91 protein-coding genes (2 of these 91 cut by a window edge) are annotated in these 115,343 nt (G+C 62.7%); 47 read left to right on the plus strand and 44 right to left on the minus strand.

The window, feature by feature from the left end:
- The 4 genes from BV071_RS05820 to BV071_RS05835 form a co-directional block, all read left to right on the plus strand.
- On the plus strand, positions 1-852 hold the 3' portion of the coding sequence (locus tag BV071_RS05820; RefSeq protein ID WP_052572947.1) for an ATPase, T2SS/T4P/T4SS family. The gene continues 210 nt to the left of window position 1, outside the view; 852 of the gene's 1,062 nt are visible here — the last part of the coding sequence; the start codon falls outside the window, past its left edge; its stop codon occupies positions 850-852.
- Between the two features lie 17 nt (positions 853-869).
- Positions 870-1,973, plus strand: coding sequence for a PilT/PilU family type 4a pilus ATPase (locus BV071_RS05825; RefSeq protein WP_081885816.1), 1,104 nt, complete (start codon positions 870-872; stop codon positions 1,971-1,973).
- Entirely contained in the window at positions 1,973-2,773 is an 801-nt protein-coding gene (locus BV071_RS05830) for a hypothetical protein (RefSeq protein WP_265594112.1), read from the plus strand. Before BV071_RS05825 ends, BV071_RS05830 begins: the two co-directional genes overlap by 1 nt.
- Positions 2,774-2,923: 150 nt before the next feature.
- Positions 2,924-3,805, plus strand: coding sequence for a hypothetical protein (locus tag BV071_RS05835; protein WP_035603349.1), 882 nt, complete (start codon positions 2,924-2,926; stop codon positions 3,803-3,805).
- 126 nt (positions 3,806-3,931) lie between these two features.
- Here the strand turns inward: BV071_RS05835 and BV071_RS05840 are convergent, their stop codons facing one another.
- From BV071_RS05840 to BV071_RS05850, 3 genes are all read right to left on the minus strand, one after another.
- Entirely contained in the window at positions 3,932-4,441 is a 510-nt protein-coding gene (locus tag BV071_RS05840) for a hypothetical protein (RefSeq protein ID WP_265594113.1), read from the minus strand.
- A gap of 183 nt (positions 4,442-4,624) precedes the next feature.
- Positions 4,625-5,098, minus strand: coding sequence for a hypothetical protein (locus tag BV071_RS05845; protein WP_035603351.1), 474 nt, complete (start codon positions 5,096-5,098; stop codon positions 4,625-4,627).
- 556 nt (positions 5,099-5,654) lie between these two features.
- Positions 5,655-6,575 carry a Gfo/Idh/MocA family oxidoreductase gene (locus BV071_RS05850; RefSeq protein ID WP_035603353.1) on the minus strand — a complete coding sequence of 307 codons (921 nt, stop codon included), beginning with the start codon at positions 6,573-6,575 and terminating at the stop codon, positions 5,655-5,657.
- A gap of 360 nt (positions 6,576-6,935) precedes the next feature.
- Here BV071_RS05850 and BV071_RS05855 point away from each other — a divergent pair, with 360 nt between their 5' ends.
- The 4 genes from BV071_RS05855 (at position 6,936) to BV071_RS05870 (ending at position 12,503) form a co-directional block, all read left to right on the plus strand.
- Positions 6,936-7,511 (plus strand): terminase small subunit, encoded by a 576-nt coding sequence (locus BV071_RS05855; RefSeq protein ID WP_265594114.1) that lies wholly within the window; start codon positions 6,936-6,938, stop codon positions 7,509-7,511.
- A gap of 306 nt (positions 7,512-7,817) precedes the next feature.
- Positions 7,818-8,510 carry a prolyl oligopeptidase family serine peptidase gene (locus tag BV071_RS05860; RefSeq protein ID WP_265594115.1) on the plus strand — a complete coding sequence of 231 codons (693 nt, stop codon included), beginning with the start codon at positions 7,818-7,820 and terminating at the stop codon, positions 8,508-8,510.
- Between the two features lie 133 nt (positions 8,511-8,643).
- On the plus strand, positions 8,644-10,872 hold the full coding sequence (locus BV071_RS05865) for a hypothetical protein (RefSeq protein ID WP_265594116.1): 2,229 nt from the start codon (positions 8,644-8,646) through the stop codon (positions 10,870-10,872).
- A 179-nt stretch (positions 10,873-11,051) separates the two neighbouring features.
- Positions 11,052-12,503 carry a glycoside hydrolase gene (locus BV071_RS05870; RefSeq protein WP_035603359.1) on the plus strand — a complete coding sequence of 484 codons (1,452 nt, stop codon included), beginning with the start codon at positions 11,052-11,054 and terminating at the stop codon, positions 12,501-12,503.
- Between the two features lie 43 nt (positions 12,504-12,546).
- On the opposite strand, the gene BV071_RS05875 is transcribed toward BV071_RS05870, so the two are convergent.
- The 8 genes from BV071_RS05875 to BV071_RS05910 form a co-directional block, all read right to left on the minus strand.
- Positions 12,547-16,095: a hypothetical protein gene (locus BV071_RS05875; protein ID WP_265594117.1), complete on the minus strand. Its 3,549-nt coding sequence runs from the start codon at positions 16,093-16,095 to the stop codon at positions 12,547-12,549.
- A gap of 555 nt (positions 16,096-16,650) precedes the next feature.
- Positions 16,651-17,328, minus strand: coding sequence for a response regulator transcription factor (locus BV071_RS05880; RefSeq protein WP_035603363.1), 678 nt, complete (start codon positions 17,326-17,328; stop codon positions 16,651-16,653).
- A complete protein-coding gene (locus BV071_RS05885) occupies positions 17,325-18,899 on the minus strand; it encodes a HAMP domain-containing sensor histidine kinase (protein ID WP_035603365.1) in 1,575 nt (524 codons plus the stop codon). Before BV071_RS05885 ends, BV071_RS05880 begins: the two co-directional genes overlap by 4 nt.
- Complete coding sequence (locus BV071_RS35190; RefSeq protein ID WP_035603367.1) at positions 18,899-19,798, minus strand: hypothetical protein; 900 nt, start codon at positions 19,796-19,798, stop codon at positions 18,899-18,901. Before BV071_RS35190 ends, BV071_RS05885 begins: the two co-directional genes overlap by 1 nt.
- A gap of 235 nt (positions 19,799-20,033) precedes the next feature.
- Complete coding sequence (locus tag BV071_RS05895) at positions 20,034-20,726, minus strand: HAD family hydrolase (RefSeq protein ID WP_035603370.1); 693 nt, start codon at positions 20,724-20,726, stop codon at positions 20,034-20,036.
- Between the two features lie 6 nt (positions 20,727-20,732).
- On the minus strand, positions 20,733-21,413 hold the full coding sequence (gene infC, locus BV071_RS05900) for a translation initiation factor IF-3 (RefSeq protein ID WP_075090846.1): 681 nt from the start codon (positions 21,411-21,413) through the stop codon (positions 20,733-20,735).
- Positions 21,414-22,040: 627 nt separating this feature from the next.
- Positions 22,041-23,915 (minus strand): threonine--tRNA ligase, encoded by a 1,875-nt coding sequence (gene thrS, locus BV071_RS05905; protein ID WP_075090847.1) that lies wholly within the window; start codon positions 23,913-23,915, stop codon positions 22,041-22,043.
- A 141-nt stretch (positions 23,916-24,056) separates the two neighbouring features.
- The gene (locus BV071_RS05910) at positions 24,057-25,469 is read right to left on the minus strand and encodes a sulfatase-like hydrolase/transferase (protein ID WP_035603852.1); all 1,413 of its coding nucleotides are present in this window, start codon (positions 25,467-25,469) and stop codon (positions 24,057-24,059) included.
- A gap of 161 nt (positions 25,470-25,630) precedes the next feature.
- On the opposite strand from BV071_RS05910, the gene BV071_RS05915 reads away from it, so the two are divergent.
- The 4 genes from BV071_RS05915 (at position 25,631) to BV071_RS05930 (ending at position 31,037) form a co-directional block, all read left to right on the plus strand.
- On the plus strand, positions 25,631-26,797 hold the full coding sequence (locus tag BV071_RS05915) for a serine hydrolase domain-containing protein (protein WP_052572951.1): 1,167 nt from the start codon (positions 25,631-25,633) through the stop codon (positions 26,795-26,797).
- Positions 26,798-26,877: 80 nt separating this feature from the next.
- Positions 26,878-27,657, plus strand: a complete 780-nt coding sequence (locus BV071_RS05920; protein ID WP_035603373.1) for a sulfite exporter TauE/SafE family protein — start codon at positions 26,878-26,880, stop codon at positions 27,655-27,657.
- A 90-nt stretch (positions 27,658-27,747) separates the two neighbouring features.
- On the plus strand, positions 27,748-29,055 hold the full coding sequence (locus tag BV071_RS05925) for a UDP-glucose/GDP-mannose dehydrogenase family protein (protein ID WP_035603376.1): 1,308 nt from the start codon (positions 27,748-27,750) through the stop codon (positions 29,053-29,055).
- A 254-nt stretch (positions 29,056-29,309) separates the two neighbouring features.
- Positions 29,310-31,037, plus strand: coding sequence for a hypothetical protein (locus tag BV071_RS05930; RefSeq protein WP_035603379.1), 1,728 nt, complete (start codon positions 29,310-29,312; stop codon positions 31,035-31,037).
- Between the two features lie 25 nt (positions 31,038-31,062).
- Here BV071_RS05930 and BV071_RS05935 read toward each other — a convergent pair whose 3' ends face one another.
- Positions 31,063-31,419, minus strand: a complete 357-nt coding sequence (locus BV071_RS05935; protein WP_052572952.1) for a DUF6370 family protein — start codon at positions 31,417-31,419, stop codon at positions 31,063-31,065.
- A gap of 241 nt (positions 31,420-31,660) precedes the next feature.
- On the opposite strand from BV071_RS05935, the gene BV071_RS05940 reads away from it, so the two are divergent.
- On the plus strand, positions 31,661-32,491 hold the full coding sequence (locus BV071_RS05940) for a hypothetical protein (protein WP_035603383.1): 831 nt from the start codon (positions 31,661-31,663) through the stop codon (positions 32,489-32,491).
- A gap of 221 nt (positions 32,492-32,712) precedes the next feature.
- On the opposite strand, the gene BV071_RS34705 is transcribed toward BV071_RS05940, so the two are convergent.
- Positions 32,713-33,507 (minus strand): hypothetical protein, encoded by a 795-nt coding sequence (locus BV071_RS34705; protein WP_052572953.1) that lies wholly within the window; start codon positions 33,505-33,507, stop codon positions 32,713-32,715.
- A 136-nt stretch (positions 33,508-33,643) separates the two neighbouring features.
- Between BV071_RS34705 and BV071_RS05950 the strand changes: the two genes are divergently transcribed.
- The 3 genes from BV071_RS05950 to BV071_RS35195 all read left to right on the plus strand — a co-directional run bounded on the left by BV071_RS05950 (position 33,644) and on the right by BV071_RS35195 (position 36,741).
- Positions 33,644-34,837: a DUF2971 domain-containing protein gene (locus tag BV071_RS05950; protein WP_035603386.1), complete on the plus strand. Its 1,194-nt coding sequence runs from the start codon at positions 33,644-33,646 to the stop codon at positions 34,835-34,837.
- A 91-nt stretch (positions 34,838-34,928) separates the two neighbouring features.
- Positions 34,929-36,224 carry a transcription antitermination factor NusB gene (locus tag BV071_RS05955; protein ID WP_035603389.1) on the plus strand — a complete coding sequence of 432 codons (1,296 nt, stop codon included), beginning with the start codon at positions 34,929-34,931 and terminating at the stop codon, positions 36,222-36,224.
- A gap of 388 nt (positions 36,225-36,612) precedes the next feature.
- A complete protein-coding gene (locus BV071_RS35195) occupies positions 36,613-36,741 on the plus strand; it encodes a hypothetical protein (protein ID WP_265594118.1) in 129 nt (42 codons plus the stop codon).
- A 282-nt stretch (positions 36,742-37,023) separates the two neighbouring features.
- Here BV071_RS35195 and BV071_RS32555 read toward each other — a convergent pair whose 3' ends face one another.
- The 4 genes from BV071_RS32555 to rpsO all read right to left on the minus strand — a co-directional run bounded on the left by BV071_RS32555 (position 37,024) and on the right by rpsO (position 41,065).
- A complete protein-coding gene (locus BV071_RS32555; RefSeq protein WP_265594119.1) occupies positions 37,024-37,788 on the minus strand; it encodes a helix-turn-helix transcriptional regulator in 765 nt (254 codons plus the stop codon).
- Positions 37,789-38,063: 275 nt separating this feature from the next.
- Positions 38,064-38,231, minus strand: a complete 168-nt coding sequence (locus BV071_RS35200) for a hypothetical protein (protein WP_265594120.1) — start codon at positions 38,229-38,231, stop codon at positions 38,064-38,066.
- Between the two features lie 237 nt (positions 38,232-38,468).
- Complete coding sequence (locus tag BV071_RS05965; protein ID WP_035603392.1) at positions 38,469-40,616, minus strand: polyribonucleotide nucleotidyltransferase; 2,148 nt, start codon at positions 40,614-40,616, stop codon at positions 38,469-38,471.
- Between the two features lie 191 nt (positions 40,617-40,807).
- Positions 40,808-41,065 (minus strand): 30S ribosomal protein S15, encoded by a 258-nt coding sequence (rpsO, locus tag BV071_RS05970; RefSeq protein WP_035603395.1) that lies wholly within the window; start codon positions 41,063-41,065, stop codon positions 40,808-40,810.
- Positions 41,066-41,250: 185 nt separating this feature from the next.
- Between rpsO and BV071_RS05975 the strand changes: the two genes are divergently transcribed.
- The 3 genes from BV071_RS05975 to BV071_RS05985 are packed head-to-tail and all read left to right on the plus strand — an operon-like array spanning position 41,251 to position 42,256.
- Positions 41,251-41,490: a type II toxin-antitoxin system ParD family antitoxin gene (locus BV071_RS05975; protein ID WP_035603399.1), complete on the plus strand. Its 240-nt coding sequence runs from the start codon at positions 41,251-41,253 to the stop codon at positions 41,488-41,490.
- On the plus strand, positions 41,487-41,783 hold the full coding sequence (locus BV071_RS05980; protein WP_035603404.1) for a type II toxin-antitoxin system RelE/ParE family toxin: 297 nt from the start codon (positions 41,487-41,489) through the stop codon (positions 41,781-41,783). Before BV071_RS05975 ends, BV071_RS05980 begins: the two co-directional genes overlap by 4 nt.
- A complete protein-coding gene (locus tag BV071_RS05985) occupies positions 41,780-42,256 on the plus strand; it encodes a hypothetical protein (protein ID WP_265594121.1) in 477 nt (158 codons plus the stop codon). Before BV071_RS05980 ends, BV071_RS05985 begins: the two co-directional genes overlap by 4 nt.
- 12 nt (positions 42,257-42,268) lie before the next feature.
- Here BV071_RS05985 and BV071_RS05990 read toward each other — a convergent pair whose 3' ends face one another.
- From BV071_RS05990 to BV071_RS06010, 5 genes are all read right to left on the minus strand, one after another.
- The gene (locus BV071_RS05990) at positions 42,269-42,979 is read right to left on the minus strand and encodes a hypothetical protein (protein ID WP_035603409.1); all 711 of its coding nucleotides are present in this window, start codon (positions 42,977-42,979) and stop codon (positions 42,269-42,271) included.
- Between the two features lie 26 nt (positions 42,980-43,005).
- Positions 43,006-44,214, minus strand: a complete 1,209-nt coding sequence (locus BV071_RS05995) for a 1-acyl-sn-glycerol-3-phosphate acyltransferase (protein ID WP_035603411.1) — start codon at positions 44,212-44,214, stop codon at positions 43,006-43,008.
- A 138-nt stretch (positions 44,215-44,352) separates the two neighbouring features.
- Positions 44,353-44,811 (minus strand): SsrA-binding protein SmpB, encoded by a 459-nt coding sequence (gene smpB / locus BV071_RS06000; RefSeq protein ID WP_035603412.1) that lies wholly within the window; start codon positions 44,809-44,811, stop codon positions 44,353-44,355.
- 69 nt (positions 44,812-44,880) lie between these two features.
- Complete coding sequence (locus BV071_RS06005; protein ID WP_035603415.1) at positions 44,881-45,090, minus strand: DNA-directed RNA polymerase subunit omega; 210 nt, start codon at positions 45,088-45,090, stop codon at positions 44,881-44,883.
- 163 nt (positions 45,091-45,253) lie between these two features.
- The gene (locus tag BV071_RS06010; protein WP_052572955.1) at positions 45,254-45,646 is read right to left on the minus strand and encodes a DUF3147 family protein; all 393 of its coding nucleotides are present in this window, start codon (positions 45,644-45,646) and stop codon (positions 45,254-45,256) included.
- 342 nt (positions 45,647-45,988) lie between these two features.
- Between BV071_RS06010 and BV071_RS06015 the strand changes: the two genes are divergently transcribed.
- The 9 genes from BV071_RS06015 (at position 45,989) to ndk (ending at position 59,671) form a co-directional block, all read left to right on the plus strand.
- Complete coding sequence (locus BV071_RS06015; RefSeq protein ID WP_052572956.1) at positions 45,989-47,383, plus strand: alkaline phosphatase; 1,395 nt, start codon at positions 45,989-45,991, stop codon at positions 47,381-47,383.
- A 243-nt stretch (positions 47,384-47,626) separates the two neighbouring features.
- The gene (locus BV071_RS06020) at positions 47,627-48,445 is read left to right on the plus strand and encodes a hypothetical protein (protein WP_265594122.1); all 819 of its coding nucleotides are present in this window, start codon (positions 47,627-47,629) and stop codon (positions 48,443-48,445) included.
- 8 nt (positions 48,446-48,453) lie between these two features.
- Complete coding sequence (locus BV071_RS06025) at positions 48,454-49,125, plus strand: paraquat-inducible protein A (protein ID WP_035603421.1); 672 nt, start codon at positions 48,454-48,456, stop codon at positions 49,123-49,125.
- Positions 49,125-49,763, plus strand: coding sequence for a paraquat-inducible protein A (locus BV071_RS06030; RefSeq protein WP_035603424.1), 639 nt, complete (start codon positions 49,125-49,127; stop codon positions 49,761-49,763). The genes BV071_RS06025 and BV071_RS06030 overlap by 1 nt, the downstream gene beginning before the upstream one ends.
- Before the next feature lies 1 nt (position 49,764).
- Positions 49,765-51,438 (plus strand): intermembrane transport protein PqiB, encoded by a 1,674-nt coding sequence (gene pqiB, locus BV071_RS06035; RefSeq protein ID WP_035603428.1) that lies wholly within the window; start codon positions 49,765-49,767, stop codon positions 51,436-51,438.
- Between the two features lie 53 nt (positions 51,439-51,491).
- Positions 51,492-52,043 (plus strand): PqiC family protein, encoded by a 552-nt coding sequence (locus BV071_RS06040; RefSeq protein WP_035603430.1) that lies wholly within the window; start codon positions 51,492-51,494, stop codon positions 52,041-52,043.
- A 269-nt stretch (positions 52,044-52,312) separates the two neighbouring features.
- Complete coding sequence (locus BV071_RS06045) at positions 52,313-58,414, plus strand: DUF6531 domain-containing protein (protein WP_081885821.1); 6,102 nt, start codon at positions 52,313-52,315, stop codon at positions 58,412-58,414.
- A gap of 257 nt (positions 58,415-58,671) precedes the next feature.
- On the plus strand, positions 58,672-59,067 hold the full coding sequence (locus BV071_RS06050) for a type II secretion system protein (RefSeq protein WP_035603436.1): 396 nt from the start codon (positions 58,672-58,674) through the stop codon (positions 59,065-59,067).
- Positions 59,068-59,239: 172 nt separating this feature from the next.
- Positions 59,240-59,671 (plus strand): nucleoside-diphosphate kinase, encoded by a 432-nt coding sequence (gene ndk, locus BV071_RS06055; RefSeq protein ID WP_035603439.1) that lies wholly within the window; start codon positions 59,240-59,242, stop codon positions 59,669-59,671.
- 63 nt (positions 59,672-59,734) lie between these two features.
- Here the strand turns inward: ndk and BV071_RS06060 are convergent, their stop codons facing one another.
- Both BV071_RS06060 and BV071_RS06065 read right to left on the minus strand, forming a co-directional pair.
- On the minus strand, positions 59,735-60,304 hold the full coding sequence (locus tag BV071_RS06060) for a class I SAM-dependent methyltransferase (protein ID WP_035603441.1): 570 nt from the start codon (positions 60,302-60,304) through the stop codon (positions 59,735-59,737).
- A gap of 38 nt (positions 60,305-60,342) precedes the next feature.
- Complete coding sequence (locus BV071_RS06065) at positions 60,343-61,476, minus strand: GntR family transcriptional regulator (RefSeq protein WP_035603873.1); 1,134 nt, start codon at positions 61,474-61,476, stop codon at positions 60,343-60,345.
- Positions 61,477-61,587: 111 nt separating this feature from the next.
- On the opposite strand from BV071_RS06065, the gene BV071_RS06070 reads away from it, so the two are divergent.
- Genes BV071_RS06070 through BV071_RS32560 form a run of 4 tightly spaced genes read left to right on the plus strand, consistent with a single transcriptional unit; the run spans position 61,588 to position 66,342 of the window.
- Positions 61,588-62,976, plus strand: a complete 1,389-nt coding sequence (locus BV071_RS06070) for a sugar porter family MFS transporter (protein ID WP_265594123.1) — start codon at positions 61,588-61,590, stop codon at positions 62,974-62,976.
- Positions 62,977-62,984: 8 nt separating this feature from the next.
- Positions 62,985-63,482: a hypothetical protein gene (locus BV071_RS06075; RefSeq protein ID WP_052572958.1), complete on the plus strand. Its 498-nt coding sequence runs from the start codon at positions 62,985-62,987 to the stop codon at positions 63,480-63,482.
- Positions 63,469-64,482: a glycoside hydrolase family 172 protein gene (locus tag BV071_RS06080; RefSeq protein WP_265594124.1), complete on the plus strand. Its 1,014-nt coding sequence runs from the start codon at positions 63,469-63,471 to the stop codon at positions 64,480-64,482. The genes BV071_RS06075 and BV071_RS06080 overlap by 14 nt, the downstream gene beginning before the upstream one ends.
- 12 nt (positions 64,483-64,494) lie before the next feature.
- Positions 64,495-66,342: a glycoside hydrolase family 32 protein gene (locus BV071_RS32560; protein ID WP_052572959.1), complete on the plus strand. Its 1,848-nt coding sequence runs from the start codon at positions 64,495-64,497 to the stop codon at positions 66,340-66,342.
- A gap of 308 nt (positions 66,343-66,650) precedes the next feature.
- Here the strand turns inward: BV071_RS32560 and BV071_RS06090 are convergent, their stop codons facing one another.
- Genes BV071_RS06090 through BV071_RS06100 form a run of 3 tightly spaced genes read right to left on the minus strand, consistent with a single transcriptional unit; the run spans position 66,651 to position 70,166 of the window.
- Positions 66,651-68,228 (minus strand): aldehyde dehydrogenase (NADP(+)), encoded by a 1,578-nt coding sequence (locus BV071_RS06090; protein WP_035603447.1) that lies wholly within the window; start codon positions 68,226-68,228, stop codon positions 66,651-66,653.
- 45 nt (positions 68,229-68,273) lie between these two features.
- Positions 68,274-69,179, minus strand: a complete 906-nt coding sequence (locus tag BV071_RS06095) for a dihydrodipicolinate synthase family protein (protein ID WP_035603450.1) — start codon at positions 69,177-69,179, stop codon at positions 68,274-68,276.
- Positions 69,180-69,209: 30 nt separating this feature from the next.
- The gene (locus BV071_RS06100; RefSeq protein ID WP_035603453.1) at positions 69,210-70,166 is read right to left on the minus strand and encodes a proline racemase family protein; all 957 of its coding nucleotides are present in this window, start codon (positions 70,164-70,166) and stop codon (positions 69,210-69,212) included.
- A 100-nt stretch (positions 70,167-70,266) separates the two neighbouring features.
- Between BV071_RS06100 and BV071_RS06105 the strand changes: the two genes are divergently transcribed.
- Positions 70,267-71,016: an AraC family transcriptional regulator gene (locus BV071_RS06105; RefSeq protein ID WP_052572960.1), complete on the plus strand. Its 750-nt coding sequence runs from the start codon at positions 70,267-70,269 to the stop codon at positions 71,014-71,016.
- 196 nt (positions 71,017-71,212) lie between these two features.
- On the opposite strand, the gene BV071_RS06110 is transcribed toward BV071_RS06105, so the two are convergent.
- On the minus strand, positions 71,213-72,469 hold the full coding sequence (locus tag BV071_RS06110; protein ID WP_265594125.1) for an FAD-dependent oxidoreductase: 1,257 nt from the start codon (positions 72,467-72,469) through the stop codon (positions 71,213-71,215).
- A 177-nt stretch (positions 72,470-72,646) separates the two neighbouring features.
- On the opposite strand from BV071_RS06110, the gene BV071_RS06115 reads away from it, so the two are divergent.
- From BV071_RS06115 to BV071_RS06125, 3 genes are all read left to right on the plus strand, one after another.
- Positions 72,647-73,279, plus strand: coding sequence for an OmpH family outer membrane protein (locus BV071_RS06115; RefSeq protein WP_035603455.1), 633 nt, complete (start codon positions 72,647-72,649; stop codon positions 73,277-73,279).
- Between the two features lie 15 nt (positions 73,280-73,294).
- Positions 73,295-73,804, plus strand: coding sequence for a hypothetical protein (locus BV071_RS06120; RefSeq protein WP_035603458.1), 510 nt, complete (start codon positions 73,295-73,297; stop codon positions 73,802-73,804).
- Between the two features lie 230 nt (positions 73,805-74,034).
- The gene (locus BV071_RS06125) at positions 74,035-75,204 is read left to right on the plus strand and encodes a helix-turn-helix transcriptional regulator (RefSeq protein WP_035603461.1); all 1,170 of its coding nucleotides are present in this window, start codon (positions 74,035-74,037) and stop codon (positions 75,202-75,204) included.
- Positions 75,205-75,321: 117 nt separating this feature from the next.
- On the opposite strand, the gene BV071_RS06130 is transcribed toward BV071_RS06125, so the two are convergent.
- From BV071_RS06130 to BV071_RS06150, 4 genes are all read right to left on the minus strand, one after another.
- Complete coding sequence (locus BV071_RS06130) at positions 75,322-77,907, minus strand: LamG-like jellyroll fold domain-containing protein (protein WP_035603463.1); 2,586 nt, start codon at positions 77,905-77,907, stop codon at positions 75,322-75,324.
- Between the two features lie 5 nt (positions 77,908-77,912).
- Positions 77,913-80,762, minus strand: a complete 2,850-nt coding sequence (locus BV071_RS06135) for an RICIN domain-containing protein (RefSeq protein ID WP_081885824.1) — start codon at positions 80,760-80,762, stop codon at positions 77,913-77,915.
- A gap of 612 nt (positions 80,763-81,374) precedes the next feature.
- Positions 81,375-82,676, minus strand: a complete 1,302-nt coding sequence (locus tag BV071_RS06145; RefSeq protein WP_035603473.1) for a DUF1501 domain-containing protein — start codon at positions 82,674-82,676, stop codon at positions 81,375-81,377.
- 23 nt (positions 82,677-82,699) lie between these two features.
- Positions 82,700-84,619: a DUF1549 domain-containing protein gene (locus tag BV071_RS06150; RefSeq protein ID WP_052572961.1), complete on the minus strand. Its 1,920-nt coding sequence runs from the start codon at positions 84,617-84,619 to the stop codon at positions 82,700-82,702.
- 499 nt (positions 84,620-85,118) lie between these two features.
- Here BV071_RS06150 and BV071_RS06155 point away from each other — a divergent pair, with 499 nt between their 5' ends.
- The 5 genes from BV071_RS06155 (at position 85,119) to BV071_RS06175 (ending at position 95,414) form a co-directional block, all read left to right on the plus strand.
- Positions 85,119-85,961 (plus strand): LPXTG cell wall anchor domain-containing protein, encoded by an 843-nt coding sequence (locus BV071_RS06155; protein ID WP_035603476.1) that lies wholly within the window; start codon positions 85,119-85,121, stop codon positions 85,959-85,961.
- 114 nt (positions 85,962-86,075) lie between these two features.
- Positions 86,076-86,831 carry a hypothetical protein gene (locus BV071_RS06160; protein ID WP_035603479.1) on the plus strand — a complete coding sequence of 252 codons (756 nt, stop codon included), beginning with the start codon at positions 86,076-86,078 and terminating at the stop codon, positions 86,829-86,831.
- Positions 86,832-87,236: 405 nt separating this feature from the next.
- Complete coding sequence (locus tag BV071_RS06165) at positions 87,237-88,001, plus strand: hypothetical protein (RefSeq protein ID WP_035603482.1); 765 nt, start codon at positions 87,237-87,239, stop codon at positions 87,999-88,001.
- A gap of 132 nt (positions 88,002-88,133) precedes the next feature.
- Positions 88,134-89,024: a hypothetical protein gene (locus BV071_RS06170; protein ID WP_265594126.1), complete on the plus strand. Its 891-nt coding sequence runs from the start codon at positions 88,134-88,136 to the stop codon at positions 89,022-89,024.
- Positions 89,025-89,561: 537 nt separating this feature from the next.
- Positions 89,562-95,414, plus strand: coding sequence for a non-ribosomal peptide synthetase (locus BV071_RS06175; RefSeq protein ID WP_035603489.1), 5,853 nt, complete (start codon positions 89,562-89,564; stop codon positions 95,412-95,414).
- A 7-nt stretch (positions 95,415-95,421) separates the two neighbouring features.
- Here BV071_RS06175 and BV071_RS06180 read toward each other — a convergent pair whose 3' ends face one another.
- The 4 genes from BV071_RS06180 to BV071_RS06195 form a co-directional block, all read right to left on the minus strand.
- Entirely contained in the window at positions 95,422-96,537 is a 1,116-nt protein-coding gene (locus BV071_RS06180) for a hypothetical protein (RefSeq protein ID WP_265594127.1), read from the minus strand.
- A gap of 42 nt (positions 96,538-96,579) precedes the next feature.
- Positions 96,580-97,722: a hypothetical protein gene (locus tag BV071_RS06185; RefSeq protein WP_035603494.1), complete on the minus strand. Its 1,143-nt coding sequence runs from the start codon at positions 97,720-97,722 to the stop codon at positions 96,580-96,582.
- Positions 97,723-97,820: 98 nt separating this feature from the next.
- On the minus strand, positions 97,821-98,738 hold the full coding sequence (locus tag BV071_RS06190) for a hypothetical protein (protein WP_265594128.1): 918 nt from the start codon (positions 98,736-98,738) through the stop codon (positions 97,821-97,823).
- Between the two features lie 10 nt (positions 98,739-98,748).
- Positions 98,749-100,005: a hypothetical protein gene (locus BV071_RS06195; protein ID WP_035603501.1), complete on the minus strand. Its 1,257-nt coding sequence runs from the start codon at positions 100,003-100,005 to the stop codon at positions 98,749-98,751.
- 416 nt (positions 100,006-100,421) lie between these two features.
- On the opposite strand from BV071_RS06195, the gene BV071_RS06200 reads away from it, so the two are divergent.
- Positions 100,422-100,964, plus strand: coding sequence for a transposase (locus BV071_RS06200; RefSeq protein WP_035603505.1), 543 nt, complete (start codon positions 100,422-100,424; stop codon positions 100,962-100,964).
- A gap of 333 nt (positions 100,965-101,297) precedes the next feature.
- Here BV071_RS06200 and gcvH read toward each other — a convergent pair whose 3' ends face one another.
- The 5 genes from gcvH to BV071_RS06225 all read right to left on the minus strand — a co-directional run bounded on the left by gcvH (position 101,298) and on the right by BV071_RS06225 (position 105,511).
- Positions 101,298-101,675 carry a glycine cleavage system protein GcvH gene (gene gcvH / locus BV071_RS06205; RefSeq protein WP_035603508.1) on the minus strand — a complete coding sequence of 126 codons (378 nt, stop codon included), beginning with the start codon at positions 101,673-101,675 and terminating at the stop codon, positions 101,298-101,300.
- 27 nt (positions 101,676-101,702) lie between these two features.
- Complete coding sequence (gcvT, locus tag BV071_RS06210) at positions 101,703-102,809, minus strand: glycine cleavage system aminomethyltransferase GcvT (RefSeq protein ID WP_052572962.1); 1,107 nt, start codon at positions 102,807-102,809, stop codon at positions 101,703-101,705.
- Positions 102,810-102,881: 72 nt separating this feature from the next.
- Complete coding sequence (locus BV071_RS06215) at positions 102,882-104,420, minus strand: hypothetical protein (protein ID WP_035603512.1); 1,539 nt, start codon at positions 104,418-104,420, stop codon at positions 102,882-102,884.
- Positions 104,421-104,431: 11 nt separating this feature from the next.
- Positions 104,432-105,160, minus strand: a complete 729-nt coding sequence (locus BV071_RS06220; RefSeq protein WP_035603514.1) for a hypothetical protein — start codon at positions 105,158-105,160, stop codon at positions 104,432-104,434.
- Positions 105,161-105,205: 45 nt separating this feature from the next.
- On the minus strand, positions 105,206-105,511 hold the full coding sequence (locus BV071_RS06225) for an FmdB family zinc ribbon protein (protein ID WP_035603517.1): 306 nt from the start codon (positions 105,509-105,511) through the stop codon (positions 105,206-105,208).
- Between the two features lie 155 nt (positions 105,512-105,666).
- Between BV071_RS06225 and BV071_RS06230 the strand changes: the two genes are divergently transcribed.
- From BV071_RS06230 to dtd, 3 genes are read left to right on the plus strand one after another with little or no spacing between them, the layout of a single operon-like run.
- A complete protein-coding gene (locus BV071_RS06230) occupies positions 105,667-106,284 on the plus strand; it encodes a L,D-transpeptidase family protein (protein WP_035603520.1) in 618 nt (205 codons plus the stop codon).
- The gene (locus BV071_RS06235; protein ID WP_052572963.1) at positions 106,281-106,622 is read left to right on the plus strand and encodes a rhodanese-like domain-containing protein; all 342 of its coding nucleotides are present in this window, start codon (positions 106,281-106,283) and stop codon (positions 106,620-106,622) included. Before BV071_RS06230 ends, BV071_RS06235 begins: the two co-directional genes overlap by 4 nt.
- Before the next feature lie 4 nt (positions 106,623-106,626).
- Entirely contained in the window at positions 106,627-107,079 is a 453-nt protein-coding gene (dtd, locus tag BV071_RS06240) for a D-aminoacyl-tRNA deacylase (protein WP_035603521.1), read from the plus strand.
- Positions 107,080-107,204: 125 nt separating this feature from the next.
- Here dtd and BV071_RS06245 read toward each other — a convergent pair whose 3' ends face one another.
- Genes BV071_RS06245 through BV071_RS06255 form a run of 3 tightly spaced genes read right to left on the minus strand, consistent with a single transcriptional unit; the run spans position 107,205 to position 111,652 of the window.
- The gene (locus tag BV071_RS06245; protein WP_035603525.1) at positions 107,205-107,684 is read right to left on the minus strand and encodes a hypothetical protein; all 480 of its coding nucleotides are present in this window, start codon (positions 107,682-107,684) and stop codon (positions 107,205-107,207) included.
- A 9-nt stretch (positions 107,685-107,693) separates the two neighbouring features.
- Entirely contained in the window at positions 107,694-108,893 is a 1,200-nt protein-coding gene (locus tag BV071_RS06250; RefSeq protein WP_035603528.1) for a DUF4332 domain-containing protein, read from the minus strand.
- A 50-nt stretch (positions 108,894-108,943) separates the two neighbouring features.
- Positions 108,944-111,652 (minus strand): valine--tRNA ligase, encoded by a 2,709-nt coding sequence (locus BV071_RS06255; RefSeq protein ID WP_035603531.1) that lies wholly within the window; start codon positions 111,650-111,652, stop codon positions 108,944-108,946.
- Positions 111,653-112,509: 857 nt separating this feature from the next.
- Here BV071_RS06255 and BV071_RS32565 point away from each other — a divergent pair.
- Together BV071_RS32565 and BV071_RS06265 are read left to right on the plus strand one after the other, a co-directional pair.
- Positions 112,510-113,997: an SUMF1/EgtB/PvdO family nonheme iron enzyme gene (locus BV071_RS32565; protein ID WP_052572964.1), complete on the plus strand. Its 1,488-nt coding sequence runs from the start codon at positions 112,510-112,512 to the stop codon at positions 113,995-113,997.
- A 55-nt stretch (positions 113,998-114,052) separates the two neighbouring features.
- Positions 114,053-115,343, plus strand: partial view of a glycosyltransferase family 4 protein gene (locus BV071_RS06265; protein ID WP_052572965.1) — the 5' portion only. The gene runs 1,316 nt beyond the window's last position; 1,291 of the gene's 2,607 nt are visible here — the first part of the coding sequence; it begins with the start codon at positions 114,053-114,055; the stop codon falls past the right edge of the window.

The raw sequence follows: 115,343 nt of genomic DNA on the forward strand, positions 1-115,343 counted from the left end.
GCCGTCGAGGGTGCCGGCCGCCTGCGGGCGAACGTGTATCGCTCGCTCGGCCGCTTGGGCGTGGTCCTGCGGCCGATCAAGAAAGAGATCCCGGGCTTCGACGAACTCGGCGTCCCCGGCGAGCTGCTGGCCTCGTGGATGCAGCGCCGCTCGGGGCTGGTGATTGTCTGCGGCCCCACCGGCTCGGGCAAATCCACCACGATCGCGGCCTGCCTGCAGTGGATCAACCAGAACCAGATGCGGCATATCGTCACGATCGAGGACCCGATCGAGTATCTCTTCGAAAACGAGCACTCCTGGTTTTCCCAGCGCGAGGTCCGGCGGGACACGGAGAACTTCAACGTCGCCCTGCGCGCCGCCCTGCGGCAGAACCCGGACGTCATCCTCTTCGGCGAAATCCGTGATGCGGAATCCGCCTTCACCGCCCTGCGCGCGGCGGAGACCGGTCATTTGGTGATCTCCACCCTCCACGGCTCCGGCGTGGCGGGGGTGGCGACCGCGCTGGATCGCCTGAACCGGATCCTGAGCGATTCCGGCAGCGCCGGTGCCGCCAGCCTGCTGTCCCACCAACTGATCGGGGTGATCGCCCAGCAACTGCTACCGCGGATCAACGGCGGGGTGGTGGCGGTCCTGGAATATTTCGAGAACAGCGGCGCGGCGCGCAAATGGATCGAGGAGGGACGGTACGACGACATAAAAGACTTCCTGAACAAGTCGGACGAGGCGACCGCCTGCTCTTTCCTGCGTTATTTGATCGCGGCGACGCAGCAAGGAATCATCGATCCGGCGGTGGCGAGGACAGCAACTGACCGGCCGCAGGATTTTGATCGCGCCATGCGCGGCATTTCGTAGTTTCACCTTCAATCATCGTGAGCCAAGTACGCGAAATCACCGACTATCTCCGCCAGACCGTCGAGCTGGGCGGATCGGACCTGCACCTTTCGGCTTGGGCGCCGCCGGCGGCCCGGGTTGGGGGGAACCTCAATCCGCTGGAGGACTTCCTGCTCGATCCAGATACGGTCAGGCGTCTTATCCTGGATACCTTGTCCGAGGCCCAGCGTGCGGCGCTGGAGCAGAACTGGGAGCTGGATTATGCCCTGCAGTTGGAGGGTGTCGGGCGCTTCCGCGGCAATGTTCACATCGCCCGTGGCTGTCATGAGGCGGCTTTCCGCCACATCCCGCAGCACATCCCGGATCTGGGCGAGCTAGGGCATCACGCGGTGGTCCACGATCTTTGCCAGCTTCGTCGGGGTCTGGTGCTGGTCACCGGCATCACCGGCTCCGGCAAGTCCACGACCTTGGCGTCGATGGTGAAGCGGATCTCGGAAAACCGCTCGGGCGTCATCGTGACGATTGAGGACCCGATCGAGTTTACTTTCACCCACGCCAGTTGCCTGATCAAACAGCGCGAGGTCGGATCGGATACCAAGGGCTTCGCGATCGCGCTGCGCCAGGCCCTGCGCCAGGACCCGGATGTTGTGGTTGTCTCGGAATTGCGCGACTTGGAGACGATCCGGATCGCTCTGACTGCCGCGGAAACCGGCCACTTGGTGCTGGCCACCCTGCACACGGTGGATGCGCCGCAATCGATCGACCGCCTGGTGGACGTCTTCCCGCCCGATCAGCAGCCGCAGATCGTGACCCAACTTTCCGGCGTTCTGGAGGCGATCGTCTCGCAGCGCCTGATCCAGCGCGCGGACGGCCGCGGCCGGGTCCTCGCCTCGGAGGTGCTGCGCGCCAACCACGGCATCCGCGCCTGCATCCGCGAGCGCAAGCTGGAGCAAATCGTCGGCCTGATGGAAATCGGCTTCAAGGACGGCTCGCGCACGATCGACCAGACCATTCAAATGTTGCTGGATAGTGGCTTCATCACCCGCGAGGAAGCACTCTTCAACTGCCGCGAGAAACGCAACTTCATGGAGCAGCCGCAGCAGCAAGCTGAAGCAAAGAAACCGAAATCGATTTGGACCTGATGGACCCGCGTGTTGCAACGATTCTTAAAATGGCGGCCTTCGGGCTGGTGGCCTTGGTGCTTGGTAGCTTCGCAATGAAGCACTTCAAGCGGGAGAAGAAGACCGAGCGGCTGGCGAGCGAGATGCGCACGCTGGCGTCGGACACCGGCTTCTACAGCGCCCCGACGGTCGAAGCGGCTCACGCCACGCTCTTCAAAGGTATCGCCCTGATTCAGGACGCGAAGGCGCTGGAGCTTGATCCCTCCGCCTACTTCGACGTGGTCTACCGCCACGACAAGAAGGACAAGAGCAGTCTGGATGAGGAAATCGAGCAACCGGCGCGGGAGAAGCTGGTGCGCGATACCTACCTGCGCGCCTACCAGCAGGCCGAGGCGCTCGGCTTCCTAGATTCCCCTGAGCATATCGACGAACTCAGGAAGGGCGAGATGCCCGATGTGAGGCCCAAGCCGGTTATCGCCACGATCATTGATCCGGCGCTGTCCCCCGGGATGGAGAAGATCGTTCCGAACCTAGTGTTCCGGGCCGCGGCGAAGACCGGCGGCACGCCGACCGACCTGGAAGTGGCGGCAGCCAAGAACCTGTCCGCCGATCTCTATGCCGCGCGGGTGATCGACAACGATGCCGACAACCGCATCGGCAAACATTACTCGAAGCGCGCGGAGATTCCGGCAGCCCCAACGCCGCCGCCGGTGGCTCCGGCACCGAAGCCTGCGACTGAGGCTGCTCCCGAGCCGGCACCGGCACCGGCACCGGCACCGGCAGAGCCGGAGCCTGCGGCCCCCGCCAAGACTGAGCCCTGAGGGGCCAGAGCACTGCCAAGTGCAGGATTATTCAGAAACACGTCAGACGTGCCCCCGCGCGCGTCTGGCGTGATTTGTTTGCTGGAACTAAGATATTGACCGGCAAGGAATATCGACCACCTTGGAATTGCGTTTAAAACCATAACTCCCATGACCAAGACATCACTCCTCAGGAAACTGATTCCGGGCAGTTTTGCTGCCGCCGTAATCGCCATCATCGCCGCGGCCCCCGCCCAGGCCGCCGGAGGCCCCAAGGCCCTGAAGCTGACGACCTCAGGTGCCAACACCAGCGGCAGCATCTTCACTCTCGACCACCCGGCACTCAACGGGAAGTCGAAGCTCAACCTAATCGCGATCCACAACTTCCAAGGGAACTACAACAATCACGCGTTCGGGTTTCAGTACAATTCCACTTTGGGACGTTGGCAGATCCAGAACGAGGACAACGCCAGCATCGCCCTCAACGAGACCTTCAACATTCTGCTGGCTCCGGGAGCCAAGCGCATGCCGGTCAACCCCCTTACGGTCGGAGAAGGCAACATCGCCTATTTCCCGACCATCGCCAAAAACAAGCCCCACAACCTGCTACTGGCCAACCATCTGATCAGTATCGGAAACGGCTTTGAAGGTGTCCGGCTGACGGACCCTTTCAGCACCTTCTACTGGGCTGGCAACGGCAACTGGTCCATCTACACGGACAACAACGCAGACATGAAGGCGGTGGCCTTCAACATCGCCGATGTCACCACTCTGAAGGTCGCTGGAACGCCGGTATCCTTCCTGGTCACGAGCAACGCCGGTAATGTCGCTAGCAATCAGGTGGCCATCAACAATCCCCTCACCACCGGGAAGCCGAATGCCGTGGTCTTCGCCCGGCACCTGTATAGCAATGAAGCCAGCCCGACCTACATGACCAAGGAAGTCGGCGTCTGGTACAACGGTGTCACTTGGAAGATCTACACCGAGGACCAGAGCGCCATGCCGATCAATGAGGCATTTGTCGTCACGGTGATCCCGACCGCAGCTCCCTGAGACTGTCGTGGTTTTGTTTGATGCGAGCCGTGGGGAGATCGCTCCCCGCGGCTTTTTGTTGGGTCTGAGTGAGGAGGCAGATTCTCCACAAGGCGATTGGCGCAGGTAGATTTTCGGCCGCGGCTGTTAGGGTGGGTTTGCAGGACTGTCCAAGCGGGGCGGAGCCGCCGCGCTGCCGGGAAGAAGGGGCTGCGTTGCCGTGGCGAGCTGCGCGAGAAAGGCGGCGAATGTCGGAGCCACCTCGCGCCAAAGGCAGCAGCCGCCGTCAGTGTCGACCCATTCGGACGCGATCACGCGAGGATCCTCTACCGATGAGCGGTAATCGAGAGCGATCGCAAGGTCGTCGCCGGGGATTCTGTTGATCGCGATCAGGAGGCTTTGCTCGACGTCGAGCCAAGGTAGGTCCCGGGGGCCGACCTGTGAGCCACGGTATTCGTGGAAGGTTGCGTTCTCCGCTTCGTCAGGGCCCATGAGACAATCCTGAGGGGTGGTGATTTGCTCGACCGAGCTGCGGAACTGGAGTGGTTCGCGGATGAAGGGGATCAACCGTGAGATCACTTCGTCACCGGGGTGCTTCCATGATCCATCGGCGAGCATTTCCCCGAGGAGGGCGGGCAGTTGAAGATGTCGCTTCACGAAGGGTGCCAGGATTCTCCTGAAGATCATGATGGCAGGGATAAGTGCCGGGGCTTAGGACTTCGATGGAGGGGGCAAGCCTAGGATCGCTTGAGGTAAGCGATCCCCATCGTCATACAAATCCGGACGGATCGCCGTTTGTCCTCCGTCGTCTGTTTTTATGCGGCAGTTGTCCCCGGTTCTTCAATCATCGAATGGGCAAGGTTCCTTGCGGACGTTCTCGAACTGATGAGGCCGGCAGAAGGCACTGAATGCAACGGTCCCACGCTGGCAGCCTTCACGAAGGCACTGCCTAGCGGCATCCTCCGGCCCAAGCGAGTCGTAGAACTTGCGATGTATTTCGCGAAGGATCCGATCCGATTCCTCCTTGAGTCGCTGCAACTCCTCATCGGAGATTGGAGGTCCGTATCCATCCTTCCACGGCTCCTGTTCGATCTCGGCGTAATTCCCGGCCACCAGAAGCTGCCACAAGCGCAGAGAAGCCTCCCGGCTCAGCCCTTCTTGATAGCGAGGTTCGCCGCCTTCCTCATTCTCCCCATTCTCCCATACCACGAGGCCGCTCTCGTAGATCGAGAGGGTCCACTCGGCATCATCGGAGAGCCAGGTACTGGGGTGCTCTTGGTCCGGGGTATCAAGCTCCGCCAAGATTGCGCGCATCCGCGCTTCGGATGGATTTTCTTCGGAATCGCCCCAGCGGGTACACACGTAGCAGCTCACGAATTTGATTCTGAGAGGAGAATTGAGGGAGATTCAATGCCTGTGTGGCTGTGCGCTGGAAAGCGATGATGGCGTGGCGGGTGCGCGAGGATTGGTGAGGCGGGCTGTTAGAGTGGGTCGCACGACTGTCCAAGCGAGGCGGAGCTCATGGGCCGCTTCATTTTGATAGAGCAGGCGCGCCGCGAGATGCACTCGAAAGCTGGGAATAATCCCAGCAGTCCGAGGGCCTGCGGCTTTCATCGGGGGACACGCGTGGATGGAAGCAAGCCTGTCCTTGATGGCATTGGCTTGGAGGCGGGCTGTTAGAGTGGGTCGCACGACCGTCCAAGCGAGGCGGAGCCACGCGACCCCAAGAAGAGTTGTTCGCAAGCCTTTGCGGTTATTCGCAGGCCACAGGTCGACTTTGTTGCAAACCTGAGGAGAAGCGCGGCCTGACACCTCGCTCGCGGCAACAGGGTTGCGCGCACTCCAGGGCGGCTGCGCCGCGGAATGGGAGCTAGCGCTGGGCGTGGATGATGCGGGTGATCTCGAGAGCGAGTTCGAGGGCGGCGGCGCCTTGCTGGCCGGTGACGGCGGGGTCGTGGCCGTGGGCGACGCTGGCGATGAAGGCGGCGAGTTCGAGCTTGAGGGGTTCGTCCTTCTCGACTTCGACTTCGGCGCGCTGGATGGACATGCCTTCCTTCCAATGGATCTGTCCGGCTTGTTCCTGGTAGTCGAGGGAGAGGTAGCAGTCGGATTGGAAGACGCGGATCTTGCGCATCTTCTCCGGGCTGATGCGGCTGGCGGTGACGTTGGCGACGCAGCCATTGGCAAAGCGGATGCGGGCATTCGCGATGTCCTCGGAAGGCATGAGCACGGGCACGCCGACGGCGTCGATGCTTTCGATGGGTGAGCGGACGAGGTGGAGGATGATCTCGAGGTCGTGGATCATCAGGTCGAGCACGACGCCGATGTCGATGCTGCGGTTCGGGAAGGGCGAGAGGCGATGGGCCTCGATGAAGGTGGGATGGGTGAGGCGTTGCTCGAGCTGGCGGAGGACGGGATTGAAGCGCTCGATGTGGCCGACTTGCAGGATCTTGGCCTGCTTCTTGGCGGTATCGACCAGAGCCCGGGCGTCTTCCACCGATGGCGCGATCGGCTTCTCCATGAGGATGTGGCTGCCGAGTTCCATGAGGCGGCAGCCGACGTCGCGGTGGGCGATGGTGGGAACGGCGACGCTGACGGCCTCGGCGAGCTGGGCGAGTTCTTCGAGGGAGGCGACGGGGACGGTGCCGAATTCCTCGGCGACGGCCTGGGCGCGGGCGAAGTCGGCATCGTAGACGCCGCAGAGTTTGGCGCCCGGGATGAGGCTGTAGACGCGGGCGTGGTTGCGCCCCATTGAACCTGCCCCTGCGACTCCTGCTCGGATTGTCTCCATGCGGGATAGGTAGGGATTGAGCGGATGGCGGGCAAGCGCGGGGAGTGGCAGGGGTGTTGAGAGCTCGGGCCGCCAGAAACATGAGGCGTCCCTACAGGACACGGTGATCCCTCCCCTGCTTTTCCCGGCACTTCGTTCCTCGTGCCGGGCTTTTATAAGCCGTCCCCTTGGGACGAAGAAGATCGGTTCGAGGGAGCGGCGGGCTGCCGGTGGTGAATCGGAGATCGTTTGGGTGCTTCACGGCAACAGGGTTGCCTGCCTGAAAGCGGAAGCAGGCTGCACGCGGTCCAAGGGCTACGCCGCTGGAGGGGAAGATGCGCCCGTGTCGGGATGGCGGGAGGATCGGGTAGGGTCGCGAGCATGAACGATATGGAAAAGACAAGAAGGCCGCTGAACCGGAAGCAGGAGAAGTTCGCGCAGATGGTGGCGCAGGGGATTACGGCGACGCGGGCCCATGTGGAGGCCGGATACATCGACCGGGGACGGAACTCGAAGACGAATTCGAGCACGGTGCTGAAGCATCCGCTGGTGCAGGCGCGGATCGCGGAGATCCGGAAGATGGCGGACGAGCTGGGGGTGACGCTGATGACGATCGTGGAGAAGCGGAGCTTCCTGGCCGAGGTGGTGCGGACGCCAGCGGGGAGTGTGGGGCTGGAGTCGAGGCTGTGCCAAGGGTTCTATGAGAAGACGAAGGTGCGGGGGAAGCGAGAGGGAGATGGGACGACGCCGGAGGAGACGGCGGTGATATGGAGGCGGGTGGTGATGGCGGACAAGCTGCGGGCGATCGAGCTGGACTCGAAGCTGGCGGGGCATTTCCCGAAGACCGGGGCTGGGGTGGAGGACGAGGAGGGAGAGAAGGGCTTGGATCTGGAGGCGATCCGGGAGATTGCGGAGAGGATCAAGATCGTGTCTCCGCTCCTGCGGGAACGGGTGTAAGCTTCAGCTGCGGTGGCGAGTGCCGGGTGGCTTGGGATGAATGATCGGAGGCCAGGGGAAAGGCCGATTTGAGATTTGAGATTTGAGATTTCAGAGCGAGAAGAGCGGGCTTGGCCTTCGAACGAGAGGGGGTGATTCGCTACGGGCTGCCGGTGGCGAATCCGGGCGCGGTTTGGTGCTTCACGGCAGCAGGCTGCGCGCAGTCCAAGGCGGCGGAGGAGCAGACTACCTTGACCCGCTTCCCGCTTGGCTTTTTGGGAATCTGGCGTGGAGTAGGCGGATATGCGCCGCATCCTTGCTCTGCTCATGATGATTCCCCTCACCGCATTTGCCACCCCGACCGAGTCCAGCGAATCCCTGGAGTGGAAACCTGGGGAAAAGATCAACTATCTCCAATTCCTGCCGGAGGGCTACGACAAGGACTCCGCGGAGGCGTATCCGCTGGTGATCTTCCTGCATGGCTCCGGGGAGCGCGGCGACAATCTGGACCTGATCCGCAAGCACGGGCCGCCGATGATGGCGACGACGGCGATGAAGAACCAGGGCCACGGGCTGCCATTCATCCTGGCGGCGCCGCAGTGCCCGATGGGCCGCTGGTGGAATACGGACGAGGTGATCGCGCTGACCAAGCATCTGGCGAAGTCGCTGCATGTGGATGAGAAGCGGATCCACCTGACGGGCATCAGCATGGGCGGCTTTGGCACCTGGGCCTGCCTGACGCAGGAGCCGGATCTGTATGCGAGCGGGGTGCCAATCTGTGGTGGCGGCGAGCCGGCCCAAGCGGAGAAGATCAAGGACATCCCGATCTGGACCTTCCACGGTCTGAAAGACGATGCGGTACCGGTGGCCAAGACCCAGGAAATGGAGAAGGCGATCCACGACGCGGGTGGCAAGAAGCTACTGGTCACCTACTACCCGGAGGAGCACCACGAGTCATGGATTCCCGCCTATGCGGACCCCTCCCTGCTGGCGTGGATGATGTTGCAGCATAAGAAATGATTCATATGAGGCTTTGAGTGGGGCGGAGTGAAGATTTTCCACTCCGGGAGAAACGATTTGCTGTCCGGTGTGTTATGACACAGGATTTCCACGTTTTCCGGACGTTTGATTCTCCTCCGAATTCCTCCGCACCATGAAGCCTAAGAAACCTGTCCCCCGCCCTCAGGCCCCGATTGTTCGCCCGGCCGTTGGGTCCGGGCGCCGTATCGTGCAGCAAGCGCAGGCGCATGCTACCGGCACCGTCGCGGCACTGCTTTTCACCGCCTTCGTGGTTGGCGGTGTGTGGTACAAGCTGGAGAGCATGAAGACCCGGGTGGTCGTCATCAAGAATGCCGAGACCACGGAAGCCTCCGGCGGAGCCAGCACCGCGCCGCTGCCGGAAGCGGCGCCGACGAAGATTTTCGATTTCGACAAGGCCAAGGAAGAGCAGGCCAAGACTGAAAGCGCCGCCAACGGTGCGGTCGCCAGTGCGAAGCCAATGCCCGGAATCACCGTGCCGCAGAAAGAAGCGGTGCCGGAAGATCCTGGTATCGCCGTGCTGAAGAACGCGGAGCCGCTGCTTCTCACCGGCATCGATGCCGGTCGCGATGCCGCCTTGCAGCGAGACGCGGCGATGCTGAAGACCGCGATGGATTCGAAGGGCTGGAACGCCTATCGCAATCTGCTGGAGCGCTCCCTGGCAGCAGCGGTGCCCAATGTGGCAGGCAAGGAAGGACGCAACCGCTTCGACCCGGTGTGGGCGGAAGCGCCGCTCTACAAGGCCTTCCTGCGCTGGGAATTCCTGGACCGCTTTTCCCAATCCGACATCGCCGAGATCTCCCACGACAGCTACGCGCTGGAGATGCTGACCTGGCTGCTGAACAAGCCGGAAGCGATGGAGGAACTGCTCCTGACGATGAAGGATGCGGATGACTCCGCGAAGGTGCTGGTCTTCCTGAAGGACGCGTGGAGTGCGCGCTCGGAGAAGTTTGAGAAGTTCTTCAGCCTCGCGGTCGCTTGCTCGGTGGTCTTCGACCATGACATGACGATCGGTGAGCCGCTCGGAGGAGAGTCCACGGTGAATCCCCTCGCCCGCTATCTCTGGTATGTAGAGAAGGACGAGAAGGGCAAGCTGGCGGTGCCGGTCCATCGCCAGAACGCCCGCGACCTAGTGTGGGTGGTCTGCGCGCCGGTGGCGACCAAGGAGCTGGACTGGGCGATCGACAAGATGCACGAGAGCCGGAAGAACTGGGGAAGCACCTATGAGATGGTGGAGTACCTGATGGAGCGTGCGGTGAAGGGCATCAATCCTTACAAGGAATACAGCTTCGCGGAGATCCTGAAGGAAGGTGGCATCTGCGGTGACCGCTCCTACTTCAGCGTGAACACCGCCCGGGCGCAGGGCATCCCGGCGCTGATCCTGGCCGGTGAGACGGATCTGGGCGGCCACGCATGGGCCGCGATCAAGACCGATACGCGCGAGTGGGACACCAACATCGGCCGTATCGGTGGGGTCTCGAAGGGTGAAGGTGGCAATCCGCAGCTCAACAATTCGCTCAGCGAGCAGGAGATCTGGCTGTGGAATGATCGCGCGCACCAGAGCGACATCACGACGATGTCGGTTTACCGCCACTTGTGGCTGTCCGATCTCTTCGCCGCGATGGGACGCTTGGGTGAGACCATGAAGACCGCGCAGCTGGCCAACGAGCTCGGCAAGTCCTTCCCCGAAACCTGGTCGCGCCTCTACGACGTGATCGAGGAGCAGCAGCAATTCTTCGCTGACGAAACCCAGCCGTCCGACCCGAAGGTAGTCTCGGTGTGGCGTGAGTTCTCCGCCGATATGCGCCGCGAGTTCCGCGACAATCCGCGGATGGCCGCGCTGGCCGCCCGTGCGGAGGATGAGCACGTGTATCCCTACGCGACTGAGACCGAGGTGGAGCGTGCAATGAAGCGCGAGCGCCGCCGGGTGGAGCGCGAATCGAGCGAGCAGAAGGATCTGATTGCGACCACGCTCAAGCGTGAAGGTGACCTGATCATGAAGCGTGGTGGTCCGGACGCGGCCAAGAACGTGGGCAATCTCTACGACACGGCGCTGCGCGAATACGGTGGCAGCATCACAGGCTTCAAGATGATGGCGGAGGACTACTACAACTTCGCCAAGTCCGACAGCACGGTGGCCCGCAAGGCGGTGCGCGATATCGAGCTGGCCTTCAAGCGGGTGGTAGAAACCGGCAGCAAGGATTGGTTCCGCGCGAATACCGAGTCCGGTATCTACAAGATGATCGTGGGCTACTACCGCGAGGTGGGTGATGAAGGCCGCGCGACGCTGCTGGAAAAGCGGTATGAGCGTTTGCTCCGGATCGCCGAGCGCGGGGCGCTGTAAGGGTGCTTCGCTGCGAATTTCAAAAGGCAAAGAGGCAGGAGGCTAGAAGCTCCTGCCTCTTTTTCTTTTGCCGGGGTGCCGGGATTTTTTCCTCGGTTGGTGGTTCCATAGGCAGCTTTCGCTGATGCTGTCGCAATGCTCCTAGCCGCTTCTCCCCCACCCTTTCAGATTCTCCCGCCATGAAGCGGCGAAGCGCACTCCTCTATCTCTTCGGCCTGCCCTTTGCCGGTCGCGTTTCCGCTGCGGGGCCGGAGGTCAACAAGGTGACGCTGGATCCTGCGGCGAAGCAGGGCACTTGGGATGGCTGGGGTGTGTCGCTGTGCTGGTGGGCAGGTGTGTTTGGCGAGCGCGCAGATCTGGCCGATGCGCTCTTCACGACGAAGGCGGTGCGGGTTGGGAACGAGCTGCTGCCTGGGCTGGGGCTGAGCATCGTGCGCTACAATGCCGGTGCCTGCGCATCGAGGAAGATCGGTGAGCGGGCGATGAAGGTTTCGAAGATCATCCAGCGCTACCGGCAGATGGAAGGCTTCTGGCTGGATGATCGCAGCAGTGATCCTGCATCGGACAGTTGGGATTGGTCGGTGGATGCCAAGCAGCGCAACATGCTGAAGCTGGCAAAGGAGCGCGGGGTCACGCACTTCGAGCTCTTCGCGAACTCGCCGATGTGGTGGATGACGCGCAACGACAATCCATCCGGTGGGCCGAAGTTCAGCGACGACAACCTGGCGCCAGCGCAGGAGCAGAACTTCGCGATCTACCTGGCGAGTATCGCGCGGCGTGCGGCGGATGATTGGGGGATTCCCTTCACCAGTGTCTCGCCTTTCAATGAGCCGGTATCGGATTGGTGGTTCGCCGATTGCAAGCAGGAGGGCTGCCACATGTCCCCTGCCGCGCAGGCTCGGGTGCTACCGCTGCTGCGCGAGGAGCTGGACAAGCGCGGTCTAAGCAAGCTGCCGATCTCGGCTTCGGAGGAGACTTACTATGATCACGCGGTCCGGACTTGGGAGAGTTTTGATGCAAAGACGCGCGCATTGATCGGCCAAGTGAATGTCCACGGCTATCAGGAGGCGAAGGGTGACCGCGCGAAGCTGCAGCGGCTGGTGCATGTGGAAGGCGGCAAGCGCTTATGGAATTCCGAATACGGCGATGGTGATCCGAGCGGGCTGAACATGGCGCGCAATCTTCATCGCGACTTGGCAGCGCTGAAGCCGACCTCGTGGTCTTACTGGCAAGCAGTCGATGGCGGCGGCTGGGGGCTAATTCCCGGCGAGATGCGGCGTGGCAATTTGCGGCCCGCGAATGCGAAGTGGCATGTGCTTGGCCACTACACGCGCAATATCGCGCCGGGGGCGACGATGCTGACGACGGGTGATGAAGCGCTGATCGCTGCGCATGATGAGAAGCAGCGGCGGCTGTCGCTGGTCTTCCTCAATGATGGCGGCGAGGAGCGCGAGTGGCGGATCGATTTATCGCGCTTCGAAGGCAAGGGTGTGAAGGCGAACGGCTGGATCACAGAGCCGATGGGGAAAAGCCGCTACCAGGCGGCGGATGCGATCACCTGGCAAGGCAAGGTGATGGTGTTGCGGCAGCCGAAGCAATCGGTGCAGACGGTGCTGGTGAACGGGGTCTAACAAGCAGGGCGGGATTGGCAGCCCACCCTACCTGTTGAGCTATTCAGTTCGGAAGCGGGGGCAGCTTGGGGGCTTCGATGAACTGTTGGATCGTGATGGCGACGGGCGGCACGCCTTGCTTGGGAGTTCCGCAGGCGGCGCGCCAAGCGGCGGCGATGGTCTTGGCGGCAGTGCCGCTCTTGAAGAGCACCGCGAACTCGGTGCGGGTGATCATGCCGTTGTCATCGCTGTCCAAATCATCGGCAGCCTGGGTGCGTTGGGCGCGGGTTGTTTTGGCGACTTGGTAGGTGGAGAAATTCGGGAGGACCTTGGCTTGAACCCAGGCTTTGAGACCGAGTCCGGCGCCGCCTTGGGCACGCGACCAGAAGGCATCGATGGGTTTGGTCGATCCGCCGGGCGGCCACATCAGGGCGACTTCCGTGCGGGTCACCACCCCATCGTGGTCGGCATCGAGCTCCAGGAAGATGGTGGCGCGCGAGGTCCAAGCAGTGGTCGTGCGTGCGGTAGCCTTGTTCGAGCTGGCGGCGATGAACTCGGCGAGCGTGACTTCGCCGGACTGGTCGCTATCGACCAGAGGGAAGAGCTTTTCCTTCTTGGGCGGCACGGGGTGGAGAGCGAGCCACTCGCTCAGGGAAAGCGCGCCATTGCCATCCGCATCGAAGGCGGCAAGGAGCATGGACTCCGGACCTGAGAGCAGGAAGCCGCTCAAGCGGTAAGTCCGAACTGCCCCGATATCCGCGGTGAGCAGGCTATTGAAGGGATTCACCGAGTCTTCCTTGGCGGAGGCGACCACCGCCGTGTCACCGCTGAGCGCCAGCGAGGAGGCGGAGGCCGCCTGCGGCACCCCGGCGATCAGGCCCTGACGCGACCAGACGACTCCTTCGCGCGCGTAGACATAAGTCGCACCATCGGAATCCGGGCCGTCGGTGTAGCGTTCCTCCGCACCCACCAGGGCGATGCTGCCATCCATGGCCACGGACTTGCCGAAGCGGTGGACGGCGGCGGCATTCTCCGGGGTGAAACGGTTTACGCGGCTCCAAGTATTGCCGCTGCGGGCGAAGAGATGGGCCGCGCCGGTGCCATCCGCCGGGAGTGGATCCGGCAGGGTTTCACTGCCGGGTGCGCCGACCAAGGCGAGGTTCCCGCTCAGCGCGACGGAGGTGCCGAAGCGGAGATCGCCGGTGCCATCATCTTCGAGTGTAGCTTGGCGGCTCCAGACAGTATCGCTGCGGGTGAAGACATGAGCGATGCCGGGATGCAGGGCGGCCTGCGGAGCGCCGACGAGGATGGTGTCATCTTGGATTGCCACCGAGCTGCCGAAATAGGCATTGGCCCGCGGCTGCACTTCTTCCAGCGTGGCCTGCTGGTCCCACAGGCCCTCGCTGCGGGCGAAGACGTGGGCCTTGCCGCTGCTGCCGCCGAAGCTGGGAGAGCCCAGAACCACTGTATTCCCATCCAGCGCGATGCTGGATGGCGACATGCCCTCCGTGCTGGCGGCGTAGAGTTTTTCCTGCAGGCTCCAGATGCCGTTTTGCCGCACATAGGCATAGCCCAGCCCCACGGCACCGAGAACCACGGTGTCGCCATCCAGCGCCGCCGCTTTTCCGAAGTTCAAGTTGGTGCGGCCGTCGGGAGGTATGAGCCTGGCCTGCTGCGTCCAGTCCGTACCGCTGCGAGTGAAGATATAGGCAGTGCCAGTTCCCGGACCCGTAAGGGTGGTATCTGTGGCGGCCCCGATCGCCACCGTGTCTCCGGAGACGGCAACGGAGTAGCCGAACTGCTGGTTCGCGGATTCCTCGCCCGCCGTCAGCCGGCCCTGAAGCGCCAGTGACCCGGCCGTCAGGCGATAGGCATCCACCACGCCGGCATTGGAACCTGCCGCGGTGCTTATGTAGGGCAGGCCGAACAGGACTTCACCGCCGGACATCGCAACAATCGAACCGAAGGACTGGCTCGAGGAGGGGCTCTGGGAAGTGGTCTTCGAGGCGAAATTCCACAGCGTGCCGGTGCGCTGATAGACGAAGGCCGCCCCGGCATCGAAGGAGACGATATCGGCGCCCGTCTCTCCGATCAAAGCGCTGTCTCCGTCCAATACCACGTTGTCCCCGAAGCGGTCACCATTCAGGCCGCCGGGAGGAAAGATCTCCGCCTGCCGGGTCCACACCGATCCGCTCCGCGTGTAAACATAAGCAGCACCCGGTCTCAGGGCGCTGACGACCTTGGAAGGCGCGCCGATCAGCAAGGTGTTTCCCTGCAGCGCCACGCTGGTGCCGAATCCCGAGTCGTCTCCCGTTACCAGATTGATCGCGACTCCTTCACTCCAGACTCCTCCGGAGTTCCGGTTGTAGATCTTCACATTCGGGGTCGTTTCGAACTGCCCGACCACGGTTACTCCGGCGGCAATCGTGCCGCCACTTATGGCGACTGAATAACCCAAGCCAAGGACGGCGCTACTGCCCAGGAAGCTCTGCTGCAGAGTCCAGACATCGCCGTTCCGGACATAGATATTGAAGCCGCCCGTGGAGTTCCCGGAATTCTTGCGGCCGACGACCAGAGTGTCACCGTCCAGCGCCACATTGTTCCCGAAGTTCTCCTGGTTGATGGATGCGGCATAGGTGAGCTTGGCCTGCTTGGTCCAAGTGGCCCCGCTCCGGGCGAAGACATAGACACTGCCGGTATTCGTCTTGCCAGGCGCGTCATCGCCGGGGGCTCCGACCGCGACGGTATTTCCGGTGATGGCCAGCCCGGAGCCGAAGAGGCTGTTGGCGCTCCCCGCATCCGGTGCCAGGATGGCTTTCTGGAGCCATGCTCCGTTCACTTTCTCCATCACGTAGACACTGCCGCTGGTGGCGCCTCCGGTGGTGGTATCCCGCGCGGCCCCGATCAGGGCGGTGCTACCCTCCATGGCCAGCGCGATGCCGTAGTTGTCGTTAGCCGAGCCGGTGCCGCTGATCGCGGGCCGCAGGGTTTGCTCGAAGGAGGTGATCAGCGGATCGATGGTGACCGGGTAGCGCGCGCTGCGATCATCGACTTGGATCGCAATGCCCCGGTCGGAAGCTGCCATGCTTGCGGCGAGGGCCGAGCCATCGGCATCCCAGACCTTCAGGCCGGAGTAGCCGAGCTTGGCGGCACCGTCGTTTGCCACCAGTTCCAGCGTGCCGGTCTGCTCGCCCGGCTCGGCCCTCAGGCCGGCAAGTTCGATTTCGATGCGGAGCGGCTCGCTGGCAGCAGCGGGAGGGTGAGCCACGATGAAGCCGTGCTCGATGCCCTCGCTGCGGTTCTCGAACCACTCGGTGACGCCGTCGCCATGATCGGCCTGCGCGCGGGTACCGGAAGTTTCCCAGACCGCGGGGGCGAGGGAGCCGGTGTACTGGAAGTTGGCCTGCCAAGTGCCGCTGCGCCCGCTGATGTGGACACCATCCCGGGCATAGCGGGCGGCGAGGTCTTGGGCGGGATGGTAGGAGAATGCCGTTACGCCCAGGTTGTCGGGGAGGGCGGCTTCGTCGGCTGTCAGGGGCTGGATCGCGCGGCGCGCGGTATCGAAGGCCTGCCAGAGGCCTTCCTCTCCGGGAGCGGCCGGGACTTGCGGCAAGCGGGAACTGGCAGCCTCAGGGGGGAGGCTCGAGGGAGGCGCTGCCGCGGGGATCTTTTCCGAGGAGCCCTCGCCCGGATGGTCCCGGAGTGCAAGATAGACGGGCGAAACCAAGCCGAGAAGGCATAGCGCGGTTAGGGCGCGGGCTCTGGCACGAGGCGGAGATGATCGGGGGGAGTACATAACCGGAAAGGAAGGAGAAACGCCTTTGATGAGGAGACAATGAAGTATCTATCAAAATCTCCCTTCGCAAGGTCACAGTTGCGTGACAGGGCTTCAAAAAAGCGGTCCACCCGTATTCTCTGCGGCGAAGAAGCGATCGTGGTCACTTGGGTGACGCCTCCCTCGGACGGGGCTTCGCCGGAAGGCGGTTGTACTGGGGCTGGGCGGACCACGTTCTGGGCTAGGGGGAAGACCACCGCCTGAACTACTTCCGTGCTGTCACCAGCACGGCTACCTGGTGGTGCGGGGATTTGCCCGGGGGCTTGGGGTGAGGTCAGACTTTAGAACTGCTTCGTCCGCTCAGGGGACTGAGCGGACTACCTTCGGACTGCTTCACCCGCCGTAGCGATAGCCGGTGCCGCGGACGGTGGCGATGATCTCGGGATTAGCCGGGTCGGCCTCGATCTTCTTGCGCAACATCAGCACGTGCTGGTCGAGGGTGCGGGAGTCGGGGAAGTAATCCATGCCCCAGCACTCGTCGAGGAAGGCGTCACGGCTGACGGGCAGGCCGACGTTGCGATGGAGCAATTCGAGCATGGAGACCTCGCGACGAGTGAGCTCAATCTCGCGGCCACCGCGCTCGGCAGTAAGGGCATCGGGATAGACTGTTAGATCGAGCATACGCAGGCTGCGGCCCTTGTCATTCACGGGATGGACGCGGCGAAGGGCGGCGCGGATGCGGGCCATGACCTCGGCGCGGGTGAAGGGCTTGCGGATGAAGTCATCCGCCCCCAGCCCGAGGCCAACTACTACGTCGAGTTCCTCGTTCTTTGCGGAGAGAAAGAGGATGGGCACCGCGGGATCCGCGGCGCGGACGCGGCGGCAGACTTCGAAGCCATCGATCTCTGGCATCATGATGTCCAGGCAGAGCAATTGCGGCCGGTGCTCCGACCACAATTCAAGGGCTGCTTTGCCATCCGCGGCGGTCAGCGTGTGGAAGCCCTCGTCGCGCATGCAGGCGTCGAGCGCTTCGAGGGTCAGGGGATCGTCTTCGGCCAGGAGGATAGTCATGCGGATTCCTTGGGTTGATCCAAGACCACCAATCGGGGTGGCAAAGGCAGGTCTAGTTCGAAGCAGGCACCGCTGCCGCCATGCACCAGCAGCAACTCGCCCTGCATGCGGCGGGCGAGGTCGCGCGCGATGGCCAGGCCCAGGCCGGTGCCGCTGGAGCCTTCATTAACGCCACGGTGGACGCGCTCGAAGGCTTCGAAGATTTTCTCGCGCTGCTGCGATGGAATACCCGGACCACGATCGTTGACGCGGAGGCGCAGGCGATCGGCGGTCATGCTGGTCTCGATGCCCAGCCAAGCGCCGGTGCTGGCATACTTCTCCACGTTTGAAATCAAATTGCCGGTGATCTGCGCCAAGGCATCGGGATCGAGCCGCACGCTCTCCCCTGCCCCGCGCTGCCATTCGACGGTCACCTTGCGGCGGTCCAGGGATGGCTGGAATTGGGCAAGCACGCCGGCGATCACTTCGTCCGGAATGCAGGGAGCTGAACGCAGCTCGAGGGTCTTGCGCTCGCCGCGGGAGAAGGTGAGCACGTTCGAGACGAGGCGTCCGAGGCGCTGCACTTCCTCATTCACGAGATCGAGACGGCGGCGGGCCTCGGCGGGGCGAACTTCGAGAGCGCGCCCTGTTAGATCGAGATTGAGCAGGATGTTGGTGAGCGGTGTGCCGAGCTCGTGCGAGACGCGGTTCACAAAGGAGACGCGTTCCTCCGCGAGGCGCAGGGCACGGGCTTGCTGGTTGCGGAGCAGGATGCCGGTCATCAGCAGCATGGCAGCGATGCCACAGGCGATCACCAGGGTCGCGCTGTCGTGTTCAGGAGTCACCTTCAACTTGTCCCAAGCGAGCAGCTGCCATTCGCCCAAGCCATTGCGATGAGGAATGACCAGCGCCGCCGGACCGGTGCGCGTATCCTTGGCCGAGGCCAGCCACTCAGCGCCGCCGGGGCCTTCCACCGCGACGAATTCGCCAGCTTGCTCCAAGGGTGTGAAGGAAGTCCGCGACCAGGTGGCGAAGTGCTTGCGCAGGCAAGCGTGCAGTTCCTCTTGGTCGATGGTGAAGCTCACCACGAGACCGCGGTCCCGCCACCAATAGACGCGGTGGCTGGCATCCGGACCGGACAACCAGCCGCTGCCGCAGGTGGTGGCGCTGAGCAGTTCCTTCGGAAGGATCACCGCATTGCGTGGGACCAAGCGACCTTCCTCTCCTTCCGCAAGGACCTGAGGGATCTTCAGCAAGCTGCCTACCGGCGGCTTCATGCCTTCGGCCTCTTTGATCCGTTGGCCGTTGGAGAAGATCTGGCAGGTGCGCAGGCCCATCAGGTTTTCGCAGCGCTTGGCCAGGCTCTTGGGCGGGAGCCATTCACCGTTCACGGCGATGTCATCGAGATGATCCGAGTAGAGCCGGTCCAGGCGATCGAGCTCAACGCGCATGGCCGCCGAGAAGTCGAAGAGGCGCCCGCGATCGGCGGCGACCCGCTCCTCATGGGTTCGCCGCGCCAGTCGTTCGCCGCCCCAGAGAACCAGAGCGGCGACGACGAGCATGGGCAGGAGCGTGGTCCAAAAGGGTCGCATCAGGGAGCAACTACGGTCGGAGTAATGAAGGAGAACCAGACCCGTTTCGCGGAGTTGGGATCGATGACCGAAACCGGCGGGCGGCTCGGCGTGCCGACCAGCATCGGCTGGCGGTCGCGCAGGGTGAGAGCGGTGGTGACACGCTGGGATTCGAAAGTGGGCATCTCGGTCTCGGAGGGGCCCTTGCTCCATTTCGAGCGGCCCGCATAAGTCACGGTATCCGGTGCGAAGCGCAGGTCGATAATTTGATTGTTCGCGCCGATGGTGGGCTCGATTTCGATGGTGGTGCCAACATTGCGGGTCTCATACGAGGTCCCCAAGGGCGGAGCGAAGCGGCCGGAGGAATCTTCTTCCGGCGCAACCAGAGGAGCCGCCGGATCTGCCGGGGCTGCGGCGACCGGGTGCGGGGTGGGTGTCGCAAGGGGCGACGTGTCGGGGGTCGGGACGCCCAGCTTTTGGGGCTGCACGGGCTTCGGGCCATTGCCGTGCTCATATCCGGTGGGGTAGATCAGCTCCGAAATGCTCTCAAGCGTGGCCCTCTCCCCGGAGCGGGCACGGACGATCGAGAACTGTTCCTGGACTGCCTCGCCCTTGGCGACACGGTCGATGAATTCCTTGTAGAGCTTGGCGTCATCCATGCCGGTCCGCTGCAAGGCGGCGGCATCGGCAAGATCGACGGAGAAGCTCTCAAAGCAGATCGAGACGAATCTCGGGCGGCTAGCTTCGCGCTCCTCATCGGTCATTTCCGACTCCGACCGAACAAAGGGATCCACCACGGGTGCCGGGGCGGGAGCGGCGGTTGGCGGTGCGGCAGCTGCCGGAGTAGGCGCCGGGCTCTGGGCGAGGAGGGCTGGCACGGCGATCAGGCCGGCGAGCAGGAAGCGGTATGGCGTTTTCATCACGCCGCGATCTTGGCGGATCGGGCGATGAGCCGGGTCAAAAGGATGTCAAAAGATCGGGGCTCTGTCCGGGGGCTCTGTTTGCGAGCGTCGTCCGGGTGTGAGGTGGGGGTGGGATTCCCCCTAGAGCTTGTCCGTCGCTTTGGTGGGGATACTCGCCCCCAAAGCGCCGATTCTCGCGCGCACTCCGATAGCGGCTGCGCAGCAAGGGGGATATCGCCCTTGGGGGCGCTCGCTATTCTGCTACGAACTCGAGGAGGATTTGTGGATCTTCCAAGGTCTGGACTACGCGATCCGCGCCGGCAGCACGCAGTTGTTCGGCGCTGAACTTGCCTGTGGCCACAGCCAGACAGCGCGCGCCCATGGCATGGGCGCAGGCGATATCCTTTGGCGTATCTCCGATCACAAGGGTTTCCTGCGCGGTAAAAGTCATCCCAGCATGTGCGGCGGCGCGATCCAAGGCCACGGGGCCCAATAGATTGCGGTCGGCATGATCACAGCCATAGGCCCCGAAGGGGAAATGATGATCCAAGCCGTAGTGGCGCATCTTGGCCCCTGCCCCGCCGGCGATATTGCCGGTCAGGAGTCCGATCGTGATGTCGGAGCGGCGCGATAGTTCGTCGAGAAGCCCGGCTGCTCCCGGTAAAACCCGGCCGTGCCAAGTACCTGCCGCGAGGTTCCGCTCCAAGTGAGCCAAGTAGATGGCGAAAAAGCGCTCTGCCTCTCCCTCGGCATGCGCCAGATCGAAGTGCGCGAGAATCCCCGCCAGCACCCCGAGATCGGTGCTCCCCGCCAGATCCAGCGGGGGACCTTCGCCGCCATAGCATTCCGCAGTGGCCTGTTGCAGGGCACGCATCCCGGCACCACCGGTATCCACCAGGGTGCCGTCGATGTCGAATAGCCAGAGCCGTGCCTGTGCCGCAGCCACGCGGTATTACTCCTTCTCGGCAGGCGTCTGCTCCTGCTCGGTCTCCGCGGAGGAGGAAACGGCTTCCGTGGCGTCATCGCCCTCGGAGTTGCCCCCTTCCTCGTCGAAGCCTTCGCCGTCCTCGTCTTCGTCGAAGTCGTCTTCCTCGATCAACTCACCGTGGAAGAGGTGGAACTTCCGCTTGCGCTGGTGTTCCGGAAGCGGTGAAAGGGTCATGCCGACGGCGCGACCATTGAGGCGCGGCTCCTGGTCCACGTGGGCGATCTGCTTGAGATCCTCGATGATGCGCTTCATCATCACGAATCCGAGCTCCTTGTGAGCGTTTTCACGACCGCGGAACTGCAGGACCATACGCACCTTGTGACCGGTCGCGAGGAAACCCTCGGCGCGGCCCATCTTGATGTTGTAGTCGTGCTGGCCGGTGCCGACGCGGAATTTCGTTTCCTTCATCCGCGTCGAGTTCTTCGACTTTACCTTCTTCAGCTTGGACTGCTCGTACTTATACTTGCCGTAATCGACGATGCGGCAAACGGGCGGGTCCGCGTTGGGCGCGATCTCGACGAGGTCGAGCCCGATCAGCTTGGCCTTTTCAAGCGCCTCGCGGGCACTCATGACGCCGAGCTGGTCGCCGTTGAACAAGACGACGCGCACCTTGGGCGCGCGGATCCGGTCGTTCACGCGCGTCATATCGCGCTGCTGACGACCCCTGAAGTTTCCTTTTGATGGCTTAGCGATGGCTTTGTCCTCCGTAGGTTCGATGCGACACAGGCAGGCACGGGGGAGCCGAGCCTTCGCCTGCGAAGGGGTTCGTGGAACGGCGGCCCGGATCAGAGATCATACGAGGCTGCAATCGCGGAAACGGCCATCGGGGCCGTTTCGCGGATTTTTCGAATATCGTTCCAGCAAAATCATCAGGTGGCACTGTGGCCGGGTGTCGCATAGGGCGCGGCGGCGGGGGATTTTCCCTGCTTCGCGGGCGACTGAGGGGAGTATATAAGACCGAAGGGCTATCCGGGCAAGCGGGATTTTTCGGGATAAGTAGTCCGCACAGGCCTCTGTGCGGACGAATGGTCCCTTCCAGAGGACCCAGCCCCACGCCCTTGGGAAAAGCCGGGGAAGGATTGATCGGAGCGCACCCGGGGGCAGATGGTGGTGTCGGCCGTGATAACTGCTTCGCCGCACAGAGGGCTGTGCGGACCACCTGCTGGCGCTGAGGTCGGAATTGAGGAAGGGTGAGGCGCCGCGCACCCGGGGGCACTTAGTGTTGCCAGACGGTAGAACTGCTTCGTCCGCACACGGCGTGTGCGGACTACTTCACAGCCGCCGCTCCTTGATCTCGGCGACGATGTCGGTGACGAAGTCGGCGAGTGGCTTGGAGCCGAGGTCGTCCTTGTCGCGGTGGCGGACGGATACGGTCCCCTCCTCCACTTCCTTCGCGCCGAGGACCAGCATGTAGGGAATGCGCTCGAGGCGGGCGTTGCGGATCTTCGCGCCGACCTTGTCGGAGGACTCGTCGACCGTCACGCGCACGCCGGCTTCGGCAAGCTTGGTCGCGGCTTCCTGGGCGGCATCGAGGAATTTTTCAGAGATCGGCAGGATGCGGACCTGCTCCGGGGAGAGCCAAGTCGGGAACTTACCTTCGAAGTGCTCGATCAGCAGACCCGTGAAGCGCTCCAGCGAACCGAAGGGCGCGCGGTGGATCATCACCGGACGGTGCGGCGAATTGTCCGCACCGATGTAGCTCAGGTCGAAGCGCTCCGGCAGGACGTAGTCCACCTGGACCGTGCCGAGCTGCCAATCGCGACCGATGACGTCCTTCACCACGAAGTCGATCTTCGGGCCGTAGAAGGCAGCTTCGCCGGGTTCTTCCGAGAAGGGCACGCCCAGCGTGGCGGCGGCTTGGCGGCAGGCGTCCTCGGCGAGGTCCCACTTGGCGGGATCGCCGGTGAACTTGCTACTGTCCGGATCGCGCAGGCCGACACGGACGCGGTAATCATTCATGCCGAGCGTCGTGAGCACGGTCTTCACCAGGCTGAGGCAGCCGATGAGTTCCTTCGCCACTTGGTCCGGTGTGCAGAAGAGGTGGGCATCGTCCTGGGTGAAGCCGCGGACGCGGGTCATGCCGCCCAGCTCGCCGGATTGCTCCCAGCGATAGACGGTGCCGAATTCCGCGAGGCGCACCGGCAGATCACGGTAGGAGCGGTGCTGGCTGCCGAAGATCTTGATGTGGTGCGGGCAGTTCATCGGCTTGAGCATGTAGCCCTCGATGGTGCCGTCGGAGAGACCGTTGATCAGGGTCGCGCAGCTCGCGTCTTCATCGGCCAGCTTCTCCAGTGCTTCGCGCTCCGCGAGCGGCGGATACTGACTCTCCTGGTAGTAGGGAAAGTGTCCGGAGGTGCGGTAGAGACCGAGCTTGCCGATGTGCGGCGTGAAGACCTGCGAGTAGCCCTGCTTGTCGAGTTCTTGGGAAATGAAGTCCTGCAGCGCGCGGCGGATGAGACCACCCTTGGGCGTCCAGAGGATCAGGCCTTGCCCGACGGCTTCATCGATGTGGAAGAGGTGCAGCTCACGGCCGAGGCGGCGGTGGTCGCGCTTCTTCGCTTCCTCAAGGCGCACGAGGTGCTCCTCAAGCAGTTCCTTACTTTCGAAAGCCGTGCCGTAGAGGCGCTGGAGCTGCCCCTTCGACTCATCGCCCAAGTAGAAGGACGAGGAGACCGACATCAGCTTCACGTTCTTGCACTTCGAGGTGTAACCGACGTGCGGCCCGGCACAGAGGTCAATGAAATCGCCGTTCTGGAAGCAGGAAATCGTCTCGCCTTCCGGGATCTTGTCGATCAGGTCGAGCTTGAAGCGGCTCGGGTTGCCGGGGCGCTCGGAGAGACCGCCGAGGCGGCCGCTCTCGGCCATGGCCTTCGCTTCCTCACGGGAGATCGCGCGATAGTCGAACTTCTGGTTCTCCTTCGCGACCTTCTTCATCTCCGCCTCGATCTTCTCGAAGTCGTCCGGGGTGATCCGGTGCTTCATTTCGAAGTCGTAGTAGAAGCCGCTCTCGATCGGCGGGCCGTAGGCGAACTGGGCATCCGGCCAAATACGGAGGATCGCGGTGGCCATCACGTGGGCGCAAGAGTGGCGAAGCCGATCAATATCGGACATTTGCTGGCGCTCATCGAGTGTCTTCCGGTCGGACATGGGGCGGGGAGAGTGCAACGGAAGCCGGGATTTTCAACACCGGATTCCGCCTGTTTTGAGCGGGGCCGGGGCAGAGGCGGTGCGGACGCGCCACACCGCCCGGGGAAATCCCCCCGCAGGCTGGGGAAATTACGGATCAGCTCACTCGTCCGCTTCCTTGCCCTCTGCCTTTGCTCCGAGCTCCGGGCCGCGGTCTTGCGGCATCGATTGGTGCCAGGTTACTGCCATCTTCGCGAGGCGCTCCGCGGTCTCCTTTTGCCCGGCGGCCAGGTTCTTGGCTTCGCCGGGATCGGCGGCGAGGTCGTAAAGCTGCGTGTCGGAGCCATCGTAGCTGCAGAGAAGCTTCAGCGAGCCCTCGCGCACGGCGAGGTCGGGCTGGACTGCGCCCTCAATGTTCTTGCGGTCCGGCGGGCGGCGCCAGAAGATGGGTGCTTTGCGCGAGGCATCCGCCTTGCCGAGCATGGTCGCGGAGAGGTCCTCGCCGTCATAGGCGGTGGTCTTGCCGCCATCCACCTTCGCGATTGTTAGAAGCGAAGGCGCGAGGTCAAAGGCCGCGAAGACCGAGCTCTCGTTCACGGTTCCCACCTTCGCCTTCTCCACCAGCGATGGGCTCCACACGATGAGCGGCGAGCGGGTCCCGCCCTCATAGAGGCTGCCCTTCTTGCCGCGGAATGGCCCGGCCGAACCTGCACCCGGCTCCGGGCCGTTGTCGGAGAAGACGAGCACGATGGTGTTGTCCTTCAGCTCGGGAGTATCGCGGATGTGGTCGAAGAGCTTGCCGAGCTGGCGGTCCATTTCCTTGAGCACGGCGAGATACATCCCGCGCTTGCCCTGCTCCCACTTGTCCACCGGCGGCCAGAAGGGCGAATGGACGTCATCGGGCCAGACATCGACGTAGAAGGGCTTCTTGTCCTTCACCGCCTGGTCCATGAAGGGCAGCGCGGCATCGATGTAGCCGGTCGTAATCTGCGAGCGCTGCATCCAAGTGACGGGTCCGCCAAGGCGCTCCGCATCCTGCCAGATCTTCTTGGGCTCCTTGTCATTCGGACGCATGGTCAGGGGCAGGAGCTTCGGGCCCATGCCCTCGAAATTGGTGAGGCTCTTGTCGTAACCATATTCGGTGATCAGCGGCGCATCCGCCACATCGCGCTGGCCGCCGAGATGCCACTTGCCGAAGTGCCCGGTGGCATAACCCGCGCCCTTCAGGGATCGGGCCAAGGTCGGCGCTTTCAGGTCCAGCCACTGCGCCATCCCGCGGCGCTTGTTAGACTGCCGGTTCTCCAAGAATGAAGTGATGTTCCAGCGCTGCGGATATTGCCCGGTCGCGATGGCGCAGCGTGAGGGCGAGCAGATCGATTGGTTCACGTAGAACTGCTTGAAGCGGATCCCCTCCGAGGCCAAGCGGTCGATGTTCGGCGTTTTCGCCTCCTGGTTGCCGAAGCAGGAGAAGTCTCCCCAGCCCATGTCATCGATCAGGAGCACCACGATATTGGGCTTTTCGGCGGCCGCCAGGGGGCCGGCCAGAGCGAGGAAGAGGACAAGGGAACGCAGCATCATTACCCCCAATAGTTTCGCAAATCGGCCGCGCGTTCTACCCCCATCGCGGTCATGGCGCGATATTCCGTAGTGCCGCCGGTGCGAAAGGCACCATAGAGCGAGCCTTGTCCCCGAAATCGGGCTGAAAAAAGCCGACTCGCCCTCGGGTAGATCGAGCCGTGAACCTCTTCCGCCCCACCGCCTTTTCCCTCCTGCTGCTGCTCACTGCCACCGCCAGCCCGGCGGAGGACTCCCAGCCCCCGCCCAGCCCGGAGGTCGCCTCCGCGCTCCAGCCGTATCTGGATAGCCACAAGCTCGCGGGCATCATCGGGATCGTTGCCGACCGCGAGGGCACGGTGCGCTACAAGAACGTCGCAGGTTATGCCGATGTGGAAGCGAAGAAGCCGATCAGTGAAGACAATGTCTTCTGGGTCGCCTCGATGTCGAAGATGTTCGTCGGGGCCTCGATCATGACGCTGGTGGATGAGGGCAAGCTGACGCTCAACGATCCGGTGACGAAGTTCATCCCCGAGTTTGAAAAGTGGATGGTGGTCGTGGAGAAGGACTCGAAACACACCTACCTGAAAGCCCCGGCGAGCCCGGTCACGATCCGTGAGGTCCTGAGCCATACCAGCGGACTGGCCTCCTTGGCAGAGATCCAGAATGTGGCAGGCGCGGATACCACCTCGATCAAAGCGCGCGCTCTGCCCTCCGTCACCGGCCCGCTGCAGTCGGAGCCCGGGACGAAGTATGCCTATGGCAACCAGGGAATGAACATCGCGGCCCGGGTGGTGGAGATCCTCAGCGGCATGCCCTATGAGGATTTCTTGCAGCGGCGGATCTTCGATCCGCTGGAAATGAAGGAGACGAGCTTCTGGCCGAGCGAGGCGCAGATTGCGCGGCTTGCTGGTTCCTATGGGCCTAACAAGGATGGTTCCGCCTGCATGCGCGGCGATGTGTTTTTCCTCACCAAGCCTTACAGCGACAGGACGCACCGCTATCCCGAGCCGGGCGGCGGACTCTTCTCCACCACGCATGACATCCTGCGCTGGGGCATGATGCTGGCGAACAACGGCGAGCTAGGCGGCAAGCGCTATCTCTCCCCCGCCGCCATGGATGAACTGCGGAAGGAGCAGACCGGCAGCACCCATGTGAACTACAGCTTGGGGTATCATCTGCGGAATGGGATGTTCGGGCACGATGGAGCCTATGGAACGGATCTCTCGGTGAATCCGAAGACGGGGATGATCGCGATCTTCATGGTGCAGTGCACCAGCGGGGATCAATGGAAGGCGCGGGATGCTTTTCTGGAGAAGGCGACGGAGGTGTTTGAGAAGGGAAAGTAGTCGGGTTGGCAGAGGGCTGCAGCTTCGGGCTCCGACCTTCCACTCTTGCCCGCTCCCGCCTTTTCCCTCTTCCTCCCCGCGTGCCCAGTCAACACGAATGGATCGTCCTCGCCGCCGGCTTCCTGGCGGCGGTGATGAATGCCGTGGCGGGCGGCGGGACGATGCTGACCTTCCCCGCGCTGATGGCTGCAGGTCTCAGCCCGGTGATGGCGAATACGACTTCCACGGTGGCGCTCTTCATCGGCATGCCGGGCAGCGTGTGGGCCTTTCGCAAGCACCTGGCGGAAATGAAGCCGTGGATCCTGCCACTGGGCATCGCCAGCGTGCTCGGTGGTCTTGGCGGCGGGGTGCTGCTGCTGGCGCTCGATCCGAAGGTCTTCAAGGCGGTGGTCCCCTGGCTGCTGCTGATGGCCACCGCCCTCTTTCTGCTGAATGCGCCGATCCAGCGCCGGCTGAAGCGCATGCGCGGGGAGCATGCCGGGGAAAGCGAGCCGGAGCGGCCCCAGCCTTGGGGCGTGGCCTTTCAAACGGGCGTCGCGGTCTATGGCGGCTACTTCGGCGCGGGGATCGGGATCATGATGCTGGCGGGGCTCAGCCTGCTGGGCCTGAAGGACCTGAATCGCATCAACGCCCTGAAGTCGCTGCTGGCGCTGCTGTGCAATATCGCGTCCGTGATCTGGTTCATCAGCAAGGACAGCGTGGACTGGCACCTAGCCGGCTGGCTGGTCCTCGGCTCCCTGCCCGGCTACTTCCTGGGTGCCCACTTCGCCCAGCGGATTCCAGCCACGGCGGTGCGTGTCATTGTCGCCGTAATCGGCTTCGGGATCGCAATTAATCTCTTTTGGAAGCAATTCCAGTGAAATACAACCCAACCTACGCGTTCGCGGAGCTTGCAAGCTGGTCCGCTGGCTGCTAGATGACCGCGCGTTCACCCACCCCCCCAGAAGAACATGAAAATCAGCATCATCGGGACCGGCTATGTCGGCCTCACCTCCGGGACTTGCTTTGCGGAAGTCGGCCACGAAGTCACCTGCGTCGACAACAACCCCGAGAAGGTCGCCACCCTCCTTGCAGGCAAAGTGCCAATCTATGAGCCGGGCTTGGAAGAGCTGGTGAAGTCGAATGTGGCCGCCGGCCGCCTGAAGTTCACCACCTCCACCGAGGAAGGCGTGAAGAACAGCGATGTCATCTTCATCGCCGTGCCGACCCCGCCGCAGCCGGATGGTTCCGTGGACCTCTCCTTCATCGAGAAGGTCGCCCGTGAGATCGCCCAGTGCCTGACCCCGGAGCTCGGCTACCGCGTGATCGTGGACAAGTCCACGGTGCCGGTGAAGACCGGTGACAAGGTCGAGCAGACCGTGCGCCGCTACGCTCCCGCCGGTGTTGAGTTCGGCGTGGTGTCGAATCCCGAGTTCCTGCGCGAAGGTTGCGCCGTGGATGACCTGCTGCACCCGGACCGCGTGGTGATCGGCTCGAATGACGACCGCGCGCTGGCCTACATGCAGAAGATTTATGAGCCCTTCGTGGCTCCGGTGCTGGTGACCGACATCAACTCCGCGGAGCTGATCAAGCACGCCGCCAACTCCTTCCTGGCGCTCAAGATTTCCTACATCAATGCCGTGGCCAATATCTGCGAGGCCTCCGGCGCCGACGTGGAGAAGGTCGCCGAAGGCATCGGCATGGACAAGCGGATCGGCCGCGCCTTCCTGAACGCCGGTCTCGGCTACGGCGGCTCCTGCTTCCCGAAGGACATCAAGGCCTTCATCCACATCTCCGAGACCCTCGGCCAGCCCTTCGGCCTGCTCAAGGAAGTGGAAAACATCAACGCCCACCAGCTCGACCGTTTCCTTAACAAGATCCGCGAGAAGCTCTGGGTCTTCCGCGAGAAGAAGATCGCCCTCTGGGGTCTGGCCTTCAAGCAGAACACCGACGACGTCCGCGAGTCCGTGGCGATCAAGCTCTGCCAGAAGATCCTCAAGGAAGGTGCCGTCGTGGCCGCTACCGACCCGGAAGCCCTCGGCACTGCCCAGAAGTTCGGCGAGCTCGAAGGTGCCATCACCTATCATACCGACATGTATGAGACCTTGGATGGTGCCGACGCCTTGGTCATCGGCACCGAGTGGCCGGCCTTCGCGAAGGCGGATCTGCTTGAGATCAAGAAGCGCCTGCGGACCCCGCTGGTGTTCGACGGCCGCAATCTGATCGATCCGAAGGATGCGAAGGCAGCGGGCCTGGAGTATTACTCGATCGGCCGATAAGCCGGAGGCAGAAGTTTTGAATGAAGAGGCGCGGGCTTTGGCTCGCGCCTCTTTTTTGTCCGAACTTCTTTGAATCCTCCGTGAATTTCACATGAGCCAAGGCTCGGACCTTGAGCGCGGGCAGCGGCGTGATACCGAAGTCCATATCTCCCCCGCTCCGCGCTCCACGGATGAAGCAACTTCTGACAATCCCCTGCCCCCTTGCGATCGCGCTCCCGTTGCTGTGGGCACTGCCAACTCCCTGTCCTGCCGCGATGGGCCTTCAGGATTTCGGCACCGAGCCCAGCGGCTGCCACTGGGGCTGGGTCCGCGATGGTCTGCTCTTCACCAATGCCAGCGGCGCGATCTGCGTGTCGGATGGCACTGGCATGAACGAAGTCAGCAACGGCACGCCGACCACCAATCATCTGGAAGGCCTCACGGTGGTGCATGAAGAAGGCCGCACCTTCACGCCGCTGGCCGTGGATCTGGCGGAGTACAGCATCTCGGTAGGCGCGCCGGAGCCGATCGTTTTCATGGGCGAGAAGCCGGACGGTGAAACCGTGGAATTCACCGTGACGCTCGATGGCGTGCGCGACGGCCCCGGCGGCGCGGTGGACTTCCAGCACTTCCAGTTTCCCGCCGAGTTCACGGACATCGTGAAGCTGCAAGTGCCTACCCGCCTGTGGTCGATGGATAACTTCAGCTTCGAGACCCTGCCCTCGATCCCGCTGCCCGTGGACCAGAAGCTGGCGCCCGCCTACGGCACGGCGACTTACTTCGGCTCGCGCAGCGACAGCGGGGAATTGCTGGTGGCAGGGCCCGACTACCATTTCCTGGCCTCCAGTGGTGGCGGACGCCGGGCCCGCTATCTGGCAGGCGGAGTGCCGGTGGCTGATTTCAATGCCTACAACGGCACCTATCACCCGGCGGACAAGATCCTCGTCCACAATACCAACGACGACATCAATCCGGAGCGCATCCGCAGCTACAATGGCATGGGCTTCACCGATCTGGTCACGCTCGCCCAGCTGAAGCTCTTCTGGCCTCAGGCGCTGGCGTTGCGCTCTTGCTGCTGGTCGGGCGACCGTTTGGTTTTAACCGCATCCGGCAGCGGGAACAGCTATGCGGTCTTCGAGATGAAGAACGGGGTCCTGAGCGAACTGCTCAACCAAGGCACGCAAGTAGTCGCCCCGAGCGGCAGTGCTCCCTATTGGAACTCCCCCGCTCTCCTCACGGCCGAGGGCTCCAGCTATGCCTTCCGCGCGACCCTTAGCGGGCGGTCCGGGGCGCAGGTGCTGGCCAGCTTCAATGGCGGTCCGGTGACGCGGGTGATGGGGGTCAACGATGCTTTTTCCGCCGGCCCCGCCACCGCGATCGAGCGGGTCGAGTTCGATCCGCAAGGCCGCCTTGAAGTTCTGGTCAAACAGGCTATCGGCCACACCCTGCTGCGCTATGATGCGAATGGCCTGATCGACGCCGAGCTGCCCGGACCGGTGCAGCCGGTGAATACCGCGCTCTCCGTGAGTGGCACCCCCTACCGGACGAGGGATGGCCATGTTTTCCTGATGGCGGGCGGCGTGCTCTACCGCAAGCACGAGGGCCGCTACTACCGCATGCTTGGCTTCGGTGACATGTTTCAAGGTGAGCTGCTGAGCTCAGTGGAATACCTCGGCGCGCGCTACAGCGCGCCGCTGCGGATCTTCGTGGAAGTCCGCTTCCAGGATGCCTACAGCTCACCGAGAATGTATCAGCTGCAACTGGACGATGCGCCGGTGGAGCTAGCGCCGCGGATTGGCGAGACGCTGGTGCGGACGGATACCGGAGAACTCTACATGCCACTCAGTCATCTGACCCGCGGGCGGGAGTATTGGCTGCAGAGGTCGGATGACCTGGATGAGTGGACAGATCTGAAGGAGGTGGAAGTGATGCCGCTACAATTCCTTCGGATCCAGCCGGAGAACCTCGGGAGGCAGTCGTATTTCAGGGTGGTGGAAAGGTGAGGCCCTGGTCACAGGGCCGCCTTGCTCACTTCTTGGTCACCACCTCGATTGAGGTGACTTCGAGCATCTTCTTGCCATCCTTCTCGGTGACCTTGCCGGTAGCCTTCGCGTCCTTGGCGGTCTTGCAGACCTTCTTGTGGAAGTCTTTGTCGGGTTCGCCGGTGACGTAATAGGTCTCCGTTTTGTCGCCGTCCTTCACTTGCAGGACGGTGGCACACTTGTCCGCGGTTCCCAGGTCGCACTTCGCGCAAGTGGCGCTGCCTTCCAGGGTGACGGCCTTGTCTTTGTCCTTTTCTTTCTCTTTGCCTTCATCCGCTGCGAATGCGCTGGAGGCAAGCACCGCAAGGGCGGCCGAGATGAGAGTGCTGGTGAGTGTTTTCATGATCAGAAATCAGGTTGATGGATTCCACTGGCTGCCACTTCCCCTTCCTCGCCACGGACAGGAAATGCCACCTAGTAACTTGGCAATTTCCCGGACCCTCGCAACCTGCAAATTTGCAGCGAGGCGCTCAGGATTGGAATGGGATACCTGAAGGATCCGGAGAGGAGCAGGTCCCGGACCCAACGATCTCGCCCTCTGGATAGAGCTTGATCCGACCCGGCCGCGACACTGGAATGCCACCATGAGTCGCAATGCTTTCTCCCTCCTCCTCGCCGGTCTGTTTCTGGGCTCCGTGCACGCCGAAGAATCCGTGATGCTGGCGAACCCGGATGAAAAGCTGGCCTTGAAAATCCAAGCGACCACCGGAACCAAGGGCGGCATCGTGACCAGGTCGGGAGCAAAGGACACCCTCCGCCAGAGCGTCGACATCACGCGGACGCGGGTCGTGGAGCGGACGATGAAACCCGACAGCACGGGCGGCGAAGTGACCTGCCGCTTCTTGCAGGACCGCATCACGACCGCCGTCGACGGCAAGTCCGAGACCAGCGCGGGGCCACTCGACCACAAGGTGGCGGCCGGGCTTCGCGACGCTGCTGGCAAGTGGATTTTCACCTTGGCCGACAGGCCCGCGACCGGCGATGTGGTCCAGCAGCTCGACGAACTCGCGGGATTTGAGAACCGCAAGTGGTTGCCCGGGCGGAGGGTCGCGGTGGGCGAAACCTGGAACTTCACTCCGTGGTTTATCAGCAGCTCGCTGCAGCGCGACATCCCGAACCCGCAGGTGGTCGGGATCATGAAGCTGCGCGAACTCGGCAAGGCCGCCGATGGCAGCCGCCAAGCGACGATCGATTGCGTGATCAACGGCGGCGGCGAAACCGAAGCTCCCGACGGCAGCATCGCGAAAGCCGAGGGCGGCCTCAAGGGCCTGCTCATCGTGAACCTCGACCAGCCGGCGCGGATGCGCATGGACTTGGTCGGCAGACTGAAAACCGAATCGGAACAGAAAGCAGGCAGCACCAGCGCGTCACTGCCGCTGAACCTGAGCGTGACGATCGAACCGCTGGGGAAGTGAGGGGCTGACGGCGGCCGCCTGCGGATTTGAAGCGGGGCTGTATCAGGAAGGATGCGGAAGGTTCTTGCGAATTCACAACGAGGAAAAAGCAGTACCCCTCGGCACTTTTCAAAATTCAAAGACGGACCCCAGCGATAGGCGCGGGCATGGGCTCGCGCCTCTTTATTTTTTATATCCTGGCGGCAGACTCCACAAGAGCGTCGGCAGGCCAATTGACTATGCTAGGCTTCAAGCAGGCTTAGGAGCTCTGCTGGGGTAATGAATTTAATGCCAAACTGGCCGGTCAATGCAGCGCGATTGGAGGCAGAAAATACGGACTTCGAACCCGCGCTTTTTGCTTCATCGCGCGTGCAGAAGTAGTCCAGCCCATAACCTATGTGGGTCGCAATTGAATCGCCATCCGACCATTCGCCGATGGCAGCAGCAGCGTCGTTTTTCGAAGCATGTTTCAGTGCTTCATACCACACATCCTCCGTTGTCCGATACTTGTCTCCGATCGCTTTCGCCGCAACAAAACCCCCGCCCAAGGATTCGACAAACCTCCCGGCTTTAAAGAAGAGTTCCTGTTGGGCTCCCATTTCCTCGTTCGTTCTCGGGCCGAAATCCGAATCGAACAAGAGTGGTGATCTTGGAAGTCCGATCCTAGGAGCAGAAAGTACTCGGAATCCCATTTCCCGAGCCTTTTCCAGTTTCTCCGCCAGAATGGGGTTACTTTCGGGTCGGCCCTGCATGTTAGGGCTGATGCAGAAAGTTCCACAAACTTCGCCAGGGTTCTCCGTCGAACGGGTTTGAAGGGAGGTGGCTGGGCGATAGTTACCGAAGTAACTTTGTCGATCCTTCCGTTCAATCCCCTCCAAATTGAAGATGGTTTCAGAAACGTGCGGCATGACCCGCTTCCGCACAATTTCATCTGCGATTCTGACGCAGACCTCTTTCAAGGCGATTTCTTTGCAGCTATCGGGACGAACGATGTGACTGAAGACGTTTGTGTCGAACGTGACGCTAACGGAACTCATTGTAATGGCAGATTCCGCTTGGATGCATGAAAAAGCGAGGATTTTTAGATTTCCATCCGGCCTTATATAAAGCGATTCTGGAGAGCTTCTGGCGAAAATCCTTGCGGAACGTATTTGGGTAAGCGGCCATTGTGCCGTGGCATCCGACACCAAAACTCTCTTCAAGTTCAGCGGCGCCGACGGAGCAATTGCGATCCTTCGCTATAACTCTCTGTTCATCACAAGCCCCCTAGATCTGAACGATCCATTTGAGATGCGGCCAGCTTGGACGGATGCCCACCAAAAGCGGCACAGGGCAAACATCGCCAAACGAGACGAAATGATGTCAGGCATGCCCATTGTAGCTGCGATGGAGAGCGGCGAGTTGGTTCCTATCGGCCATATGCCTAAGCTCGAAGAGCCGAACATTGGCCCGGTTGACACCCACCGCGGCTTGGCGGACCAACACAACCAAAGGGTTTTCGAGGTGCTGCACGAGAAATATCGAGTCTCCAGCTTCTCTCTGGACATCGCCGACCTTGACGCTCCCTCCCCAGAGTCAAAGGAGGAGATCACCTTGATGTGGGCTCACTACTCGGATTCGTTTCAGGGAATTTGCCTAGCTTTCGACCCGACGAAGTTTCACAACGGAATCAAGCTAGGCGGATTCCCCGTCGACTACAAGGGCGAGCGCGAGGCATTACCGCCACACCTCTACGATACCTACCTTGAAGCAGCGTCTCCTCTTCTGGATCACGACGGGCTGCCATTTCAACAGCAGCCCGAATCCCACCTGTGGATTCCTTCGCACGTCTATCCTGAAATCCAGAACGACCACATTCTTAGAATTCTGACCCACAAATCGCCTGCTTGGAAGCACGAGAACGAGGTTCGAATGATCTACGACTTGTCGAAGGAAATAGGCTCAGGAAATTGTTCCAAGTTTCGCAGTGCATGTTCCGCTTGCCTGCGAGCAGGCAAGCGCTTGGAAGAATGTGAGAGTGCAAGGTATCGGGACACTGTCAGCATCCCGCCGGAAGCGATCGTCGCAGTTCTTTTTGGGACGGACACCAGCGAGTCAAACACTATAGAAACCCTCAGAATCCTTGCTGCCGAGCGCTACTCCCACGTTCGAGTGTTTTGGTCCGCTCTTCATTCGGATAGGTACAAGATCCAATATTGCAGTGATCATACATTGAACGACGGAACCGGTTACTCGCAATTCATTCAGCGTCTTCGGGAGACTAACGTCGCGAGGGCAAAACGACACATGGAGTTTAAGGAGAACGAAACCATCTTGAAGACGGCGCCTAAGGGAATCAACTTCGAGAATCCTCCCCAGAAAGCTTGAAACCTCCGCCCCGCCAGCCTTCCCTCCCCTTCCCCGGGGCTCCAGTCTTCCGTCTGTCGTCTTCCGGTCTTCCGTCTCTGACTTCCTTTCCATGAAATCACCCCGCCGTGCTGCCGTTTCGATCCTCCGCGCCTGGAGCAAGGGGCACGCGTATGCCGAGAACCTGATTGAGCGCCACGCTTCTCGGAATGATTTGTCCTCCGCGGACCGGGCACTGCTGAATGCGATCACGCTGGGGGTGCTGCGGAACCTGCGCTTGCTGGACCACTGGATCGCCCAGCTCCGAAAGGGCAAGCTGGATGACGAGACGCGGGACATCCTGCGGGTGGGGCTGTGCCAATTGCTGATCCTGGAGCTGCCGGACCATGCCGCGGTCTTCGAGACGGTGGAGCTGGGCAAGAGCGGTGCCCGTGGGCTGATCAATGCGGTGATGCGCCGCGCGGCTTCGTCGAAGAAGAAGCTGTTCGATTTCGACGGGGTGCCGCCGGAGGTGATTTATTCGCACCCGGATTGGCTCTACAAGCGGTGGAAGAAGGCCTTCGGCAAGGAGGAGGCGATCGCGCTGATGGGTTTCAACAACGAGCCGGCGCCGGTCTATGCCCGTTGGAACCCGCTGGCGGGAATCGAGGGGCCGCCCTCCACGCTTACCGCGAGCTCCGATGCCGAGCCTCGGCCGGATAGCATCGACGAGGACGGTTTTGAAGTGGAATCCAGTCCAGCACTGGAGCTGCCGCCGGGCTTCATCAAGATCGAGGGTCCGATCCCGGGCGAACTGCTGGCCAAGGGCGCGATCTATATTCAGGACACGGCCACACGGCACTCCGTGGAGCTACTGGCCCCCCAGGTCGGCGAGCAAGTGCTGGATGCCTGTGCTGCTCCGGGCGGCAAGGCTTTCCTGATCGCGACTGCACTCGGCGGTGCGGCGACGCTGACTTGCACGGATTCCAACGAGAAGCGCTTGCCCCGGCTACAGCAGAACCTGGAGCGCTTGCACTGTGGTGAGGCGAAGATCGAGGTGCATGACTGGGCGACTCCCGCGCCGGAGAAGTGGCTAGGTGCCTTTGATGCGATCCTGCTGGATGTGCCTTGCTCGAATACCGGGGTGTTCCGGCGTCGGGTGGATGTACGCTGGCGCTTGCGGCCGGAGGATCTGCGGGATCTGCGGGTGCTGCAGCGGAAGATCATTGAGAACGCCCTGCCTTGCCTGAAGCCGGGTGGGCGGCTGGTTTATTCAACCTGCTCGGTGGAGAAGGAGGAGAATCAGGAGCTGATCGCAGCGCTGCTGGAAGAGCACCCGGAGTTGAAGCTGGAGGAGGAGCGTCAGGCTCTGCCGCAGCGGGATGGGAGCGATGGTGCTTATGCTGCGCTGTTGAGGCTATCGGCGTAGTGGACGATATTGCCCTTGGCGGCGCAGACGCTTTGGGGGCGTCGGACAAGTTCCCGGCGATTCCTGCAGTGACCCCGCGTCCTAACGAAGCCTCGACTGGCGATTTCCTCCCACTGGGGGTGGACGTCCCGAGAACCTTGATGGCGTTCTACCACGAGGCCGCGCCCTCAAAGCGGCGATTCTCGCGCGCACTCCCAAAGCGGCTGCGCCGCAAAAGGGGAGACGAGGGAGAAAGATGGCGCGCAAGGAGGCGGGGCCCATCTTGGGGTACCTGGTGTTGCCGGCCGCCAGAACTGCTTCGTCCGCACAGGGGACTGTGCGGACTACCTTTTGGGAATCTCTTGCCGGACCGGCCGGAAATCTAAACACTCCGCCTCAGCGCCTCGAAATGAAATCCTGCTTCGGTCTCCTGCTTACCATGCTGATCCTGATTGCCGTGATCGGCACGGGGGCCACGATCTGGTACCTGAGCAATACCGCGGAGTTCACGAAGAAGGAAGCGCCGGCGCGGCCCTGAATTGGACCGGGCCTTCAGCCCTTGATTCCCGGCGCGGTGGATACCTCGGGAGCTGCCGGAGTCCGGTAGGGCGCCGGGCCTTTGGCCCTAAAGAGACCGTCCACCTAAGTTACTGACGGGCAAAAAATTGCCCGCCGTCGCGTCGATAAAACTGCCGCATCATGAGCGATCCGGCGGCAAGATGACGCGACGACGGGACATCTGGATGGTTGGTCCCCGGGTTTGGGGGGGCGACTCACCAAAAGCTAATGCGAGGAAGCTGCCGGGACTGAGCTTCAAGCACTAGTCCCCGGATTCGGGGGTTTTTCCATTCTCCCCTGAATGGAAACGGGCAATCAGCCCGGCCTGCGAATGGACCCCGAAGTGGCGGAAGATGTCCTTCACGTAGCCATCCAGAGTGTGGATCGAGATCCCCAGTTGCGCGGCCATCTCCTTCCGCGAGTGCCCTTCCAGCACCAGATTGAGCACCGTCCGGCGGCGCGGGGAGAGCTTGGGCAGCAGCGTCGGCTGCTCCTCTTCCTGCCATGCGACGTCGTTCAGCCAAGGCACCTCCGCCAGGACGATGTGGACGATCCGCGCATGGCGCAGATCGAATTCCGGCGCCCCGACCGCGCGGTAGACCCCTACCCCGCCAAGTTCGCCGGTTTTGAGCGGACAGGCGGAAATCATCAGCTCCCCCACCCCGGCGGCATGCCAGAGGGGGCGAACCGTCTTGTGGTTGAACTGGTCCTCGCCATCCATCTGGCGGCGGGTCCAAGTCAGATGAGTCGTCCGCTGCTTCATCTCGCGGCTCATCTTGTCGAAAATCCCCCAGCTTTCCGGATGATCGATGGCCTTTAACAGCCGCGGGAACTGTCCGTCCTCGAAGCCGCCGTGCGAGAGAACCGTGAAGACCGGCCGCTTTCCCGGCTTGAGATGCTCCTTGGGGGAAACAGTCCAGAGCCAGCTATGGGCCTCCACCAAGCGGATCAGCCCGTCCATCAGAACCCGGCGCTTTTCCGTCACTCCACCGCGGCACGCCGCAACATCCCCGACGAGGCGGATCATGGATCGGACATCTGCCTCGCTAAGCTCCGGATATGACATGGATGATCTTCAGTCTTGGGGGATAGCGGGGTGGGAGAGCGCTTATCCCAAGCAAACCAAGCCATTGCAATCCCGATTCTAGCAGAACACTTGAATTTCTGATAGAGCGAGACGACATCGCTCGTCTCTCTATGTTCGATCTTTTGATACAACAGTCCCAAAACCGGCAAAAATGCGGATGAAGGTACGAATGACAAGTTCCGCCCGTGACGCCGCTCCGGCCACTTGGGCGCCCCTCAATCCTCGTCCATCTCAGACTCCGCGCAGCAGGAGCCGCGGGCGTGAAGGCAAGAGGCGCACCACGCCTGCCCTCCGATCTCTGTAGCGGCCGGCTGGCCGCAGAGGTGGCAGGCGGCTTCCTGGGCGGACTCCGTCGCTTTTGTTTCCGTTTCCGGTGCGGGCATGTTCAGAGCATCGGCACGTGGTGCAGAATATCAAGCGGAGCTGCTGTCGCTATCCCCAGCCAAGTGCCATTTGCGAGGAGCGGCAGCCCCCCTTTGCGGTTTAGCCCCAATGGAACACGTGGGATGGCAGCTGACCGACGGCGGGATCATCGCCAGCCAGATCAGAAGCTCCGCGTCACAAAAAAAGCCCGGCCTCCCTTGCGGAAGGCCGGGCCTTGGGAATCTAGCTGGCTAGGATCAGCCTTGGGCCGTTTCCGGCTCGGCTTCGGCAGCCTTGGCCTTCTCGTCGCGAAGAACCGCGCGGCGGCTCATCTTGACGCGGCCCTTTTCGTCCACGCCGAGGCACTTGGCCGTGATCACATCGCCCTTCTTGACGACGTCTTCCACGCGCTCGGTGCGGCCTTCGGCCAACTCGGAAACGTGGATCAGACCGTCCTTACCGGGGAGCACTTCCATGAAGGCGCCGAAGTTGGTGATGCTGACCACCTTGCCGGTGTAGATCTTGCCCACTTCGATTTCCTGGAACATGCGCTCGATGAGCGACTTGGCGCGCAGCAATCCTTCTTCCTTGGAAGCGTAGATGTGCACGGTGCCGTCGTCCTCGATGTTGATCTCGGCACCGGACTCGGCCTGGATGCCCTTGATGTTCTTGCCGCCAGGCCCGATGAGCTCGCCAATGCGATCGGCGGGGATCTTCACGGAGACGATGCGCGGCGCATGCGGGCTGAGTTCCTGCGGACCGGAGACGGCCTCGGTCATCTTGGCGATGATCGTGGAGCGGGCGGCCTTGGCCATGTGGATGGCTTCCTCAAGGATCGCCATCGGCAGGCCGGGGAGCTTCAGGTCGAGCTGGTAGCCGGTGACACCAGACTCGGTGCCGCAGAGCTTGAAGTCCATGTCGCCGTAGAAGTCCTCGGAACCGATGATGTCGAGGAGGGCCTTGTGAGCCTTCATCGTGCCGTCCTCGTTCCACTCGGTCACGAGACCGACGGAGATACCGCCGACCGGAGCCTTGAGCGGGACACCGGCGCAGAGCAGCGCCATGGTGCCGGCACAGACGGTGGCCATGGAGGTGGAGCCATTCGACTCCATGACTTCCGACGAGATGCGCATCGCGTAGGGGAAGTCTTCCACGTCCGGGATCACCGGAGCGATCGAGCGTTCGGCGAGGGCACCGTGGCCGATCTCGCGGCGGTTGATGCCACCCATGCGGCCGCACTCACCCACCGAGAAGGGAGGGAAGTTGTAATGGAGGATGAAGCGCTTGCTGTCCTCACCACCGGCGTAGTTGTCGAAGAACTGCTTCTCATCGGCCGGAGCCAAGGTGCAGATGCCCATGGCCTGCGTCTCGCCACGGGCGAAGATCGCGGAACCGTGAACGCGCGGCAGGCTGTTCGCCTCGGCGAAGAGCGGGCGGAGATCGCCGACCTGGCGGCCATCGGCGCGGACGCCCTTCTCCATGATGGAGATGCGGAAGGCCTTCTTCTGGATGTATTCGAAGACTTGCTCGACATCGAAGTCGGTGGACTCCGGGTAGCGGGCCTTGATCGCGGTATCCACTTCATCGCGGAGCACGCCGACCTTCTTGCCACGCTCGACCTTGGTCGGGGCGTAGATCGCGTCTTCGATGCGGGAACCGGCGATCTCGTAGCCGACTTCCAGGAGTTCGTCCTTGGCGACGGTCACGGTGTAGTCGCGCTTCGTCTTGCCGGCGAGGCGGACCAGTTCTTCCTGAGCTTCGACGAGCTGCTGGACGGCAACTTGGGCGAAGTGGAGAGCCTTGATGAAGTCTTCCTCGGGAAGCTCATTGGCGGCGCCTTCGATCATGATGACGTCGGTCTTGTTGCCGACGTAGATGAGATCGAGGTCGCTGCTTTCGCGCTCTTCGAAGGTCGGGTTGATGATGAACTCACCATCGACGCGGCCGACGCGCACTGCGCCGATCGGGCCGGCGAAGGGGATGTCGGAGATTGCGAGAGCGGCGGAAGCGCCGTTCATCGAGAGGATGTCGGAGTCGTTGATCTGGTCGGCAGCGAGGAGCAGCGCGATGATCTGGGTCTCGTAGAGGTAGCCCTTTGGGAAGAGCGGACGCAGCGGGCGGTCCGTCATGCGGCAGGTCAGGATTTCCTTTTCGGTAGGACGTCCTTCGCGCTTGAAGTAGCCACCGGGGAATTGACCGGCAGCGGAGGCCTTCTCCTTGTATTCGACGGAGAGCGGGAACCAGGTTTGGCCCGACTTCACCTTGGTCGCGGACACGGCGGTCACCAGGACCACGGTTTCGCCGCAGGTCACCATCACGGCGCCATCAGCGAGCTTGGCGATTTTTCCGGTCTCGAAGGAGATCGGGTTCGAGCCGACCTGGCTCGTGACTTTATGGATGTTCATCTTAACTGTCTTTCAGTGTGTGCCCCCGGCGACATGCCGCGGGCGGTGTTGGATTTCGGACAGACCCCAAGCTGTTAGAAAGGGATAGGAGGACTGTCCGGCGGCGGATGGGAAAACGTTTCCCGGGAAAAGGTCCCGCCGTTTTCATGCACGACGGCCACGGGGTAACCGTGGCCGTCGCAGGAAAGGGTTTACTTACGGAGGCTCAGTCCGGCGAGGAGCTTCTGGTAGCGCTCCTCGGAGTTGGCCTTCACGTAGTCGAGCAGCTTGCGGCGCTGGGCGACCAATTTGAGGAGGCCGCGGCGGGACGAAGTGTCCTTCTTGTGGAGCTGCAGGTGGGCAGTCAGGTGGACGATCCGCTGGGTCATGAGGGCAACCTGATAGTCAGCGCTGCCGGTGTCGGTGTCGTGGATCTTGTAGTCCGCGAGGTTGATGGTGCTTTCGCTCATTGAATATAGTCTGTTCGATCCAGCCACCTTGGCCGGTCCGCCCTTGGTCGGGACCGCGGAGGAAAGCCGATCCCACGGGGTTTGCAAGCACGGAATGGGAGGAGCTCTGCTTTCACCGGCATGACGACCAGTCCAGCCCAGCAACAATCTTTGACAATCATTGACATCGACGCTAGTCTGCTCCTGTGAATATTTCGCTAACTCCGGAATTGGAACGAGCCGTGAAGGCGAAAGTCGCTTCGGGGCTCTACAACAATGCCAGCGAAGTGATCCGGGAAGCTCTGCGGCAGTCCCTCAAGCACGAAGCCACGAATGAATGGCTGGCTCGGGAAGCCGCGATTGGCTTCGCCCAATTGCAGGCGGGAGAGACGGTGCGCGTCACATCAGAAGAGGAATTCCTGAACTTGGCCCGTCAGTCCGCGTGACGCTCGATCTCACCAAAGCCGCAGTTGAGGATTTGCGGAGCATCCGGAACTACACTTTTGAGACTTGGGGAGAGCATCAGGAAGCCGCCTATCTCAAGGCGATGTGGGCGAGGTTCCGGGAGATCCAAGGGAATCCGGCGCGCTTCCGGCGACGGGACGACCTTTTCCCCGGCTGCCGAATCGCCGCCGAAGGACGGCATGTTATTCTGTTCCGCGAGAACGGTGAGGTCCTGGAGATTGTCCGCATCCTGCACTCCGCCATGGACTTCAAACGGCACCTGCCCCCATCATGAGGAGTTGCACTGCCATACTGGTCGCGTTGACGGCACTTCCTGCTCTTGCCGGGGATCCCATTTTGAAAAACACCGGCTTCGACAAGGAGCTCAAGCCCTGGACCTGTGACGAGGGCAAGATCGCTCCCGATCCGGAGAAGAAGGACAATTCACTGCTGGAAGTGGAACTCGATGGCGGGGTCTTCGGGCTGATTCAGGACTTCAAGTGGCCAGCGGACAAGAAGGAGCTAATCCTGTCCTTCCGGGTGAAGGCTTCCGCGGCGACGAAGGACGAGCCGGTGCAGTGGCGGTTGCGGATTTACGACAAGGAGGAGCACTCCGCGCTGGTTGCCGGGGCCAAGGTAGAGAAGTCCGGCGAGTGGATCACGGTGAAGACCACCGTGAAGCGCCCAGAGCTTGAGGCGGTTTCCCTGATGCTGGAGAGCAACCGCGGTGAGGGGAAGCTGTGGATCGATGATCTGAAGCTGGAGTAAAGGAACTGCTGCCTACTTCAGCGGCTTCCGCTTCCGGTGCCAGTCCACCCAGTTTTCCAACATGTCTTCCAGGCCTTGGTCTTTCACGAGTTCCTGGCCGTCCCAGCCGTGGTTGATCTCCCAGAACGCAGCCCGGGTGCCGTCCCTGGCCTTGTGGGGCTTGCCGATTTCCCACTTCACCGGCTGGAGGTCCTCGCGGATGAATTTCTCGCACTCAGCTTCAGTTTCCGCCGGGAATGAGGCGCGGGTGAGGGGCTGCTCCTTGTCGAGAGGGATGAGGACGTAGACCGCTCTCAAGCGTCCTTTCTCGAAGCCGTAGTGCCGGGTCAGCGTAACGATCTGCTCCTGCGCCCAGCCACGCGTCGTCTCGCTCTTGGTGGTGGCGATGAAGTTCTTGAGCGGGGCCATAAAGGATTCGATCTCCGCTGCGTCGGGCTGCGGGATGGCATAGGCGAGAACCACCCCCTTGGCTTTGGCCTCGGAGAAGATCAGCTTCGCCCGCTTGCGCTCTGCCTTACGGATCCGCGCCTCGGCCTTGTCCTTCGCGTCGATGTAGGCGACGCGGCTCTCCGCCTCGGCCCTGAGTTCGTCGATGACCTGATCCGTGTCGGGGACGACCGCTGGTGCGGCAGGCTTCTCTTGGGCGACAGCGATCCCGGCCGCAAGTAATGCAGCCCCCAACACGTGGAAGCTGGATTGAGACAGGAGCGGAGAAGTCTTCATCTCGGATCCCCTTTTAGCCGCTATCACTACACTTGTAAAGGAGAGAGCAGCAGCGCGGCCAGTTTCGCCTCAAGCAAACGGGTCAGGTCCCCTGCCCCGCCCTTCGTGGGCAACTCGCCGGCAGCGAGCATCTTGCTCACGGGGATGGGTGCGCCGGCATTGACGCGGGCGGTGCGCGGCGTGGGATAGCTCGGGAAGCCGAGGAGGTCTTCTTCCAGCTTCATGATCGTCTCGGCACGACGGTCCAGGGTTTGCTCCTGCAGGAAGTAGTCGCCGATGTAGCTGTGGGCCTGGAGGGCGGTGAAGACGCGGTCGAGGTCGTCGAGCAGCAGGCCGCGCTCTTCCGGCGTGGGTGGCTTGTCCGTGTCTAACAAGCGCTTGCGGATCCGGTAGCGCTGGGCGCGGACGCGCTCAGGGGCCGTGGTGGCCTTGGCGTCGCGGCCTTGACGGGACTCGGCATCGGTCAGCAATTTTTCACAGATGGCGGCGAGGCGTTCCTGGATCGAACCGCGGCCGGCCTCGCCGAGGTACTCCATTTCCCTGAGGCCTAACAAACCGGTGCCAAGGCGGACGATGCGCTCATCCAAGGGCATCTTGGGCTTGGGCATCCAGCCGATGCGATCCTCCAAGCGCGAGAGGCGCTCGCTGAAGGTTTTCTCCACGCCGGGGTCGTGGTGGAAGCGGATGCCCACCGGGATCAGCCAGGCTTCTTTGCCCTCCTTGAGGCGGGCAGCGGCCTTGAGCAGGATGGAAGCGACGCCCTCGTGCAGAGGATCGAGGCGCTCGTGGTGATGGTAGATCTCGCCTTCCGGGTAAATGACCAGCGGATCGCTGCTGTTCTCCAACAAAGTGATCGCGGTCTTGATGGCGGAAAGGTCCGGTCCGTCGCGGTCGACGGAGAAGACGCCCATGCTCTGAAGGGCCCAGGCACCCGCCTTGCTAACCTCGAACACCTCGCGGGCGGCCATGAAGTGCGAGCGCATGCCGTGGCGGGCGATGAGCGCGGTCATGACGTGCGGGTCCGAGTGGTCGGCGTGGTTCGGCGCGAGTAGGACCGCGTGGCCAGCGGCGGAGAGTTTCCTCGCCTGCTCGAAGCCGTGGTCGTCCAAGCGCGGGACATTGTACTTCCGGCGCAGCATCAGGGCATTGTTCGCCCAAATGCCGAGGGGGCGGAACCACGCGCGGGGCTTGGGAGGAGTGAAGGTGTATGGGAGGTCGTTGCGGAGGCGGCGCACTAGCAGGGAGCCTGAGGGTCCACAGGAAAAGTGCCAAGCTCCAAGCTCGCGCCAAGTAGGCGGGGCTCGGCCCGAAGGCTTTGGGCGAGGCCTGCCCCCAGAACTGCTTCGTCCGCTCAGAGGACTGAGCGGGCTACTTCACTGCCGGTTGAAGCGGGCGACTTCGCGCTGGGCTTCGCGGAGCTCGACCTTCTCCTTCAGGTCGTGGCGCTGGTCGGAATGGGTCTTGCCCTTGCCGACGCCGATCTCGACCTTCACGCGCTTGTTCTTCCAGTACATCTTCAGGCACGGGAGGGTGGCGCCTTTGACGGCGCTGGCGTTCTCGAGCTTGAGGATCTCCTTTTTGTGGAGGAGCAGGCGGCGCGGGCGCTTGGATTCGTGCTGGAACCAAGTGGACGCGGTCTCCCATGGCTGGATGTCGCAGCCGTAGAGGAAGAGCTGGCCCTTCTCGACGCGAGCAAAGGCGTCGGAGATGTTCACCTTGCCGGCACGGACGGACTTCACCTCCGTGCCTTTCAGCTCGAGGCCAGCTTCGTACTTGTCCGAGATGTGGAAATCGCGGAGCGCCTTGCGATTGCTGGAGATTTCCGAACTCATGACATGACCGACCGGTCGCGCCACCCTAGGGCGCGTTTGGATGAGGGCAAGCTCGGGCTGAGCCTAGGCTCAGGCTTCCGCAGGTGGCGTGGCCACGAGGCGGATCTTGCCTTCGATGATTTCGGTCAACGCGATGTCAGCCGCGCCCATGCTCGGGCGAGTCGGAATCAGCGGCGAGCGGCCACTGTTCAACTGGCGGACACGCTTCGAGACCATGTTGATAAGGACCAGCGGATCGCTGACAATCTCGGACGCCTTCTCGACAAGATCGCTTTTCATGAGGGTACCTGGAAACCGGGAATCAGACTTGGGCTGCTCGAACGGGATGATGTTATCGGAAGACATGCCGGGTCGGACTCCTAGGCGGCCAACCGCCGCCGGAAGGCGGGAAAGACCAAATCACCCCGAGATTGGCAAGGGCAAAGATTATAAAGGTTGAAAATTACCCGAGCAAATCGATGCCGAAGCGCTTGAGAATGAAGACAGTAAGCCAGAAAAAGCCGGCGGTGAGGAGGCAGTTCACGCCGAGGGCGGCCCAGAAGCCCCAACCGTGACGGAGCATCCAGGGCAGGATCAGGAACATCGGCAGGGTCGGAAGGACGAACCAGAAGGTGCCGGAGGAGTGGTTGGCGATGCGCTCGGGGCCCTGCTTCTCCGCCTGCATCCAGACCATCGCGACGATCGAGGTGAAGGGCAGCGCGATCAGAAGCGCCGAAATCCGGTCGTTGAAGAGCTGGATTTTCGTCACGATCAGGATGATCGCGGCGGTGATGAGGAGCTTCACGGCGTCCTTCGGACCGAACGCGAGGACCTTGTCCCAAGGAATCTTGTCCATGGCGGGAGTTTCGCGGAGGGAGAAGGGACGACAAGCCTCGGTTTGAAGCGCTCTTTCCTTGGTGACGAGGCAGATTGAATGAAATCAGGTTCGTATCGTCATAGGCCCATTAGAACATCCCGGCTCTTGGTGGCATTTGCATTGGTTTCCTGCAGCATGCTCTCCCCCTTGGTCGCAGGCCGCCTCGCCGCCGGCACCAAGGAAACCTTGGAAGATTGGAAAAAAGAGCGCGCAACGCGCTGATTCATCCCAACCGCGTTTGGCGGCCGTCACTACAATTTCGGCAGGTTTCTCGGTGGAAAGTCCGCTTTCCGAAGCGTATGGAGCGCCCAGCAACCCGTCATGAGCTCTTCCTCATCCACATCCCGCCGCGGCTTCCTGAAGGCAGCCAGCATTAGCACCGCCCTTTTCGGGAGCAGCGCTCCCCTGCTCGCGCAGGAGACCCGCAAGTCCGCCGAGAACAAGGGCTTGCCGAAGAAAATCATCTTCATGGTGAGCGACGGGATGAACCACGGGGCGCTCTCGCTGGCACAGCACAGCCGCTCGTATTTTGAAGGAAAGCAGACGCACTGGACGACGCTCTACCGCGAGCGGCCGGTGGTGCGGGCCCTGATCGAGACCTTTTCCGCCAATAGCCTGGTGACGGACTCCGCGGCGGCATCCAGCGCCTGGGGCGGTGGCAAGCGGGTGAACAACGGCACGCTCAACATGGATCCGGCGAGTTCCCAGCCGAACGAGACCCTGCAAGCTCTGCTGAAGAAGAAGGACATCCCGCTGGGCCTGGTCTCTACCGCCACGATCACCCACGCGACGCCGGCAGGCTTCGCAGCGAACGTGAGCAGCCGGGGCGAGGAACCGGAGATCGCGGCACAGTATCTGGATCGCGAGGTGCAGGTGCTGCTCGGCGGCGGTCAGAAATTCTTCTCCCCCGAGCTGGAGAAGAAGTTCAGCGACCGCGGCTACGAGCTGCTGAAGGATCGCAAGGCGTTGCTGGCAACCAAGGGCGATGAGAAGAAGCCAGTGCTGGGCTTGTTCTCGTCCGGCTATGTCCCGCTGACGATCGACCGCGAGGCGGATGCCAAGCTGCAAGAGACCGTCCCTACCCTCGCGGAGATGGCAGAGCTGGCGGTCAAGCGTCTGGACGCGCTCGCCAAGGACCAATGGTTCTTGATGGTGGAAGGCGCGCGGATCGACCACTGCGGCCATGCCAACGATGCGGCGGGCAGCATCCGCGAGCAGATCGCCTTCGACGACGCGATCGGCGCGATGCTGGCCTATGCCACGGCCAAGGAAGACGTGCTGCTGGTGATCACCACTGACCACGGCTGCGGCGGGATTCAGCTCAACGGCGTGAATGCCAGCCCGGACCAAGGGATGGCACCGGGGATCTACAACGGGACCACGGCGGCGTTTAAGCAGATTGCCAACTTCAAGCGTTCCTTCGAGTGGATGGGAAATTCCGGGGCGAAGCTGAGCGGTCCGCCGCTGGGCGACTACATTTTCGAGAACACCGGGGTGCGGCTTGATGGCGAGGAGCTGAAGCAGGCACAGGGACTGAAGAGCGGTGAAATCGCGAAGCTTTTCGCCAAGCGGCACGGGATTGCCTGGACCAGCGGGAACCACACCGGAGAGCTGGTGGAGTTCTGCGCGTATGGGCCGGGGAGCCACCTGTTCCCGGGATTTATGCGGAACGAGGAGGTGCGAGAGCACCTGCTGCAGGCGCTGGGAGTGGCGTGATGGCTGAGCCATTCCGGCGGGGCGGATGGGCCCTGATGTCGCCATTGTTTGCTCAGGGAAGATTTTCCCAGCCGGAGCGGCGCAGCCGCTCCGCTACGTGAATGAGGAATGAGGGTGGTGGGAGTAGTTTCCCGGGGGCTTGTGGTCTCCGACGGCCGCCAGAACTGCTTCGTCCGCTCAGGGGACTGAGCGGACTACCTTACTTTACTTGCGAAGATGGGGAAACTCGCGGAAATAGGCCGCGTGCAAGCGCTCCGCTTTCTTCTCCCCGCCTGTTTGGTCCTGTCTGCCTGTGGACCGATGTCGATGCCGACGATGGCTGCCGATGGCCCGGCCGCCACTAACCTGAGTGCCGGCCAGAAGGCGGCGATCGGGAAGAAGATCTGGCAGAATGAGTGCGCCGGGACAGTGGACGGGCTGACGAGCTGGAATGGCGGCGAGGAATTCCCGTCGTTGGGGATCGGGCATTTCATCTGGTATCCGGCGGGTTTCAACGGGCGCTTCGAGGAGAGTTGGCCGCAGTTCGTGGCCCACGCCAAGGCCCATGGGGCACAGCCACCGGCGGTGGCCTCGGAGCGGCATGCGCCGTGGGCGAGCAAGGCGGCGTTCCAAGCGGAATTCCGCGGACCGCGGCTAAGCGCGCTGCGCCAGTGGCTGGCTAATACCGTGCCGCTGCAGACGGATTTCATCATCGCTCGCTCGCGTGCTGCCCTGCCGAAGGTGCTGGCCGCCGCGCCCGCCAGCGATCGCGGGCGCCTACAGGCGAACTACAACAAGGTGGCGAGCACCCCGAACGGGATGTACGCGCTGATCGACTACGTGAACTTCAAGGGTGACGGCACCCAGGCCAGCGAGACCTATCAGGGCAAGGGCTGGGGCTTGCTCCACGTATTGGGCAGCATGAAGGAAGTGGCGTCCGGGCAGCCGGCCGCCGCGGAATTCGCCGCCAGCGCAAAGCGGATGCTGGACCGCCGGATCGCCAATTCCCCGCCCGCCCGCGGTGAAGCGCGCTGGAAGGAAGGCTGGCACAACCGCTGCGATACTTACGCCCGCCCCCTCTAAGATTGCCGATGAAGCGCACCCTGCCCGGACTCTCGTGGCCGCGTCTGAGCGACGCGCCGATCCGGGTGAGTTGTCATTTCTGTGACGCGTTGCAGGAGGCCCCGCGCCTCTTGGAGGGTAGTGCCGCCTACTGCTGCCGCTGCGGGGAGATGCTCTATCAAAACCGGCCGCGCTCGCTGGCGCGGGCGACCAGCTTCTCCTCCGCCGCGCTGATTTTCCTGACGCTGGCGCACATCTTCCCTTCAATCACGGTGGACTCCAGCAGCATGAGGCGGGAGCTGACCTTGATCGAGGCCTCGGAAGCCCTTTACAAGGAGGCGAATCCGCTGATCGGCATCATGGTGATCCTGTTCACGATCGTCGCGCCCGTCACATTGATGGGCGGCCTGCTGTATGTGGCGGCACCGCTGCGCTTCGGGATCGCGCTGCCGGGAGCGCTGACCATGACGCGGATCTTCCAGCTCTCCGAGCCATGGAACATGCTGGAGGTCTTCCTGGTCGGCATCATGATCAGCCTGCTGAAGCTGGGCGCGGTGGGTGAAGTCCACCTCGGGGTAGGTCTGTGGGCACTGGTGGGATTCGTCTTCTGCACCACTTGGGCCATCTCGGGGATTGACCGCCTGGAACTGTGGGACCGCTTGGAAATCGCCCTCCATAAGGAGAAGGAGGAAGCAAAGTGATGGAAGTGGAGATCCGCAGCGCTGCCGATGAAGGACTGGCCTCCTGCCACATGTGCGGGAAGGTGAGCCCGGTCGTGGAAGAGCATTGCCCGCGCTGCCATAGCCGCCTGCATCTGCGCAAGCCGCACAGCCTGGAGCGGACCTGGTGCTACCTGATCGCGGCGATCGCCTTCTATTTCCCGGCGAACCTGCTGCCGATCATGAACGTCGTGGGGCTGGGGACCAACAGCAGCGACACGATCCTGTCCGGGGTGATCAACTTCTGGAAGAAGGGCGACATGCTAGTGGCGGTGATCATCTTCTCCGCGAGCATCATGATCCCGATCCTGAAGATGATCGCGCTGGTCTGGCTGTGCCTCGCGGCGCACGGCTTCACCTCCGCGGAGCCAAAACACTTGGCGCGGCTCTATCACATCACCGAGCTGGTGGGGCGCTGGTCGATGGTGGACGTCTTCGTGGTGGCGGTGCTGGTGTGCCTAGTGCAGCTCGGGGTGATTTCGACCGTCACGCCCGGTCCCGCAATCCTTTCCTTTGCAGCGGTGGTGGTTCTGACCATGTTCGCGGCGATGAGTTTCGACCCCCGCCTGCTGTGGGATCGCCACGTCAAGGAAGCCACCGAAGCAGGAGTGAAGCCATAGCATGAGCGAAGAAGATCAACAACAGGAGCACCAGGATCACGAGCCGCGGGCTGTCGTGCGCCATCGACGCCGCTGGAGCAGCGTGTGGGTGGTGCCGGTAGTGGCGCTGGTTCTGGCCGGCTGGCTGGTCTTCAAGCACTATCACGACAAGGGGCCGATGGCCTACGTGCGCTTCCAGACGGCGGAAAGCATCGAGGCCGGCAAGACCGAGGTGCGCTGCCGCTCGGTGAAGGTCGGCGTGGTGGAGAAGGTCGAACTCTCCAAGGACTTGCTCTCGGTGGTCGCAGAACTGCGGATCGACCCGAATTCGGATTACTTGCTCAGGGATGGGACCCGCTTCTGGGTGGTGAAGCCGCGGGTGTCCGCGTCCACCATCTCCGGATTGGGCACCTTGATCACCGGTGCCTATATCGAGCTGGAGCCGGGCGATAGCCAGGCACCGGTGAACCACTACGACGGCCTGGAGCAACCGCCGGTGACCAGCAAGAGTGTGCCAGGATTGCGCTTGACCCTGGTGGCGGATGAAGCGGGCTCGCTGACGGTCAACTCGCCGATCTACTACCTCGGCTTCGAGGTCGGACGGGTTGAGAGCCGGATCCTCGACACCGAGAACCGCCGGGTGCGCTTCGATGTGTTCATCCAAGATGAATACGCGAACCTGGTGACCGAAGGGACCTGCTTCTGGAATACCAGCGGCATCGATGTAAGCGCTGGGGCGGATGGCTTCAAGCTCAGCACTCCTTCCCTGCAGGCGATGATCACCGGCGGCACTTCCTTCGCGGTGCCGAAGGGGGGCGTGCCGGGCGCACCCGTGAGCGACGGCGCGGTCTTCACGCTCTATCCGGACGAGGATGCTGCGAAGAAGTCGATCTTCGTGCCGAATCACCTGTGCCTGCTTTTCTTCGACCAATCGGTGCGCGGCCTGACCGTGGGTGCGCCGGTGGAATTCCGGGGACTGCCACTGGGACGGGTGGTTGAGATCAGCTTCAAGCATTCCCCGCCGGGCGACTCGCGGGTGCCGGTGGTGATCGAGATCGACTCCGACACTCTGGCAAAGGCGATCGAGAACATCGACAACAGCAAGGACGTCTTGGACGAGGCGGTGAAGCGGGGGCTGCGGGCAACGCTGAGCACCGGCTCGCTGCTGACCGGTGCGCGCTATGTCGATCTGAACTTCGTGCCGAACGCGCCGCCGATGCAAGTGACGCGATTGGGCGAGTATGAGATCATCCCGACGAAGTCCGGCGCGGACTTCGCGCAGTTGCAAGACGAGGTGAGTGCGATTCTCGCGCAGATCAAGGCACTGCCACTGGATGAAACGCTGCGCAAGTTCGGCACCGCTGCGGATGAGATTGCAATCACCGTGAAGGACGTCCGGTCCACGCTGGATGAAGCGGAGGCAGCAATGGCCCAAGCCAAGAAGCTGCTCGCGCGCGACGAGACGCAGAACTTGACCAAGGAGCTGGATGCCACGCTCAAGCAGGTGCGAAGCTCGGTGGAGAGTCTGGGGCCAAACGGCGCGGTGCAGGGTGACCTGAGCCGGACCCTCGACGAATTGCGCGCGGCGCTGCGGGCCTTCAAGACGCTTTCCGATTCGATCGACGAGAAGCCGAACTCGCTGCTCTTCGGGAAGGACACTTCGGCCAACAAGGAACCCAAGGGGAAGAAGAAATGAGACCTCTTGTTAGAACCCGGCAACCGATCACCGATCCCCTACCCCGCTTCGCCATGCGCTTTCTCGCCCTTCTGCCGATCGCCTTCCTCGCGGCTTCCTGCGCGGAGCCGAAGTCATACTATGTGCTGAATCCGGAAGGCCCGCCGCCATCCGGGGGCGGCATGACCGTGGGCGTGGGGCCGGTTTCGCTGGCAGGCTACCTCGACCGTCCGAACCTGGTTTTCCAGGAAGGCGGCAACCGGATGAATGTCTCGGACTCCAACCGCTGGGCCGGGGATCTGGAAGAGAACATCGCGCGGGTGACGGCCACGAACTTGGGCCGCCGGCTCGGCACCGGGAATGTGCGGGTCTATCCGTGGGGCAGCGACAGCGAGCTGCGCTATCAGGTCTCGCTCGATATCCGCCAGATGCATGGGCAGGCCGACGGAACGGCCCTCCTGGATGCCGCATGGCGGGTCTATTCCCTACCAGACCGGCGGATGATCACCTCCAAGTCGTGGTCCGGGAGCGAAGACCAGCACGGAGATGGCTACGATGCGATGGCTGCGGCGGAGAGCCGCCTGCTGGCGCGGCTGGCGACGGAAATCGCGGCGACCTTGAAGTAGGCCGGCGATTCATTTCACCCACCCTCAACCGCCTTCGCGGGAAGAGGATCAAGGGCAATGGGAGCATTCGCCGGGGCATCAAGTCTCCGGCGACCTTGAGAACTGCTTCGCCGCACAGGGGCTGTGCGGACCACCCGGCTTTCCGGATTGACCGGCAATGTCAGATTCCCTAAAGGTTAAGGGGTTCTGACATATTGCCAGACCTTAGTCTTCGCAGGGGTGTCACCCCACGGCGAGGGCCTCCTCTAACCTGTTTCCCTCCCTTACCCATGAAGCCTGTATTCCTGGCGGCATTTGTGCTGCCTGCATCTCTGCTCGCGGCTGAGCTGCCACCCTTGCTGGAAATCGCCCCCGGTCTGCCGGGCAAGCAAGCCCGACTGAGCTGGCCCGCCCAAGCGGGAGTGAGCTACCGCATCGAACGCAGCGACACCCTGGGAGGTGGAAGCTGGAAGCAGGTGGCGATGGTCGAGGCGAGCGGGTCGACGGGACTTTGGCTGGATCCGCAGCCGGCGGGGAGCAATGCCTACTACCGCATCTTGCAGCCACTGCCGGAGGTGTTTGGCATCAATCTACCGGTGCTGACCTCGGTCGGCGGGGATCTGCGTTTGCAGGGGCAGTTGATCCCGCCGGGCAGCTTCCTGGTGTTGGAAATTGAAGGACAGGCGTCGCTGTCCATTCCGCTGAGCGCGCTGGGTGCCGGCGAATGGCAGGCGCTGGTTTCAGGCTCCTTCGCGCCGGGCTCGCGGGTGATCGCCGCACGGATTGAGGACGGCAGTGGCATCACCTTGGTGACGCTCAACCAGCCGATCTCGATCACTACCAGCGGCCGGGCCGACGATGAGCTCCCCGGGATACCTCCGGCGGCACCGACTGCCCTGCGGACGCGATTGGATGAGCTCGAGGCACGGCTTTGCATCGCCGATGACGAGGTGGACATGGTTAGCAACCCGCTCTACCAGGACCATGGGATGAGCGGCACGAACCCGATGCACGAGAGAAGCGGCGGAGGCAACGCGAGCCCGCTCTACGATGCCCAAGGACTGGAGGTCACGAGCGCGCTTTACGCGGGAGGGCACAGGACGGCCATGCAGAGTCCACTCTACGACGACCTGCGGACGGAGGTGGCCAGCGCGCTCTATCAGAGGAGCAGAACCGGGCACCGGATGATCCTCGACGACAACAAAGACATCTCCGGCTCGAAGCTGGCATTCCCGGCGATGGCGAAGCACGCGATCAACACCAAGGGTGCGGGTGCGAATACCGGCCGAATGATGCCCCCGGCTTCCGCGCTGCCGGGCGAGGTTGCCTTCCAGGCCTGCGATCTCTCGCTCCCCTGCCCTGCCGGCCCGCCGCTGGAGTGGATCCGCAGCTACCGCTCGATGAAGCCGGTGAGCTCGGGACATGGGGACGGCTGGGACTTCTCCTACAATATCCGGGTGGTCTCGATGCCACTGGGTGCGGGAATTTCCGGGACGACGCAGGTGATCGTCTACGATGGCGGCGGACGTGCGGATACCTACTACAAGCAGCCGGACGGGAGTTTCCGTTGTCCCGGCGCTTTCCGCGAGGGGCACTTCGAGGGCGCGGCCTTCGTGCTGACCTTCGAGGACAAGGGCACCTGGACCTTCAAGCCCTTCGACCGTTCGCCGCAGCAGGGCAAGATCAGCAGCATCACCGACCGCAACGGCGTCTCGCTCACCTGCAGCTACGATGCAGGCGGACAACTGGGCAGCGTGGCCGATGCCTTTGGCCGCAGCTTGAGCGTTGAGTGGGGCGGATCGCCCGCGCGGGTTCTCTCGGTTTCCACCACCGCCGCCAGCAGCGGGACGGTCTTCGCGAAAGTGAGCTTCGCGTATTCCGCCGCGGGCGGTGGCTTGGAATCGGCCTCGGCGCCTTTCATTCCCGGTCAAGCGCCGGTCGCCGGGGCGACGACTTACAGCTACAGCTCTGGTTCGCCCGATCCGCGGCTGAACGGAAACCTGCTGAGCGTGACCGATGGTGCGGGGTGCTTGTTAGAGGCATTCACCTACTCCCCGGTCACCGATCCGCTGGATGTGTCCTACGACACCTGTGCGACGCAGGACCGGAACAAGCGCCAGAGCGCCGGGCAGCTTGCCTACAGCTCCTTCGTCGCGGTGCCGGACGGCGGCTATCTGGTGATCGACAACGACGAAGTCGGCCGGGTGACGGAGCGAACTTTCAACAAGCTGCACCGTCTGACCCGCAGCAGGAAATTGACCGGCTTCGCGAATCCCGGCACGGCGGTCACGCCGACCACCAACCGGCCGACCGGCAAGCTGCGGGCCAGCGATCCGGACTTCTTCGAGACCAGCTTCAGCTACAATGCGGACGGGCTCTGCACACGGATGGTGAACGAAGACGGCAGCCAGGTGCGGGTGACCTATGACCGCGATTTCCGCAAGGACTGCCCGGTACGGGAGCAGGGCAATGCGAGGATCACCACGCTGGTTTCCAGCAACGGCGAGCAGCGCAGCGTGCATACCGACTACCTGCCCGGCTACGGCTCGAGCGCGGCATGCACTGACAGATTCGGCGAGGGCTGGGCGCGCCTCTCCATGAGCGCGACCACGCCGCGGCAAACCCAAGGGACCACCTTTGGCGAAAAATATGTGGCCGGTGGCGGGAAGGCCCAAGGTGTGATGGGGCAGAAGGCCAAGGCCTGGATGGTGAACAACTTCGCAGTCCATCAGGTCAGCGCGCTGGGCCAGGCAACGAGCTGGAGCTTCGATAGCCATGGTAATTGCACCGGCGAGACTTCGCCGGTGGCCGGGCGCGGCCTGAGCCTGGAATACAATGCTCTGGGCCAGTGCACGGCTAGCGTGGTCCAGGATGGCGCACGCAGCTTCCGGGATGAATTCAACTACGATCCCGCCAGCCACTTCCTGCTAAATGCGGTGCAAGACTGCGGACCGAATGGCCAAGGGCTGCGGCTTACCCGGAGTTGCACACGCGACGCGCAGGGCCGCGTAACCGGCCTGACCGATGCCCGCGGGCATGACTGGATCTTCGGCTACAATCCGCTGGACCAATGCATCAATGTGGGCAGCCCGGCGATGCCGGCGCGACTCTCGGTGGCGGTCACCATCGGCGGCAACGGCAGGGCGGCGCAATGCGCCTGCACCCACCTGCGCCCCGACGGCACGCCCGATCCGGTGAATCCGACCTATTCAACCTTCTACGTGTATGACGAAAGGAACCGCTTGGTGCGGGTGGCAGAGGAAGAGAGGCCGGTGGATGGCACGGGCCTTCTGGCGCCAGACAGCCTGGGAATCGAGAACTTCGCAGTCACCGATATCACCTACGACGACGCGGGAAGAGTCGCCCAAACATGCACGCCAGCCCCCTGCCGGATGCAGGCGGAAGACCGGGCCACCGATTTCAGCTATGACGAGCGCGGCTTGCTCTATCAGAGCGTGGAAGGCGGCATCGGCAATCCAACCGCGGTGACGAGCCGGTATGACTACGACGCCGTGGGTGCGGTAACGCGCTGCACGACACTGAACTCCGGCGGCATCAGCCCGGCCACGATTTTCGCTTACGACGGCTTCCACCGCTGCACCTCGATCACGGATGCGATGGGCAATGAAACGACCTTCGAGTATGGCAACGATGGCATGATGCTGAGTTCGGTCTTCGGGGAGACGAACGACGTGGCCGGATCCACCGGAAACGTGCTGCTGGCACGCTCCCACCACAGCATGACGGCGCTGAACGCGAGGCATGCCATCAACACCAAGGGCACGGGAGCGACCAACGGTCGCACGGCAGCCCACGAGGCGGCGCACGTGGTGCAGCAGCGCGACGGGGTGCAACTCCGTTGCGCGGATCCATTTTTCGACCTGGAAGTCGAGGATGAGACCATCACGGTGGAACGCTTCACTCCGGGTGTGGCGGGCATGGTTGCCGAGACGACGGTGATCGACCGCTCGCCAGCCGGACTGGTGCAGGCGATCCGCACCAATGGCGATACCCTGCTGAGCTGCACCTATGACACTGCAGGGCGTCTGGCCACTTGCTCGGACGGAGCCAGCACGACGGCCTTCACCCGCGATGGCAATGGCAACAACACGCTCTGCGGCCACACCACGCACTTCCTGGTGCAGGGCACACCGGACGAAACCTTCTCCCAGACCTTCACCTACGATGCGCTGGATCAGGTGATCCAATGCACGGACGGCGGTGGCAACACGGAGTCCTGGCAATACGACTCGCTGGGCCGCTGTGTGAGCGCCACCGACGCGGCGAACCGGGTGACCCGCTACGCCTATGACGGGGGAACTCCAGCGGCACCCTTCAGCGTGCAGGTCTCGATGGACTCGAATGGCGACGGCACGCCCGAGGTGTTAGGCAGCCGCTTGAGCCGCTGTGGAGAGGAGCGCAGCAGCACCAACTCTTACGGGCATGTCACCGTTCTGAAGCGTGATGCCTTGGGCCGGGTCACGCGTTGCGACCGGCCGGACGGAAGCTTCGAGACCCGCAGCTTTGATGCGCTGGGAGCGGTCCACGCGACGCGCTCGCCGGATGGCAGCATCTGCAGTTTCACCACGGATGCCTTGCTGCGACCGACGCTGATCGTCTGGTCGAACGAGCCCGCGCCGGTGATTCACAAGAGCGACACCAGCATCTCCTACGATGGCATGAGCCGGAGCATCAAGGTGGAGAGCGCCAGCTCATCGGGGAACTTCAAGTACGACTCCTGCGGGAATCAGCTGAGCGAAACCACCAATGGGCTCACTCTGAGCCGGACCTTCTCCCACCGCGGACGCACTGGGATCACCTACCCGGACGGGCGGCGCTTCGTGGAAAACCGCAATGCTTTGGGCCAGTTGCTTTCGATCGTGGCGGTGGATGCGACCGGCACCGAGCAATTGCCACCGGTGGTCACCTTTGAATACGCGGGGTCGCGGGTGACGAAGGTGCAACAGGCATCCGGCATGGTGACGAGCTATGACTACCGCGCGGACGGCGAGGCGCCACTACCGGGAGCTCCGGACTTCTCCTTCGACGCCTGCGTGCGGACCACGGTCAGCCGCAATGGCATCGTGCTCTCCGACACGGTGACGAAGCGCAACCCGGACCAGAGCATCGCGCGCTGCGATACCGGCTTCTCCGCCGCGCAGCAGGCGGCGGGCCGATCGAAGGTCTTCTCCTACGATGCGCTGGGCCGGATGATCGGCTGCGTAACGAGGCGACGCGAGGCTACGGGCGCTCAGCCTGTGATCGAAAGCAACGTGAGCTACGTGCTGGATCTGGAAGGCCGCCGGATCTCCGCGACCGGCGGAGCGAATCCCGGTAGCTATACCCAGAGCGACCTGATCCCGCCCGGCGATCTGCAGATGGGCCGGTATACCACCACGCCGGTCGGCCCCGTGACTTGGGATCCTAACAACAACCTGGCCTCCAAGCTGGTGCATGGCAGCACTTGCCAGATCCAATGCAACTCGGGTTACAGCTTGGTGAGCGCGAGCGATGCCGGGACCGGCAAGCCGATCGTGACTTATGCTTACGATGCGCTGGGCCGCCGCGTGGGGCGCAACCCGCAGACCGGCAAGCGCAGCGTCTTCGTGTATGACGGCGACACCTGCGTCCAGGAGTATGCAGACGATGGAAAAGGCAATCTCAGCTTGGACCGGAGCATGGTCGCTTGCGAGGGGGTGATCTATCAGGTCAGCACCCCGACTGGCGGCGATTTCTATCCGGCCAGTGCTGCGGTCGCGGGGGGTGGGCGCACTTGCACCTGTCCGGACGGATTGCTCGGCAGCTCCATCGCGGCGCGTGGTGGGCGAACTTGCACCTGTGATGACGGTTGGAGCTACTCCCCTTCCTTCGCGGCACGTGGGGGGTGCCAGTGCTCCTGTCACCCGGGCTGGTATTCCAGCTCCGCAGCGGCCCGTGGGGGACCACGGACCTGTTCCTGCCCGGCAGGCTGGTATGCATCATCGGCAACCGCGGTCTGGGGCGATCCGCACGAAAACGTGAACGGCAAGCACATAAAGGACTGGGAAGGCCGCAGCAAGAACACGGTCGAAACCTGGGGCGATCCGCATGAGAATCTGAATGGCTTTGTGCTCGTGACAAACGGCGGCGGGGCGGTGGTGGAGCGGCTCGATTGCGATGACGCGGGCAAGCCGATCTTCCTGACCAGCGACGGCCTTCCCTCCTCCGCGGTGCAGGCGGTAACGCCGATCCGCTGGATGGCACCGGAGGCGATCTGGGAGCCGGAGCTGGAAATGTTCTTGGGAGTCGACACCATCTATTGCCCGGAAGTGGGCTGCCCGGTCGCCGCCACCAAGATCCCCGCGGGCTTTGTGGCGAAGAAGAACTTCGGCCAACTGGCAGGGAAGAAGTGACTCAGCAGCAAGGACTGCCCGGGTGCGCCGCCAGCGATGTGCCCGGGTCTTCCTCAGCCGGTTTTCCCGCACCGTATCCCGATTGGAAAAATTCTCTCCGAGGATACGCGATCACGTAGTGCAATTTGCCCGAATATCTGGTTGATTGTTTGCGCTTCCTAATCGTTGGAGGCGAACTTGTTTAAAAAGCTCCCGGTGCATGCCGGGGGTCGGCCCTCTCTCAAGCCGAAACACCCTCCCTGTTCTCCCAGCGAACCATGAAAGCCACCCAAACCTCCCGCCGCTCCTCGGGCATGACTCTGCTCGAGTTAACCGTGGTAATCCTTGTGCTGCTCTCCTTGATCACGATGCTTTTCATTGGGGCGCGCTCATGGAAGCAAGGCTCTGATCGAGCCGGCTGCATCATGCTGCTCCGCAAGGGCCAGCAGGCAGTGCGGGGCTATCAGAATACCCACGCCCTCCTCGATGGGACACCCATCGACGTGAACACGGATCTGATCGGCCCGGGCAAGCTCTTGGAAGCGGCACCGCGCTGCCCCGGCGGCGGCACCTACGCCTACGGCTCCGCCATCCCGATGCCGGGAACGATGCTGATGACCTGCAGCCTCTCCGGCAGCAACGATCACGCGACCGATGCGACTGCGGACTGGTAAGTGGCACTTCCCTTTTTGAGATTTCGATCCCCTCCCAGAAATGAGACCCGCCCGGATGCTTCCGGCGCGGGTTTCTTTGTCTTGGGCAGGACAGCTGCCGCGGGTCGGGCGATAGAAAGAAGAAAGCGCCAAAAGGCTTGCCAGCACGAGGTCTGCCGCCTACCTCCCGCGCATGGCTCTTGAGACCACCCTGATCCTTTTCAAGCCCGACGCCGTGGCGAAGAGCCTCGTCGGCACCGTGCTCGCCCGCTTCGAGAAAGAGGGCTTCAAAATCCGCGGCATCAAGATGCTGTTCCTGACGGACGAGCTGCTGGCAGACCACTACTCGCACATCGCGGACAAGCCCTTCTTCCCCTCCGTGCGTGAGTTCATGCAGGAGACCCCGGTGATCGCGCTGGCGCTGGAAGGCGAAGACGTGATCGGCCGCGTGCGCGACCTGCTGGGCCCGACGGACTCCAAGGCCGCCGCCGCTGGCACGATCCGTGGCGACTTCGGCGACAAGGAAGGCGATGCGAAGATGCGCAACGTGTGCCACGCCTCCGACGGGGTGGAAGCCGCTGCCGCTGAGATCAAGCGCTTCTTCAAGGACGGCGAGGTGTTCTGAAGCGTCCCTGATTGCTAATTTTCTAGGTCCGGTATCCTGCGGGGTACCGGGCCTTTTTCGTTTCTAAGCGGCCGCTCTCACCAGGACCAGGAAAGGCGCGGGGCGAAGGGTGTCTTCGCGGCGGTGAACTTCGATGGTGTAGCGGGCTCGGTCGAGCTCCGTCGTCCAGTCCAGCACGGCAGCGCTCTCCTCGTCTCCGCCGGGGTGGCCGGGGTAGCAGACGATGAGGAGAAGGCCTCCGGGTGATAGCGCGACAAGGGCCTGCTCCAGCGCAAGCAAGGTGGTCTCGCGGAGGGTGATGAGGGCATGGTCAACACCGGGGAGGTAACCGAGATTGAAGACGACGGCCTGTGCGGAGCCGGGGGCAACGTGATCGGAAAGTGAGGCGTGAGAGCCATGGACGAGGGTGACGCGATCCTGGACTCCGGCGGCTGTTAGACGGGCGCGGGTGGAGTCGATGGCTTCCTTCTGGATGTCGAAGGCAATGACGCGACCGCTCGGGCCGACCTGATTGGCGAGGAAGAGGGTGTCGTGGCCATTGCCGGATGTCGCGTCGATGGCCAGATCGCCCTCGCAGAGGATCGCCGCCAGTTCGCGATGGGCTCGTTGGGTGGGGCGTTCGGGTGCAGACATGGCAGCGAGCCTGAAGGGCAATTGCGTAGAGAGCGACTCTAACGACGCCGCTGGGCAAGGTAGGCGCCGCAGCTTTCGCGGACGACGAGGCGCGGGGTGAGCATGATGGTCCGGGCCGGCAAGGCGGGCTCGACGAGGCGCTCCTTCATGGCGTGGAAGGCGGCAACTGCGATGTCGCGGCAGGGCTGCTCGTTGGTAGTGAGCGGGACTGTCAGGAGGCTAGCGAAACGGACGTCGTCGAAGCCGACGACCCGGAGGTCATCCGGGACTTTAATGCCGAGGCGGTTCAGGGATTGCAGGAGGAGTGCGGCAATGTGGTCGCTGGTGCACATCACGGCATCGTACTTGCGGCCTTGGGCGAGGGTGCGGACGAACTTGAGATCCCCCGGGTCGCCGGCGTGGACGAAAGGTTTGGGCAGATCGAGGTCATTGTTGAGCATCGCGATCTTCGCTCCGGCGATGCGGGCATCAACGGTGGAGGCGGTGAGCGGCTTGGTCACGAAGGCGATGCGGCGCATGCCGAGCTTGATCAGGTGCTCGGCGAGCTGGTAGCCGCCGGCGAAGTTATCCACGCCGACGAGATCAAAGTCGGCCCGGGAGGGAAAGGCTCCGAGGTCGCGGTCTAACAGGACTACCGGGATGCCTGCCTGGCGCAGTTTGGCGACGATACGGCGGTTCGCGGTCTCGCGATCGGCACGATGTTCGAAGGGCACGAAGAAAACTCCGGCCACGCCGTGGGCGATGAAGCGGTCGCAGAGTTCCTCGGCCTCCGCGACCGTCATGCTGGATTCGCCGCTGATGGCGGTTGGCGAATTCCACCAGAGACTGATGTCGTGAACCCGGGCCAAGCTGGAAATCTCGCCGCAAATCGCCTCGAAGATCTCGGTATGGCGGAGACTAGGGATGATCATGCCGATCTGCGGTCCTGAGGGCCGCACGTTGCGCAGGCGCTCGTTGGTCTCCGAGACGTAGGTGCCCGAGCCTGCACGGCGGACGATCAGGCCTTCATCTAACAGATCGCGCAGGGCCCGGCCGATGGTCGGCCGTGAGACGTCGAAGCGCTTCACGAGCTGGGCCTCGCTGGGCAGGCGACCGCTGTTGCGGTACTTGCCGGCGACGATCTCGGCAGCGAGCTCGCGCGAGATGGCGCGGTGTTTGGGCGGGGCATCCATCGGAAAAGCAGTCAGGTCAGCTTCACAAGCAGTCATGACTGCTTTCCATCCATGCTGTCAGATCCGCCATTCCCTTGCCAGCGGGAATTCGAGGAGAGTCATGGAAACCCAATGAGCATACCGATTGTCGAGAGTGGCCCCGTGGCGGGAGAAGAGAAGGTCCGGATCTCCCCTGCCCTGTTAGGCGCGACCATGGCCGGTGCGCTAGGCGGCTTGCTCTTCGGTTTCGACACGGCGGTCATCTCCGGCTGCCAGGCTCAATTGCAGCAGGTCTTCGCCCTGAGCACGAACGAGCAGGCCTTCATGACTGCCTCCGCCCTGATCGGGGCCACGGTGGGCTCGCTGGCCGCGGCCAGGCCGGGCGACCGCTGGGGCCGCCGCGATACCCTGAAAGTGGCGGCCGCCTTCTATCTCCTGTGCGCGATCGGCTGCGCTTTCGCCAACGGCTTGTGGATGATGGTGATCGCGCGGATTCTGGGAGGTCTGGCGGTCGGTGCCACCTCTGTGCTCTGCCCGATGTATCTGGCCGAGATCGCCCCGGCCTCCTGGCGGGGACGTCTGGTAGCCTGCTTCCAGGTGAACATCGTGATCGGCGTGCTAGTCGCTTACCTGTCGAATCTCCTGATCGGGAAGATGGACCTCGGCGATGTGGAGTGGCGCTGGAAGCTCGGCGTCCAGGCATTGCCCTCGCTCGCCTTCCTGATCTGCCTCTTCTTCATCCCGCGCAGCCCGCGCTGGCTGATGATGACCGGCAAAGAAGAGGAGGCCGCCAAAGTGCTCGGCAGGATAGGCGTCTCGAATATCACAGGCCAGATGAGCGCGATCCGCGAATCGATCCATGCCGAGGGCAGCAGCCGTTCCGCGCCCTTGTTCGTCGCCGCTCACGCCAAGCCGGTCTTCCTCGCGATCGCGGTGGCGATGTTCAATCAGCTCGGCGGCATCAACGCCCTGTGGTACTATGCCGATCCGATCTTCGCGATGGCAGGCTTCAACAAGGAGCAGAGCGCTTTCCAGACCTTCTTGCTCAGTGTCGTTAACCTCGTCGCCACGCTGGTTGGCATGGCGATCATCGACAAGGCGGGTCGCAAGCCGCTGCTAATCTGGGGCACCGTTGGCTGCGGCCTCGCGCTTGCGATGGTAACGTGGATTTTCAGCGGCGGTGGCAATGGCAGCATGTTGTTCTGGCTGCTCGGTGGCTTCGTGATTTGCCACGCCTTCGGCCAAGGCGCGGTCATCTGGGTATTCATCAGCGAGATCTTCCCCACCGAGGTGCGGAGCAAGGGCCAGACCCTTGGCAGCTTCACGCATTGGTTCATGGCGATTGTGACCACCTATGGCTTCAGGCTCGTGGCGAAGCCCCTCGGCGAGTCCGGAGCAGGCCTGCCCTTCGCGTTCTTCGCTGCGATGATGCTGGTCCAGCTCTTCGTGGTGGCACGGTATTTCCCGGAGACCAAGAGAGTCGCCCTTGAGGAAATGGACAAGAAGATCAAAGCGAACTGAAGCGAGCGATGGCGCACGATTGGCAAACTTTCACGGTCCGGGTGCTACAAGGGCACCGCGTGGCCTCGGGCCTCAATGGCAACCCGCGCTTCCCCGGCGGCACGCTGCGGATGCAGGCACCCTTCTTCCGGGAGCTGGGGGTGGATCTGGATGACTTCTATCCGGGCACGATCAATGTCAGCCTTGCACCGCAGCGCTATGTGGTGCGGCAGGCGCGGCATACCTTCCGGAATCTGAAGTGGCACCCGGTGGAACCGGCGGAGGATTTTTCCTTCTTTGATATCCGCTTGCTGCTACCGGGGCAGGAGCCTCTGGAAGGTTTCGTCTACTACCCGCACCCGGAGACCAAACCGGAGCACTTCCAGCAGCCGGATGTGTTAGAACTGCTGCTACCGAAAGTGGAAGGGCTGCACTACGGCATGGAGCTGACGCTTCAAGTGCCGGAGGAACAGATGGCGATCGAGGAAATAGCCCCCACCATTGTTCATGGCGATGAAGCGAGGTAGGACATTGGGCTGCCTCGCTGCCTGCCTGCTCCCGTTGGCAGGCGGGAGCGCTGAAGCGCAATCGACGGCGGATCTGTTCCGGATCACAGACGGGATCTCGGCGACGCAGACGAACTTCCATCAGGCATCGGTGCCCAAAGGTGGAGAGACCTTGCTAGCAGAATTCAAGGGGCCGGGAAAGATCACCTATTTCTACATCACCGATGATACTGTGGGCCGCTGGTATCCGGGCCTGCTCTTGAAGATCTATTGGGATGGCGCGACGGAGCCCAGTATCCAGCTGCCGCTGGCTGACTTCTTCGGTGCGATCGGCGGTAAGTCAGTCGATTACCAATCGGCGCCGATGCAGATCAACCTGGCATGTTTCGCGTGCTATCTGCCGATGCCCTTCTCCAAGGGCGCGCGCTTCGTACTGGCAAACGATGGCGACCGCGACTATTCGCAGAAGCTGGCCTATGGGATCGATGCCGAGCAGGACGCGGTCTTCGCCAACGAGAAGAGCCGCCTGCACTGCGAGTGGCGGCGCAGCAACCCGGTCAAGGATGGGCTGCACACGATGTTAGAGGCGAAGGGCCGCGGGCAATATGTCGGCTGCTTCTTACAAGTCGTCTCGCGGGACCTGCCGGTTTGGTTCGGTGAGGGCGATACGATCTTCCACCTCGACGGCAAGTCCTTCGGTCACACGCCGGGGACGGAGGACGAGTTTGGCTCCTGCTGGGCCAGCGCCAAGTGGCCGACCTTTTCCTCGCCGTATTGTGGTCATCCGATGAACGAAAACGGGGTGAACCGGATGTATCGCTGGTATGTCGCGAATCCGGTGCGGTTCCAGTCCGGACTGAAAGTCGAGATTCAGAATCAACACGACAACGGCAAGCCCGCGACGACGGATGCCGATGACTACACCAGCGTGGCCTTCTGGTATCAGGAAGGGCCTCATGCTGTGGCAGCGCTGCCAAGTTTTGCCGAACGCCTCCGCCCAAGCTTCTCCAACGCCAAGTAAACTCTCTTCTCCATGAATCCATTCCGCTCCTCTGTGCCAGCCCTCTTCCTTTGGTCCTCGGCATGCCTCGCCCAGGACATCGCGCTCACCGACTTCAAAGGCAGCGGCTACGGAGACTGGAAGGCGAGCGGGAATGCCTTCGAAGGCGGTCCGGCCCGCGGCGAGACGATCAAGAAGCTGGAGATCGAGAATGCCGGGGACGGCGCAGCGGTTATCACGAGCGAGATGCAAGGCGATCAGCCGCGGGGCTTCCTTGCTTCTCCGGAATTCACGATTTCGCGGGATTTCATCTCATACAGTATCGGTGGCGGTGATTACGAGCGCCACACCTGCATGAACCTGATGGTGGACGGCAAGATCGTGCGCAGCGCGACGGGCCGCAACAGTGACCATCTGCGGGCAGCCAGCTGGGATGTGCGGGAACTGCGCGGGAAGCGGGCCCACATCGAGGTGGTGGACCGCGCGAGCGGTCAATGGGGCCATGTGAATGTGGGGAAGCTCTCGCAAACCGATACGCCCGAGGTCTATCCGATCACGGCAGGCAAGCTCTATGAGGAGGCGTTGCGGCCGCAATTCCACTTCACGGCGCGGCAGTGGACAATGAACCGGCTGAATCCCGGGATGCGCCAGGAAGGCTGGATCAATGACCTGAATGGCATGATCTACTATGACGGCGAGTATCACATGTTCGCCCAGCGCTGGAACAAGTGCTGGCTCCATGCGGTGACCAAGGACCTGGTGCACTGGGAGGAGCTTGAGCCAGCTTTCTGGGAGGATGAACTCGATGCCGGCGTGCAGTCAGGGACCTGCGTGATCGACTACAAGAATACATCGGGGCTTTCACCCGATCCCAGCAAGCCGCCGATGATCGCATTCTGGTCGGGCGCGGATAACAAGAGCCAGGGCATGCACTACAGCCTCGACCACGGCCGAACCTGGGAGGCTTACGAGAAGTATCCCTACATGGTCTTCCCTGAGCGGGATCCAAAGGTCTTCTGGTATGAGCCGGGGAAGCACTGGGTGATGTTCCTCTACGGCGGCGGGAAGTATCACATCCTGACCTCGCAGAATTTGTTAGAGTGGAAGGACGAGAAGAAGCCCATTTCGGACAGCTTCGAGTGCCCGGATTTCTTCGAGCTGGCGCTGGATAGCGACCCGAACAAGAAGAAGTGGGTGCTGGTGCATGCCGACGGGAAGTATTCCTTGGGCAGCTTCAATGGGACGGAGTTCAAACAAGAGGGAGCCCAGCTGACGGGGGACATCAATGAGCCGGTCTTTTACGCGACGCAGAGCTTCGCGAATGTTGAAACGGGCGATAACCGCCGGATCCAGATGGTCTGGATGCGCGGAGCCAACTTCCCGGGCATGCCCTTCAGCCAGCAGATCAGCTTCCCCTGTGAGCTGACGCTGCACAGTACTCCGGAAGGCCCGCGGATCTTCCGCAAGCCGGTGAAGGAGATCGAGAAGCTGCACGCAAGTGAGGCGAAGGTGGAACGGCGCAACCTGGCGAAAGGCGAGGAGCTGGAGCTGGCGACGAAGGGAGAACTCTTCCACGTCAAGGCGGAGGTGGAGATTCCGGAGGGTTCGAGGCTGTGCTTCAACCTGCGGGGTGTGCCGCTGATTCTCACTGCAAAGGGGATTCAGGTCGGCAATACCCACGGGTCGGCGATTGGCAAGGTGCAGACCTTGGAGATCCTGCTCGACCGCGCTTCCCTGGAGGCCTTTGTGAACGAAGGGGAGATCTCCTCGACGAACAACTGCTTCCCGGCGAAGGAGGGGATCTCGGTGAAGGCGGAGGGAGGACCGGCGACGGTGAAGTCGCTGGTGGTGCATGAGCTGAAGTCGATGTGGGGGAAGTGAGGAACCGCGAAAAGCGCCTCGACACAAGCAGACGACACTTTCGCGGAGGTATTGTTGGATTTCAGGGCCAGAGGCCCGGGCGATACCAGCCTGGGCCAACAGCCCAGGAAGTCGTGGACGAGAGATGCAAGGGCTGAAAACCCGCCCTAATCGGACGCGCTTCAGCACACCCTGCGTGACGCTTGTTGGATCGGGCCTTCAGCCCTCCAAATTGGACGAATGCCTTTCCTAGGCCGTTGGCCTAGGCTGGTATAGTTCGGGCCGTTGGCCCTGAAGAGGCCCGCTCCCACCCAGTGGACACCTGGTGACTAGCGACCGAGCTCCCCATCCACCATCCGCCAGATGCCGAGCGGATTGCCATCCTGCAGCTCCGGCGCGAGGCAGGAGTCGGGGAAGGACTGGTAGCAGACGGCGCGAACGAAGCGGTGGATCGACATGGTGCCGACCGAGGTACTACGACCGTCGGAAGTGGAGGGATAGGGGCCGCCGTGGACCATGGCGTGACAGACTTCCACGCCGGTGGGGAAGCCGTTGAAGATGACGCGACCGGCCTTATTGGCGAGAGACTGGACCAAGGAGGAATGAGCGGTGAGCTCGGCCTCAGTGCCGTGGATGGTGGCGGTGAGCTGGCCTTCGAGTTCCGGGATCGTCGCTGCGATTTCTTCCAGCGTGCCGCGAACGATCAAGGCAGCAGGACCAAACATTTCCCCTTGGAGGAGATCCTCTTCAAGGAAGCGGCGGACGGAGACCGAAAACACGGCGGCGGCACCGGGGCCATTGCCATTCGGAGCCGCGCTGCGGGCAATCGTCTCCACGCCGGGGGTACCGGCGAAGGCCTCGACCGCGTCAACGTAGGCCTTGGCGATCCCCTCGCTGAGCATCACGCCAGGCATCGAGGTGCCGACGAGTTGCTTGAGACGATCGAGGAAAACGAAGCCGCTTCCCTCCGGCAGAAAGATCAGCCCGGGATTGGTGCAGAACTGGCCGACGCCAAGTGTCAGAGAATTGAAGAAGGCTTCCGCAAGTGCCGCTTCGCCGCGCTCCAAGGCACCCGGAAGGATGACTACCGGATTGACCGAGCTCATCTCCGCATAGACAGGAATCGGCTGCGGGCGGCTGGCGGCGGCCTTCATGAGGGCCGTGCCACCACTGCGCGAACCGGTGAAGCCGACCGCTTGGATGACCGGATGCTGGACCACCGGGACGCCGACCGCGCGACCACCGCCGTAGAGCAGCGAGAAGACACCTTCCGGCATGTTGGTCACCACTGCGGCACGCATCACCGCTTGAGCGACGATCTCCGCGACGCCGGGGTGCGCGTGATGCGCGACCACCACGACAGGGCAGCCCGCGGCGAGGGCAGCCGCAGTATCGCCGCCCGCGACCGAGAAGGCCATCGGGAAGTTGCTGGCGCAGAAGACTGCCACCGGGCCGAGCGGGCGTAGCATGGAGCGGATATCCGCCTTCGGCAGCGGCTGGCGCTCAGGCTGGGCTTTCTCGATGCGGGCATCGACCCAGGAACCTTCCTCGATCAAGGCGGCGAAGAGTCGGAGCTGGCCGGTGGTGCGGACAGTCTCACCACGCAGACGGGCATCCGGTAGGCCAGTCTCCATCACACCACGTTCGGCGATATCATCCACCACGCCCTCGATCTGCTCGGCAATGGCGCGCAGGAAGGCCCCGCGCTCCTTGCCGGAAAGCGCCGAGTAAGCCGGGAAGGCGGCAGCGGCCAGATCGATCGCTTGGTCGACTTCTTCCGGCGTCGCGGAGAGATAGACCGGTTCGAGCTTGGCACCACTGGCGGCGTGGACCGCTTGGCCCGCTGCGGTAGAGCCGGTGCCGCGAGCGTAGCCGATGACCGAGGTGCCGGAGAGAGTGGATTTCATGAAGGAGACAGAAGGCAGGAAGACCGAAGACGCAAGACTAGAAGCTTACACTGCAGGAGCAGTGGCGATGGCCTTCTCGATGATCGCGGTGGCATCGGCCAGCTCCTTGCCTTCGAGTTCGAGGCGCGGCGGGCGGACGCGGTTGTTGCCGAACTTGCCGCCGCTGGCGAGGTTCTGCTGCAGCTTGATGAGCTGGACGAACTTCACCACGGTATCCATGCGCAGCATCTCGAGCATCCAGGTGTAGATCGGCATCGCTTCCTCGACCTTGCCGCTGGTGCCGAGGTCCCAGAGCTTCACGTTGTGCTTCGGGAAAGCACCGCCCACGCCGGTGATCCAGAACTTCGCGCCCATCGCGGCACCTTCCAGCGCGCAGTCATCCACTCCCACGCCAAGCGCCAGGCGATCGCCACAGAGCTCGCGGATACCGGCAATGCGGCGCGCGTCGGTGGAGGATTCCTTCACGGACTCTACGTTCGCATGCTCGTCCGCCAGCTCCTTGATGTGCTTCGGCGTGAAGTCGGTCTTATACGCCACCGGATTATTGTAGATGATGCAGGGCAGATCGGTCGCGGAGATCACGGCGGACATGTGCGCCTTCATCTCGCGCCAATCGGAGGCGTAGAGGTAGGGCGGCAGGACCATCAGACCGCGGCAGCCATTGTCCTTCGCGGCCTTCGCGATATCGACCGCCTCCTTGGTGGAGAGCGATGCCACACCCGGGATGATCGGTGTGCCCGGCAGGGCTTCCACATACATCTTCTGCAACCCCACCTTCTCCGCGAAGCTCAGCGTGGCACCCTCGCCGAGCGAGCCATGGCAAACGATCGCGGTGCAGCCGTTCTCGACCAGCCACTTGCCGTGCTCGGCCATCTGGGCGTGGTCGATCGTCAGATCGGCGTTGAACTGGGTGAGGGTGGCGGGCATGACGCCCTTCCATTCGATGCTCATGATATCGGTCGGTGCTTGGTGGTTGTTAGATCAGATCGGGCTGGGAATGCCGTGACGGAAAGGATCGGAGGGATCGAAGAAGTAGATGGACTCGCCATTGACCCAGGCGCGGCCGGTGACGTGCGGGATGACCTTGCCGTCCGGCAGCTCTTCCACGCGGCCTTCGAAAACGGTGTCGAGGATGCTGGCCTGCTTCCAGATCTGGCCGGGCTTCAGCTTGCCGGCGGCGTGCAGGCTGGCGAGCTTCGCGCTGGTGCCGGTGCCGCAGGGCGAGCGGTCGTAGGCCTTGCCCGGGCAGAGGACGAAGTTGCGGCTATCGGACTTCGCCGGATCCGAGGGCGGGCCGAAGGACTCGATGTGGTCGATCTCCATCCCGTTCGCACCCGTGATGCCTTGATCTTCGAGCGCCTGGCGGACGGACCAAGTGAAATTTGTTAGAGCCTCCAGGTTCTTGAAATCCACCGCCGGCCCCTGGTCCTCGATCAGGAAGAACCAATTGCCGCCCCAGGAAATGTCACCGGTCACAGTCCCCCACCCCGGCACTTCCACCGCCACTCCGGTGGCGAGGCGGTAGCTCGGGACATTGGCCACGGTCACGGAGCCATCCGGGTGCAACTTGGCCACCACCACGCCCACCGGCGTATCGATGCGGTGCTCGCCCGGGGCAATTCGCCCGAGATGCGCCAGAGTCACCGCCAAGCCGATGGTGCCGTGGATGCACATGTTCAGCGTGGAGACATTGTTGAAGAAGATCACCCCGCAGCAGCAGTCCGGCTCGTGGGGCTCCACCAGCAGCGCGCCAACCATCGCCTCGTGGCCACGCGGCTCGTTGCAGACGGCGCTGCGCAGCCAGTCATGCTCCTCGCGCATGCGGCGGGCCTTTTCCGCGAGTGTGCCATTGCCGAGATTCGGGCCGCCCTCGATGACCACGCGGGTGGGCTCGCCTTCGGTATGGGAATCAATGACACGCAATCGCGGGGAACTCATGGGTAGCGCAAGCAGAATAGCCTCAAGGTCTAGGCGAAAGCACTAGCACCGGCCCCCGAATCCGTATAGGCAGGCGGTGCTAAGATCTCCGGAGAAAATCATGACTCCCGCAGCCCGGCTCCGCAAAAGTTTCTTCGAGTCCCTGGACGGAATGCCGCCGGTGGACAGCCTCTTCGACGCGGTGCCTGACATCGTGTTCTTCGTGAAGGACATCCACGGCCGCTACATGGCGGTGAATGAGACCCTGGCAAGCCGCTGCGGGCTGAAGGACAAGGAGAGCGCCATCGGGCTCACCGCCGAGCAGCTTTTTCCGCCGCCGCTCGGCGAGGGCTTCGCCTCGCAGGACAAGGAGATTCTCAAGACCGGCCACGGCATCCGCGATCACCTGGAGCTGCACCTTTATGCCGGCGGCCGGCGCGGCTGGTGCCTGACCTTCAAAGAAGCCGTGCGTGGGAAGGATGGCAGTATCATCGGCGTCTGTGGAATCTCGCGCGACCTCCATGGCCCGCACGACCGGCAGGAGGACTTCGCGGCGATGTCGAAGGCGATCGATCACATCCATAAGCATTTCGAGGAGCCGCTGCGCCTGCCACAGTTGGCGGAGATGGCGGGATTGTCGGTCTATCAGTTCGACCAGCGAATCCGCGCACTCTTTCACGTGACCGCCGGGCAGTATCTGGTGAAGGTGCGGATCGATGCAGCTTGTGATCGCTTGGCGCAGACGGAGGAGGTGATTGCGCAGATCGCGCTGAGCTGCGGGTATTCGGATCAGTCGGCGTTCTCAAGGCAATTCAAGCAGGCGGTGGGGATCAGCCCGCTGGCTTACCGGAAGAAGATGCAGGGGAACTGATGGCGGCGTAGCCTCCCTCGGGCTGCTGAGATGATTCGCAGCTTTTGAGTGAAGGGTGAGGTCGGCAGTTGGAGTGGGATGGGGCGATCCTAGCGGGCCGCTTCCGCACGCCTGAGATGCATGATCCACCTTGCACTCGAAAGCTGCGAATCATCGCAGCAGTCCGAGGGCCTGCGGCTTCACTTGGGTGGACCACTCAGGCAAACCTCTCCAGCCCCATCTGCCCGATCGGACGGAACGGAGCCTCCCCAGCTAACAGATCCGCGACCAGCCTACCGCTGACCGGACCAAGACTCAGGCCCATCATCGCGTGGCCGCCGGCGACGATCAGATTCGGCAGTCGCTTGCTGCGCCCGAGATACGGGATGCCGTCCGGAGATACCGGTCGCAGACCCGCCCATGGCTTCACGCTCTCGAAGTCTTTCTCGGAAAACTTCGGATAGTAGGCATTCACCGACTTGATGATTCCCCTCACCCGCGGCGCGTTGATCGAAAGATCCAGCCCACCCACCTCCATGGTGCCGGCAAAGCGCAGCTTCCCATCCATCGGGGTGATCGCGACCTTGGCCTCGACGAAGATTGAGCAGATCTGCGGGAGCTCCGGCGGCGTGGGCATGGTGAGTGAGTAGCCTTTGCCTGCTTGCAACGGCAGCTTGATGCCCACCTTCTCTAACAATTCGGCCGTCCACGAGCCGCCGGCGATCACGAATTCCTCGCCCTCGAAGCGCCGGCCGCCGCCGCTGAGCGCGGTGATCTTGCCGCCCTTGGTCTCGATCGAATCAATGGTCACGCCGCTGGCGAACTCCGCGCCGAGTGCCGCCACCCGCTTGCGCAGCGAGGCCATGAAACGCACCGGTTCCAGATGGCAGTCCTGCGGGAAATACACCGCACCGGCGATGTCCATGGTGATGTCCGGATCGAGTTTCGCGGCGGCCGCGGCGTCCACGACTTCCGCTTGCAGGCCGATCTCGCGGGCTTCCGCGCCGACCTCCGCTTCCTCATCCAGGCCCTTGGCCGTTTTGCAGAGCATCAGCATCCCCCGCTTCTGCAGGCCGATGTCTTCCTCGCCATTGAGCTCCTCGAAGAGGCGGCGGCTCTCCAGATTCAGGTCGCGCAGCAGCTCGCGGGTGGCCGCCACGTGCTTCGCATTCGAGTGCTGGTAGAAAAGCCAGCCCCAGCGAGCGAGTCCGAAATCCACCCGCGGGCGCACATAGAAAGGGCTCTCCGGAGTGAACATCCAGCGCAGGCCCTTTGAAATCATGCCCGGGGCAGCCAGCGGGATGAAGTGACTCGGCACGATCATCCCGGCATTGCCCATCGAGCAATTGTCGCCGCCCGCCGCCTCGCGCTCGATCACCGTGACGGAAAAACCGCGTTTGAGCGCGTAGTAGGCGGAGCACAGACCGATCACCCCGCCGCCGAGAATGACCACGCGGTTGTTGCGAGGGTTCACGGTGCCATCCTAGCCGCGCGGTCTTGCCGGAGTCTTCAGCAAACGCTCGGGAAACGCGGCATCCCTGGGCAAATCGCCGGGTGACCCCGCCCGAAGCGCCCCCACAGCGCTTTTTTCGGGGCGCTGGACAGCCCCCGGGGGGCCGTGCATCATCCGCGCCCGGAGATGATAAGAAGCTTGGTCGCCCCCCTTGCACTGTCCGCGCTGACGCTTTCCGCCAGCGCCGCGGCGCCGCGAGTCGCGACCGTGAAGGTGAACGACATCCTCCTGAAGCTCGATAGCACCGCCAAGGCCAACGAGGACTACAAGGCCAAGCGCGAGGCGATCGCCAAGGACAAGCGCAAGGTGGCGCTGGATGAGATGATGGCAGACCTCGAACTGCGCCGCAGCAAGCTCAGCGACGCCAACGCGAAGATTGACGAGGAGACCCGCAAGAAGCTGCTGCGCGAGTACATGCTCAAGCAGCAGGAAATGAAGTCCCTCCAGGAGGAGTATCAGAATTTCAGCGCGGAGAAGCACCAGGCCCTGAACACGGAAATGGTGGCCAGTATCCGCGAGCGCCTGACCTTGATTAACGGCACCGCCGAAAAAATCGCCAAAGAGGAAGGCTTTGATTGGGTATTCGACAGCTCGGGAATCTCGAATACCGGTGTACCGCTGATGCTCTACGCCAAGACCCCGAACGATCTCACCGAGCGGGTAATCGCCGCGCTCGGGGCGACTAAACCGCCCGAAGCGACCAAACCGCCTGAGGCTCCCAAGCCTCCGGAGAAAAACGATAAGAACGATAAAAAGCCCACGCAGCGCTGACCATTCAAACCAACCATGGATATCTGGGAAAACATCAATTGGTATTTCGTCGGTGGCCTCGGGACCGGACTTGCGGTCGCCGCCGCCGCGTGGAAGTCGGGCTTCTCCGCCCGCCGTCGCTTGGGCAAGGACATCCGCAAGCTGGAGAATGAACTCCGCGAGCTGCAGGGCCACCTGAATACCCAGCTCAAGATCAACGCCCAAGGCAACGACAGCATCCAGAAGGATCTGGATGAGCAGAAGCGCCAGAACGAGAACCTGCGTGTCAGCCTCGCCAGCCTGCAGAACAAGCCGGGCAAGGCCGAGCTGCGCCACGCGCAGATCACGGAAAGCGCCGTGCGGCTGATGCGCGAGCAGGCTCCGGGCTTCGCACCCGCATGGGAAAAGGCCATGCGTCAGGCGGAAGGCGAGCTGGAGGCCGGCGAGAGCGGGCTCAAGAAGCTGGTCCGCCGGGTGATTCCGGGGATCGGCATGGGCTCCGCGGGCGCTGCCCACAGCGGCGCGGCCCAGGATTCTGAGCCTTGAGACCATCCCGGGGGCTACTCGGGTAAAGGGGCGGAGCCGGATTCCCGGCCTCCGCCACGATCGCCTGTGTTTGGTTTCTTGAGGCTTATGACTCGGAGGCCCCGCCATTTGGCCCGCTTGGCGCTCGAAAAAGTTGAAAAAATGTCGTTCCCGGCGGTTGCCATCGGGGTGCCGAACGGTTGACTCTCATCAGGTCACTCGTTGAGTAGCCCCAACTGCGCCGTCAAAACATGTCCAATAGTGCCGATCACGATATTCTCACGGTCCTCGATGCCGCCGGTCCCCAATGGGCCGAGTTGCAAGCGTGGAAGGTGGTAGCCGTGGAATCAGCTACGAATGGCGCGATCACGCTGAATGGACCGGCTTTCGTTTATCGCTGGGAAAACGGCCTCGGCCCGGTGAAAATCTCTTTCTGGCCTGAGCAGGAAGGCCGGATCCCGAATGGCCCGGGCCACCTGCTCGCGATCGAGCCGGGTCTGGGAACGATCCGCCTGAAGCTGCCCGGCCGCGAGCCGATGGTCGTCGGCGCGGTGGATCCGGTGATTTACCAGCAGATCGGCGAGTTGACCGGCGAGGCCCAGTCCGCCCACCAAGGCCACTCGGGCGAACGCTGGTCTCGCGATCTGGTGATCGTGGCAGCCGCGATGCGCTTGGCTGCCCTCACGCGCGAGGCTGCGGCTGCTGCCGCTGGTCCGGACCGCGGGGCGAAGCGCTCGCCGCGCAAGGACCAGCTTGTCACCCAGCTCCACGAGTGGTTGCGGCCGAACTTGGAAAAGTCGGTCAAACTCGGCGACGCTGCCAAGCGCTTCAGCAAGAGCCCGCGCCAGCTCATCCGCATTCTCAAGGAGACCACCGGGGCCGGCTTCGCCGAGCACCTGACGATGCACCGCCTAACCCTCGCCCGTGCCCTGCTCATGCGCAGCGGCCAGTCGGTGATGGATGTGGCGCGTGCCTCCGGCTTCAACAGCCGCGAGCAATTCATCCGCTCCTTCAATAAGGCCTTTGGCTGGACACCCCTGCAGTTCCGCAAGGCGTGGAACCAAGCCGCACTCAGCGATGCCGAGCTGGCTGAGCTGTGCCAGGTTTCCGAGCGCTCGAATGTCGAGTGGCTGCCGGTTGGTGCCGTGGCCTCGAGCCCGGACGAAGATCACGAAGGCGAGCCTCACACCGTGGTGGTGGCGAATGCCCTGCATGAGATCGTCGAGCTCTTCTGGGTTACGCCGCAGGGCAAGCGTGCACGGATTGATGTGCTGGAGCGCGGCGGCATGGTTTTCGTGAACCGCGACAATGGCGGATCTTGCTGGATCGTGCGCTCCCCCGGGTCCGGCCGTGAGCGTTACTTCCGCACTCCAGATGACCACGCGCTGGCGGTGGTGACTGCGGCGACGATGGATGGTTGATGGCCGACTCGGCGGCGATCCTTCCAGTGCTCCATTGCTGGATGCGTCTGGGTGCCCGCGGGGAAGGCCGCTGTGGAGTAATCAGCTCCAAGCGGCCTGTTACGACGAGCCCCCTGTTTACGGAAGGTGGATCTGCAGCCGGTAGATCCCCTGCTCAGCCGGGGCCGTCGAATCCGTGACCTGCACGGTGCCATCCGTGGTAATCGGCCCCAGCGACTGGACCTCTTGCCAAGCATTGGCAACCGCGGCCATGCGCTCGACGGTGTAGGACTTGCCGGTCTTACCCTCGAAGGCCAGTACCACCGGTGCTACTGAGACCACCCGCAAGCGGGCGACACTGCTTGCAACTGTGGGATCAGTGCCCGCCACATACTCGTCGAAGTTGGAGACACCGTCGCCATCGGAGTCGGCATCGGCGGCAAATTGCGCAGGGCTTCCGTAGAGCGATTCCCAGGAATCGGGCAAGCCATCGGCGTCCGTGTCCGGCTGCGGCTGGAGTGGCGGCGGAGTAAGCGTGGCCGCCACATTATCGATCACGGAGGTATTGAGGATGGTGGTCGAGCCGCTGGCGACCGCCAGTCCCACGTAGTAGCTGCTCGCCATCGTCACCGTGGCGCTGCCGATGGTCGTCCAGGTGCTTCCATCGGTGCTGCGCGAAGCGGTGATCGTGCTGCCACTACGCGCGAGCCGCACCCACAGGTTTGGCGCGGTGCCGCTGCTGCTATTGGTGGTCGTCACCGAGCCACCGGTGAGCGTGCGGCGCTCCCAGCGCCAAGCCCCGGAACCATTGACGGTGAGGGAAGCCATCCGCGCATTCGCGGCCAAGGTATCGCGTATCATGATCCCGATCCGGCCATTGGTCCCGGTATTCTGAAGTGTGCTGACCCGGGCCACGATCGAGCCATTGGCACCGAGGGTTTGATAAACGTAGCGGAAGTTATCCGAGAGGCCGCCAATGGTCCCCGCTCCTTTCAAGGTATGTGCCGCGGCGAAATACTCCGCGCTCCCTTGCAAACCGGGCGAGCCGATATCTCCCGTGAGCCAAGGCGAGGGATAGGGCGTGATCGAGACATTGTCGAAGGTTGTCGTTCCCAGCGTCGCGCTATTGTGACTGCTCACGGCGAGGCCAACAGACAGGCTGGCGGGCAAGGTGATCACCGAGGTGCCGACCTGCGTCCACGAGGTGCCGTTGGCGGAGACGTAGGCGGTGACCAGTGTGCCACTCCGGGTCAAGCGGACCCAGTTGTTAGGCGCAGCATTCAGCGCCGGGCCAGCGGTGGAAGTGGTGCTGCCAGAGACCACAGTGCGGCGTTGGAAGGTGAAGCCATTCGCGGGAGTCACGGCGACCAGCGCATTCACCGCACCGGTGCCGCTGCCATCGCGAATCATCACCCCGGCCTTCGCCAAGGGATCGGTATTCGTCTGGGAAGTCACGCGGGCACGGATCTCCCCATCCCCCGCCAAGGTCTGCCAAGCGAAGTGGAAACCATCCGCGACACCGCCGATATCCGCACCAGAGCCACTCACGGTGTAAGTGCCGGCATTCTCCGAGGCATTGCCCGCGATGCCGGGTGAGCCGATGTCCGCTGCAGTCCAGCCTCCGGGCAGCGGGTTCACCACGGTGATGTTCAGGGTGGCCTCGGTATAGAGCCCCTTCGAATCGGTCGCCCGGACGGTAAAGGCATTCACTCCGGCACTGCCATAGGGCGGAGTTCCTCCCAAAATTCCATTGGTAGCCACCGTCAACCAGCTGGCGCCGCCGCTCTTGCTGTAAGTGATGCTGTCGCCTGCGTCGATGTCGCTCGCGGTGCCGGCAATCGTGCCTGAATAGGCGCTGGAGGTCGTCGCGTTCGGCCTGCTGATCGGATTGGTGGCGAAGGCCGGGGCGTGGTTGTCGGAGGTCAAAACCTCGGGACCAGCCTGGTAGTTGCCGAGCACCTGCTGGGCATTCAGGGCGTAGTCGTAGCTACGGAATTCGTCGTAAGTCGCATCCGTGTTGCTATCGGCAGCCCAGTTCGAGCGACCGAGCCAGACGTTCAGGTCATCGAGCGTGCTGGGACCGAGCAAAGTCGACACCGATGCGATCTGCGTGCCGTTCTTGTAGAGCTTCCAAGCGGACGCGGCGGACTCGTAGGTCGCGACCAAGTGCATGCGGGTGCCAATCGTGGTAGCGCCCGCGATATCCTGCTGGCCGCCGCCGACCAGATTGATCCCGCCTCGCTCGAAGCGGATGGTGTTGGAGGTTCCGGTATTGGCGGTGACGATCAGGTAGTCCGAGCCATTGAAGGTGCCGCCGGGAGCGGTGACCTCATCGATCGAGTTGTTGCCGAAGTCGAGGATGCGCGACCAGTTCTGGTTGCTCTGCACGGTGACCCAGACCTCGTAGCTCGCCTCATTGAAGCCGGGATACATTTCCGCGGAGCCGGAAACGGAAGCATTCGGCAGGTCAATGTAGGCTGCAGTGGTGGAGGTGCCACCAGTGAGCCGGACGCCGCTGCCATTCGAGGAGGCGCCGGCACCACGGATGAATCCGTGCGCGGTGCCGATCGAATCCGTGATCTGGGCTCCGGCAGCGAGAGCACCGCTGGCATTGTCAAAGCGGTAGCGGTGTTTCGGCCCCACGGTGAGCGATTGCTGAGCATGGGCCGTCGGGACCAGAAGGGAGGCAAAGGCCGCAGCGGCGAGAAAAGGGAAGGTTTTCATGGGTTTCAGAGGTCGGAGTCGATGAAGCGCCATTGCTGATTGTTACCGCCGAGATAGGTCCATTGCTGGATGTCCGACCCGGCCGCAGCACTGCCACCGTTGACGTCGAGCGCCATCGTAGGAGCATGCACGGGACTGAGCCTCACGAAGCCCATACCGGTGGAAGTGAAGGTGAACTTCTGATGGCTGGCCCCAGTGTAGGGTTGAAGCACCGCCTTGGCGCCGTCGGCCGTGCTGGCCCCTTCGATCGTCAGAGTCAGGCCAGGCTTGCCCGTCGGGTAGATCCTGAACTGTCCGCCGCCAAGATTCTGGGTTGTCCAGCGCTGCCAGTCGCCGCCGCCCCAATACTGCTGCTCGACCTTGGTGCCGGCACTGTCGCCACGCCCTCGCAGGGCCATCGTAAGGGTCGGGGCATGGCGCGGGATCATGCGGTAGTTGCCGTCGTTGATCCCGATCAAGTAGGGCTCCCACTTCTCCTCATCACCGGCGAAGTCCTCATACTGGATCACGTCACCGTAGTTGCCGCCCGCGGTATCGGCAGCGAGCAATTGGTTGGTGCCCTTGTGACGGAGCTTGAGGTAACCATCCCAGGAATTGAGCACATCCCAGCGCTGGGCATCGCCGCCATTCCAAGTCCATTGGATAATCTCGTTATAGTTCCCTCCGCCATTGTTTTGGACATCCAGGAAGAGATCGGTCGAGCCGTTGCGCTTGAAGCTGTAGGTGCCGTCGCCGTTGCGCTGGGCGATCCATTGCTGGTTGGTGGCCCCGCTGTAGGCGGAGATGGTGGGCTCATTCCCGGCGGTCAAGTTCGGCGAAGTCAGGGCTTGGTTGAAGCTCTTGTTACGGAAGGCGTAAATACCCCCGTTCACCAACTGCCTGTAGCCATGGTTGTAAGCTGCGGGAAAATCCACCTTCACATACATGTGGTGCGGCCAGTCGGTCATCATCCGGCCGGCGGTGGTGATGGAGATGCCGGATGCGGAATCCGTCCAAGTCTGGCCTTGGGCGAGCGGAGCATTCCCGGTGCCGTCGTTGGTGTTGTTGAAATCGAGCACGTGGGAATCCCCGAAGCGCTCGCCGTTCGCGGCGATGATGTAAGCACCCGTGTTGTAGTTGCCCTGCGGCACGCCGTCGCCACGGAACATGACCCACAAGTCGAGATCGTTATCGCGGGTGATCTTTAGAACCACGGGCTTGGTCCAGTCGCCCCAGCCATCGAACTGGTTGATGCGGTAGGTACCCGAGTGAGTGACCGGGACCACCGCAGTATCTGGTAACCAGCCAAGGAGGTTTTTGTAGTAGGCGTTGTAGTCGCTGAAGCCGCTGGTGCCCCAGGCGTTGCCCATTGGATCGCTGTCGTCGCCGTATTCCACGTGCCAACGGCCACCCGAGAGCGGATCGTTGTCGTTGGACTGCCAAGAGTTTGCGTGGGGCAGCCAGAAGACGTGGCCGTATTCGTGAATGAGAAGCCGGTCGGACGCATTGCCATTGCACCAGATGGCCCCTCCCCCACCCCAGCCGGCGGCACCGCCACTGACGAAGCCATCGTGGACGATCGTGCGGCAGGAGAAGCTATCGGGGTTGTAGCCGAGGGCGATGGCGGCGTTGCGCGCATCGTTGAGAATATCGCCCCAGTAGTTGCCATTGTCGTAGGTGCCCCGGTTGCGCGGCATGCGCAGCACCGGCGTGATAGTCGGCGGCGAAAGCTGCGACTTCCCGTAAGAGAAGCGATTGATCATCCAGCCCACGGAGTTGACCTGATCCGTGAGGTACTGCTCGTTGAATCCGTTGTAGGGATAGTCAGGGAAATCGACCCGCATCACGATCATGGTGTTGGTCGCCTGGGTCAGCCACGCGGGCGGCCTGCCCGGATAGTCGGCGCTGCCATTCACCCCGCTGGAGGAAAGTGAGCGCGGCTGGTCTGCATCCGCCGTGATTGCCTGGACCGCACTGGGAGCCGACATCATCTGGCGTTCCAGACGCTCCATCCGGGTCTCGAAGTCCTCCGCGCAGAAGGGGCAGCAGAGCTGGTAGCCGTGATTGCCCACCAGCATGGTGGGGACTTCCGCCACCGGAGTTTCCTTGGTGACGGGATCGGGTGGGACCACGGTGACACCGCCGGTCACGACGCATTCCTCGGTGGTTTCAGCGGCGCTTTCACCTGCCTCCATCTTCCGCACCGGGCTGTCCAGGATAGCTAGCTGGCCATCGAGCGTGATGCCGTGGATCGAGATGTCCTTCAGCGAGGGAGTCAAAGCACGGTCGCCATAGCGGTAGGCTTGGAAAGTCCGTCCGCCGACGTGGGCCTGCTCGATGGTCGGGATCACCTTGTTCTCGCCCGGGCCGGCGATGCCCATCACACGGAAAACATCGCCGCGATCGGAGACCCGCTCCTCAAGCAAATCCTGCACGGCTTGCGGCAGTTGCTGGCGAACGATGACCGGCGGCGTGTTCGCGATCGCCTCGCGGGGATTGTCGCGGATGAGTTGGACCATCAGCTCACGGCGGGCCTTAGCCAACCCGACGCCCTCGGCGCTCATGCTGGAACGAGCCCCGGGGGCCGCATCGAGATACTTGCGGGACCATGCGGCGAAGGACGCGAGTTCGGCGCGCGGGGAAACTTCCCAGGTGCTGCCGAAGAGCTCGCGATCGGGCACATGCTTCTCAAGCTTGCCTTGGGCCAGCACCGGCCCCGTTGCATCCGCTATGGCGGGGACGGCTGGACTGGCGGGAGAAGTGGAGGTGGAAACAGCATCCACTGGTGGGCGCTGCGAGATCCACCAACTGATTGCGGTCGCTGACACTCCGACGGCCAGGAGGAGGGCGACGAGTCTTGGGTTTGATCGCTTCATGATCGGCTACGATGAAGTCCGCAACCCCGCGAGGCAGGCAGGCGCTACTACTCCAAAGGCAGTGGCAATCCGCGTGGGGGAGGACTCGACTTGGGTTCGGCTATTGGAGGCGCTTGGGACGCCCCCATATGCACGAAATCATAGCATGGCGGGTGCTTGTAAGGATCTACGCCTATTGGTATGATTACGACACAACAGCACAGTCGGATGTCATACAGGAATGGCGCGATCCGCAGCCTAACAATGGCCCCGAAGCTTGATACTACAGCGAAAATTTATTTCACACGGCTGGCAGGAATCCTTTCCTAGGAGTGCTCCGAATGCGCATTATTCCGTATCGGGCAAGCCCTCAGCGCGGGCGCAGGATCAGGACCGAGGACTTCTTCACGCGGTAGATCACCATTGGCTTCGGCGGGGCCCTGGCGGCGTGCTTAGCCAAAAAAGATGTCACTTTTCGGAAGGCAGCGGCGGATATATGGAGGCGACTCATCATTCTCCTGCCATGACAATCCCCGGCTCATGCTTGCCTCAGCGGGCATGAGCCGGGGGCAAAAACACAAAGCGCGTGTCCCCTGGCGGAGACACGCGCTGTGAAATGATCGAAACCCCGGGTCAGGCGAAGAGGTCCGCTACGGGGACGCCCTTGTCGGCGAACTTGAAGGGGCGGCCCGAGGGCGACATGACGGTCAGGTCATGCGGCACGCCGAGGGCGTAGGCGATGGTGGCATTGAAGTCCTGCGGGGTCACCGGCTTGTCCTTCACGCGGGCACCGCTCGGATCGGTCTCGCCATACTTGAAGCCACCCTTCACACCGCCACCTGCCAGCAGGCAGGAGAAGGCAGCCGGGTGGTGGTCGCGGCCGTCGTTGTGCTCGCTCTTGATTTCCGGCGTGCGGCCGAACTCGGTGGCCACGACGACCAGCGTGTCCTTCAGCATACCGCGCTTCTCAAGGTCCTTGAGCAGACCGGCATAGGCACCGTCGAGCTCCTTGCAGCGGGCTTCCACCGACTTGAAGTTGTCGTAGTGGGTGTCCCAGCCGCCGAGCTGGACTTCCACGAAGCGCACGCCGTGCTCCACCAGGCGGCGGGCCAGCATGCAGCCCTGGGCGAAGCGGCCTTCGCCGTAGATGGCGCGGGTCGAGGCGGGCTCGTCATTGATATTGAAGGCCTTCAGGTCCTTGCTGTTCATCAGCTTGATCGCTTCCTGATAAAGCTCCTCGTAGGACTTCACATCGGCGTTCTGATACTTGCCGTGGAATTGCTTATTGAGGCGATCCGCCAAGGCCAGGCGGGCGTCGAAGTCGGTTTGAGAAACGGCGGCCGGACGCTTGGAATCCTGCAGGCCCTCGGTCGGGCTGCCGATCGGAGCGGCTGAGAACTTCGCGCCGAAGAAACCGCCGCCGGAATACTCCGCGGAGGAGTCGATCGCCACGTAACCCGGGATCTCCGGATTGAGACGACCGCCCAGCTTCATGACCCAGGCGCCGATCGAAGGATGCTTCACCGTGCCACGCATGTCGTAGCTGGTGTGCATGATGTAGGTGCCCTGCTCGTGCGCGCCCTGGCGGGAAGACATCGAGTTCACCACGCAGACCTTGTCCATGACCTCCGCGGTCTTGGGCAGCCACTTGCCGACCATAATGTCGGTGGCCTTGGTCGGGATGACTTCGGTCTTGCCCATCACTTCCTTCTTCTTCTTGGGATCGAAGGTGTCCAGATGGCTCATGCCGCCGGACATGAAGAGATAGATGACGCTCTTCGCCTTGGCCGTGGCAGCAGGCGCAGTGCCCGCGGCTCCGGCGATGCTCGAACCGAGCATCGGGAACAGATTCACGCCGAGATACATCTTGGCGGCATTCGAGATGAAGCTGCGGCGGGTCAGCTCGTCAAAGCGGTTGAAATCCGAGGAATTCATGATTTCGGAAGGGGTAACTGGGTTTATTGCAGGAACAGGAATTCAGAAGACATCACGAGGGCAGAGACGATATTGCGGACCCCGTTCTCCTTGGATCGCTTCAGCTCGTCCTTCATCCAGCCCATCTCCTCGGTGCTAGGAGTGCGGTTGAGGATGGTCACGTAGAGGCGGCGGACCTTCTCCTCATCGGTAGTAGCACCTTCGAGGCTCTTGTAGAGGGCCGCGCCGGTGTTGTTCACGAGTTGGTTCTGGACGAAGCCATTCATCAGCGAGAGCACCTGGCCAACGTTCGGCTCGCGGCTCGAGCCATCGACCACCACGCGGTCGGACTGGCCGAAGAGGTAGAGCAGGTGCTCGCGCGGTGCCGGGCTCGGCAGCTCGGAAGCGCGGACGGCGGCATCCTTGCCATAGCGGTTGACCTTGCCGGACATGCCCATCATGTCGCTATTGCTGCTGCTACCGCTGGCACCGCCGGTGCGGACCTCGCCGAGGAGCTTGTTGAAGTAGTCGCGGACCTTCTCTTCGCTATCGAGGGCCAGCACCTCCTTGGAGACCTGGACCATGTTCTTCTTCCCGACCAGGACCGGCTTGTTGTTCACGTAGATCCGGTCGTCGAGGCTGCGCCGCGGGAGCTTGTCCGGATCGCCGCCTGCCAGGGTGATGAGTGAATCCCAGAGCTGCTCGGCCGAAAGGCGGGTGAGCTGGCGACCGTGGAAGTCATCGCCGCCCGGAACCGAGGACGGCTGCGGGTTCGGCACGAACTGGAAGGTCTTGGTATTGAGCAGGACCTTCTGGAAAGCATTCAGATCGTAGTCGAGCTCGACCATCAGGCTGATCAGACCCGCCATCAGCTCGGGGCTCTGCAGATCCTTGGTCGGCTTGTATTCGTCGGCGGGCTCGTAGACGCCGCGGCCCATGACCCGCTTCCACATGCGGTTGGCGGCCACGGAGGCAAATTGCTCACCGGTCTTGGTGGTGACCCAGTCGGCCAGCTCCTTGCGGCCATCGCCCTTGTCGTGCTTCTCCGACATGCGGACCGTCTTGCCGAAGGGAGTCTTGGCCCCGATCATTTCGCCGGGGGTGCCATCGCGGTATTGGTAGTCGCTCGGCAGGGCGATCTTGCCCTCGCCGGTACCACCGAGGCTCAGGCCGTAAACGCCATCCCACATCACCTGGGCGACCTCGTAGTCGACCGAGTTGCGCTTGGTGGCATCGCCCAGCTCGTCCCAGAGATCCTTCATCAGGTTCTGGCGATAGGAATTCTGCCCTGCCGTGAAGGCGGCGAGTTCGAAGAATTCGTGGCGCTCGGTGCTCTTGTTGAAGGGATCATCGTGGCACTGCGCGCACTCCATCCGCGAGCCGAGGAAGACGCGCATCGAGTTCGCGAGATTGTCCAGCGGCATGCCGCGGTCGCGGGTGTAGTAGCCCACCGCCGCAGTATTGGGATCCCAGCCGTCGCCCACGGAAGCCAGGAGCGCATTGGTGAACTGATCCCAATGCATGTTGTTCTCCAGCGCGGTGCGGACCCAGTTGCGATAGGGTTCGAAATTGCCCTGGAAGCCCGGGCGGCTATCGGTCACCCGCAGCAGGTCGAAGGCCCAGTTGGTCATCGTGCTGGAATAACCCTTCGACTTCATCAGATAGTCGATCAACTGGGTGCGCTTGGCGGGATCCTCAATCTCCAGGAAAGCCCGGGCCTCTTCGCCGGTCGGGATGCGGCCGATGGCCACCAGGAAGGCGCGGCGCAGGAAGGTCGCGTCATCGGTCACCGCCGGCACATCCAGCTTCTGGCGCTTGTACCAAGCAGCTACGTTGGAATCGATGGCGAAGGCGGCCTTCTTGATGAAGGCGGGGTCGTCCGCTTTGGCGGGTTTTTCCGCCGCGAAGCCGAGGGGTGCGCCAACCGTGAGGCAAGCAGCGACAACGCAAATATGGGCTTTCATGGGTTTAGTCTGATAATCTAGGCAGGGCTCAGGAATGCGTCAACCAGCCAGCCGGACAACAGTTGCGCTCCAGCAAAACCCTACCGCCGAAACAAACGCTGTCTTACATCTTTCGTTTGAGATGCCAAGCAAAGTCGAGGCGGCAAACGGAGCGTCACGGTTGCGCAGCAATTGATGGTTTTTGGGAGGAAATACCCAAAAGGAGCGAGCCGGGGCCAAGGCATGCCCCAAGCAAGCCCCTCACTGAAGAAAACGGCGTGCTATGCCGCCGGTTTCAAGCAGGTCCCGATCGAAATTGGGGGCTTTCCACTGCCGGGTGCCTGGCCTTCCGGCAAGCGGGAGGTGGGAAGAAAGCGAACTCCGCCTACACTGACTTCCGGAATAACAGTTCTTGCTTCCCTAGATTCCGCATCTCACAGAAGCCGACCCAAGTCATCTTGGTTTCGAATTTCAGATTATATCGAATGTCACCCTATGATGGCGCCCACATTTGGGACAAATGAAACGCAAGAGCAGGTCTGGCAAAATAGTGGGTCAGAATCCGGCGAGGGATTTTTTGCAACACCTGGAAATTAGAACGATGGCCAAGTTTTCCAAGATCATCCTTTTCTTCATCACCATCCAAGCAGCTATAGGCAGCCCAATCGCAGATCTGAGCAATGACGATCTGCTCAAGGGGCTCAACGGGTGGCAGGTGGGTTATAGTGAAGAGGCACTCCGAACCGAACTCAACGGAGAAAACGCTGCCAATCTCGTGAAAAGATGCATGGAAGACGAAGGCCTACGAAAAACACTTACCGCATTTCCTGAATACATCACCGACCAAGCTCTAAAGGACGAGGTGATAGAGTTCGTTCTGACAGAGCCACGAGTTTGGTTGGCCGACGAAATCACCCATCCGGACAAATACGCTTGGATGCAGGCCGATTATTTCGCGAGCAATGGTCTCCGTGAGGCTTTCCGACTCGAAGAAAATGCTCCCGAGCTTTCACAACTGCAGAAAGCACTCATGGCAAAATCGTCCCGAGTGCTGATTGCAAATCTCCACCACGACCTAACCAGCCTGAGCGAAGGGGAGAGAATTCGCGGTACGCCTGAAATGAACGCCGCAGTCGAAGATCTGCGCCAGATTCTTGCGGGAGCAAAGCCTTCAAAGCTGGCGAGCCGGAAAGAAGCCCAATCCAATTCTGCGATCAGTTCTCCAAATCCGTCCAGTAGCCCATCCCCCGGACAAAGCGAAACTGGCCACGCAGGCGGAAGGAGCATGGTCTGGATCTCCGCCGCTTCGGCGCTGCTGCTGGGAATCGCGGGGTTCTTCGCTTTCCGGAGGAAGGCGGCGTGACCGAGGTCATTCCTTAAGCCTTGCAAAGGTGGAACCGGCATCGCTCAGGATGCGGTCGAATTCAAAATCCAAGGACTGACCCCATTGACCTTTCCGATACCGCCCAGTTAAGCGATGAATTCATACATTTTATTCATATACCTAGTTGTAGGCACGATAAATCCAGCATTTGGCGGAGCAGTCGGTGAACTTAGCGCCGACGCTCTTGCTGAGGCATTAAATGGAGGACGAGTGGAGGGATACAGCCAAGCGGCGTTAGAGTCCGAGCTAGGAGGTGCGGAAGCCCGCCGATTGGTCGAAAAATGCGAGGGGGATGACCGACTACGGCAGTTCTTGGTATTTTTTCCCGAGCATATTACTGATAACACCCTCAAAGATGAGGTAATTGGAGTCATCCTGAGCGAACCCCGAGTTTGGTTGGCGGATGAAAAGTCTAACCCAATGGACAAGGCACCGTGGATGCAATCCAACCATTTCGCCAATCACGGCCTCCGCGAGGCATTCTTCCTTGGTGAGAATGCCCCCGAAATCGCGGGGATTCGGGATTCTCTACTCAAGAGGTCCACTCGACTGCAAATTAGCAATTTGTTCAGACGTGTGACCCGATTGGCCCCCGACCAACGTACCCAAGACTCTTCAGAAATGAAGGCAGCGGTTGAAGATTTACGACAGATTCCAGCGGGCCGTGAACCCTCCAACTTGGCACCCCGGGCGAGCGCCCATTCAACCTCGCCAAGCGTCGCCTCCCCTGAGCGAGGAGAGGCCACCCATGAGGGGAAGCGCGGTATTGTTTGGATTCCAGTTGTTTCCGCAGTGCTCCTCGCCGTTGCCGGGTTCTTTGCGTTTCGACGGAAGTCGGCGAAGGCGTGAGGATTCCTTCCAGCCCATCCGCCGGCCCTCCGGGACGGGAGGTCGTCGGGGTGGCCGGGTCCGGTGGTTCCGCTGCGCTCCACCGACCGGCTAATGTCCGACGCGCCTCCGGCGTTGGGGAGGCTGGTGATTTCAAGCCGCTGGGGTGGGATTCGGGAGGATTGCTAGGCGAGGTGGGAGTTTTGAGGTGCTTCACGGCAACAGGGTTGCCTGCCGAAAGCGGCAACAGGGTTGCACGCAGTCCAAGGCGGCGGTGCCGCAGTAGAAGGTTGTGGCGGAATGGTAGGGTGATTCGGTTGGGGATTGCGCGGAGGAGGAGGCGTGGCGGTTTTTGGGGTGGATCCGATCTGCCGGGAATGAAATTTCAGAATTCAAGGACTGACCCCTTTCTTAGAAAACCAAGCAATGAAAGCTCATATCATATCAATTTTAACCCTGACGATCATCTCAAGCCGCGGCGGATCCATTTCCGAGTTGAGCAACGACGCCCTATTTGAAGCCTTCAACGGCCGCCAAGTGGAAGGCTACAGCGCGGAGGCGCTTCACGCCGAGCTAGGTGGGCGGGAGGCGGCTCGCCTTGTGGAAAAGTGCATCGAAGACGAGCGGCTTCGGAAATCGCTGGTCGTATTTCCCGAACATATCACCGATCCAGCACTAAAGGACAAAGTGATGGAGTATATTTTGGAAGAGCCCGGTGTCTGGCTGGCAGACGAGGACCCGGAATCAATATCGCAGGCTCCTTCGATGCAGGCTCGCTATTTCGCCAATAACGGCCTCCGCGAGACCTTCCTTCTTGAGGAAGGCTCCCCCGAGTTACCGGAACTTTCGAAGGCGCTGCTCAAGAAGTCGACGCGGCTTCTGATTGCGAATCTCTACCATGACGTGTCCGGTTTGGCCGCCGATGAGAGGAAGAAAGATTCGCGGGAGATGAAGGCTGCGGTCGAGGACTTGCGCCAGATTCTTGCGGGAGCAACGCCTTCAAAGCTGGCGAGCCGGAAAGAAGCCCAATCCAATTCTGCGATCAGTTCTTCAAATCCGCCCAGTAGCCCGTCCGCCGGACAAAGCGAGACTGGCCACGCAGTGGGGAGGAGCGTGGCTTGGATCTCTGCTGCTTTGGTGCTGCTGTTGGGAATCGCAGGGTTCTTCGCTTTCCGGAGGAAGGCGGCGTGACCGGGGTCATTCCTTAAGCCTTGCAGAGGTGGAAGCGGCATCGCTCAGGATGCGGTCGAATTCAAAATTCAAGGACTGACCCCATTGACCTTTCCGATACCGCTCAGTTAAGCAATGAATTCATCCGTTCTCATGGCATCATTTTGCGCCGGATTTCTACTTATTCTTGCGACAGGCCCGGCATTGGCCCTGCCGCCAAAAAACGCCGACCTTTTGACACAATCGCCAGAAGAGATCGTTAGGAATTACGGTGCGCATTTTTCTGGAAGTGAGCCAAACGAAGTAGCTTTCGAATTCCGTGCCGCAGTTGCCCGAGACCCACGAATGCGCGAATGGCTTCGGGATTACTTGGCCAAGGAGCCAATTCTGGAAGATCCTCTTCGTGAAGAGGCAATCGGCTTTGCGAGCACTCTTCCCGCTGAATGGTCGCTAAGATTGCTTGTGGACCTTACCTACGATAATCGGCATGTGAAGTCGTTGAAATATGACTACGACAGTCCTGAATTCAAAAAGATGGTCCGAGACGTCGAAGCTGCCGCCGAAGCAAAAAGGCCCGATGAAAAAAATGGGGCGGGAGTCATTGATGAGCCAGGAATAGGAGAATTTTATCAGCAGATCGGTCTTACGGGGAGAAACAACGATGATCGGGCTAAAGCATCGCTGCTCTTGGCGAACCTAGTGGGAGCTCCGAGAATGAGTGGAGTGGACGAAGTGGTCGAATGGCTGCGAAAGTCAGCACAACGGAACCGTCTTCCGCAGATCGTCAAAGCCACTTGGGGAGAGCGGGCGGTGCTCAATGCTGACATCGGCCTAGGCCCCGACAATAAGCCTTTGGCGGAAAGCAAGACGGCGGCAATCGGATCACGTCCCGCAAAGAACTGGACGCCGTCTGCAACTTCCGCTGCGGAAGCGAAAGGCACGACGGAGAAAGGAAAGGTGCTTCCGCTGTGGATCGCCGGGATTTCATTGGTGATTCTCGCCGTGGCGGGGTTCTTTGCGTTTCGGCGCAAGGCAAACGCGTGAGGATTACTTCCAGCCCATCCGCCGGCCCTCCGGGACGGCAGGTGTTTGGGTGGCCGGGTCCGGTGGTTCCGCTGCGCTCCACCAACCGGCGAATCTCCGACGCGCCTCCGGCGCTGTGGAGGCTGGTGATTTCAGGCCGCTGGGATGGGATTCGGGAGGGATTGCTGGGCGAGGTGGGAGTTTTGAGGTGCTTCACGGCAACAGGGTTGCTTGCCGAAAGCGGCAACAGGGTTGCACGCAGTCCAAGGCGGCGGTGCCGCAGTAGAAGGGTGTGGCGGAATGGGAGGGTGATTCGGTTGGGGATAGCGTGGAGGAGGAGGCGTGGCGGTCTCTGGGGTGGATCCGCCCTGCCGGACGGCGCAGCCGGTCCGCTACGGGTGGAGCAACTCAGGCGGAACTGGCGCAGAATCCGCTTCCTATGAGGCCGCAAATCCCCCGTGATCGCGTACCCAGCCGGGGATTGTCGGCATAGGTCCTTTCCCCTAAGTTCCAGCATCCGCCGGTTTGACTGACCGGCAGCGGATTCCCCCATCCGAGATGACTCCTCCCGTCGCCGCTTCCTTGGAGCGCCCTGCCATTCCGGCCGGTTGCGCGCTGACGGGTGTGCTTGATCACCGGGCGGCGATGGATCCGGATGCGCTGGCCTACCGTTTCCTGCCGGATGGTGAGGAGCGCGAGCTGAACCTGACGATCGGCGAGCTGGCGCGGGATGCGCGGGCGGTGGCCGGCGGGCTCTTGAAAAAGGGCGCGGGTGGCAAGCCGGTGCTGTTGATGGAGTCGCCGGGGCTGGCTTTCATCACCGGTCTCTTCGCGTGCTGGTATGCGGGGGCGATCGCGGTGCCAGCCTATCCGCCGCGGGGCAACCGCCACCGCCAGCGGCTGGAAGCGATCCTGCGCGACTCCGGTGCGACGCTGGCGCTGGGTGAGCAGCCGCAGCACGCAATCTCCGATCTCCGGATTCTCGATACCGCGGAGCTATCGACCATCGGCAAGCCGCATGAGGGACCGGCGAAGGAGGGCCATCATCCCTGCCTGCTGCAGTATACCTCCGGCTCCACGGCGGAGCCGAAGGGAGTGATGATCCATCACCGCAACCTGCGGCATCACTCGAGCGCGCTGCTGGCGAACATCGAGGGCCTGGACATCCGCCGCGGGCTGAGCTGGCTGCCGCCCTATCATGACATGGGGCTGGTGCTGAAGATCCTCTTCGCGCTGGAGGCGGGATTTTCGCTGACGATGTTTTCGCCGGACCACTTCGTGCAGCGGCCGGTGCGCTGGCTGCGGGCGATCAGCAACTACTGCGCGGAATTCAGCGGCGGCCCGAACTTCGCCTTCGAGATGTGCCTGCGCTCGATCCGCGATGAGGAGCTGGAGGGCCTGGATCTTTCTTGCTGGAAGGCGGCGCCCTGCGGGGCGGAGCGGATCCAGGTGGAGACGCTGCAGCGCTTCACGCGGCGCTTCGCGCCCTATGGCTTCAAGCCCGAGGCGTTTCTGCCCGGCTATGGTCTGGCGGAGGCGACGCTCACGGTGAGCGCGTGCCGTGCGGGTGCGCTCCAAAGGATTTCCCACCACCCGCAGGCCGGACGTCATGTGTCCTGCGGTCCGGCGCTGGATGGCTTGGAGATCCGTATCGCCGATCCGGAAAGCGGCGACACGCTACCGGTAGGGCAGGTCGGCGAGATCCGGGTGAAGGGTCCCTGTGTTTCATCCGGCTACTGGAATCAACCTGAGGGGACGGCCTCGTCCTTCGATGAGGATGGCGAGCTGCACACCGGCGACCGTGGCTATCTGGAGAATGACGAGCTGCACGTGGTCGGCCGGATCAAGGACCTGATCATCCTGGATGGCACGAATGTGGCGCCGGAAGATGTGGAGTCCACCTTGATCGCCTATCCGGAAATCACTGCGGCGGCAGCGGTCGCGGCGGACACCAGCAGTGGCGAAGGCGTGGCGCTGGTGCTGGAATGCGCGCGGCTGCCGCGCGAGAAGCTCCACGTGCTGTGCTCGGCGATCCGGCGGCGGGTGGCGGATCTGTTAGAGATTCCGGTTCACCGCATTCTCTTCGTCCGCAACCTGACGCTGCCGCGCACCACCAGCGGCAAGATCCGCCGCAATGCGACGCGCGAGGCGCTGGCTGCGAAAACGCTCGCGGTAATCTATGATGAAGCGACGGCGTCGCACGCCCGGCATCTTCCAGTTGGACCGATCCTGGAATGCGTGCTCGATGCGGTGCGTGAGGCAACCGGTCGCGACGGGGCGCGGGCGGAGGATGACTTGATCGCCTTTGGGATGAGTTCGATCGAGGCCACGCGTTTGTCCGCCCTGCTGCGGGCGGCCACCGGGGTCGAGCTGAGTCACTCGGATCTTTTCACGTCGCCGTCCTTCGCGCACCTCGCGGCGACGGTCGAGAGCAAGGCGGAGGAGACTTCACCGCCGCCGCAAATCGTGCCGGGCTCCGGGGCTCTCGCGGGTTTGCTCACGCATTCGCAGGAGCGGATGTGGTTCCTGCACGAACTGGAACCGCAGAGCGCGGCTTATCACGTCTTCGGCGCGCTGGAGATGGATGGGCCGCTGAATCTCTCCGCGCTGGAGAAGGCCTATGCGAGGATCCTGGATCACCATACGATCCTGCGCAGCCGCCACATCGCGCGGAATGGCGAGCCGACGGTGTGGATCGACGATTCCCCGCCGCCGCCGATCGAGCGCACGCGGGCCCATGGCAAGGAAGCGCTGGAGGGCACGCTCAAGACCTTCGCGTTACGGCCCTTCGATCTGGCCGATGGCTCGCCGATCCGCGCGCTGCTGGTGGAGTGCGGCAAGAACCGTCAGGTCTTCTCGCTCTGCGCGCACCACATCGCGGCGGATGGATGGTCTGTTAGAGTGCTGGTCCGCGATCTGGCGGCCTGCTATGCCGCCTATGCCCAGGGCTTGGAGCCGAATCCGCCGCCCGAGGCGCCTGACTATCTCGACTACGCGGCGTGGCACCGTTCATGGATCGACAGCGGCGCTGCGAACGCGCGGATCGCCTACTGGAAGGAGCGGCTGGCCGGGCACTCCGGGGTGATGGAGCTCGCGACCGACTTCCCCCGCCCTGCCAAGCCATCCTCCGTGGGTGGTGCGGTGGAGCGGACGGTGCCGGCCTCGCTAGCGCTGCGGGTGGCAGAGCTGGCAAAGTCGCGGCGCGCGACGCCCTTCATGGTGCAGCTCGCGGCCTTCCTGCTGATGCTGCGCCGCCACGGTGCCGACGATGATCCGACGATCGCGGTGCCGGTGGCCAACCGCAACCATGCCGCCGCGGGTAATCTGGTGGGCACGCTGGTGAATACCCTGCCCTTCCGCCTGACGCTGGATCCGGAGGAGAGCTTCGTGAATCTGTTAGACCGGGTGCGGGAGGCTTCCTTCGAGATGCAGGCGGCGCAGGATGCGCCCTTCGAGCGGATCATCGAGGCGGTGCGGCCGGAACGTGCGCGCGATCGTGCGCCGCTGGCGCAGGTGATGTTCGACCACCAGGAGCTGCCGATCACGGAGACTTGGCATGGCGGGCTGCGCTGCCGGCCCTTCCTGGCGCATCGCGGGGCGGTGCAGTTTGATCTGAGCTTGATGGTCTTCGTGCTGAGCGACCGGCATCAGGTGGTGCTGGAATACCGGTCCGATCTTTTCCGTGAGGAGACCGCGGCGGCGATGCTTGGCCGCTATCTCGCCACGCTTGAACAGGTCTGCCGCGATCCAGAGAGAGCGGTGGCGCGGATCGATAGCTTGGCCGAGACTGACCGCTGGCGTTTGATCTCGACCGGTCAGGGTGCCTTCCGACCCGCTTTCCCGACCAAGACCGCGCCGGGCCTGATCGCGGCGAGCACCACCCGCTGCCGCGAGCGGGCCGCCGTGCGCTGTGGATCGGAATTCCTGACTTACGGCGATCTCGACCGGCAAGCAGCGGCGCTGGCGGGAAGCCTGGCAGAGAGAGGTGTGCGACCGGGCGACCGGGTGGCGCTGATGCTCGAGCGCAACCTGCTGCTGCCGGTGGCTATGCTGGCGGTGTGGAAGGCCGGTGCGACTTACGTGCCACTAGATGCGGCGAATCCGCCCGAGCGCCTGGCGCTGGTGCTGGAGGATCAATTTCCGCTGCACGTGCTGGTCTCGCCGTCCCTTGAGGAACGGCTGCCGGAAAATACGGCATGCATCGTACTTCAGCCGGCGATGGCGGAGGATATGACGCACACGCGGCGGGTGTTGCCGCAGACGGCGGATGCGGCTTATATCATCTATACCTCCGGCTCCACCGGCAAGCCGAAGGGCGTGGTGGTCTCCCACGGGGCGCTGGCAAACTTCCTGCTCTCGATGGCGGAGGAGCCGGGCTTCCACGATGGGGAAACCCTGCTCGCGGTCACGACGGTATCCTTCGACATCTCCGCGCTGGAGATCTTCCTGCCGCTGATCAGCGGAGGCACGGTGGATCTGGTCACCAGCAAGACGGCGCGTGATCCAGTGGCGCTGCTGGCGCGGATCGAGGACAATCGTCCGGACACGATGCAAGCCACTCCGGCAACCTGGCGGATGCTGATGGACGCTGGCTGGAAAGGCTCGCCGCGCATGAAGATCCTCTGCGGTGGCGAAGCGATGGACTTGCCGCTGGCCAAGCGCCTGGTGCGACTTGGTCGGGAGGCATGGAATCTCTACGGGCCTACCGAGACCACGGTGTGGTCGACTATTTGGAAGATTCCTGACGACCCGCAGCACATCAGCATCGGCCAGCCGATTGCCAATACCGGGATCCACATCGCCGCGGAGGATGGCACGCCGATGCCGCCGGGTGTGCCGGGCGAGCTGCTGATTTCCGGTGCGGGTCTGGCCGATTGCTACTGGCAGAAGCCCGATCTAACAGCAGAGCGCTTCATCAACCCGGCAGGCATGGTTTCGCCTTTCGGCTCGCGGCTCTACCGCACCGGTGACCTCGCGCGCTGGCAACCGGATGGCAGCCTGGAGTGCCTCGGCCGCTCCGATGGGCAGATCAAGGTGCGCGGCTTCCGTGTCGAGCTGGGCGAGATCGATGCCGCTTTGCTCTCTTACATGGCGGTGGCGGAAGCCGCGGCGGTACTCACGCCGGAAGGACGTTTGGTCGCATGGTATCGGCCGGTCTCGGCGGTTTTCGATCCCGCGGAACTCACAGCCCACCTGCGCGAGCGCCTGCCGGACTACATGGTGCCGTCGCCCTTGGTGGCGATCGAGCGCATGCCGCTGACCGCAAGCGGCAAGATTGACCGCAAGGCCCTGGCCAGCCGCGAGCTGCCGGAATTCAAGGGTGCCTCTGCAGCCACCGGCGGCGGGGGTGGCGCGTATGGCCTCGAAGAGGAACTGGCCGACATTTGGGGCGATGTGCTCGATTGCCGAGGCGTCGGGGTGAACGATGATTTCTTCGCTCTCGGCGGCCATTCCTTGCTCGCCGCCCGCTTGGTATCGGAAGTCACGCGGCGCATCGGCGTGACCATCCCGCTCGACTGGCTCTTCGACCGTCCGACGCCTGCGGGGATGGCCGAGCACATCCGCCGCCATGCCGCGCCGGACCTCGCGCAGCCGCGGGTGATCCGTCTCAGCGAAGGCCATCTGGGCAAGCCGCTGTTCTGGATCCACACGCTGGTCGATGGCGGCATGGGCTTGCTGCCCTACCGTGAGACCGCGCGTCTGCTGGACGGACGGGCAGTGTCCTACGGCATCGCCGAGGGAACCCGGACCTTTGGTTTCATCAGTGAGATGGCCCGTGCCCATATCGAGAAGATCCGCGCGGTCAAGCCGCACGGTCCCTATCGCCTCGCCGGCTTCTGCTTCGGCGGAAACGTGGCTGCGGAGATCGCCTGGCAGCTCACGCTAGCGGGCGAGGAAGTGGAACTGCTGGTGCTGTTAGAGACCACGCCACCCGGTTTCCGGCCATCATCGCTGCAGTGGCTCAATCCTGCCACCTGGTGGCGGGTCGCCACGCGCTTCCCTTCGCGGCTGCGCAGCCTGCTGGCCCGCGACTGCGCTGGCGCGATGCGCCGCCTCAAGATGAAGCAGCGCGCAGCAGCCCAGGGCGTGAACTGCATGGTCAAGTCCCAGCGCCGCACAATCCCAGACATCCGCAGCGTGCTCGACATTGAGATGTTGGACGAGGCTTCGCAGGCGCGAGCCACGCGGCACTGGGAAGCCCTGCACGTCCATACCCCGCGCTTGCCGGAAGTCGGCCGCCTGGTGCTGATCCGGGCCAAGGACGAGGGCTGGGTGCCGCGTGATCGCAAGCTCGGCTGGAAGACCAAGCAGCCGGTCGAGACGCATGCTGTGCCGGGAAGGCACGAGGAGTTCCTCCGCTGTCACTCCGCCAAGGATGTGGCGGAGGTGATGCGGAAGGTGCTGATATGAGAGGTCCTCACTGATGATCTTCGCCAACCCGCCATGGTGCGTCGGTGGGCTGGGTCTTCAACCATGCGATGGCTGACTCTGGATCGCGTTCCATCCAACTCATGACCGGCATGATCGCAGGATGAATGCGATCCGTATCCGCCGAATACGGCAACAGAGTGGCCCAGCGGGTGGTCTCCGCAGGATCCTCATAGGCGAGCGTGCGGAACAGTTCGCCCAGCTCAGCATAGTCGCGGCCCGGGTCAGCGGCGTGTTTGGTGAGCCAGGTTTTTGCCTCCTCAGAGCTTTCGAGGCCGATTCGCTTCGCCGCCGCGGTCCATGCCGCTGGCCGCAGCGCGGGTGAAATGCCCTCGTAAATGGCCGCGGCGCTTTGTTCCTTACCGGCCAGGCTGGCGAGATCGAAGTAGTCATCAAGGCAGGCCTTTGCCGTCGCGTCACCGCTTGGGAATTTGAGGATCGCCGTTTCCAATTGCTTGAGGTTGCCATTGGCATTTTCCCTGATGGCGAGCGCGGCGGCGGCGGCTTCGAGCGGGGCTTTGCCGGACTTCTTCGCCCATGCGAGTGCGGCGGCGGCATCCGTCTCAAGCCAGCCGGTCATCATGTTGCGGGCGTCGGTCGGGGACTTGCCACGTGAATTCTCGTCGAAGTGTGCCAAGCCGCCCTCGGGATCCACTCGTCCCCACTGCTTCCAAAGACTCTTCCAAACTTCAGGGGCCTGGCTATTCCCCTGATCCTGTATCCCGCCGAGGATTGCCGTGGCTTTTTGAATTTCATCCTTGGTCAGCACGGAGATCAGACCGCAGAGCATCGCCTCCTGATTCCCATAGTCACCCACCATGGCACCGTTGGCCAGCAGCTCCAGCCGTTCTTCGGGGCTGAGACTCGCGGCACTCCGGGCGGAGAACTCCTTACTACATGCGGCGTACTTCCCCAGCGCCTGAACCGCGGCCAACGCGGCGGCATCCCGGGGAGCAGGCCTCTGTTCGGATTTCGCAGGATCTACGGGAGCACGAGCTGCGGCAGACCCCGTCTCTGAGACCGGCGCCGGTTGAGCCCAGTGCCCGGCCACATACGCGACCACTCCGGCACAGGCTGCCAGAACAAGAGTAGTGGATAGCTTCATAGCGACGGTATCCGAAATCGCAGACAGGAATGCCGTGGCTCTCTACTGGCGGCCCTTGAATGCAGTGACCCAGGGAGCATCCGCCGGTTGAGTGCGCAGCCAGGCTTCGGCTGCCTCCGGATCCGTCCCAAGCCACCGCTGGACCGCCATGACCCCCGGGTGGGGTAGCGTGCCAACCTCGTCGCTCCGTGGGGCCGCCAATTCAATCGCCCACTTGGCTGTTCCTGCTGGATCATTTCCGGCAGACTCCATGACCACCCGGAGAGTTGCCCGCGCGTCGTAGCCCGGATCCTTCCCATGCTCTTTGAGCCAAGCGCCCGCCGCGCTGGGATCGGAGTAAGCAAGGCGCTCCAGCACCGCGGGCCACGCCGCCGCCCGCAATGCAGGGTCGAGTTGCTCATAGACGGCGGACACCTGCGGCTTGTCTCCCGTGGAGATCGCCAAATCCAAGTAGTCCCCGAAGCAGGCTTGGAGTGTTAGCTTGTCGCCTTTGATGGCGAGCATCGACGACTCCATCTGCTTGAGATCGCCGTTGGCACTGCTGGTGATGGCAAAGGCCGCACCGGTTGCTTCGCGGAGATTGTCCTTGGCTTGGCCCGCCCATGCCATCGCCGCTTCCGGATGAGCCTCAAGCCAGCCTGCCATCCAACAGCGGTAATCGTTCGGCGTATTCAAGCCATCCAGGCCGTTCCACCCCGGATAGGGTGTCCCCTTCTTCGACAAAGACAGGCAAGCCTCCGCATTGACCCGGCCCCATTGGGTCCAGAGGGTGTTCCATACCTCTTGCGACCAGTTGTTACCCCGGCGCTGCGCGTCCAGCAGGGTCTTGGTGGACTCCAGCAATTCGTTTTCGTTCATCGCGGAGATCAGTCCGCAGAGGATGTCGGCCTGCTTCTCGGGATCCGCCAAGAGCGCCGCCTTTTTGAGGAGTGCGATCCTTTCTTCGGAACTAAGTTGAGCCGCTTTCTCCGTCGTCAGAACATCGGTCCCGACCCGTGGCTTCACCGCTACCCGGGGATCCGTGGTCGCCCGAGTCGGGGCCTTCGCTTCCCGCCCAGCCGGGGAACTCTGCGACGAGGCGCCACTGGTTGCGTGCCCCGCCGACTCGACCGGCTTCCCCCGCCCCATCAAGAATGCAGCCACGCCAATCAGGGCGACGAAGATGAGAGCTAAAGGGGTTTTCATAAAAAGGGATCAATCTAACACCACTGACTACAACTGGTCGATTCCTCTATTTGGGATCAGGAGATGACAGGAAGTCAATGCGGCAGTCCGCGGCAAACCTATTCGTCGAGCTCGAGCCGGAAGAACCAAGGCGAAGGCATGGTGGCGGGAATCCGGGTTCGCAGCCATGACTTGGCGTCGGGCGGGCTGGGATCCCACTCGAGATCCCCCGCAAAATCCGACCACTCCTGAAGATCGGGCGAGGAGCCAAGAGAGAGGCCGATGCCACCCAGACCCGGTTGGCTGCGGAAGCTGAACCAAGGGTGGCCGATCTCATCTTCGGAGATCCGGCAGACGCTGCTATCAGCCCCCAAGACCGGATTGCCACCGGTGGCGTATTCGAGGAAGTTCGACAAGCCGTCGCCATCGGCATCGGCTTCCGGCTCACGCAGCGTTTCATCGGTGATGGCTGCCGCATAGGCCGCCATCCATGACCCGTAGCTACCTACGGCAGGCGTCGTACTTGTCGCGATCACCTGCGGGCCGAGGCGATTGCCCACGATCATTTTGGCATCGCGAAGCTGGAGTGTGGCGACCTGCTCCAAGCCGGTCTCGGTATCGGCGGCGAAAGACTGGGCCTTGAAGCGGGCGACCAGGAACTCCTGGCCATTGCGGATCAAGATGCTGATCTCTTGCCCGGCGAGAGCTGAGGCCGAGATATCCTGCTGGACCGCGATCTCGAAGCTATCCTCCTGATCGCCGGCGCCCTCACCCATGCTGCGTGCGGTGCCGAAGGGCAGCCAAGCTGCGAGCAAGGCGGAATAGCCACCAGTGGCAAGATCCAGCACCTGGTCATCACTCATGGCCGGGAAGGCACCGAGCTGGATGGTGGTTTCCGGACCGAGCGGAAGACCACGGAAGGACCGCAGCGACTGCGGGGCAGCAAAGTCGCCGGGCAAGCTGGTCACGACGACCGTGCCCGCATGCAGCGGGACGCCGGTGGCCAGAGCGAGCAGAAGCAAGGGTGGGATTTTCATGCGCGGCATTTCAAAATTCGGACTCAACCCGCATCCGATAGAAGGCGCGGCTTTCGCCGGGCGGAAGCTGGAAACTCACGTAGCCACCCGGGGCCCATGCGAATGCGCCATAGGCGGCCCACTGCTGAAGGTCCCTGCTGACCTCGAGGGTAAAGAACAAGCCGGGCATCTGCTGGACGGGCATTTTCATCTCGACCTGCAAGGGCAGCTCGCCGACCTCGGGATCAGAATCCGGGACAAAAGGCGGACTGGCGGGAGCATCCAAACTACCGGTCACCCGCAGGAAGTGGTCCCCGCCCCGCCCGTGCAGGACCAAGGTGGAAAGCATGTCGAGCGGCTGGAGCGGTTCATCGCTATCGTCCGCACCCACCGTGCGCCAGCCGGTATCGCCAGGCTTCGAGCGGAAGTAGAAAGGCCCCCGACGGGCTACCCCGCCGGGATCCACGAAAGAGAGGATATCCGCCTGCGCCGCGTTCTTGCCGGACTGCACATGGAAGGAACCATCCGACGCCACGAGATTCGCCAGCGATGCCGAGAGATTCACCGGCAGCGAGAAGACGTTGCCGCCTTCATGCACCGGCAACAGCACCGGAGCGGCGGAGATCTCCCCTTTCAGGGCGATCCGCAGGGGTGTCGCGGAATGGCGGACGACATAGAGGCCGTTCGGATAACGAACGTTGGTCAAACCGGCCTCTGCTTCCACGTCCTTCTCTTCCCAGCGGCTGCGGGTCGAGTTGTAATAGTAGACCCGCTCCTGCTGGATCGCAGCATCCCAGATCACGATCTTGTCCGCAGTCGCAGCATTCGGAGCGGCGGCGAAACCGAAGCGATTGTCAGCTCCGAAGAGATCGATCAGCCGTGGATGCGGGCGGATGGAAACCTGCGCACCCGGGGTCATCATCAAGTTCTGGTCACAAACGATCCAAGATCCCTCGAAGGACACCACCCGGGTGATGAACCCGGAGCCCGGGCCGTTCAGGACATGAACGAAATACTCTTTCCCCGACTCAAGTGACGGGAGACCGCTGAAGGAATAGCTGAACCGCTTGCCATCCACCTGTGAGGCAAGGCCGAGGACGACCGGTGGCTGCAGGAGCTGAATACCGAGATAGGTCCGCGCGCGGGATTCGCCCGGTGCGGTGCCATTAATCTTCACCGCGTAGATGCCCAAGGGCGTGGTGGTAGCGGCAGGAGCGTGATGTGAGCACAGCATCCCGAAAGCCGTGCAGGCCACCAGATAACTCGAAACAATGCGCCGGGGGAACATCGCGCGCAATCTGGAGACCCGAAGTTCTATGTCAAGACAGCCCGGGGATGGGGCGCCGAATTCACACGACCTTCACCAAAGGGAATGTGGGAAGGTCCAACAATCGACTTCCCCCAATAAAGCCGCAGGCCCTCGGACTGCTGCGATGATTCGCAGCTTTCGAATGTAGGGTGAGGCGGGCATCCCCTGTGGACCGAATCAGCCCATCAGGCCCGATGCTGAAGAGGTCACGTACCAAAACAAATCCAGCCCGCCTCAAACCGCCGATACCATTCGCAGCATCCAAAGGAAGCGAAGCGTCCGCGACAGGAAGATGCAGCAGCGGCCCTCGCAACCCGAGTATTGGATCACCGGAATGTTCCCAAAGCCGATTGAACAAGCCTCACCGATCCTATAACCAAGAAGTCATTCCGGAAATGAACCAAGCGCCCTGGCCTCACGCCCCACCGCATTGGCTGTTTGACGGTGGCACCTACTTCGTCACTGCTTCAACTTACCACCGTCGGCCCATTTTCGACACCGATGCAAAGCTCGATTTGGTCACCTGTCTCCTGATCGACACCGCCAAAGAATTCGGCTGGCAACTGCGTGCATGGGCAGTCTTTTCCAACCACTATCACTTTGTCGCGGATTCCCCAAAAGGAAGCGGAGAAAGCCTCCGGGAATGGCTGACTGAATTCCATCGCAGGACCGCGATCGGAGTTAACAAGCTTTCAGAGACTGTCGGCCGGAGAGTCTGGATGAACTTCCGGGAAACCAACATCACTCATCACACCTCTTATCTCGCACGCTTGCGATACGTTAACGAGAATTCGGTGAAGCACGGGTTGGTGGTGCGGAGCTGTGATTATCGCTGGTGCAGCGCGGCGTGGTTCGAGACGAATGCACCGAAAGGCTTTGTTGCTAGCGTGCAGCGGTTCAAGACAGACCGTTTGAAAGTCTGGGATGAGTTTGATTGAGGGGAATGGCGCCCTCAGATCTGTGGGATTCGTGCGACGCGAGGGAAGCCCAGCGTTGCGCGTGATGGGCTGATTGGGGCCGCGGGGAGGCACGACCCTCCCTGCATTTGAAAGCTGCGGATCACCGCAGCAGTCCGAGGGCCTGCGGCTGTTATGGGGGAGCACGCAGGGGTTTCCGGCAGTGCGCTTTGTTGGGCTGATTCGGGCCGCGGGGGAAGCACGCCCCCCTCCCTGCATTCGAAAGCTGCGAATCATCGCAGCAGTCCGAGGGCCTGCGGCTGTTATGGGGGAGCACGCCCCGTTATGGGATCATGCCCCCTCACGCCACTCCCCTTACCCGATCATCGCCTCGTAACCTGCGGCATCGAGGAGTTGGTCGAGTTGGCCAGCGTCTTTGATCTTGAGCTTGAAGATCCAGCCCTTGCCATAGGGATCGGTGTTCACCAGCGAAGGATCGGCTTCGACGGCATCGTTCACTTCCACCACTTCACCGGAGATCGGGGCGTAGATATCGCTCGCGGCCTTCACGGATTCCACCACGGCGGTCGGGTCACCGAGATCGACGGTCTTGCCGACGGGCGGCAACTCCACGAAGACCACGTCGGTGAGTTCTTCCTGGGCGTGGTCGGAGATGCCGACGGTGGCGACGTCGCCTTCGAGAAGGACCCACTCGTGGGACTTATTGTAGCGGAGATTCTGAGGAACGTTCATCGGGAAAAGAGGATCGGTATAAGAAGCTTATGCTTTCTGCGCGGTGGGCTTGTAAAACGGTTTCTTCACGACCTTCGCGGGGAATTGGCGGCCGCGGACATCCACCAGCAGGTCCGTCCCTAGCTTGGCCAGGGCGGCGGGCACGTAGGCCATGCCGATGCCCTTGCCGAGGCTGGGCGAGAGCACCCCGCTACTGAGTTCGGAGATCACTTGGCCGGAGGCATCCAGCACGGGGTAATGAGCCCGCGGCGGCGCACCCTTGTCGGTGTATTCCAGCGCCACGAGTCGCTGTGCGGGTCCCTCGGCCTTCTGCCTCGCGAGCACCTCGCGGCCGATGAAGTCGCCCTTGTCGAGGTCCACGAAGAAGCCGAGCCCGGCCTCGATCGGCGTGCGCTCCGGCGACAGGTCGCTGCCATTGAGCGGATAGCACATCTCCAGGCGCAGGCTATCACGGGCACCGAGGCCGCAGGGCTTGGCCCCGGCGGCAATGAACTTCTCGAACCAAGCCTCACCGCTTCCGGCGGGGCAGAAGAACTCGAAGCCGTCTTCCCCGGTGTAGCCGGTGCGACAGACCACGGCCTCGCCGCCATCCACGGGGAAGCGAGCGATGCCATTGCGCGGCGGCAGCGCTTGGCCCGGGCAGACCTTGGCAAAGGTCGCTGCGGCATCCGGCCCCTGGATCGCCATGCCGGCCCACTGGGCGCTTTCGTTCGTAAACCAGACGTCCTCGGGCGGTTGGTGATTGTGCATCCAGTGGAAGTCCTCGTCGATCATCGAGGCATTCACCACGATGAAGAAGCTGTCCCCGCCGGTGCGATAGACGATCAGGTCGTCGATCACGCCGCCGTTCTTATTCAGAAGGAAAGAATACTGGCCTTGGCCGGGCTCAAGCTTGGCGACGTTGTTCGCAAGCATGTGGTTGAGCCACGCCAGCGCGCCGGGGCCGGTGACGATGAACTGACCCATGTGCGAGATATCGAAAATCCCAACCGAGGTCCGCACTGCCCCGTGCTCATCCATGATCGAGCTGTACTGCACCGGCATGTTCCAACCGGCGAAGGGCACCATGCGTGCGCCCAGACGGACGTGCAGGGACTCGAGGGGCGTGCTCTGGATGCTGCTGCTGTCGCTCACCCCGCCAGCCTGCCGAGCGGCCTCGGCCCTTGTCAAACCAGCCGCCCGCCGCCGGGGGGATTTTGACCGATTCTAGCGCTTGCGACGCGGTTCGAAGACCTTGTCCATCGTATCGAGCGTACCGGTCACGCGGTCGTGGCGCTCGGCACGCGGCCGGAGTTCCATTTCCTCCTTCAGGCGCATGTAGTCGTCGAATTGGCCGCTCACCTCGCGGGCCTGGGTGATTTCCACGAAGTCCAGGTAGTTGCGCGCCCGCTGGGCCCGCTGCACCCGCATCTGGCGTTGCGTGGTGAGATCCTCCAATTGCATCGTGATCTTCTCGTTCGTCTTGCCGGACATCACCTCACGCAGGATCAGCTGATACTCGTTCAGCAGCGCCCGGTAAGAGGGGAAGCAGCGGTAGCTCAAGCGCGTCAGCGCCTCATCGGCATTGCGCACGGCTTCGATCCGGTCCGGCTCCTTGAGCGCGGAGACTTCTTTCCAAGCTCCGAAATCCTTGATCACCGGATTACCCTGGTCGTCGTGCAACTGGAACTTCAGGGCTTCCTCCAAGGCAAGTTCGGTCTTGGTGACGGAGAGCACCTCGGTGAGATCCGGCTTCGTCATCTGGGCAAGCCGCAGCTGCCACCACTTGGCCAAGCTGTTGGCGGAAAGGTTGAGCTGCGGGAAGTGCTTGCGCATCAGCACCGGCATTTCACCCGAGAAGCGCGCAGCCTCGCCGCAGAAGGAACGGAAGGCGTCGCGGCCATCTGGCTGTTCCAGCAGGGCCATGACCAGCGCACCGGAAAGCGCGCGGAAGGACAGCTTCGAGGCACCGTCGAGCCGACGGTAGTTGCCCTCGGACAGCTCGAAGATTTCGTCAGGAGTGAAGCCGCCGCCTTGGCGGAAGACACCCTCGTAGATCCGGCGGTCGGCGCGGTTGCTGCGCCATTTCTCCGCCTCCATCAGGCCCTCCACCAGCCAGGGACGCACGACCGGATTCTCATCGTAAGCCTCCGGTTTCATGTCCCGCAGCGCCCGCTCATACAGCAGCACATTGAGCGCGGCACGCTCCAGCAACTCATGATCCAGGCCGCGCGCGAGGTGCAGGCGGATCCGCAGGAAGAAGGCATGGGGCGTGACCACCACTTCGTAGGCGACGTCGCGCGGCACCGGCTTGTCCGCGAGGATCACATCCACCGGGATCTTGAACTGCTCCATCTGCCCCTTGGGGGCACCGATGCCGGTAATGTCATCCGGCTTCTCGCCTGGCTTGGCGGTGTTGTTGCGCATCAGCGCCTCGAAGTAGTCCTTGGTCTGCTCCAGCAGCAGCGCCACGGAACCGCGCTGGCCGCTTTCGCCGCCGGTAACGCGGAACATCCCGGAGCGGCTGACCACGCGGTCATTCGCGGCCGGTCGCGGAACATTCCCGCCGGGCTCGATGATGATCGGGCTCTCCTCCACTACCTCCGCAACGGGCGGGGGCGCTTCCCCGGGCTCCTCTACCGGGATCGCCGGAGGCGGCGCTTCCTCCGTCACCTGCGGGGCCGGCTTGGGCGGCGCTTGCTGCGCGGCCGCAATGCAGGCCGAGGCGGCAAGCAGCAGGCTGAGGCGGATGGTGGAGCGGGCCATAAATGAGTGGTTCAGAATTTTTCGCCCGCTCCGGGCAGGGCCGAGCCATTCGGCCGCGGGTCGAGCACCAGCTTGCCATCTTCGATCGAGATCCGGGCCATCTGGGTGAAGGCAATATCCAGCTCAGGCTTGTAAGCATCCGCCAGCTTCTCAAAGGCAGGCAGTGCCAGCACCTTCACGAAACCAGCCGGCACCACCAATTGACCGAAGCGTCCGCCCTTGGCCACCCGATGCGCAATCTGGGTGTCCGGGATCATGGGGAAAAGGGTCCCGCCGTCCCGGATGATGTCGGTGCTCGCCTGGTCGTTAAGCGCCACATTCTGCTCCACCCGGAAGTACATCGAGGTGGTCAGCGGCCGACCCATCACAGAGCGGACGATGATGACTTCCGCCATGCCCTTCTCCAAGCGCACGCGGACGTCGTCCAGAGTCACGAACTTCTCCAGCGCTCCGCCTTGCTTGGCCTGGAGCGACTGCTTGAGGTAGAGGTTGATCTCTTCCTCGGTGAGGTTGAGCGGGAAACTCTGGTGCACCGCATTCTTGAGCACTTGGTGCAGATCGCGGGTGCGGGCAGTCCCGGCTGCTGGCGAGGTTCCCTTGAGGTCGGAGAGGTCCTGGGGCTGGGTGATGTAAAACACCGCTACGCCCAGTCCGAGCACCCCGGCGAAGGTGAACAAGGAGGCGAGCTTGCCGAGGCAACTGCCGCGCGGTTTCGGGGGATCCTGTCTCTCTTCAGCCATGTGCGGGGAGGGCGTAGCAAACCCGCCCGCGTTTGGGAAGAGCGCTCAATCGCCGCTTTTCGCAGGCGTGGGGGAGGCCGCCGGAGCCGGGGCCGGCGTGGACGAAGTGGATTCCGCCGGTTTCGAGGCCGCACTGTCCTGCTTCGCGCCCTGCTGATAGGAGCTGGAGCGGTAATCCGTCTGGTAAAAGCCTGCGCCCTTGAAAATCAGGCCGGCACCGGTGCCCAGCAGGCGCTTCACCTTGCCCTCGCAGCCGGGCTGCGGGCAGTCCTCCAGCTTCGCGTCGTTCATGCTTTGGAAAACTTCAAAGCGATGGCCGCAGGTCTGGCAGAGGTAATCGTAGTTCGGCATGGGTCAGGCAGGGTCGGGCGGCGCATCCATAGCACGGCCCGGGCGGGGCGCAATAGCGGGGTCATCCGGACAAAATGCAGAAAAAACAGCATTTCGACTCTAACGGGGTTGACCCATTGCCCACCATGGGTTTATGATCCGCGCATCTGAAAGACATGAAAGCTCGCCATCTTCCTGCCATCCTGCTCCTGCCCCTTGTCGCCGCCTCTTGTGGAAGCCTCGACGGCGTCACGAATATTCGCGGCGAGAACCACTACATGGCGGGCTTCAGCGGCAAGCGCGAGCATGACTGGAAATCGAGCCCGATCCCGGATGACGTTTCCTACTGGGACGGCGACCAGCTGACCGGCCCGGCGATGATCAAGATCAACCTGACCCAGCAGAAGGCCTTCTTCTACAAGGGCGGGGTTCTGGCCGGTGTCTCGAAGATTTCGACCGGCAAGGAAGGCCGCATCACGCCCTCCGGCAACTACAAGGTCCAGCTCAAGGACATCGACCACCGCTCCTCCAGCTACGGTATGTTCAAGGAGAAGGGCACCAACCGGGTGGTGGATGACGACGCCGAGGCCCAGAACGAACCGGTGCCGCCGGGCTGCTACTACGAAGGCGCGCCGATGTTCAACTTCCTGCAGTTCGCGCCGGGCGTGGGCATGCACACCGGCTACCTGCCGGGCTATGCCGCCTCCCACGGCTGCGTGCGGATGCCCGACGGTATGGCCAAGAAGTTCTTCCAGAACGCGGAGGTCGGAACGCCGGTCATCGTCGAGCGATGAACGGCCTGCCAGACCCGGATGCGGGCATGGAACTCACACCGGCGCAGGTGTCCGAACTGCTGCCGGCGATCCAACGCGGCGAGATTGAGCTGATCGATTGCCGCGAGGACGATGAGTGGCGCTTCAACCGCATCGAAGGCGCGCGCCTGGTTCCCCTCACCCGCTTCGCCGAAGCCGCGGTGCCGGAGAAGCCGACGATCCTCTATTGCCACCACGGCATGCGTTCCTTGCGCGCCGCTAGCTACTGGAAGCAGCGCGGGCTGAATGAAGTGTGGTCGATGAGCGGCGGGATTGACCGCTGGTCCGCGGAGGTGGATCCGAGCGTGCCGGTGTATTGACTCCATGCGCGCCGTCATCCAACGCGTCTCTTCTTCCTCGGTCGTGATCGATGGGGAAACCGTCGCCTCCATCGGCACGGGCTTGATGATCCTGCTAGGGATCGAGGATGGCGACAGCGCGGAGGATGTCGCTTGGCTCGCGCCGAAGATCGCACGAATGCGGATCTTCGGGGATGAGGCGGCCTTGATGAATCTTTCCGTCGTCGATTGTGGCGGCGAGGCGATCGTGGTCAGCCAGTTCACGTTGCATGCATCGACGAAGAAGGGCAACCGGCCCTCCTTCATCCGCGCGGCGCGGCCGGAGATCTCCGAGCCGCTCTACCGGCAGTTCTGCGAGGCCTTGTCCGCGGAGATGGGCAAGCCGGTGGGACGCGGGCGTTTCGCCGCGGACATGAAGGTGTCTCTGGTGAATAACGGGCCAGTGACGATCGTGGTTGATACGAAGGCGAAGGAGTGAGGCCTGTGGAGAGCGGACACTCTTGTCCGCTTACGAACGGGGACGTTTGGCCCATTCCGGCATTCTCCAAGAAGCCTTCATCTCACCCCATAGGCGGACAGGAGTGTCCGCCCTCCACAGGGCCGCTAATCCTGCTTCACTCCGCGCTCCGAATCACCGCGCAGCGGATCGTCTTCGAAAATCGAAATCACAAAAGCGATGGCCGAGAGACCGCCGGCGGCAGGTGCCCAGAACTTGGTCACGTAGCTGTAAAAGCTTCCGATCGTCGGAAGCAGCTCACCCCAATCAAGCTTGGGGACGAAGGAGGCCTCAATGCTCTTCCAGTAGATGTCCTGGAAATGCAGCAGCCTCGGCATCGTTAGCAGGAAGGCAGCACCGAGGAGCCACAAGCAGAGATTCCTCCGGCGCGAGTTCTTCCCGCGGAGAAATGCCCCGTATCCAAGGACGAGGACGAAAACCACAAACGGCACCAATAAATACAAAGGCCCGTTGGGGTCCGGCTTGTCGCTGATCGTATCCAGCGACCTGGTATAGACATACGCCAGCGCCACAAAGATCGCCACCCACCCTGACTTCTGCAAAATGTGGGCGATCGAGCGAAGCATTTCAGCAGCCTACTTCTTAATCCGGATCGAAGTCCCGCAGAAGGTGCAGTTGAACCACTTGAAGGTGATTACGTGCAGAGCCAGCGCGCCAATGAATCCCAGCATGGGCAAGTGGTGCGCCTTCCGGTTCTTCAAGCAATGCTTCGGCACGTAGATCCGCTGGGCGCAGACGCGGCACTTGGCGCGGGCGCTGACGAGGGCATAGAGCAGACCGAGGATCGGTACGGCCAAAGGAAAGGCGATGATCCACTTCGGGACCCACGCGAATTGCTCCGGCTTCTCATCGTGTAGAATCAGCAGCGGCGCGGCGATGATCGCGAGCGGGATGGAGATCTGCAGCAGCACCGCAAAGAGCCCGCCGAACCAGACCTTGAGCGGTTGGTCGTGGAGCACGCCACGGATAAAGAAGCGTGAGTTTGGATTGCGGCCCTTGTTGGTTTCCGGGCGCGGGGAACGCAGCAGGGCGATTCGCTCGTCTTCCATCCCTGCCCGGCTGGAGGAAGCGCGCGGCGGCGGGACATCGCCTTGGGCTTCTTCGATCGTGCGGACCCGCGAAGGGTCAATTCCGCGGCGACCGATCGGAGCGGTGGCATCGCCAAGCTGGACGGAGCTACTGCTTTGGACGCGGCGGCTGCCCTGCGGGGCATCCGGAATGTGAGCCTCGTGCGGGCTATCCGCGGAAGGCATCACCGCGACCCGGACGTCGAGATCACCCTCGGCACGGTTGAGCACCGGGGCGATCGCGATCTCAGAGGGCGAGATCCCCTGCTCTGCAAGCATGCGGGCAGGAATCGGCACCGCCACCGGAGCCGCGGCCAGCATCACCAGCACTTCGGGGTCCGCCTCGAAATTCACCGGTCCCGCCAGCGGAACCGGCAGCACTTCCTCACTCTCGTCGACCACCAGGGAGAGCGCCGGAGCGCCCCCTTCCTCCACGACGGTCACCGTCGGCTTTACGCTCTCCGCAGCCTTGGCGCGACCACCACGCGGGTGATCCAGCAGCTTGGCCGCAGAGGCGACCCAGCGCTCGACCTTCTTGCGTTCGGGCGCGCGCGCCACGATCCGCAGCATGTCGTTGGCCTTGGTCACCTCCCGCAGCAGCACATCCACATTGGCCCGTGCGACCGCGTTCAGATCCGTCCACCCGGTGGCTTCCAACAATTCAACTTCATCTGAATCGATGCCTTCGATGGTGAGCAGTTCCGACATTCTGCGAGCGACGAAGCTAGATTAAGGATTGGAATGCAGGATGCAAGGCATCATCCGAGCCCCTGCAGCATCTCCCGGAGCTGGGCCAGTTTGGTGTCCCATTCGGCCAGGCGGGCCTTCTCCTGAACCACCACCTCAGCGGGGGCGCGGGCGATGAAGCTCTCGTTGCCGAGCTTGGCTTCGCTGCGGGTCTTTTCCTGCTCCAACTTGGCGATTTCCCGGGTCAGGCGGACCTTCTCAGCCTCCACGTCGACCAGCCCTTCGAGCGGCAGGTAAATCTCGCCCACCGGTGTCAGCGACACCGGCGTGCCCTTCGGCGCCTCGTAGGCCGAATCCAGCGCGATCTCCCCTGCCCCGACGAGCTGGGCGAGAACTTGCTTCTGCTCATCCAGCCACTCGGCGGCCCCCTTCACCACGAATTTCACGTCGCGGCGGGTCGCCACGTTGTACTCGGTCTTCAGGTTGCGCAGGCGTCCGGCGGTCTCGTAGATCGCGGCGGCTTTCGATTGTTCGGTGGAAATGTCCTCTGCCGAGAGCCCAGCCAGCACCGGCTCTTCAGGAAGCTCGGCCTGCATCAGGAACTCACCTTCGTAGATGTAGCCCATGTTCAGCGAGAGCTCCTCAGTCAGGTGCGGCATGTAGGGATGCAGCAACTGCAGGTAGCGGCTCAACACGGTATCGATCACCGCAAGCGTAGTAGCGCGGGCTTCCGGCGTGGCGGTCTCGCGCATGTCGCCCTTTACCGCTTCCAGGAACTTGTCGCAGAACTCGCTCCACAGGAATTCGTAGAGGCGCTGCGCGATCTCGCCGAAGCGATAGTCGGCATAGATGCGGGTCAGGTCGGCAGCCAGTTCGTCGAGCTTGGCGAGGATGTCGATGTGGAAGCAGCTCGCCATGCCCACCAGGTCCTCGTCCTCCTCCGAATCGGAGTCGGACAATTCCACGAAGCCGCCCATCTGGCGGAAACGGCAGGCATTGTAGAGCTTGTTGGCGAAGTTGCGGCCGCCCTCGATCTGCTCCTCGTCGTAGCGCATGTCCGAGCCCAGCGGCGCGATCCGCATCAGGCCGAAGCGCAGGCCGTCCGAGCCATACCTGTCCATCAGCTCGATCGGGTCCGGTGAGTTGCCGAGCGACTTCGAGAGCTTGCGGCCCTGCTTGTCGCGGATCAGCGAGGTGAAGAACACGTTCTTGAAGGGCAACTCTCCTTCGAAGCGGAAGCCCGCCATGATCATGCGCGCCACCCAGAAGAAGATGATGTCCGGCCCGGTCACCAAGTCGGTGGTCGGATAGAATTTCTTGAGCGTCGGTGTCTCCTCGCCCACGTCTGCCATGGTTGCGAAGGGCCAGAGCCAGGAGCTGAACCAAGTGTCCATCACGTCCTCGTCGCGCACCCAGTTGGCATCGTCGGACGGAGCCTCGGTGCCGACGTGGATGTCGCCGGACTGGAGGTCGGCCATGTCGAGCGACTCGGCGTTCTTGAGCGCATCGAGCTTCTCCTTGCGATACCACACCGGGATCTGGTGGCCCCACCAGAGCTGGCGGCTGATGCACCAGTCCTGCAGATTCTCCATCCAGTGGGCATAAGTCTTCGCCCAGCGCTCGGGGCGGAAGGCGATATCGCCATTCGCCACGGCATCGGCAGCCTCCTTCACGCAGGGGTACTTGAGGAACCACTGCATCGAGATGCGCGGCTCAATCGGCACATCGGCACGCTCGGAGAAGCCGACGTTGTTGTCGTATTCCTCCACCTTAATGAGCAGGCCCATCTCCTCGAGCTTGGCCGCGGCCTTCTTGCGCGCCACGAAGCGGTCGAGCCCGTGCAGGTCAGCCACCTCGGGGCAGTTGATGTGCGCGTCCGGCGTGAGCACATCAATGATCTCAAGATTGTGGCGGATGCCGATCTCGAAGTCCGCCTTGTCGTGCGCGGGGGTGATCTTCAGCGCGCCGGTGCCGAACTCGATGTCCACGTGCTCGTCCGCGATCACCGGGATCGCGGCGTGCGGGAAGGGACGATACACCGTACGGCCCACATACTTCGCAAAGCGCGGGTCCTTCGGGTTCACGGCCACGGCCACGTCGCCCATCAGGGTCTCGGGGCGGGTGGTGGAAATTTCCAGGAACTCGCCGGGAGCATCGGTGAGCTCATACTTCATGAAGTACAGCTTCGAGCGCTGCGGCTTCATGATCACCTCCTCATCAGAGAGCGCGGTGAGTGACACCGGGCACCAGTTCACGATGCGCTTGCCGCGGTAGATGAGCCCCTCCTTGAACAGCTCCACGAACACGTGGCTCACCCACTTCGTGTAAGCGGGGTCCATGGTGAAGCGCTCGCGCGACCAATCGCAGGAGCAGCCGAGGCGCTTGAGCTGGCTGATGATGATGCTGCCGTGCTTCTCCTTGAAATCCCACACCCGCTTCAGGAACTCGTCCCGGCCCAGATCGCGGCGGGTGAGCTTTTCCTTTTCGCGGAGTTCGCGCTCCACCTTCGCCTGGGTGGCGATGCCGGCGTGGTCGGTGCCGGGCAGCCACAGCACTTCCTTGCCCTCTTGGCGGGCACGGCGGGCCAGAATGTCCTGGATGGTATTATTCAGGACGTGTCCGAGGTGCAAAATGCCCGTCACGTTCGGCGGCGGGATGACGATCGAGTACGCGGGCTTTTCCGAGGCGGGATCGGCCTCGAAGCATTTTCCTTCGATCCAGGCAGCGTACCATTTGGCTTCCACCGCTTGGGGTTCGTAGGCTTTGGGCAAGTCGGACATGGCGGCGGAGGGATGCCAGAGGGTCTCTACTTTGTAAAGGGAGGGCGGGAATTTCCCCGCATCCGGGGATACGTATCCTGATTTTCAACGGGTTTCCCCGCCCCTACGGAAATCCCGACGCACGCCATCACGGCATTCCCGAGCGCCGCAAAATCGGCCATGACTATTCCCGAAGCCGACGCCAGCCCCCCCAAGGCCGAAGCTACTCCCCAGAGAAACCAATCCCCCTGATACCCGCCGCTTCGTTCCCCCCGACGACCCGGCGGGTCTTTCTTTTGTGGGGTGGGGCGCTTAGGATTTGGGCGCATCTTCCCTAGAATCAATTGGTCGGATCAGCCGGATCGGACGAATCTCGCAGGGCTCAAAGCGCCCTATGAGTACAAAAAGAAGCCCGACCGGTATTCCTTAGGAAAAACCCAAAAACCTAAAGAACCACCGGCCGGGCCACCTGCCGGAAGCGCGAACTCCCTGACAAGATCTTTGTTATAAGTTAGCGAGGTGACCCTCGCAGTTGCCTTACACCTATATAACGTCACCAGCCGGGTTTTTGTTTCAGAATTTCTTCTTTTTTTTCGGGGTCCGTTTCCGGGCCCCTTCCCCGGGTTTTCCCGGGAAATCCTGCGCGGCGGACGGACCGTCCCACCCCGGAGGGATCGCTGCCTCACGATCCAACTTCCCCGCCTTCGAAAAGATATAAGGAAGTTTTAGCAGGACGCTGGAAACCGTAGCCTTGCCCGCCGCCCCAAGACACAGCGTCCCGCAGGGGCAGCACTGGAAATTGCGCTGGATTTCATACAACCGTTGCGAGCGTGGACGTGTATGGTTGCCGCTTGCCTCTCCGTCTCTAACTTACCCCGATGAAAGCACTCCTCTGCGGCCTCGCCTTCTGCTTCCTCACATCCCTTTGCTCCGCCGCGGAACCCACGCTGAAACTGGATCTCGGGGGCGGCGTGGGGCTTGACCTGGTGCTGATCCCCGCTGGCAACTTCACGCAGGGCTCGCCCGCTAACGAGGCGGGCCGGGCCTCCGACGAAACCCAGCGCCAGGTCACCATTTCCAAGCAGTTTTACTTTGGCCGGACCGCGGTCACCCGCGCGCAGTGGGAACGCTTCATCGCCGAGACCCACTATATGACCGAAGCGGAGGGCGGAACCAGCGGTGGCTACGGCTGGACCGGCAGTGGCCTGGAGCAGCGCAAGGAGTTCACCTGGCGGAATCCCGGCTTTGCCCAGACGCCGGAGCACCCGGTCTGCCTGGTGACCTTTCCCGATGCACAGGCTTTCTGCGCCTGGCTGGAGAAGAAATCCGGCCGCAAGGTGAGCCTCCCGACCGAAGCCCAGTGGGAATACGCCTGCCGCGCAGGTACCCCGGGCCCATTCCGGGGCCTCGATGCCTTCGCGACGGCTTGGCACAAGGACAATGCGGGCAACGGCACCCGCCCGGCAGATTCCAGAACTCCCAATCCCTGGGGTCTGGTAATCGGCGGCAATGTCTCCGAATGGTGCCTCGACTGGTATGGCCCCTACCCCGCAGGGGCCGCCACCGATCCGCTGCAGCAGAATCAGAATCTCAGCGATAAGCCGCGGCGGATCTTGCGCGGCGGCTCGTGGATCCGCGGTGCCAGCAATACCCGCAGTGCCGCCCGCTACCGCGCCGATCCCCGCAGCCGCAATGCCGATATCGGCTTCCGTATTCTCTGTTCCGCGGAAGCCCCCGCTCCAGCCAAGGTGACGCCACCACCACCGCCGCCCACGCCGCCAGTGGAGGTGGAATCGAGCCGACCTGCCCCCGTGACTCCCGCCCCGCCGGTGACAACGCCGCCAGCGACCCATCACGAATCAGCCCCGGCGGTCTCCCGTTCGCCGATCGGCACTCTGCTGGGAGGCTTGCTCTGCTTCCTGCTCCCAGTGGGAGTCATCATCGCGATCGTCTTCGCGGTCGTGAAGCGAAGGAATATTTCCGCCAGCGCGGGCAACCCGGCCGACCGCTTCCTACATCCTACGCCACCGCCGAGGGCCTTCTCGTCCGCACCGATCCGCAAGGGCGATGACGGCTTCTGGATCCAGGGCGACTGGCCGGAGGGCACCGCGCTCAAGCTCCGCTACATGGTGGCGGGGGTGGCCATGGTGCAGGAGATCCTTTATCGGCCGGGTGCCGAGGGGCAGTTCATCTACACCGGTAGAGAGCCGGATTCGATCAGCGTGCTGGCGGGCAACGATCCGACCAATACGGTGGAACCCGGCCTCTTCGGCGGGCCCGCGATTCCGACCACAGGCTATCGCGACCGCGATGACGACGACGACCGCCGCCGCAGTGTCCCGCCGACCCGGCCCTCCGCTTACTAAGTGAAGCGCGATGTCCCGCTCGAGATCATTTTCCGGTCATCCGGCCAGCTCAGAAGTGGCACACCTGTCGGCCGCCATTCTCGGTGCTGATCCACGCAAGCCTTGGCTGGCCGCGCGCAGCCGTAGAAGCTTGGAGGCCGCCGGCTTCGCAATCCATGAGGGCGAACTCCCGGATAGTCCCTGCCTGCTCCTGCGCGCCGGAGAAGCACTAGGCTCGCCGGACTTGCTGCGCCTGCCGCCGCTCGCGCCCGGCAAGGACCTCGTGGCCATCGGTCTTCCCGCAAGCCGTCCCGAACGCCACGCGGAATGGTTGGAACTCCACGCCCGTCACGGAGGCTGCTATCCTGCGGAGCTTCCGTCGACTCTCTGCGAGTGGCACTCTTCTGCGGCTACGGCCCAGCTCCGCTTGCGCGGCGAGCCGCTGCCAGCGGGCACCCGCGTGATCCACTGGCCGGCGCTGGATCTCGCCGCCACCGATGAGCGGCTCTCGGTCTATCAGATCGTCACCAGCCTCCAGCACGGTGGCGCGGAGAAGATCGCGCGCGATCTGGCGGAGGAGTTGCCGAGGCTGGGCCTAGCGGTCCAGTTGGTGGTTCTTGGCAAGGGCCACCGGCGCTTGCTGGAAACCCGTGGAGAATTGCTGGATCTCTCGAGTCATTCGCGGCGTGAACGCGCCGGGATCCTGACCAAGGCTGCCATCGCCCGCGGTGCCGATGTCCTTCACCTCCACCTCACCGATGCCGAGGAGACCCGCGTCTTGGCGAAGTCCGGGATTCCCGTGATCGCTACCGTCCACAACTCCCGCAAGGGCTGGCCGAATGGATGGGATGGCCTTCAAGCGGCCGATCTCACCCTGCAGCTTGCCTGCTCGCAGGCGGTGGAGGCGGAAATCCGCGAAGCCTTGCTGGGCCTGCCTGTGCGCACTGTTTGGAATGGCATCCGTCCGGAAGAGTTTCCGGAGACCCCCCTGCCTTCTTCCGAGGATAGCTTCACTCTGGCCTGTGTGGCGAATCCGCGGCCGCAGAAGCGACTCGAACTGCTGCCCGCCATCGTCGCCGCGACTGCCGCGGAACTCGTGGCGCGGGGTGTGCGGAAGCCGGTGAAGCTGGTGATCGCCGGGGAAACATCCTCACGTTTGGCCGATGCCATGAGCAGCCGGGCCGATGTGGATCGAGAGGCGGCGAAGCATGGCGTGGATCTCACTTGGACCGAGGGGGCTGTTCCCGTCCGTGAGGTGCTCGCGAACTGCCACGCCATGATCTCTTGCAGCGCCCATGAGGGCCTGAGCCTCGCCCATCTGGAGGCGCTGTCTTCCGGGCGTCCGGTGATTGCTTGCGATACAGGAG

Source organism: Haloferula sp. BvORR071, from assembly GCF_000739615.1.
In the GTDB taxonomy this organism is placed as follows: domain Bacteria; phylum Verrucomicrobiota; class Verrucomicrobiia; order Verrucomicrobiales; family Akkermansiaceae; genus Haloferula.

What these genes read in the sequence shown, in the direction of transcription:
- BV071_RS05830 (WP_265594112.1), top strand. Translation starts at nt 1,973, where the DNA reads ATGGACCCGCGTGTTGCAACGATTCTTAAAATGGCGGCCTTCGGGCTG.
- BV071_RS05835 (WP_035603349.1), top strand. Translation starts at nt 2,924, where the DNA reads ATGACCAAGACATCACTCCTCAGGAAACTGATTCCGGGCAGTTTTGCT.
- BV071_RS05845 (WP_035603351.1), bottom strand. Translation starts at nt 5,098, where the DNA reads ATGCGCGCAATCTTGGCGGAGCTTGATACCCCGGACCAAGAGCACCCC.
- BV071_RS05850 (WP_035603353.1), bottom strand. Translation starts at nt 6,575, where the DNA reads ATGGAGACAATCCGAGCAGGAGTCGCAGGGGCAGGTTCAATGGGGCGC.
- BV071_RS05855 (WP_265594114.1), top strand. Translation starts at nt 6,936, where the DNA reads ATGAACGATATGGAAAAGACAAGAAGGCCGCTGAACCGGAAGCAGGAG.
- BV071_RS05860 (WP_265594115.1), top strand. Translation starts at nt 7,818, where the DNA reads ATGATGATTCCCCTCACCGCATTTGCCACCCCGACCGAGTCCAGCGAA.
- BV071_RS05865 (WP_265594116.1), top strand. Translation starts at nt 8,644, where the DNA reads ATGAAGCCTAAGAAACCTGTCCCCCGCCCTCAGGCCCCGATTGTTCGC.
- BV071_RS05870 (WP_035603359.1), top strand. Translation starts at nt 11,052, where the DNA reads ATGAAGCGGCGAAGCGCACTCCTCTATCTCTTCGGCCTGCCCTTTGCC.
- BV071_RS05880 (WP_035603363.1), bottom strand. Translation starts at nt 17,328, where the DNA reads ATGACTATCCTCCTGGCCGAAGACGATCCCCTGACCCTCGAAGCGCTC.
- BV071_RS05885 (WP_035603365.1), bottom strand. Translation starts at nt 18,899, where the DNA reads ATGCGACCCTTTTGGACCACGCTCCTGCCCATGCTCGTCGTCGCCGCT.
- BV071_RS35190 (WP_035603367.1), bottom strand. Translation starts at nt 19,798, where the DNA reads ATGAAAACGCCATACCGCTTCCTGCTCGCCGGCCTGATCGCCGTGCCA.
- infC (WP_075090846.1), bottom strand. Translation starts at nt 21,413, where the DNA reads ATGACGCGCGTGAACGACCGGATCCGCGCGCCCAAGGTGCGCGTCGTC.
- thrS (WP_075090847.1), bottom strand. Translation starts at nt 23,915, where the DNA reads ATGTCCGACCGGAAGACACTCGATGAGCGCCAGCAAATGTCCGATATT.
- BV071_RS05910 (WP_035603852.1), bottom strand. Translation starts at nt 25,469, where the DNA reads ATGCTGCGTTCCCTTGTCCTCTTCCTCGCTCTGGCCGGCCCCCTGGCG.
- BV071_RS05925 (WP_035603376.1), top strand. Translation starts at nt 27,748, where the DNA reads ATGAAAATCAGCATCATCGGGACCGGCTATGTCGGCCTCACCTCCGGG.
- BV071_RS05930 (WP_035603379.1), top strand. Translation starts at nt 29,310, where the DNA reads ATGGGCCTTCAGGATTTCGGCACCGAGCCCAGCGGCTGCCACTGGGGC.
- BV071_RS05935 (WP_052572952.1), bottom strand. Translation starts at nt 31,419, where the DNA reads ATGAAAACACTCACCAGCACTCTCATCTCGGCCGCCCTTGCGGTGCTT.
- BV071_RS05940 (WP_035603383.1), top strand. Translation starts at nt 31,661, where the DNA reads ATGAGTCGCAATGCTTTCTCCCTCCTCCTCGCCGGTCTGTTTCTGGGC.
- BV071_RS34705 (WP_052572953.1), bottom strand. Translation starts at nt 33,507, where the DNA reads ATGAGTTCCGTTAGCGTCACGTTCGACACAAACGTCTTCAGTCACATC.
- BV071_RS05955 (WP_035603389.1), top strand. Translation starts at nt 34,929, where the DNA reads ATGAAATCACCCCGCCGTGCTGCCGTTTCGATCCTCCGCGCCTGGAGC.
- BV071_RS35195 (WP_265594118.1), top strand. Translation starts at nt 36,613, where the DNA reads ATGAAATCCTGCTTCGGTCTCCTGCTTACCATGCTGATCCTGATTGCC.
- BV071_RS32555 (WP_265594119.1), bottom strand. Translation starts at nt 37,788, where the DNA reads ATGATCCGCCTCGTCGGGGATGTTGCGGCGTGCCGCGGTGGAGTGACG.
- BV071_RS35200 (WP_265594120.1), bottom strand. Translation starts at nt 38,231, where the DNA reads ATGCCCGCACCGGAAACGGAAACAAAAGCGACGGAGTCCGCCCAGGAA.
- BV071_RS05965 (WP_035603392.1), bottom strand. Translation starts at nt 40,616, where the DNA reads ATGAACATCCATAAAGTCACGAGCCAGGTCGGCTCGAACCCGATCTCC.
- rpsO (WP_035603395.1), bottom strand. Translation starts at nt 41,065, where the DNA reads ATGAGCGAAAGCACCATCAACCTCGCGGACTACAAGATCCACGACACC.
- BV071_RS05985 (WP_265594121.1), top strand. Translation starts at nt 41,780, where the DNA reads ATGAGGAGTTGCACTGCCATACTGGTCGCGTTGACGGCACTTCCTGCT.
- BV071_RS05990 (WP_035603409.1), bottom strand. Translation starts at nt 42,979, where the DNA reads ATGAAGACTTCTCCGCTCCTGTCTCAATCCAGCTTCCACGTGTTGGGG.
- smpB (WP_035603412.1), bottom strand. Translation starts at nt 44,811, where the DNA reads ATGAGTTCGGAAATCTCCAGCAATCGCAAGGCGCTCCGCGATTTCCAC.
- BV071_RS06005 (WP_035603415.1), bottom strand. Translation starts at nt 45,090, where the DNA reads ATGAAAAGCGATCTTGTCGAGAAGGCGTCCGAGATTGTCAGCGATCCG.
- BV071_RS06010 (WP_052572955.1), bottom strand. Translation starts at nt 45,646, where the DNA reads ATGGACAAGATTCCTTGGGACAAGGTCCTCGCGTTCGGTCCGAAGGAC.
- BV071_RS06015 (WP_052572956.1), top strand. Translation starts at nt 45,989, where the DNA reads ATGAGCTCTTCCTCATCCACATCCCGCCGCGGCTTCCTGAAGGCAGCC.
- BV071_RS06025 (WP_035603421.1), top strand. Translation starts at nt 48,454, where the DNA reads ATGAAGCGCACCCTGCCCGGACTCTCGTGGCCGCGTCTGAGCGACGCG.
- BV071_RS06030 (WP_035603424.1), top strand. Translation starts at nt 49,125, where the DNA reads ATGGAAGTGGAGATCCGCAGCGCTGCCGATGAAGGACTGGCCTCCTGC.
- pqiB (WP_035603428.1), top strand. Translation starts at nt 49,765, where the DNA reads ATGAGCGAAGAAGATCAACAACAGGAGCACCAGGATCACGAGCCGCGG.
- BV071_RS06040 (WP_035603430.1), top strand. Translation starts at nt 51,492, where the DNA reads ATGCGCTTTCTCGCCCTTCTGCCGATCGCCTTCCTCGCGGCTTCCTGC.
- BV071_RS06045 (WP_081885821.1), top strand. Translation starts at nt 52,313, where the DNA reads ATGAAGCCTGTATTCCTGGCGGCATTTGTGCTGCCTGCATCTCTGCTC.
- BV071_RS06050 (WP_035603436.1), top strand. Translation starts at nt 58,672, where the DNA reads ATGAAAGCCACCCAAACCTCCCGCCGCTCCTCGGGCATGACTCTGCTC.
- ndk (WP_035603439.1), top strand. Translation starts at nt 59,240, where the DNA reads ATGGCTCTTGAGACCACCCTGATCCTTTTCAAGCCCGACGCCGTGGCG.
- BV071_RS06060 (WP_035603441.1), bottom strand. Translation starts at nt 60,304, where the DNA reads ATGTCTGCACCCGAACGCCCCACCCAACGAGCCCATCGCGAACTGGCG.
- BV071_RS06065 (WP_035603873.1), bottom strand. Translation starts at nt 61,476, where the DNA reads ATGGATGCCCCGCCCAAACACCGCGCCATCTCGCGCGAGCTCGCTGCC.
- BV071_RS06070 (WP_265594123.1), top strand. Translation starts at nt 61,588, where the DNA reads ATGAGCATACCGATTGTCGAGAGTGGCCCCGTGGCGGGAGAAGAGAAG.
- BV071_RS06075 (WP_052572958.1), top strand. Translation starts at nt 62,985, where the DNA reads ATGGCGCACGATTGGCAAACTTTCACGGTCCGGGTGCTACAAGGGCAC.
- BV071_RS06080 (WP_265594124.1), top strand. Translation starts at nt 63,469, where the DNA reads ATGAAGCGAGGTAGGACATTGGGCTGCCTCGCTGCCTGCCTGCTCCCG.
- BV071_RS32560 (WP_052572959.1), top strand. Translation starts at nt 64,495, where the DNA reads ATGAATCCATTCCGCTCCTCTGTGCCAGCCCTCTTCCTTTGGTCCTCG.
- BV071_RS06090 (WP_035603447.1), bottom strand. Translation starts at nt 68,228, where the DNA reads ATGAAATCCACTCTCTCCGGCACCTCGGTCATCGGCTACGCTCGCGGC.
- BV071_RS06095 (WP_035603450.1), bottom strand. Translation starts at nt 69,179, where the DNA reads ATGAGCATCGAATGGAAGGGCGTCATGCCCGCCACCCTCACCCAGTTC.
- BV071_RS06100 (WP_035603453.1), bottom strand. Translation starts at nt 70,166, where the DNA reads ATGAGTTCCCCGCGATTGCGTGTCATTGATTCCCATACCGAAGGCGAG.
- BV071_RS06105 (WP_052572960.1), top strand. Translation starts at nt 70,267, where the DNA reads ATGACTCCCGCAGCCCGGCTCCGCAAAAGTTTCTTCGAGTCCCTGGAC.
- BV071_RS06120 (WP_035603458.1), top strand. Translation starts at nt 73,295, where the DNA reads ATGGATATCTGGGAAAACATCAATTGGTATTTCGTCGGTGGCCTCGGG.
- BV071_RS06125 (WP_035603461.1), top strand. Translation starts at nt 74,035, where the DNA reads ATGTCCAATAGTGCCGATCACGATATTCTCACGGTCCTCGATGCCGCC.
- BV071_RS06130 (WP_035603463.1), bottom strand. Translation starts at nt 77,907, where the DNA reads ATGAAAACCTTCCCTTTTCTCGCCGCTGCGGCCTTTGCCTCCCTTCTG.
- BV071_RS06135 (WP_081885824.1), bottom strand. Translation starts at nt 80,762, where the DNA reads ATGAAGCGATCAAACCCAAGACTCGTCGCCCTCCTCCTGGCCGTCGGA.
- BV071_RS06145 (WP_035603473.1), bottom strand. Translation starts at nt 82,676, where the DNA reads ATGAATTCCTCGGATTTCAACCGCTTTGACGAGCTGACCCGCCGCAGC.
- BV071_RS06150 (WP_052572961.1), bottom strand. Translation starts at nt 84,619, where the DNA reads ATGAAAGCCCATATTTGCGTTGTCGCTGCTTGCCTCACGGTTGGCGCA.
- BV071_RS06155 (WP_035603476.1), top strand. Translation starts at nt 85,119, where the DNA reads ATGAAACGCAAGAGCAGGTCTGGCAAAATAGTGGGTCAGAATCCGGCG.
- BV071_RS06160 (WP_035603479.1), top strand. Translation starts at nt 86,076, where the DNA reads ATGAATTCATACATTTTATTCATATACCTAGTTGTAGGCACGATAAAT.
- BV071_RS06165 (WP_035603482.1), top strand. Translation starts at nt 87,237, where the DNA reads ATGAAAGCTCATATCATATCAATTTTAACCCTGACGATCATCTCAAGC.
- BV071_RS06170 (WP_265594126.1), top strand. Translation starts at nt 88,134, where the DNA reads ATGGCATCATTTTGCGCCGGATTTCTACTTATTCTTGCGACAGGCCCG.
- BV071_RS06175 (WP_035603489.1), top strand. Translation starts at nt 89,562, where the DNA reads ATGACTCCTCCCGTCGCCGCTTCCTTGGAGCGCCCTGCCATTCCGGCC.
- BV071_RS06180 (WP_265594127.1), bottom strand. Translation starts at nt 96,537, where the DNA reads ATGAAGCTATCCACTACTCTTGTTCTGGCAGCCTGTGCCGGAGTGGTC.
- BV071_RS06185 (WP_035603494.1), bottom strand. Translation starts at nt 97,722, where the DNA reads ATGAAAACCCCTTTAGCTCTCATCTTCGTCGCCCTGATTGGCGTGGCT.
- BV071_RS06190 (WP_265594128.1), bottom strand. Translation starts at nt 98,738, where the DNA reads ATGAAAATCCCACCCTTGCTTCTGCTCGCTCTGGCCACCGGCGTCCCG.
- BV071_RS06195 (WP_035603501.1), bottom strand. Translation starts at nt 100,005, where the DNA reads ATGTTCCCCCGGCGCATTGTTTCGAGTTATCTGGTGGCCTGCACGGCT.
- BV071_RS06200 (WP_035603505.1), top strand. Translation starts at nt 100,422, where the DNA reads ATGAACCAAGCGCCCTGGCCTCACGCCCCACCGCATTGGCTGTTTGAC.
- gcvH (WP_035603508.1), bottom strand. Translation starts at nt 101,675, where the DNA reads ATGAACGTTCCTCAGAATCTCCGCTACAATAAGTCCCACGAGTGGGTC.
- BV071_RS06215 (WP_035603512.1), bottom strand. Translation starts at nt 104,420, where the DNA reads ATGGCCCGCTCCACCATCCGCCTCAGCCTGCTGCTTGCCGCCTCGGCC.
- BV071_RS06220 (WP_035603514.1), bottom strand. Translation starts at nt 105,160, where the DNA reads ATGGCTGAAGAGAGACAGGATCCCCCGAAACCGCGCGGCAGTTGCCTC.
- BV071_RS06225 (WP_035603517.1), bottom strand. Translation starts at nt 105,511, where the DNA reads ATGCCGAACTACGATTACCTCTGCCAGACCTGCGGCCATCGCTTTGAA.
- BV071_RS06230 (WP_035603520.1), top strand. Translation starts at nt 105,667, where the DNA reads ATGAAAGCTCGCCATCTTCCTGCCATCCTGCTCCTGCCCCTTGTCGCC.
- BV071_RS06235 (WP_052572963.1), top strand. Translation starts at nt 106,281, where the DNA reads ATGAACGGCCTGCCAGACCCGGATGCGGGCATGGAACTCACACCGGCG.
- dtd (WP_035603521.1), top strand. Translation starts at nt 106,627, where the DNA reads ATGCGCGCCGTCATCCAACGCGTCTCTTCTTCCTCGGTCGTGATCGAT.
- BV071_RS06245 (WP_035603525.1), bottom strand. Translation starts at nt 107,684, where the DNA reads ATGCTTCGCTCGATCGCCCACATTTTGCAGAAGTCAGGGTGGGTGGCG.
- BV071_RS06250 (WP_035603528.1), bottom strand. Translation starts at nt 108,893, where the DNA reads ATGTCGGAACTGCTCACCATCGAAGGCATCGATTCAGATGAAGTTGAA.
- BV071_RS06255 (WP_035603531.1), bottom strand. Translation starts at nt 111,652, where the DNA reads ATGTCCGACTTGCCCAAAGCCTACGAACCCCAAGCGGTGGAAGCCAAA.
- BV071_RS32565 (WP_052572964.1), top strand. Translation starts at nt 112,510, where the DNA reads ATGAAAGCACTCCTCTGCGGCCTCGCCTTCTGCTTCCTCACATCCCTT.